Source organism: Marinobacter sp. MBR-105 (assembly GCF_053628895.1).
Window position 1 is genome coordinate 1 of record NZ_JBRJHG010000020.1, and the last position, 83,848, is coordinate 83,848.

Below are 83,848 nucleotides of genomic sequence, written 5' to 3' on the forward strand. Positions count from 1 at the left end.
ATAGCGGCTGTTGGTGCTTGGTGAACGGTGTAAGGTCCTGAAACTATAGCACTTTCAGCCGCTTTCTTTTATCCCGTCATGAGAAATCCGGGCTAGTAAGTTTTGCCGCAGGGTCACCCTGCGGTATTTTTTCGCTTTTCTTTCAGAGCCTCGTGGTAGGCACGCCCTTGTTTGTTCATCATTTTTTTGCGAGCTTCAAAACCCGACTCTGACATGGAGTAGCGTGTCATTTCTCTGTGCAGACGTTGCATGTCTTCATTCTTAAGTACGTCTTCAAACGATGAATTATTTATGTTTTTTTCATCCATGCTCTTCATGTCTTTTTCATCTGATATGTTGCCTGCAAAGAGGGATGTGGAAATAGTGAATGCTGAGATTAACGCGATCATGCGTTTCATAAATACACCTCCAGGTTAGTTGGTGAGTTTATGAAAACATTGATTCCTGAATTTATCCTGAAATAATAATTCTGTTTAAATAAACATTTTTTAATTGATTTGCCCGTTATTTATTAAAGTCAAGCGCTGAGTTTTTTTCAGTTATTCAGTTTGGTTTCAGATAAATAAAATAAGATCGCGGGAGGAAAACAATTGATGGAGATGTCCCGTTGTCCTTTCTTCCCCACCTCGTAAAGTCCGTTGTTCTAGGTGCTTTGATTCTTACCGGTCTGCCCGGTTTCGCCGAGCCCAGGCTTGAGTTATCTGACGCCATTGATGTTGCTACTGAGGAGGATCCCTGGCTTCGCCAGAGTGTCCAGATTCAGGATGCCCTTCTGGAGGAGTCGATTGCCGATGGCGCCCTGCCGGATCCGAGAATGACCCTCGGCGCCGCGAATCTGCCCACAGATACTTTTGATACGGGCCAGGAGGCCATGACTCAGGCTACCGTCGGTCTTACCCAGCGAATTCCACGTGGCAACAGCCGTCAGCTGGCAAGCGCGAAGAAGGCGGAAATGGCCGCAGTTCAGCCGTTCCGGCGCGCGAATCGTCGGGCACAGGTTGAACAGACGGTAACGCAGCTCTGGCTGGAGGTCTGGCGCTCCGAGCAGAGTATCCGGTTGATTGAAAGCAACAGAGGCTTGTTTGAGCAATTGGAAGATGTTGCTGAGGCGGGCTACACCTCTGCCTCCATGGGGTCCAGGCAGCAGGATGTTATCCGGGCTTCGCTGGAGCTGACGAGGCTTGAGGACCGGCTGACAGCACTGCAGGTGCAACAGGCATCGAATCGGGAAGCGCTGGCCGAGTGGATTGGCCTGGATCAGGCACAGCTGGCCGTCACCGACCATGTCCCCCGCGAACTGCTGGGAGAACTCCCTTCTGCCTGGGCTGAAATCGCGACTGATTCACTGATCCGACATCCCGCGGTGCGCGCCACCGATCAGTTGATTGAAGCCCAGAGTGTTGACGTTGATCTGGCCCGCCAGTCCTACAAACCGGAATGGTCGATATCGGCACAATACGGATATCGTGACCGGGCTCCGAACGGCGAGGACCGGGCCGATCTGTTTTCCGTGGGGATTGGCTTTGATCTGCCTCTTTTCACCGGCAATCGGCAGGACCGGAAGCTCAACGCGTCTGTGGCTAGACTGGAGGCGGCGAAAACCGAGCGTATCCTGCAGCTCCGTGGGCTTCGCGCCAAAGCCAGGGCTGCCGTTGTCAGAATTCAGCGCCTGGATGAGCGCATAGCGCTGTATGAAAAGACCCTTCTGCCACAAATGGAAGCGCAGGCAAGTGCGGCACTGACGGCCTACAACAACGACGACGGCGACTTCGCCGAGGCAGTGCGCGCGCGAATTGCCGAGCTCAATGCCCAGGTGGAACTGATTCAGATGAAAGCCGAGCGGGCCGGGAATATGGCGAACTTCCGCTACCTGACGGCTGAATCTTCCGAGATCCCTACCTTTTCAATGACCCGTTATCAGGACTGATCATCATGGCTAACTTTGTTCGCCCTCTGGGCTTTGTGTTGCTCGGCGGTCTCGCCGGTGCGGTAGCCACCTATTGGTTTGCATCGGACACCCACGCGCTTTCTTCTGCAGAACAGGCCAGCTCCGATTCAAAAAAACCGCTGTACTGGGTCGCTCCCATGGACCCCAATTTCAAAAGTGACAAACCGGGAAAATCACCCATGGGTATGGATCTGATTCCGGTGTATGACGACGGCGGATCGGCAGACGATACGGCGGGCACGGTCCGTATCTCACCGACGGTTGTCAATAATCTGGGGGTTCGCACGGAGCCGGTGATTCAGGGGCGGCTGCCCAATAACATCACCACTGTGGGCTATGTGGCCTACGATGAAGACCAGATGGTTCACGTTCATCCCCGGGTTGATGGCTGGATTGAAACGCTGTTTGTCAAAGCCGAGGGAGAGCCTGTTGAACAGGGCAAGCCGCTGTACACCTTATATTCGCCCACCCTGGTGAATGCCCAGGAGGAGCTGCTGTTGGCGATGAACCGTGGCAACCAGAAACTGGTGGAGGCTGCTACAGAGCGGCTGGCGGCGCTGAATGTGCCGGCCAGTCTGATCAGCCGGTTACGCCAGAGCCGGGACATTCAGAGGACGATGACGGTTTACGCGCCCCGCTCGGGTGTGATTGAGAACCTGAATGTGCGCGAGGGTATGTTCATCAAACCGGGAGACCGGGTTCTGTCGATCGCTGCGCTCGATGAAGTCTGGCTGATCGGTGAAGTGTTTGAAAGCCAGCTTTCGGCTGTGGAGGCAGGCAACCGGGTGCAGATGACCCTGGATTACATGCCCGGCCGTGAGTGGCGTGGCAGTGTGGATTACGTCTATCCGGAAGTGAATCCCAAAACCCGGACGGCCCGGGTCCGGATGCGGTTTGATAACGAGGATGGTGCCCTGATGCCGGGCATGTTTGCCCGGCTGGAGGTCCAGGGCGAGCGGGGAAAACGGCAGTTTCTGGTGCCCCGGGAGTCGGTTATCCGCACCGGCCAGAGTGATCGCCTCGTTCTGGCCCTGGAGGAGGGAGCTTTCAAGTCGGTAAACGTCAGCGTTGGGCGCGTGGGGGAAAAGTATGCGGAAATACTCGATGGCCTGATGCCTGGTGATACTGTCGTTACATCGGCCCAGTTCCTGATCGATTCAGAATCCAGCAAAAGCTCTGATTTCCGGCGTATGTCTGCACCTCAGACCCGGGATGACGGCGGCATGAATCACGAAGGCATGGATCACGGTGCTATGAATCATGGCGCGATGAATCAGGATGCCGTGGAGCAAGACACCATGGATCACAGCACCATGAACCATGGCGGAGGCGAGTGATGATTGCAGCCATTATTCGCTGGTCGGTTGGTAACCGCTTCTTGGTGTTGCTGGCCACGTTGCTGATCACGGGGCTCGGCCTGTATTCCCTGAAACAAACGCCGGTGGATGCCTTACCGGATCTGTCGGATGTCCAGGTTATTATCAAAACCGGCTTTCCGGGGCAGGCCCCGCAGGTGGTGGAAGATCAGGTGACCTACCCGATGACCACTGCCATGCTCTCGGTACCAGGTGCGAAAACGGTCAGGGGATACTCGTTCTTCGGGGATTCCTACGTCTACGTGATCTTCGATGAAGACACCGACATGTACTGGGCGCGCTCGCGGGTGCTGGAGTATCTCTCCCAGGTGGCGCCCAGCCTGCCGGACTCGGCTCGTCCCCAGCTTGGGCCCGATGCCACTGGCGTGGGCTGGGTGTATCTCTATGCCCTGGTGGATCGCACCGGAAATCACGACCTGAGCGAACTACGCAGTCTGCAGGACTGGTTCCTCAAATACGAGCTGCAAACGGTGCCCGGTGTGTCTGAGGTGGCCGCCCTGGGCGGCATGGTGAAACAGTATCAGGTCAAGGTCAGCCCGGAAAAACTCCGCGCCCTGGGGATCCCGCTGGCCCATATCCAGAACGCCATAAAACGGGGTAATCAGGAAGTGGGTGCGTCCGTGATCGAGATGGCTGAAGCGGAATACATGGTGCGCACCTCAGGTTACATCCAGTCCCGTGATGATCTGCTCTCGATCCCTCTGGGGCTGGACGACAATGGCACGCCCCTTTTGCTTAAAGACGTGGCGACTGTTGAGGTTGGCCCCCAGATGCGCCGCGGCGTTGCTGAGCTGAACGGTGAGGGCGAGACCGTTGGCGGAGTGGTGGTCATGCGCTTCGGTGAGAACGCCCAGGCGACCATCAATGGCGTCAAGGACAAACTAAAGGACCTCAAATCCAGCCTGCCCGAGGGGGTTGAGGTGGTAACGGTCTATGATCGCTCCGGTCTGATCGAACGGGCCGTCAATAACCTGGGTTTCAAGCTGCTGGAAGAGTTCCTGGTGGTGGGTCTGGTGTGCATTGTCTTCCTGTTCCACGTGCGGTCTTCGCTGGTCGCGATTCTCAGCCTGCCGGTGGGCATCCTGGCGGCCTTTATTGTCATGCACTGGCAGGGCATCAACGCCAACATCATGTCACTGGGCGGTATTGCCATTGCGATCGGGGCGATGATCGATGGTGCCATTGTTATGATCGAGAACATGCACAAACACATGGAGCGGACGCCGTTAACGCCGGAAAACCGGTGGGAAGTGGTAACCCGATCCGCTTCCGAGGTCGGGCCTGCCCTGTTTTTCTCCCTGCTGATCATTACCGTCAGTTTTGTGCCCGTTTTCGCACTGGAAGCACAGGAAGGCCGGATGTTTGCGCCCCTGGCCTTTACCAAGACCTATGCCATGGCAGCCAGCGCGGCTCTGGCGGTGACCCTGGTGCCGGTGCTCATGGGGTATTTCATCCGGGGCAAAGTGCTGCCGGAGCACAAGAATCCGGTGAACCGTTTGCTGGTCAGTGCCTATATGCCGGTTCTGAAGCTGGTACTTCGCTTCCCGAAAACAACTGTGCTGGCGGCAGTTCTGGCTTTGGTTGTTGGTGTCTGGCCTGCCACCCGAATCGGCAGTGAATTCATTCCGCCGCTGGATGAAGGCGATCTGATGTACATGCCCACCACCTATCCGGGCATCTCGATCGGTAAGGCGCGGGAGCTGCTGCAGCAGACCGACAAGCTGATCGCCACGGTACCCGAGGTTGAAACTGTCTTCGGTAAAGTGGGCCGGGCCGATACCGCAACCGATCCGGCGCCGTTGACGATGATCGAGACCTTTATCCAGCTCCAGCCAAGGGATGAATGGCGGGAAGGCATGACCACGGAAAAACTTAAGCAGGAACTTAACAACCTGATTCGGTTCCCCGGCCTGACCAATGCCTGGGTGATGCCGATCATCACCCGCATCGACATGCTGGCAACGGGAATCAAGACGCCGGTCGGCATCAAGGTGGCGGGGCCGGACCTGGCTACCATTCAGGGTATTGGCAAACGCCTTGAGGAAATCATGGTGGACATACCTGGCACAGCGTCGGTTTACTCCGAGCGGGTCGCCGGGGGCCGCTACATCAAGGTCGATATCGATCGCGAGCGCGCCGCGCGCTACGGACTGAACATTGCAGATGTTCAGCAGGTGGTGGCATCGGCAATTGGCGGTATCAATGTTTCCCGGACTATCGAAGGGCTTGAGCGCTACCCCGTGAATCTTCGTTACCCCGAGGATTACCGGGATTCCCCGGAAAAGCTGGAGCAATTACCGATTGTGACCGCCTCTGGCCAGCGGATTGCGCTGGCGGATGTGGCTGATATCCGTGTGGAGGACGGTCCGCCGGCAATCAAGAGTGAGAACGCCCGGCTGAACGGCTGGACCTTTGTCGATATTGAGGGGGTTGATGTCGGTAGCTACGTCGAACAGGCCATGGCCACCGTGAACGAATCGCTTGACCTGCCCGCGGGCTATTCGGTGACCTGGTCCGGGCAGTACGAGTACATGCTGCGAGCCAAGGAAAAGCTCACCTATGTGGTGCCCCTAACACTGGCGATCATTGTGATATTGCTGTTCCTGAACTTCCGGCGTTTCGCGGAGGTCGGGATCATCATGGGTACGCTGCCCTTTGCCATGATCGGTGCCATCTGGCTGATGTATCTGCTGGGTTACAACTTCTCTGTGGCTGTAGGGGTCGGGTTCATTGCACTGGCGGGTGTAGCCGTGGAAATCGGCGTGATCATGCTGGTGTACCTGAACCAGTCCTATGCCGCCATGCTGGAAACCTGCGAGGAGAAGGGCCTGACTCCGAGGCGCGAAACCCTTCGCCATTCGGTGCTCCACGGTGCCGGTTTGCGAGTAAGGCCGATCATGATGACCGCGGCAGCCATTATCGGGGGGCTGGTGCCCATCATGGTGGGTACCGGCACCGGCTCGGAAGTAATGGGGCGCATTGCGGCACCGATGGTTGGCGGAATGATATCTGCCGTTATTCTGGCGTTGCTGGTGATTCCTGTGCTCTTTTATCTATGGAAGCAGAGAGCTTTGAAGGATTGATGTTGACCGTATGCCTGAGCACGACTAATCAAACCTGTCCCAGTAGGGCGGATCACCAAAATAACCGTCGATAAAGTCGATGAAGCTGCGGACCTTGCTTGCCAGTAACTGGCGGTGAGCGTAGACGGCGTATAGCCCCAGCGGCTCCGGTTCATGTTCCGGCAGGACGATCGTTAACTTGCCTTCCTGAATGGCGGGGCCCGCGATAAAGGTCGGTTGCAGGGCAATCCCGGCCCCGGCAATGGCTGCCTCGACAAGCACGTCGCCGTTGTTGCTGACCATTCCCTGCAGGTTGTCACTGCGGTTGTCCTGGAGCCACTTCTGCGGGGGATGGTTGGAATCCGGGTCCATGTAGCTGTAGCGCAGGTACTGATGGTCCCGGAGGTCTTCCGGTTTGCCGGGGGTGCCGTATCGTGCCAGATAAGCTGGAGAGGCACACAGCACCAGCCGCACCGGCGCCACCCGCTTGGCGATCAGGGAAGAGCTTTGCAGGCGGCCGATGCGCAGCGCGATGTCGAAGCCTTCCTCGACTATGTCGACCTTCCGGTCATTGAGTTGCAGATCAATACCCACGGCGGGGTGCATTCGCTGGAACTCGGTCAGCAGGGCCGGCATGTGGCGAATGGCGAAAGAAACCGGGGCACTGATGCGCAGCAGGCCCTGGGCCTCGGTTTGCAGGTCGCCGAGCTGGTTTTCCAGATCATCAATATCACTGAGCACCTGCTGGGCCCGCGGGTAATATTGCCTGCCTGCTTCGGTCAGGTGGAGCCTGCGCGTGGTGCGGTTCAGCAACCGAACGCCCAGGTGCGTCTCCAACTGAGACACGTATTTGCTGACCAGTTGTGGCGAGGTGTCCAGGCGGTCAGCGGCTCGGGTGAAGCTGCCTTCGTTGACCACTGTCACGAAGGTGCGCATGGCTTCAATACGATCCATGGCGGTGTCCTGATCTGAGTTGTGCTGATGATTATCAATAAAATGACGATAATATAGCAACAAGAGTCATCTTAGTCTTTGAGATTGGTGATAGTAAAGTGAGCCAATAGCCTGAAGCCAGGGCTTCGGGATAAACCAATCAGAGAAAGACTTAAGGTGACGAATATGAACGCTCAATTCACAAAGGCATTACTCCAATCCAATGGTGGCTTTGCCGCACTGGTACTGAGGGTTCCGGTGGGGCTGATCCTGGCAGCGCATGGTGCCCAGAAACTGTTCGGCTGGTTTGGCGGATATGGGCTGGAAGGTACCGGACAATGGCTGGCTAGTATTGGCCTGGAGCCTGGCTACCTGATGGCCTTGCTGGCAGGTGGTGCCGAATTCTTTGGCGGTCTGGCACTGGTGCTCGGGCTACTGACACGTCCGGCGGCGGTGGTTGCGGCTTTCACCATGTTGGTGGCCATTTTCGCGGTGCATATCGGTAATGGCTTGTTTATGGCCAATAATGGTTACGAGTATGCACTCACGCTGTTTGCCGCCACCGTCGCTCTGGCGATTCAGGGCGCAGGCCGGTTCGCTGTCGATAACCTGTTGCAGAAAGAAAGCTGAACCGGGGAGAACGCCATGAGCAAAGCGACCGATGTACTGTTTGTTTCCCACGGTGGCGGCCCCATGCCGCTGCTGGGAGATCCCGGGCACCAGGACATGGTGGTCCGGTTAACAGAGCTAGCGGCTGACCTGCGCAAACCCTCTGCGATACTGGTGATCAGCGCCCACTGGGAGGAGGCGATCCCGACCATCACCTCCGGTACTACGCCGTCGCTGATTTACGATTATTACGGTTTTCCTTCGGAAGCCTACAAGATCGAATACCCCTGCCCGGGTGAGCCAGTGCTGGCGCAGCAGGTCGCCCAGGCGTTGGATCAGGCTGGTATCCAGGCCCGCCTGGATGACCAGCGGGGCCTGGATCACGGCGCGTTCGTGCCGCTTAAACTGATGTATCCGGAGGCAAAGATTCCCTGCATTCAGCTCTCACTGGTCAACACTCTGGACGCCAGTACGCACCTTGCGATTGGCCGGGCATTGCAGGCACTGGATTACGATAACCTGCTGGTGCTTGGCTCCGGCTTCTCGTTCCACAACATGCGGGCCTTCTTTGCTGCACCGACACCGGAAATCCAGGCCCGTAACCTGGCCTTTGAGGACTGGCTGGAACAGACCTGCGGCGACAGCTCCCTGTCGGAGCCGGAGCGGGCGAAGCGCCTGGCAGATTGGGAGCAAGCGCCCCATGCCCGGTTCTGTCACCCCCGGGAAGAGCACCTCCTGCCCTTGCACGTGTGCTATGGCCTCGCCAACAAAGCCAGCGACCGGCACATTGCCGCAACCATCCTCGGGAAACAGTCGGGGATGTTTTACTGGGGCTGAATCAGTGCAGCTTCAACCGTGGCTGCATGGCCCGACTGATCTTGTCCATCAGCCAGATCACGCCGGTTCGCAGGAAACCGTGCAAGGCCACCTGGTGCATTCGGTACAGCGACACGTAGAACAGCCTGGCCACTTTCCCTTCGATATACATACTGCGTCCGGACAGGTTACCCATCAGGTTGCCGACGGTGGTGTATTTGCTGAAGTTGATCAGTGAGCCATGGTCGTTGTACACGAAGGGAACGGCTTCTTTGCCTTCCAGCCGGTTGCAGAGGGTTTTGAACAGGGCATCGGCCTGCTGGTGTGCGGCCTGGGCACGTGGTGGCACCGGCCGGTCGGATTCCGGCTGCGGGCAGGCGGCGCAGTCACCAAACGCGAAGATATCCGTATCTTTGGTGGTTTTCAGGGTCTGTTCCACCAGCAGCTGATTGCCGCGATTGGTCTCCAGGCCGTCCAGTTCCGCCAGGAACGGCGGTGCTTTGATGCCAGCGGCCCAGATGGTCATTTCCGAGGGCAGTTCAGTGCCGTCCTTCATGATCAGACTGTTCTCGCGCACCTCGCTTACAGGTTGTCCGGTCAATACCTTGACCTTCTGGCGTTCCAGTTCCCGGGTGGCTGCGGCGGAAAGGCGCCCGGGCAGCGCAGGCAATATGCGGTCGGCCGCCTCGATCACGCTGATGGAAACATCGGAAGATTTGAGGTGGTTCATGCCGTAGATGGGCAATTCGCGGGATGCGAGTCTCAGTTCGGCAGCCAGTTCCACGCCCGTGGCTCCGGCACCAATGATGCTGATGTTCAGGGCATGGGGCTGGCCCTGAAGGGCTTCGTGGTTTTTGCGCAGGAAGGCATTGAGCATCAGGTTATGAAAGCGGCGAGCCTGCTTCAGACTGTCCAGGAACAGGCAGTGGTCCTGTGCGCCGGGGGTGCCGAAGTCGTTCGCGGTGCTGCCAACGGCAATCACCAGGGTGTCGTAATGAAGGCGCCGTTCCGGCACTACTTCCTGGCCTTCTTCATCCCGGAACGGGGCAATTACGATCGCTTTATTGGTCCGGTCCAGACCGCTCATGCGGCCGAGCTGAAACTCGTAATGGTGCTTGCGGGCGTGGGCGCGGTAATTGATTTCGTTGGCGCTGGCGTCCAGCGAGCCGGAGGCCACTTCATGCAGCAGGGGTTTCCACACATGGGTAAGACCGGCGTCGACCAGGGAAATACGGGCTTTGCCTTTTTTGCCAAGCTTGTTGCCCAGACTGGTGACCAGTTCCAGACCGCCGGCTCCGCCGCCGACCACGACTATGTGATGAAGGTTTTCCATAACGTTTCAGACCTTTAAGTGATGAAAGCCAAACGCTCTCGGATGAAAGCGCTTGGCTGTCGTCACTGGCCTGAATGTCTATGATTAGGGAGCTAATACAGGGGCGTATACTACCGCCGATGTTGGAGCGAGACAATTGAGCCCAAGTACCTATTGGCTCCATCGTTAGTATTGTCGGGCTGGACACAGAGCCGTTGGCGCTGCTACAAACTTCTCATCCACTTGAAGAACAGACAGGAGAAAGCGACGTGAAACTGCAGGTTCGAGGTGTTGAGGAAGGCCAGCCGGTACCGGAAAAGTTTGCCTTCGGTGTGTTCAGTGAGCAGGACCACATGAGTTTTGGTCCCAACCGGAATCCAGAGCTGGTCTGGGACGGTGCACCGGAGGGCACCAAAAGCTTTGTGGTGATGATGTTTGACCCGGATGTGCCCAGCGTCGCCGACGACGTCAATCAGGAAGGCAAGACCGTACCGGCGGACCTGCCACGTGTCGATTTCTTCCATTGGCTGCTGGTGGATATTCCCGCTGGCACAAAGCGGATCCCGGAAGGTGAAGACAGCGATGGTGTCAGTCCCAAGGGCAAGGATTATGGACCTGGTCCGATTGGTGTCCGTGGTGTGAACAATTACACCCAGTTTCTGGCCGGCAATCCGGACATGGCCGGTACCTATGCCGGTTATGACGGCCCCTGCCCGCCCTGGAATGATGAAATCATCCATCACTACCACTTTGAAGTGCATGCTCTGGATGTAGACACCCTGGGCCTCGAGGGTGAATTTGACGGCAACGACGTGCGTCAGGCCATGGCCGGACATGTGCTGGCCAGTGCCCGGGTAACCGGCACCTACACGCTTAATCCCGCCCTTCGCCCGTAGTTGCAGCCAGCGGAGCCGGCCACATCGGCTCCGCTTTCATCAAATTGTCTTGGTGCTGTCACCCCGGTGTCACCGGGTGTTGCCAAGGTGATGTCAGGATCCTGAAAGCAGGCCTGTTCTCACCGGAGGCACCATGCGACAGTATCGAAGCGTATTCATATCCGACGTCCATCTGGGTACCGCCGATTGCCAGGCGGACTATCTGCTGGATTTCCTGAATAACATTCAGTGCCAGACCCTTTACCTGGTGGGCGACATCGTCGACCTGATTGCCATGCAGCGACGGGCTCATTTTCCCGACAGCCACCGGCAGGTTATCCACAAGCTGCTGGAGCTGGCCGCAACGGGAACCCGGGTGGTGTACATCCCGGGCAATCACGATGAATTTTTCCGGCGTTTCTGTGGCCAGACGTTTTCCGGCATCGAATTGCAGTACAAGGCCGTGCATACCACCGCCGACGACCGTCAGTTTCTGGTCTGCCATGGCGACCAGTTTGACCAGGTGGTGCGCTGCAGTCCTTTGATGCTGCTGGTCGGAGACCGCGCCCATGGGTTGTTGCTGCGTCTGAACCGCTGGTTCAACGCCTTGCGGCGATTACAGGGCAAGCCCTACTGGTCGCTGGCGGCCTGGATTAAAAGCCGGATTGGCAAGGCGAGAACTTTTATCCGCCGTTTCGAGTTGGCGGCGCTGAACGCGGCGGAAAAAGGCCACTATCACGGTTTTATCTGCGGCCATATCCACTCGGCGGGCTTCCTGCGCAGCGAAGAGGGGCTCTATTGTAATGATGGCGACTGGGTGGAACACTGCACCGCGCTGGTGGAGCGGGAAAACGGTCGGCTGGAACTGCTGCACTGGTCCGAATCGCCAGTGACCCTGAGTCAGGAACCGGAGACGCCGAACCCGGAGCTGGCCGGCGACGCCCGGCCCGTGATTGATGCGTTACCGGCGGCGTTTCTGGAGCAAATCAACGGTCCCGCCCGGTGATTCAGTTCCGGACCCGATAGGGCTCCAGGATAGCCGCCATATCCTGACCCAACTGTTCGAGGTCGGTCCGAGATAGCTCCCGTTCGGCGATGGAACGAAGCCCCATGATCTGACTCTGATACAGTCTGGCCAGGCGTCGGCAATCTGTGTCGGGCGCCAGCTCGCCCTGCTTTCTGGCGGCTTCCAGTAACTCGGTAAAGGCATTTTCAATGGCGGTCAGTAAGGCCTTTGCCTCTTGATGGAGCGCGGTGTTGGTGTTGCTGGATTCAAGCAGCGTTTTCACAATCAGACAGGCCCGCGCCGGGGTGCTGCAGTCTGGCTCTGAACAGCTCCTGGCGATCTTGACCAGAAAAGCCTGCAGGCCATCCAGCACATTGTGGTAGCCGGCCATGTGGCAGGCAAGATCTTCGCCTGCCTGGTGCGCATACCTTGCCAGCGCTTCCGAAAACAGCCCGTCTTTACTGCCGAATGTTGCGTAGATGCTGCCCGGGCGCATGTCCAGAGCCTGCTCAATCTGCTTCATGGAGCTGCCATGGTAGCCCTTGTGCCAGAACAGGCCGACCGCGCTGGCAAGGGCAGTTTCCCGATCATAGCTTGGAGGTCTGGGCATTGGGTTCACCGCCTGATTGTTTGTTGAGTATACGCTCAATTATATCTTCAATGATCGCGCTGAAATATGTCGAGGTCGTTTGCTGATACTGAACTGCCAGGGTAAGTCAGGTTTACTGGTTAGATTCGGCCCTCATACCAACCAACAACTCAACATCCCTGTAAATGGCCGCTGCGCCCTTAACCCGGGCCAGCCAGCTCAGAGGGATGCCGTATTCTCCGCCAACGCCATGAATTGCAGCCATGGCCGGGCCAATGATCCAGGCGCGGCCGCAGGAGTCTCCACCGCACTGGATGTTGGCACGAACAGCTTCGGCGTAACTCGTGGCATGGTTGAGGATATGAAAAATGACCGGCATGGCCTCCTTCAAGTAACAGGTGCGCCCGAACGACTCAGCGGCACCGACAGGATCAAGCTGTTCATCAGCTCGCGCTTTGTTGAGGCTGCAGGGTTCCGGCGCTTCGGCCGTGGCAGCGTCCAAAGACTCTGACATAGATTTGCCCAGATAAAGACTCTCCAGGAGTCTTGCTGCGCACTTCGCCCAGGCTACGGCTTCGTCGTTGTGGTTGGTTACCCGTACTGCCGCTTCGGTTGTTGTCAGAAGGTCATCACTACCGAGATAACAGGCCACGAGCGGAGGCAGTTTGGACACAGCCGGTAGTTGCATGTCATTAGCGCCGCTTTCCGGTAGCAGGTGCTGGTCGATCGTTTGCGCGAGGTGGACGCCGGCCTCCTGAATGTCTGTCTCGTGATAGGTCAGATTAATGGCTTTGCGCACCGGGCCAGCCAGTTGATCGCCACTCAGACGGCTCGTGTAGGGCAACACTTTCTGCACGAGTAGGCGCTTCTGCTGATCCGTGAGACTGGCAGCCGTTGAGGCCTGGGCCCGTTCAATCGCGCTCTGCTCGATCGAGTTGAGGTTATGCAGCGTTACCCGTGTGGGGTTGTCGATATAGCCCTGCCATGTCCCGCCGGGGCCAAAAAAGGCCCGGAAACGTCGCTGGTAGTCACGAATGTTCAGGTGACCCTGGTTAGCCAAAAGGCTGTCGGTAAGAACCCCGGTCGCGGCGCCATAATGGCTGATGTCACCGACCTTTTTTCCGCCATGAGCAAAGTATCCGAAACCGCCTTCGAAATAATCCGCTTTGGGCGGGAGGAATTCCGGGTATTCTCCGCCAACGTCGTGGATGCGATCACTGTCGTAAAGCCAGTGCAGGCCAAGACTGGCGGCATCAGCAACCCAGCCGCCGGCGAGGGCGGCTACCATGTCAGAGTTCATGGCGCGTATTGCATCATTGGCCATCGGATTCCCTCGTTTTCTGTGCGCTGAAGAAGTCGTCTGTGCTCAGTTGGCCTTGCTCCAGGCCAGCGGACGCTTGGAAATCTCATCAAACAATGTGGAAAGTGTATCTGATTGAAAGAAAGGTGCTTGTTTGGTGGCGCATATTGTTGCGGAATTAGTCAAATCTCGACTATTTTTTAGCGAGTGCTCAAAAATAATTATTTATAAGCGGTGTAACATCCAGCGTGTGATCGTGTCTTTGCTATAACAGCGTATGGTCTATACACCACAGACAGGCATGGATATGAATCGCAGCAAGTTATTACTTCTTCTTATCATCGCCGCTCTCGTAGGGATCTTCCTGGGTTTCGACGGGCACAAACTGCTTACCCTGGAAAATCTCCAGTCCCACCAGGGTGCAATCGAACAGTGGATTGATCAGAACCTGGTGCTAGCCGTAACGGGCTATGCATTGATCTATGTGGCGGTAACAGCCCTGTCCCTGCCCGGGGCTACGATCATGACCCTGGCGGGCGGCGCTTTCTTCGGAAATCTTTATGGCCTGGCTGCCGTCTCCATTGCTTCAACCATCGGTGCCTCCCTGGCCTTCCTGGTGGCCCGGTTCTTGATGCGGGACACGCTACGCAAGCGCTACGGGGAAACCGTGGTGAAAATGGACCGAGGAATTGAAAAAGACGGGGCGTTTTACCTGGCCACCCTGCGCCTGGTGCCGGTGTTCCCCTTCTTCCTGATCAACCTGGCCATGGGCCTGACCGCCATGAAGCTGCGCACCTATGCCGTGGTGAGCTGGGTTGCCATGTTGCCTGGCACTTTTGTGTACGTAAACGCAGGCACTCAATTGGGTCAGATCGAGTCCACCGGTGACATTGTCTCGGTTGACCTGCTGCTTTCCTTTGCATTGTTGGGTCTCTTTCCCTTGATTGCCAAGTTTGTGGTGGGCTTTATCCGCCGCCGCAAAGTGTATGCCGGCTGGCAGAAACCCGCGCATTTCGACTACAACCTGCTGGTCATCGGCGGTGGATCTGCAGGTCTGGTCTCGGCCTATATTGCTGCGGCGGTGAAAGCCAAGGTGGCCCTGATTGAAAAACACAAGATGGGTGGCGACTGCCTGAATACCGGCTGCGTGCCCTCCAAGGCCCTGATACGCAGCGCCAAGGCTGCCGATACCCTGCGCCACGCCAATCGTTACGGTCTGGAGTCCGTGCCCGTAAAAGGCTCGTTCAAAAACATAATGAACCGGGTGAAGGACGTTATCGCAAAAGTGGAGCCCCACGACTCTCCAGAGCGCTATCGCAAGCTGGGTGTGGACTGCATCTCTGGTGAGGCGAGTTTTGTGTCGCCCTGGGAACTGGAGGTCAAACATAATGATGGTAGTACCGAGCGCCTGACAGCTCGCAGCATCATCGTGGCCACCGGTGGCAAACCGGCGGTACCGCCGATCCCCGGACTGAAAGACATGCAGCCACTGACCTCCGATAACCTGTGGGAATTGCAGGAGCAGCCGCAACGCCTGCTGGTGTTGGGTGGTGGTCCCATTGGCTCAGAGCTGGCGCACGCGTTTGCCCGCCTTGGCACTCAGGTCACTCAGGTGGAGCGGGGGGAGCGCCTACTGGCCAAAGAAGATGCTGATGTCTCTGAACTGGTGCTCAAACAGTTTGAAGCCGACGGAATTGATGTCCGGCTGAAACATTCAGCGGCTGAGTTCCGTATAGAGGAAGGAGAGAAGGTTGCGTACTGCGATTACGAGGGTCAGAGGGTTCGCATTCCCTTTGATCAGGTTCTGGTGGCTGTGGGTCGTGCGGCGAATACCTCCGGTCTGAACCTGGAAAGGATTGGCGTCGACACTTTGCCCAATGGCACCGTACCGGTGGAAGAGGACATGAGTCTGAGTTATCCGAACGTGTTCGCCTGCGGCGATGTGGCCGGCCCGTACCAGTTTACTCACGCTGCGGCCCACCAGGCCTGGTACGCGGCCGTCAACGGTCTGTTCGGGCAGTTCAAGCGCTTCAAGGTGGATTACCGGGTAATGCCCTGGGTTACGTTCACCTCGCCGGAAGTGGCCAGAGTTGGGTTGAGTGAGGCTGAGGCAAAGGCAAAGGGCGTGGCCTACGAGGTTACTCGTTACGGCCTGGATGACCTGGACCGGGCGATTGCCGAAAGCGAGGACCATGGCTTTATCAAGGTGCTGACTCCGCCGGGCAAAGACAAGATTCTTGGCGCTATGGTGGTGGGCACGCACGCCGGGGAAATCCTGGCCGAGTTCACCCTGGCCATGAAACACGGTCTGGGCCTGAACAAGATCCTGGGCACCATTCACCCCTACCCGACCTGGAACGAGTCGGCCAAGTACGCGGCCGGTGAATGGAAGCGCTCTCATGCCCCTGAAGGCATTCTGAAGCTGCTGGAGAAGCTCCATGGCTGGCGCCGTGGGAAAAAGACGAATACACCAAGGAGCCACTATGCCCCTGACCAAAACCCGACCGGCCCGCGCTAAACGCATTCCGGCCGTGGAAGTTCTGGAACCCCGGGCCCGTGATAGCTGGACCCACACCCGCAACGGTGATCCCCGGGGATACATCGATGCCGACAGGCTAAAAGAGCTGTGGATACACACCGGTACCGCCTGCAACCTGGCCTGCCCGTTTTGCCTGGAGGGTTCCCATCCCGGTGATGGCCGCATCCCGGGCATGAAGCTCATTGACGTGAAACCGTTTATCCACGAAGCCATTGACATGGGCGTGGAGCAGTTTTCCTTCACCGGTGGTGAGCCCTTCGTGATCCGGGATTTCGTCAATATCCTGGACTACGCGAGCCAGTACCGCCCCTGCTTTGTGCTCACCAACGCCACTGAGCCGCTGCACAAGCGCCAGCACCAGGTGCTGCCCTTATTGGATAATCCCTATCCGATCCACTTCCGGGTGAGCCTGGATTTTCCCGACCGCGCCCGGCATGACAAGGACCGCGGCGAGGGCAGCTTTGATGAGGCCTTGCAGGGCATCCGTTGGTTGATCGAACAGGGTTTCAAGGTATCCATTGCCCGCCAGACCGATCCGAAGGAAATTCCGGCTGATGTCGAAGCCGCGTTCCGTGGGATCTTCCGGGAATGGGGCATTCCGGAGAACCTCGCGTTCACCGCGTTTCCGGACCTGGGCACGCCTGGTTCGGAAGATGGCAGTCCGGAGATCACCGAGACCTGCATGGAGAAGTATCCGACGAAGGAATCCCGGTCGCACTTTATGTGCACCTATACGCGGATGCTGGTGAAGAGGGGCGAACAGGTGCGGGTGTATGCCTGCACGCTGGTGGACGATGATCCGCAGTATGACCTCGGCGGTACGCTGGCGGAGAGTATGGACGAGCGGATCATGTTGCGGCATCACCGGTGTTTCTCGTGCTACCGCTTTGGGGCGAGTTGTTCGGCGCCTGTGTAGATTCGTTAAACCGTAAACCAGGAACACGACAATGAATTTTACCGAAGCATCCCTGTTCTGGGGATTCCTGCTGGTCTACGGCGTGGTTATGTATGCGCTGTCGCCCAAGAGCAAGAACGCAAACTCTTTTTATAAGGGCGCCGATGATCAGGGCAACCCGGTGGGTCAGTGGTCGCTGACGGCGAGTATTTTTATCAGCTGGATCTTTGCCAAGTCGGTGACTAATGCGGCGAATCTGGGGGCGGCTTATGGTGTGGTGGGCGGTCTGGCTTATGCCAGTTACTGGCTGTCCATCCCGGTGGCAGGCTATGTGATTTACCTGATCCGGACCCAGACCGGGGCCCGGAGTCTGCAGGATTTTCTGACCTCGCGTTTCGGGCGGCTGGCCAGTCTGGCGTTTGCCGCGGCGGTTCTTATCCGGCTCTATAACGAGGTCTGGAGTAACACCGCAGTGGTGGGCGGTTACTTCGGATTGCCCGGCGAGTGGGAGTATTACGCGGCGGCGATGCTGTTTACGGTGTTTACCCTGGCTTACAGTCTGAAGGGCGGTCTCCGGTCCTCGATCTTCACCGATGTGATTCAGGCCTTCGTGTTTGTGTTCTTTGTGGGGGCGGTATTGTTCCTGATCATCCCTGCCAACGACACCAGCGCCCTGTTGACTAATGGTGAGTTCCGGCTCAATGCTGGTTTCGACTTGCTGTTGGTGGCTCTGTTGCAACTTTTCAGTTATCCATTCCACGATCCGGTGCTGACTGACCGGGGCTTTGTGAACAAGGAAAAGACCATGCTCAAGAGCTTTGTGGTCGCCGGATTGTTGGGCTTTGTGGCGGTGTTTATTTTCAGTCTGGTGGGCGTTCACGCCCGGCTTAACGGCATTGAGGCCATGGGGAACGCGCCCGCAGCAGTGGGCCAGTCCCTGGGGCTGGCGGCGTTGTTCTTCATGAGCGTGGTGATGATGACCTCGGCCGGTTCCACTCTCGATTCCACCTTTACCTCACTGGCCAAGTCCCTTGCGGTGGATCTGCCTCGCCTGGCGCGGCGTGCGTCGGACAAGCTGCCGAGCATGAGAGTGGGGGCCGTGGTGATGGTGATTTTTGCCTTCCTGGGTAACCTGCCCATGTTCGCCGGTACTGACATCCTCAAGGCGACGACCATCTCGGGCACTATGGTCATGGGGCTGGCGCCGGTTTTCCTGTTCTATGGTTTTACCCAGTGGTCGCCCTGGAGCTTCCATCTCAGCTTCTGGACCGGGCTTGGTCTTGGTGTTCTGTTGGCGGTGGGCCTCATCCCATCAAGCTGGGCGATTGGTGACGGTGCCTATGCGATGTTGCTGGGCGTGAATGCTTACGGTTTCCTGATCTGTACGGTGTGTTTCTTCCTGCCCTTGCTGTTAAAGCGTCTGGCTGGAAAGTCGGTGGCCGCCGAAGGTGCCTGACCAGAACGGAGGGGCCAGATCATGGCTGATACAGAAGGGCGCAGCTGCCCGCTGGCATACCGCTACACGCCAGAGTCTCTTTGCAGAGAGCCGGCGCAGGTTTCTGAGGATGTGCTGTACATCGTCGGTGGTCTTTACGGCAATGCCTTCGCCCTTGATGAAATCGAGGCCATGGTGCGCGCAGAGGAGCGCCACGGCCACCGGGTGAAGCTGGTCTTCAATGGCGATTTCAACTGGTTTAACGCTGACGACACTTTGTTCCGGGAGATCAACAGCCGGATCCTGGACCACACAGCGATTCTCGGCAACGTGGATTATGAGCTCTCGATTCCCAACGCCGGCGCCGGCTGTGGCTGCGCGTACCCGGAGTATGTGGATCAGGGAGTGGTGGAGCGGTCCAATCAGATGATGGGGCGGCTGCAGGTGGTGGCGGACCGACACCCCGATATTCAAAAGAAACTCTCATTATTGCCACGATACCGTTGCATGATATTTGGAGGCCTAAAGGTTTTGGTCGTGCATGGTGATCCGGAGTCTCTGGCCGGGTGGGGGCTGGCTCACGAATCTATTGCCTCGGGCGGCGAGGAAAAGCTGGCGTACTGGTTTCGTGCCACCGGTGCCGACCTGATCGCTTGCGCCCATACCTGTCTGCCGGTGATCTGGTCCGGTAAAGTGGATGAAAAACAACGGATCGTGGCCAATAACGGTGCGGCCGGCATGGGTAATCTGCGTGCCGACTCCCGGGGGCTCGTTACCCGCATTGGCTTTACAAGCCCTTTTATGGAGCCGTTGGCGGCAATTGCGCGGCCCGGTCTGCATGTTTCCCTGATGCCGGTCGCTTACGATATCGATGCCTGGCTGGCTCAGTTTGACAGGCTTTGGCCCGAAGGGTCTCCTGCCGCTGTGTCCTATCGAAGACGCCTGACTGACGGCACCCATCTTGTGCCGGAGGGCATTATTTTTCCCTCTTTCCGGTAACCAATTTGTCACTGGCAAATGCTTCAATCCGGTCTATTCTGAAACTATCAGGCTCGGGCCGTGTTGAGTGGCTGGCCGGGGTCGACTTGAAATATATTTTGTGGTCTATATAATTCAACACTAACTTTTGGCAGCGAATTGATCACGTTATGACATCAGAAGGATCGAATACCACCGCCATCACCCTGCGTAAACCGACAAAGGATGATGGCTACAGGCTTCACCAGCTGGTTGCGGAATGCCCACCGCTGGACCCCAACTCGATTTACTGCAACCTGTTGCAGTGCAGCCACTTTGCCGAGACCGGCGTGGCCGCGGAGAAGGAAGGCGATCTGGTCGGCTTTATCTCCGGATACATCCCTCCCCAACAGCCCGAGACCGTGTTTGTCTGGCAGGTGGCGGTTCACGAGAAAGGTCGTGGACAGGGCCTCGCCAAGCGGATGCTGAAGGAAATCGTTGGCCGGGACGCGTGCAGCAATGTCACGCACCTGGAAACCACGATTACCGAAGACAACGAGGCCTCCTGGGCGCTGTTCCGCTCTTTCGCCCGTGATCTGGGAGCCGAGCTCACCTACCACGAGCATTTCGAGAAAGAGACCCATTTTGGCGGCAAGCACGATTCCGAATTCCTGCTGCGCATCGGGCCTTTCACGAACCCTGTCTGAGAGCCTGTGTTAACGCCTTCAGGCGTGAACCACTGACGAGATTGTAGTAGCCGGCAGGCCGCCCGGGGTGGGCCTGCCATGCGGCTTAAAGCAACGCTCGGCGGGTCTGTTGCGACCGACACGTTTTACCGACAGGCTCCCGCGCATTTACCTCGAACCTGACATGCTAAGAGGCAAGACAATGGAAATTTTCAAGTCTACTGAATCTGAAGTTCGCGTTTATTCCCGTGCTTTTCCGGTGATTTTCAACCGCGCCAAGAACGCGCATCTGTACACCGAAGATGGCAAGGAATACCTGGACTTTCTGGCCGGTGCCGGTTCCCTGAACTACGGCCACAATAACGACATCCTGAAGAAAGCGCTGCTTGAGTACATTGAAGCGGACGGCGTGAGCCAGGGCCTGGACCTGTTCACCACCGCCAAGCACGACTTCATGGAATCGTACAAAAAGCACATCCTCGATCCCCGTGGTCTGGACTACAAGATGCAGTTCACCGGTCCCACCGGTACCAACTGTGTGGAAGCGGCCATGAAGCTGGCCCGTAAGGTGAAAGGCCGTACCAACATCATTTCCTTCACCAACGGTTTTCACGGTGTCACTACCGGTGCGGTAGCAGCCACTGGTAACGAGCATCACCGTGGTGGCGTAGGTATTCCCCTGGGGCATGTCGACTTCATGTTCTACGACGGCTACCTGGGCGAAGACGTTGATACCCTGGCTATCATGGACAAGGTGCTGTCAGACAGCTCTTCCGGCGTTGAGCTGCCGGCTGCCGTCATTGTTGAAGCCGTGCAGGGCGAAGGTGGCCTGAACGCCGCCCGTGCCGAGTGGCTCAAAGGTCTGTCCGAGCTGTGCCAGAAGCACGATATTCTGCTGATTGTGGATGATATCCAGGCGGGCAACGGCCGTACCGGCGAGTTCTTCAGCTTTGAGTTCGCCGGCATCAAGCCGGACATTGTGACCGTGTCCAAGTCCCTGAGCGGCTATGGTCTGCCGATGGCACTGGTACTGTTCAAGCCGGAACTGGACGTGTGGGAATCCGGTGAGCACAACGGTACCTTCCGTGGTAACAACATGGCGTTTGTCACTGCCCGTGCCGCCATTGAAACCTACTGGAAGGACGACACCTTTGCCAACGAAGTGAAGGCCAAGACCAAGGTGCTGGGTGATGCCCTGCAGGCCATCTGCGACAAGTACCCGGGTGAGTTCAAGATGAAAGGCCGGGGCTTGATGCGCGGTATCGAGGCCAAGCATGCAGATCTGACCGGCCCGATCACCAAGCGTGCCTTTGAGCACGGCCTGATCATCGAGACCAGTGGTCCGAACGATGAGGTGATCAAGTGCCTGATGCCGCTGACCACCAGCGAAGACGATCTGCGCCTGGGTGTGAAAATCCTGGCCGAGAGTGTCGATGAGATCATGCAGGAAGGTGTTAGCGAGGCGTCGTAAGACGCCCGCCATCCCACACTTACATTCCGCAGGATAGCAAAGGCAACGACATGACAACGGCACAACATACCGTCGAGAAAATCGGCGGTACTTCCATGAGTAACTATGAGGCCGTGCGCGACAATATCATTATTGGTAAGCGCAAGAAGAGCGACCTCTACCAGCGGATTTTTGTGGTCTCTGCCTACGGTGGCGTGACCAATGAACTGCTGGAGCACAAGAAAACCGGCGAGCCGGGGGTCTATGCCCTGTTTGCCGATGCCGAATCCGACTGGGCCTGGGGCGACGACCTTACCAAGCTGATTCAACTGCTGACGGACATCAACGGTGAGCTGTTTGCCGATCCGATGCTCAAGCAGCAGGCGGACCAGTTCATTACTGATCGCATTGAGGGGGTCCGGGGCTGCCTGATCGACCTGCAGCGCCTGTGTTCCTATGGCCAGTTCCAGCTTGAAGAGCATCTGCTTACCGTGCGGGAGATGCTGGCGGGGATTGGCGAGGCCCACAGTGCTTTCAATACCGCCCTGAAGCTGCAGCAGGAAGGTATTAACGCCCGCTTTGTCGATTTGACCGGCTGGCGCGACAGTGAATTGCTGCCGCTGGATGAAAAGCTCAAGCAGGCCTTCGATGCCATCGACCTGAGCCGGGAACTGCCAATCGTGACCGGTTATGCCCAGTGCAAGGAAGGTCTGATGCGTACCTTCGACCGGGGCTACAGTGAGATGACGTTCAGCCGCACGGCGGTGATCACCAACGCCCGGGAAGCGATCATCCATAAGGAATACCATCTGAGCTCTGCCGATCCGAACATTGTTGGCGAAGACAAGGTGGTTCCGTTAGGGCGTACCAACTACGACGTCGCCGACCAGTTGGCCAACCTGGGGATGGAAGCGATTCACCCCCGTGCGGGTAAAGGTCTGCGCCAGAACGAGATTCCGCTGCGGGTGATGAACACCTTCGAGCCGGAGCACACTGGTACGCTGATCACTGGCGACTACGTCAGTGAAAAACCCCAGGTGGAGATCGTGGCAGGTGCCAAAGGCGTATTTGCCATTGAGGTGTTCGACCAGGACATGCAGGGCGAGCCGGGTTCCGACCGCCGTATCCTGGATGTACTGAGCCGTTTTAAAGTGCGGTTCATGTCCAAGGACACCAATGCCAATACCATTACCCACTACGTGGATACCACGCTCAAGCACGTGAAGCGGGTGGTCAAGGCACTGGAGGAAGAGTTCCCCAATGCCGAAATCAGTACCCGCAAAGTGGCCCTGGTGTCTGCCATTGGCAGTGATATGAAGGTGCCGGGCATTCTTGCCCGTTCGGTAAAATCACTGGCTGATAATGACATCAGCGTGCTGGCGATCCACCAGTGCATGCGCCAGGTGGATATCCAGTTCGTGGTTGATGAAGACAAATACGACCAGGCGATTGTGGCCCTGCACGGGGCGCTGATTGAACCCCATAACCACGAATATGCCATCGTGGCGGCATCAACCACCGCCGGCTAGGAATTACCCACAGGCGGAACCGGTCGCTTCGTCTGTGGGTAATGGAGGAGTCTTGCCTCCAGATCGGGCGCCCGGTCGGCCGTCTCACAACCTGTGAGGTTTCATGGCCGGGCGTGACCGATCCCTTCCTCTCACTGTCATATCTGCCTTTCCGTATTTCGGTTTCCCGCTGTTTGCAGGGGAATCCATGCCTGCCTGATCTGCGTATTCCCTGTAAATATCAAACCGGTACCGAGCCATGCAGATACAGAGCCGGCCGGGACCGCTTCCGACGCTGCCCAACGATGGTGAAAGGGATTCCCTGGTCGGGTTGTATTTCAGGGATGCGTCCCGGCATGACCTCCTTAGCGAAACCGATGAACGGCGTCTGGCCAGAAAGCTGATCCGGTCGCTAAAGGTGATTCATACCGAACTGGCATTACCCGAGGATACACCACAAACCCTGCGGGATGTGGTGGGTAGCCTGGGCGATGCCTGCGCCTTTTCGGCCCGCTGTCGCCGGGCCTATCACCTTGCCATGGCCTGCCGTCACCGCCTGATCCAGAGCAACCTGAGACTGGCGGTGCACATTGCCCGGCGCTACGGCCACCATGGTATTCCCATGTCGGATCTGATTCAGGATGCCAATGTTGGTCTGATCAAGGCTGTGGAGCGCTACGACCCGGGCAAGGGCTTCCGGTTCTCCACCTATGCCTACTGGTGGATCAGTGAAGAAGTGCGCCGCTGCCTGCAGCGGGGTGTGCGTGTGGTGCATACGCCGGAGAATGTGGTGGAGGAGATCCGCCAGTTGCAGAAGGTGTCCATGCGCTTGCATCACTCCCTTGGCCGGGAGCCTACCCAGTCCGAGCTGGCTCGGGAAATGGAGGCCACACCCTCCAGGATTGGCGAACTGAGAGCCCTGGCGTCCAGGGAAGTGTCGACCGATGTTCCGCTGGTTGAAGACGGATCGGTGACCCTGGCCGACAGTCTCGATGCGGGTGCCGATACCCGCCCGGATCAGCCGTTTCGGGCGCGGGACCGGATGATTCGGCTGGAGCGCATGATGGGGGAACTGTCGGACCGGGAGCGGGATATCCTGACCCGGCGTTACGGGCTTGGCTTGATTGAACCCGAGACTCTGCAAACCATCTCGGAGCAGATGGGCCTGAGCCGGGAGCGTGTGCGACAGATCGAGAAAGGGGCCCTGAGAAAACTGCAGGCGCTGTTTGGAACAGATCCTGACGGTGCCTGAATCAGGCACCGTGCAGCAGGAAAAACCAGGCAGCGACCGTTAGCTGGCAGGCCAGTACCACGGTGGTCAGCACCAATCGCATCTTCAGATACCAGGCCGGCCAGTAGGTACGCATCCAGCGGGCGTCCACCAGATACAGCAACAGGAACGCGACGATGTAGAGCGGGATTTTCTGTGGCGTCTGCAGTAATAGCCCGATACCGGCGGCAACGAAGAACAACTGGCTCAGCAGCATGGTCACCAGGGGCGATTGCGGGTAGGAGCGGTTTTCCAGCTGCATGGCAATGGTCCAGTAGATTCCGCCCATAAAAGCGAGAATACCGGCGCTGTAAATATAGAACCACGCCAGAATGGCAACGCTGTTGGCTGGCATCAGGAACAGGCCAGCGGTGCCAAGAATGAATGGAATCAGGCCGGCAATGCCGACCAGAACGGCCAGGCGAGCAACTGAGATCACGACTTCTGCCTCTGTACCTGTATCCGCATGGGTTCGATGTCTGCCGGCGCCATACCAACCATTTCGTGGTACGCCGAGGGATGCACCACCTGGGTTTCCCGGATGGTGTAGCCAGAAAGCGTGTCCTGAATCTGCCAGGCACTTCGGAACAGCCGGGTCTGCCCCTTATGATCGGACAGCACCTTCATGCCTTCCGGGCCGTGTAGCCGTGCCATGTATTGCTGCCCCTCCAGGGAGAGGATCTCCAGAAGGTCGATCACCGGTTGTTCCAGGTTTTTGAGTTCGTCGAGGGTAATGCGCACCGTAAAGCTCCCGAAATGGCGTGTCTGGGGAACTTACGACCAACCGGCCCGGTAAGATCATTGTGCCAGTTGTTGGCACTCGGCGTGGGCATGGCAGGTCACCAGATGATCATTGACCATGCCGGTGGCCTGCATGAAGGCGTAGACAATGGTGGGGCCCACAAAATTAAAGCCCGCTTTCTTCAGGGCCTTGGACATGGCTTCAGATTCCGGGGTGGTGACGGGGACCTCGGCCAGTGCCTGCCACCGATTCTGGATCGGCCGGCCGTCGACGAATTGCCAGAGAAACTCCGAGAACGAGATGCCCTGATCCCGCAGAGCCAGGAAGCCTCGGGCATTGCGGATAATGGAATGGACTTTCAGGCGATTCCGGATGATTCCGGGGTCTGCCAGCAGGCGGTCGATATCTTCATCATCAAAGCGGACGATCTGCTCCGGATCAAATCCGGCGTAGGCCTGACGATAGCTTTCCTGCTTGCGAAGGATGGTAATCCAGCTTAGACCGGCTTGCTGTCCGTCCAGGCAGAGTTTCTCGAACAGCGCCTGATCGTCGTATTCGGGGCGCCCCCAGACAGTATCGTGGTAGTGCACGTACAGTGGATCGGTGCCGCACCAGGGGCAACGGCCGGTGGTCTGGGGCATGGTGGCCTCGCTAGGGTCGGGCTCTGATCAGCCGGTGAAACAGTGGCTCCCAGGTAAGGTCGAGGCTGGGAGCCGGCTCCAGATTGTAGTCATCCGGCGGTGGTTCCAGCAAGGTGATCTCCGGCCAGAGACTGGTGTTATCCGGGCTGCCATCGCAGGGATAAACCAGGGTGACCAGAAAGCCCTCGGCATACAGACAACTGGCCTGCCAGTGTCGGTCTGGCTGATCCCCGTACAGCTCGAAATTCTTGCGCACTTCCAGAGTTTGCAGGTTGCCGGCGATGCCCCGTCCGGTCGCTTTGAGCCAGGCCTCTTTCAGAGTCCAGACCTTGAGGAAACTGAAAGGATCGTCCGCCCTTAGCAACCACTCCTGTTCAACGGCGGTGAACCAGCGTGTTGTCACTCTGGCCCAGTCTGCCCGGCGCTGGCTCGGTTCAAGATCAATCCCCAGGGCGCTCCGGCCGGTGGCACAGGCAGTCAGCCCCTGGCTGTGGCTAAGGGACAGGTGCCAACCCTGCGGGCTGGCGGAGGCAACGGGGCGTCCCGGTATCGGGTGACAGCTTGTTGGAGCCTCCCCACTGGCGCGGGCCAGGGCCTGACGAATCAGCCATCGACTGGTCAGATACTCCTGGCGTCTGGGCCCTTCCAGACGCGCGAGGGCTTTGCCTTCATCGGCGGTCATCCAGGCTGGGGCCTGGGACAGGTTCCGGTTGATCTGGTGGCACAGCCAGATCGCCGGCCGGTCAGGGTTGCAGTCGTTGGATTGTCCAGCCATCGCCTTCTCTCACGTACTCAAATCGATCGTGAAGCCTGCTCGGCCTTCCCTGCCAGAATTCGATTCGCTCCGGAACCACCCGGTACCCACCCCAGAAACTGGGGAGCGGAATTTCTCCGGAACTGAATTTGCGCTTCATCTCCGCGACTTTTTGCTCCAGCAGGCCTCGGGACGTAATGACCTGGCTCTGCTCCGAAACCCAGGCGCCAATCTGGCTGCCCCGGGGCCGGGACGAAAAGTAGCGCAGGGATTCCGCCTTGCTGACCTTTTCGACCGCACCCTGAATACGCACCTGCCGGTTCAGGCCGATCCACGGGAACAGCAGTGCCGCCCGGGGATTCTCCTGCAGCTCCTGAGCCTTGCGGCTGCCGTAGTTGGTGTAGAACACAAAACCCTGGCTGTCGAAATACTTCAGTAGCACGGTTCTGAGATCGGGCATGCCGTCGGCACCGGTGGTGGCCAGTGACATGGCATTGGGCTCCAGAATGCCCGCCGTTCTGGCATCCTCGAACCAGGTCTGGAACTGCTGTACCGGATCCTCGTTCAGGTGTTCCCGATCCAGCCCTTCGCTTTCGAAATCCCGACGCATATCGCCGATATCCATACTGCTCGTCTCCGTTGATCAACACAGGGAGTCATACGTCAGCGGAGCATATCGGGTTCGGTGGTCGCTGTCAGGTTTCGTGTCTGGTCGGGTGAATTCGCTGACAAACACCGCACACGGGCGCTATGCTTGCATCATGGCCGGCCGCGGCGCCGTGGGTAGATAAAGGGAGAGTCTTGTGGCAGAGAAAGAGGCAGAGAACAGCCAGGTAGCAAGCCAGCGGGTAGTGAGTCGCCGGAAGAGCCATCTGGTCAGGAACCTGCTGATCGCATTGGGCGTGTTGTTGGGGCTGTATGCCCTGGCCGGCTTCCTGGTTCTGCCCTGGTGGCTGGAGCGGTCGTTGCCGGAACAGATGGACCAGCGCATGGGCTGGCAGGCTGAGGTGGAGAACGTGCGGTTCAATCCGTTTGCCTTCAGCCTGGAAGCAGACGCCTTTTCTGCAAAGGATACGACTGGGGAGCCGGTGACGTCGTTTGATCACCTGCGGGTGAATCTCAGTTTCCTCAGCTTGCTCCGCGGTATCATCGGGTTTGAGGAAATCCGTCTGGTGGAGCCGGACGTTCGCCTGGATTTGCTGCAGGACCATGACATCAATTTTGCCCGGGACTGGCGCAGTGCCAATCCCGAGAAAGAGGACACGACCCGGCCTGAAACCGCTGAGTCGAGTCATCCGCCCAGGTTGTATTTCCAGCAGGTGACCATCGATGGTGGTGAGCTGCTGTTCCGTGACTTCTCCCAGGGTGGCGACCCTGCCGAGTTTCGGGTTGCGCCGCTGGATCTTACCCTGAACGATCTGGCCACCTGGCCCCGGGATGGCAGCGACAGTCAGTATTCCGTGATGGCTGCTCTGGGTGAGCAGGTGATTGAATGGGAGGGGGATCTGAGCGTTACCCCGCTGTACTCCGCAGGCCGGCTCCGGCTTTCAGGGCTTCGTCACGATACCCTCGCCCACTTCCTGGCGCCCTATCTGCCGTGGCAGCTGCGCGATGGTACCGTGACCCTGGAATCCCGTTATGAACTGGCCGGTGGCGATCGCTTTGAACTGATCACCTCCGATGGCAACCTCACTATCAAGCAACTGGCACTGGCGCTTTCGCCCTCCGATGAGCAGCCAGCCCTGGCTACGGAAGCCGTTGCCATTCAGGGCATTGGCTTCGACCTGACGGCCCGGGAGGCAACCGTTGGCATGGTGTCGATCCAGCAACCGTCGCTGGCCGCCACCCGCAATGCCAAGGGGGAGGTGGATTGGCAGTCGTCTCTGGCAACGGCCGGAACCGATCAATCCGAAACCTCGGAGCCGGCGTCTGATTCGGGCGAGCCATTCCGCTGGTCGGTCCAGGGTGTCGAGTTGTCCGGCGGTCAGGTTCGCTGGCGGGATCAGGTGCCGGAAACAGACGCCGAGATTGCCGTCAATAATCTGGCCATTACCATGGGTGGTCTCTCCCACCGCCTGGATGAACCGGTTTCCTACGATATTTCCGCAGAACTCGGCTCCGGTGGCCGGGTGACCGCCATGGGCCAGCTGACTCCAGCGCCGTTTACCTTTGAGGGCGCCTTGTCCGGCAGCGACATCCTGTTGCCCGTTATCCAGCCCTATGTTGCTGATGCCGCAAACCTGGAGCTGGTGGATGGCCGCCTGGGTTTCGATGGCAATCTGGACCTGGATGGCCAGGATGAACCCCTGACCGGCACCTTCAGTGGCACGGCTGAAATTGCCGGGTTGGCCACGCGGCTACCGGGCAATGGCGGGGAGCTGGTGTCCTGGGAGTTGCTGCGCCTGGCCCCGGTGGAGTTCAACCTTAATCCCGCCCGGCTGGAAATCGGCACCGTGACCCTGAACAGCCCGGCGGTTAACGTCATCCGGGCCGCCGACGGACTGCACAATCTGCAGCAGATTATTCAGGATGGCGGGGCCTCCGAGGCAGAAACCAGCCCAACGGCGTCGTCGGAAGCTTCGGAGCCAGGCTTTATTTTCCGCATTGGCGAACTGGTCGTGGAGCAAGGTTCCATGGCCTACACCGACCGCACGCTGGAGCCGCCCTTCAGTACCGGGTTCCAGGAACTTACGGGATCGGTGACCGGCATCAGCAATGTCCCTCCGCAACAGGGGCGGGTGGCGATCAGCGGCCAGCTGGCCGGGGTGGCACCGGTTCGTTTTGACGGAACCCTGGGCGCTCTGGGCACCGAAGAGCCCAGCAACCTGAAACTCACCATGAAAGACATGGCGTTGCCGGTACTGTCGCCCTATTTCGGTCGCTATCTGGGGTATTCGGTGGACAGCGGCAAACTGGAACTGGCGCTGGATTACCAGATAACCGGTACCCGGCTTGAGGCGTCCAACGAAGTGATCCTGGACCGGATGCAACTGGGCTCTGCGGTGGCCAGCGAACAGGCCATTAACGCCCCGGTCAAGCTGGGTCTGGCTCTGCTCACAGATCGTGACGGTGTTATCGAGGTGAATTTGCCCATTCAGGGCGACATGTCAGACCCCGAATTCAGCGTTGGCCAGATTGTCATGCGGGCGTTCGTGAACCTGTTGGTGAAAGCGGCCGCCTCACCGTTCAGTATGCTGGGCTCGCTGGCGGAAATGGCAGGCTTCAGCAGCGAAGAGCTGGGCCAGGTCAGCTTTGTTCCCGGTAGTGTACAACTGGCGGATAACGAGGCCGAGAAACTGTCCGCGCTGGCCCAGGCGCTAAGGGAGCGCCCGGAGCTTCTGCTCAACATCCGTGGTGCTGTTGCCCCTGAGGCCGATGCCCTGGCATTGCTGAAGGCGCAGATGCAGGCCCGCGGTGAGGCCGTTACCGGCGAAGCCTGGGAGCAGGCGCAGCAGGCCTGGCGCGATGGTGAGCGCAGCCTGCCGCCGGAAGCGCTTGGAAGTCTGGCCTCGGAGCGAGGGGTAACGGTTCGTCAGGTGCTGACGGCGACGCATGAGGTGTCGGACAGCCAGTTGTTCCTGCTGGATCCGGCTCGCGATGCGCCGGTAGATGAACAGGGCAACGTGATGGTCCGGTTTACCCTGGACGTTCGTTGAATCGGAATACACGGAGTTCCGCAGCCATGACCGACAGCCCGGGCCGAAAGGCCAGCCATTTCTTTGCCTATGTGTCGCGCCTGCGCTGGATCAAACGCTGGGGCCTGATGCGCAATGCTATTGATGAAAACGTGGCCACCCATTCCTGGGAGGTGGCTACCGTTGCCCACGCCCTGGCGCTTATTCGCAACCGGCATTTTGCCGGAACGGTGAATGCAGACCGTGTCGCTGCAGCGGCTCTCTATCATGATGCCACCGAAGTGATCACCGGGGATATGCCCACCCCGGTGAAATACCATTCCCGGGTGATGCGGGAGGCGTTCGGCGACATCGAACACAAGGCCGAAGCTGAATTGCTGGCGCTGTTGCCGGAAGACCTGCGGGAGGATTTTTCGCCCTATGTGCGGGAATCCCGACTGGGGCCGGAAGAAAAGGAACTGATCAAGGCGGCGGACCGTCTCTCGGCCTGGCTGAAATGTCGTGCCGAACTGCGTGCCGGCAATCCGGAGTTCGGCCCCGCGGAGCAGCAGATCCGGGCACGCCTGGAAGCGGACGGCCTGCCGGAAGTGCAGTACTTCCTGGAGGTGTTTGCACCCGGGTATGACCAGCCCCTGGATAACCTGCTGGGTTGATTGGAGGACTGGCTCTGGTGCCGGGCTCGCCAGGGGTCCAGTGCCATAGGTTTGCCTCTGGTGGCTCTCTAAAGTGGCGAATAACGAAAGCGCTGCTTTACTGAAAGACCACAACAAGAGGTTCCCGCCATGAAAGATCTGAACAACAAGGTGGCTGTCGTCACCGGTGCTGGCTCTGGTATCGGCCGATCCCTGGCCAAATCCCTCGCGGCCCGGGGCTGTCGGCTGGCTCTTTCCGATGTTAACGAGGCGGGGCTGGCGGAAACCGCAGCCAGCCTGGGCGGCGCCGAGGTAAAAACCTACCGCCTGGATGTCTCCGACCGGGACGCTATCTACGCCCACGCCGCGCAGGTCCGCAAGGAATTTGGTCAGGTTAACCTGATTATCAACAACGCCGGTGTGGCCCTCTCTGCCACGGTGCGGGAAATGACCGACGCCGATTTCAAGTGGGTGATGGACATTGATTTCTGGGGCGTTGCCCACGGTACCCGGGCGTTTCTGCCGTACCTGATTGAATCCGGCGATGGTCATGTGGTGAACATCTCCAGTGTGTTTGGCCTGATCGGAGTGCCCAAGCAAAGCGCCTACAATGCTGCCAAGTTTGCGGTGCGTGGGTTTACCGAGTCCCTGCGCCAGGAAATGAAACTGGAGAATCAGCCGGTTCAGGTCAGCTGTGTGCACCCTGGTGGCATCCGCACCAACATTGCCAATGCCGCGCGCATGGGCAAATCCGAAAACGCCGAGGCCCAGCGCAAGGGCTTCGACAAGCTGGCCATGACCACTCCGGACAAGGCGGCTGAAATTATTGTCAAAGGCATCCTCAAAAACGAATCCCGTATTCTGGTGGGGCCGGATGCCTGGGGCATTGACGCCATCAATCGGTTGCTGGGCTCGGCCTATCAACCGTTGGTGGAGCGGTTCTCCCGCAAGAACCTGTATATCTGAGGGCTCGCGGTAACCTGATCTCCGTTGGCTGGTTGTTTTACAGCCAGCGGAGACCGACTATACTCTCTGGTTGATCCAGGGAAGAGTCAGCATGAATACGTCAAAGCATCCGGATCTGGGGACGGCATTGGAACAAAGCCGCTCTGGACTCCGGGATAACCACCGTCGCTCGCTTACCAGGCTGTTGTTTCTGGTGACTGGCTCTGCGCTGGTCGTTTTTTCCTGTCTGCAATTTTTCAACGGTTATCCATGGGTGGCGCTGGTCGAGCTGTTGGCCAGTGGGCTGCTGTTCTACGGCGTTTTTTGTCTGAAAACCACGGCTCACCTGCAACAGTGGATCTACGCCTATCTGGTGTCGCTGTTTTCGTTTTTCATCGTCATCTTGCTGTTGCCAGAGGCCTCCATTGCGGCTTTTGTCTGGGTTCTGATGATGCCGGTTCTGGCCTACCTTCTGCTCGGCAAGCACGAGGGCATGATCCTGAGTGTGCCCTTTATGCTGGTGGGCGGGGTGGTTTACTACTTCTTCCTCGGTGATGTGGGTTCTGCCCACCGGATGATCGATCTGCTCAACATGGTTCTGTGCGGTGCCCTGATGCAGGTGTTCATGCACATGTACGAGGTGCGTCGGGAAGAGGCTGAGCAACGGTTGTTCGACATGGCACAGACCGATGCCCTGACCGGCCTGGCCAATCGCTCCAATTTCCAGTCAACACTGGCCCGCACTATTGCCGAGTGTGAGCGCAGCGGAACCGATTTTGCTCTGGTGATTATGGACATCGACCACTTCAAACTGGTCAACGATACCCTCGGCCACGATGCCGGTGACTACGTATTGAGGAGCATCGGGCAGTGCCTGACCGAGCGTCTGCGCACGACCGACTTTGTTGGCCGGCTGGGCGGCGAGGAATTTGGCCTGATTCTGAGGGATGCAAAGCCTGGGGATGCCTTTGAACTGATGGATGAGTTGCGGGAGCGCATTGCCCGGCGGGAGCTGAAATACGGCGAAGCGGGTATCCGCGTGACCGCCTCCTTTGGTATTGCCCAGTGGCCGGAGCATGGCAGGGAGGCGGAAACGCTGTTCTGTGTGGCAGATCGCTGTCTCTACAGCGGCAAGCGGGCAGGCCGGAACCGTGTGGCGCCCGCCGGTGCCGGACAGCCTCCGAAATCCGTCGGTTCGATGGCTGGAGGTCTCGGTTGATTCGGGTATCCTAGCGAATACACCCGGAAGCAAGGCCGAGGATACCGCCAACCATGTGTGAACTGCTGGCCATGAGCGCCAACACCCCGACCGATCTCTGTTTCAGCTTTACCGGTCTGACCCGTCGTGGCGGTGACACTGGCCCACACAAGGATGGCTGGGGCGTCGCTTTCTACGAAGGTAAAGGGGTACGCTGTTTTCACGATGCCGACGCCAGTGCCTCCTCGCGCATTGCCGAAGTGGTGCAAACCCACCCCATCAAGAGTGAAGTGGCCATCTGCCACATTCGTCAGGCCAATGTGGGTGATATCTGCCTGGCCAACACCCACCCGTTTATCCGCGAGCTCTGGGGCCGCTACTGGGTCTTCGCCCATAATGGTCAGCTTTCGGAGTTTTCCGCGGCGCCCGGCTTCTACGAGGCCGTTGGCAGCACCGACAGCGAAGCCCTGTTCTGCGATATCCTGAACCACCTGCGCAGTCATTGCGATCGAGACACTGCCACCGAGCAGGTGGTGGAACGGCTGGTTCAGCTGTCCCGGAACTACGCCCGCCAGGGGGTATTCAACCTGCTGCTAAGCAACGGCGACTGGCTGTTTACCTTTTGCACCACCAAGATGGCCAGTATTACCCGACGGGCGCCGTTTGGCCCCGCCCGCCTGAAAGATGCCGACGTTACCGTCGATTTTGAATCGGAAACCACACCCAACGACATTGTCAGCGTCATCGTGACCGAACCCCTCACCAGCGACGAAACCTGGGATATTTACAAGCCGGGTGAATGGCGTTTGTGGCGACGGGGCGTTGTGGTGATGCAGGGCTCGGAATTGTGACCCAGTTCCGGTGGGGCGCCAGGCACTCAACCCTTTGACCGATGGCCGGCCGAGGCACGGCCTTTAGCATTTTGTTCTGAACACAGGAAAGCGGTATCAGAACAACAAAGGGAATGACCCATGCCTGCCTCTCATCTGTCTGCGGCGGTGGCCCCGGCTGCCGATGACCGGAATATCAACTCGAGTGTGCCGGACCCCGGGCGTTGCCATGAACGCACCGCCGAGCACCTGATCCGTCTGCACGGGAGCCAGTCCAGCAGCTATTTTGCCTTGCAGCCGGATTGCCGGCACTTTCTCAGCCCCGGTCTCGGGCTGGTACCGTATGTTCCGGTAAAGGTGTTGGGGCAGCGGGTAAACGTGGTGCCCACAAGACCCCTGGCGGGAGCACAGAGTATGGGCCGGCTACTGCAGGCGTTCGAGCAGAGTGTGCCCGGCCCCTCACTGTATGTCGGCGTCGATCAGTCGCTCCTGGGGCCGTTGGGCGAGCTTGGTTACGATGCCACGGTGATGGGTACGGAGTTCTCGGTTGATCTGACCAGGTTCTCGCTTCGTGGCAAGGGGATGAAGCAGCTGCGCCATGCCCGCAATCTGGACAGGCGGTGTCGAATCGAGGTGCGGGAGCAATGTGGAGATGAGGTGAACTGGCACAAGGTGGCGGGTATCTCGGAGCGCTGGCGCCTGGGCAAGGCGGTCAAGGAACGGGAACTGGGTTTGCTCACGCGGCCACCGGTGTTTGCAGACGAATGGGGAGTGCGCAAGTTCTACGCCTATGTGGAGGGCGAGCTGGCCGGATACGTGTTCTTTGATCCTTGGTACCGTCACCATGAACTGGCGGGCTATTGCGCCAATATTCTGCGGGCGTCGCCGGAAATGAACCGGCTCGGCGTTCTCGACCACATTATTCTTCAGGCGGCCAGTCAGTTTCGTGAGGAAGGTGTGCCGGAGCTGTCGCTGGGCATTGCGCCCTTGCACGGCGTGCGCCACTGTCCGGGTGACCGGCCAGGCCTGCGCCGCCTTCAGAATATCCTGTACCGCTATGGGAATCGCCTTTACGCCTTCCAACCTCTGGCCTACCACAAATCACGCTACCGTGGCCGGGAAACTCCCTGGTTTGTCTGTGCCCGGGAACTGGGCAGTACCCGACTGGTTGCCACGCTGATGAAGGGCACGGGTCTGCTCGCACTGCCATGACCCGGATTTCTGAACAGGCCTCCCAGTTTGGAGTGCCGGGGCTGGTTGATAACACCGGCACTGACTATGCTGAAGCTCATTTGCCAACGGTAGTGAGCTCCATGGTTGCCGAAACCAAATTAACCCGTCCCGGGCTGCCTTCAGGCTTGTTGCTTGAGCCCTCACGGTTGCAGGCCCTTGATTGTATTGAACAGGTGCCGTTTGTACTGGTGTCGGCACCGGCCGGTTTCGGCAAAACCACATTGGTCAGTCAGTGGCTGGAACAGGAAAAACCGGTGCATGCCTGGTTGACGCTGGACCATAGGGATAACGCGCCGGCCCTGTTCTGGAATGCCGTGGCCAGCGCCCTGGCGCGGGTGAACCCACGATTTGCCATTCGCGAGAGCACCTTGTTAGCCGCGCTGGAACCGGGTGCCGCTGTTGACCCGGTGACCATGCTGATCAACCGCCTGGCGGATTATTCCCGAACCTGGCAGGCACCCAGCCGCCTGGTTCTGGTGCTGGATGATTTTCACCTGCTTGACCAGCAAGTACTACTGGAGCAGATCCGGCGCTTTATCGACTTTGCTCCGGGTTTTTTGCGCATTGTCTGTATCTCGAGGCTGGATCCCCCTATTCGCACCGCGCAGTTACTGGCTCGGCAACAGATGGTTCGGCTGGGGCCGGAGGTGCTCCGTTTTGATCTGGCGTTGACGCGAAAATTCGTCCAGGCCCGCCGGACTGATCTCTCCGAAGACCAGATGTTGCAGTTGCATCAGCGCACCGGCGGATGGCCAGCAGCGTTGCAGCTCTCGGCATTGTCGGAAAATCCGTTAAGCCAAGTACCCGGTCCTGGCCAGAGAGCCCTGAGCGACTATCTGCTGGAGGAAGTGTTCGCTGGCCTGGAGCCCGGGCTACAGGGATTTCTCCAGGATATGAGCCTGCTCCCTCTTTTCTCACAAGAGGTTGCTGATGAAGCCCGGAATGATAGCGATGCCGCGGACTGGATCGCAGCCATGCGCGAACGCAATCTGCTGTTCCAGACTTACGGAGAGGGTCACTACTGGTATCGCCTGCATGATCTGCTGATCGACTGGCTTCAGGCGCAGGATCGGGAGCCTGAGCGGGAAAGCTCCATACGAATCAGGGCGGCCGAGGCATTCCGCCAGCGGGGCCTGATTGTGGAGGCCCTTGAGCTTTTTCTGGCCGAAGGCTGCTATGACCAGGCGGAAGCCCTGGTACCGTTGCTGTTGCAGGCGGAGGACCTGAGCGGCTACCGGTCACTGCCTTCGCGCTTCCCGGACAGTGTTCGGATGTGTTCTCCCGCGCTGCTTCTGCTGCAGGCGCTGTTTGCCTTCATGGATGGTCAGTACGGAGCAGTGCTTGAGCATCTGGCCGCGGCCGACCGGCTTCTGCAGTCGACAGACCCGTCACCGGACACCGAGGCTCTGCAGTTTGTCTCCATGTTGTTGGGCTGGCCCTCGGCACGGTTTGCCGGCCACCGTGCAGAGGCCGAGCAGTCCCTGACTCAGATACAGGCCCGGTTGGCCAGCGCTCCAGCCGGCCTGCAACACTGGGGGCTGTATACCCTGGGTACTGAAGCCTTTATGGAGGCACGATTGGGGCCGGCGCGCACCTTGTTGACCGATGCGCTGGCAGGGGCCCTGGATAGTGGCGATAACCCCTGTGCCCTGCGCTGTCTGGTCATGCTGGTTCCGGTTCTGGTGCAGGGCGGTCGCATTGGCGATGCCCGCCGCTGCTATGAACAGACTCGGCTGAAGCTTGCCCACGGTCCCCGGAGTAAGGAACAGGTTTGCCTGCTGGCCTACCTGGAGGGCTTGTTGGCGCTGGAGCATCACGATCTTGAATACGCGACAAAACGGCTAGGCGAGGCCGGTCTGATTGCCGACCAGCATCTGACGCCGCTGGATCAGCTTTACCTGGCGTTTGAGCGGTTTCGCCTGGGCATGGTTTTGCGAGACTCCGAACTCTGGCAGCAGGAACTCACCCGGATTGAGCAGTTGCACCAGGTTATGGGCCAGTTGCGCTGGCACCATAACATTCCACGCCCGGAGGTACTGGAGGCGTTGGCGCGATGGACGGAGGGTAACGGCTTCCCTTTGATTCTATGGGCCCAGAGCGATCCGGAACCGGTTGTAGGTAACCGCTTTTGTACCCTGAACGAAACCTTGTTGAAACTGATCGGTCAGTTGCTGGCGGCGTCGCCGGTGGCCCGGGAACTGGCAGCCCTGCGAACAGAGGCGGAAGAGGCGGGTTTGCTTCAGCTGGTGTGTCGTCTTGATCTGGTCAGTCTGATGGTTCAGGCCTTCGGAGATCAGGATCCTGAGGGAGCGGTGAAAAAGCTTGATGCACTGTTGGCGCTCTGGGTGCCCCGTGGTCTGGTGCGCCCCTTTGTGGATGCGGATCCCCGGCTGGATAGTCTGCTAGACGCCTGTATTACCCGTGGGTGGTCGGAGGTGGAAGCCAGCCGGATACTGGCTCTCCGGCAGGCCCGGATGGAGCCGGACGCCGAAACCTGTGCCCGCACCCCGGAAGTCGCTGGTCCTGATGAACCGTTAAGTGATCGGGAACAGGGGGTGTTGGATCTGCTGGCAGAGGGACTCAGTAACAAGGCCATCAGCAAACAGCTCGGCATCTCAGTGGCGACGGTAAAGTCACATTTGAGCAATATTTACGGCAAGCTTCAGGCCGAGAACCGAATGCAAGCGGTTGCTCGCGCCCGGGAACTCGGCCTGATGTCATAGAGCGGGTGCACGATTACTGCAGCGTGCGCCGATTGCCGTTCTTGTACTGGGGCGCGATGTAGTCCTGGATCTGTTCCTTGAAACGACCGATCAGCTCACTGTTGTCCTTGTCCCAGGGATGGAAGCCGGGCTTGAAGTACTCCAGCCAGGTCGGGATCAGACTGGAGAAGGCGCCGTTTTTGCCCCACATGCGCCACATACCTTTGGCGGCGTCCTTAACGGAGAAATGGCTGCGGTCCTTCAGGGCCATGCGGCCGGTATACCAGGTGCCGACAATACCCAGGGCTACGGTACTGAAGACCTGGTAAAACGCCCGCTCGGTGTAGGTACCGCCAGCCTGGAGGAAAACGTCATAAGCAACGGCCTTATGCTCGGTTTCCTCAATGGCGTGCCACACCCACAGCGGGCGCATGGATTCGTGCATGTCTTCGCGTATATCGTCACGCTCCAGCAGCATGTCGGCCATCATGGCTGTGATGTGCTCCAGGGCGCAGGTAATGGCCAGCTGGTGGCGTTTGGGCAGCTTCCGTGCCACGTCCAGAATCACTTTCAGATCCCGCTCCATCTCTTCTACCGGCATGCCCTGGTCGCGGACATGCTGGTTCATGGCGATGTGCTCGAGCGAGTGCATGGCTTCCTGGCCGATGAAACCGCGCACGTCCTCTTTCAGCTTCTTGTCCTGGATCTGGTCCCGAAACGCCCGGACCGAGTCCACAAAAAACTGCTCACCCTCGGGAAACAATACAGACAGGGCGTTCATGGTATGACTGATCAGATAGTTGTTATCCACCCAGTATCTGGGGACCTGTTCGCCAAACTCGAAACCCATGCGCTGGGGTTTGATGGAGACATTGTCCGGGGTATGGGAGGCCTTGCCCGGTTTGTTCGTTTGTGTGGTGGTCAGCATGGTTCTACTCCTTTGCGACGGAACGCTTTGGCTGATGTCATGAAGTCAGTGTGGCGGAGTCAATCCGGATACTGAATGCGCGAAGGGGACGGGCATCGTCCACAATGGGACAGGGGATTGGCCCGGGCGACAGCGGAGTCGGGGCAGCGGGCCCCACTGTGGCGGCAATCCGGTTCTGATAGAGTCAGAAACACGATAAATATCAATCAGGGACACACTATGGCAGGTACCGGTGCAGACAACGAGCGGCAAATGTTGGGGTTGTTCCTGGTGCCCGGGGTGTACCTGCGGGTACTGGCTGAAACCGTTCGTCAACTGGGTTACAACGACCGCCAGCTTTATCAGGGCCTGGATTTCACACATGAGGACCTGAAAGCCAACGACAGTCGGGTTTTCGTCACTGACGCCACTCTGATGGCGCAGCGCGCGCTCGAGGTGGCGGGCAAAGATGGCCTGAGCTTTATACTGGCGAGAGAGTTGCGGCTGACCATCCATGGCACCCTGGGCTTCGCCGCGCTCACCAGCCCGACCTTTGAGGGTGCGTTGGACTCTGTCCGTCGTTATCTTCAGCTGCGGGCGCCGTTTCTGAGCATGAAACAGTCCATAGCCGGTGACAAGGTGCTGGTTCAGCTGTGCGCGGAGTTTGCGTTGCCGCCTATCTCCGAGTTTCTGGCCGAGACGGTCAGCGCCACGTTGATTCTGCTCACTGAACAACTACTCGACCGGAGCGATGCCGAGGCCCGGGGTTTTGCCCTGGAAGAGGGTAAATTACCGGGCGTGTCGGTACACCTGCGGGGCCCTGAGCCAGCCTATTACCGGCGGTTTGCCGCCCAGTTGCCGGTCCGTTTCGAGTTTGGCCAGCCCGAGGAAATGCTGATTTTCCCCCGCAAGCTGCTGGACGTGCGCATGCGTCTGGCGGATGCTGAAGCCTCCCGGATGGCCCGGGACCAGTGTGAATTCGAGTTGCAGAAGGCGCTCAAGGAGCAGGGCGACATCGTGCTGGCGATTCGCAATATGCTGCGGATGACCCCAGGCCCCTTGCCCTCCCTGGAGGCCATGGCCGAGCGCTTCTGCGTGTCTTCCCGCACCCTGAAGCGGCGGTTGGCGGACCGGGACACCAGTTATCGGGAGATTGTCGAGGCCGTGCTGAAAGATCGGGCCATCCAGTTGCTGCGCTACACCAATCAGTCAGTCAGTGAGATTGCCTATGAACTGGGCTATGCCGATCTGTCCAATTTCAGCCGTGCTTTCCGCAAGTGGACGGGTAAATCCGCCAGTGAGTTTCGCGAGGACGGGCCGGACCCGGCACCGGATCTGGGACCCTGAGAGTCGTTTGTGATTCCAGCGTTCGCCCCCATATTGTACTGGTCAGGCGCTCGTTGTGCGTCTGTGGTGACACACCAAATCCAACTGTGAACAGGAAGAACGCCGCAATGATCGAAAGACCCGACACCCACAGCAAGCTGATCGGCTACCTGCTCTGGATTTTCGGATTCCTGGGTTCGCACCGTTTCTATTATGGCAAGCCGGTGACCGGCACCATCTGGTTCTTTACTCTGGGGCTGCTATTCATAGGCTGGATTATTGACCTGTTCCTGATTCCGGCCATGGACAAGGAAGCTGATTACCGGTTCCAGGATGGCCAGATCAGCTACAACATCAGCTGGATACTGCTGACCTTCCTGGGGGTCTTCGGGGTGCACCGGATGTATATGGGCAAATGGCTCACCGGCATCCTGTACCTGCTCACCGGCGGCCTGTTTTTCATCGGTGTGCTGTACGATTTCTGGACCCTGAACAGCCAGATTTCCGAGCGTAACCGGGCCGATCAGCTGGCCTGATTACAGACCGGCGTTGAGCTCCAGCTCTGCCAGACCCTGTTCCAGGTAGTCCAGCATCCGTTGCAGGCTGGGCAGGGTCCGGCGACAGCCAATCAGGCCGAACTCCACCTGGTCGTTATAGCTGGTCAGTGTCATGTTCAGGGCCAGTCTGTCCATATCGATAGACACCGGATACATGCCTTCCAGTTTCGCCCCGTTCCAGTACAGGGGCCTGGATGGCCCGGGGACATTGGAAATCACCACATTGAAGGTCTGCCACTTGGGCGCCAGCCCGGTCAGCAGGTGGAAGGCGGCCGGCGCCAGGGTCAGGGCCGTGTAGTTGACGATTTCCTCCGGGCTCATATGACGGTAGCGCTGCTTGGCCTCTTCCATGCCATGGTGGATTTTTAACAGTCGTTCGCCGGCCTCCTGCACATCGGTGTGAAGGCTCGCCAGGATGACGCCTACCTGGTTGCCCCCGGAGCTGTCGTCCCGGCGTAGTGACACCGGCACAAAGGCCACCAGTGGTTTCTCCGGCAAGGCATCCTGATTCATCAGATAGGTACGCAGAGCCGCTGCGCACATGGCAGTTACGACATCGTTGACCGTGGTGCCATAGGCCTCGCACACGGCGCGAATCCGTTTCAGGCACCAGGACTGGGCGGCGAAACGACGGGAACCGGTGATTTTCTGGTTCAGCATGCAGCGCGGGGCATGGAAAATGGAGTCGTAGGCCGGATCCTTCCGGGCCTGATTGATGGTTTTCAGTAGCTCCTTTGCCACAGTGGGAATGGTGCCGAGCTGGCGGCCCGAAAGCCCCAGCAAATGGGTGACACTGCGCCAGAGGGAGTGTCCGTCCGACTCACCCCTATCCCGTGACAGGCAAGGCAGATCCCAGATTGGCGGCATGCCGTGTTCGTCCGGGTTTTCACTCAGCATCCGGGTGGCCATGCGCATGGCCGAGACACCGTCCACCAGGGAATGGTGAACCTTGGTGTAGAGCGCAAACTGCCGGTCTTTCAGGCCCTCGATCAGGTGCACCTCCCACATGGGGCGCTCCCGGTCCATCAGGTGCGAATGCTCCGCCGATACGAACGACAGCAGCTCCCGAATACGCCCGGGTGTGGGCAGCGCCTCGAAGCGGAAATGATGCTCAAGGTCCAGGTGCTCATCCTCCACCCATACCGGCTGGCCCAGGCGATAGCTCAGGCGCTGGTTAAAGGGGGCGGTCACCTCCGTCTTCTGCCGAAGCTGGTCTGCCAGCTGCGCGACATAGTCGTCCGGTGCGCCTTCGGGGAAGGAAAACAGCTGGAGGCCGCCCACATGCATGGGCTGCTGGCGTTTTTCCAGCCAGAGAAAGAGCTGGTCAGTGGGATTCAGGGGCGTCACGGGGCAATCCTTGTTCTTGGTTTATGCCCCGATACTACCCCACTCCGAGCGGGTAAAAATTGGCTTTGGTAACAGCACCACCAAAAAGCCCGGCGAAAAGGCTATTGCGCGTCTCCACGCAGCGCTTTGACCTTTTGTTCCAGGCGCTCGGCACTGGCCTCGTGGGGCGAGACCGGGAGACCAGCCAGCAGGTGAATCCGGGACCAGAACCGCCGTGGCCAATGGCTGAAGGCCGGCCCGCCACAATGGCTGAAAAAGCTGCCCCAGAGGCCGCGCAGTGCCATTGGCACCACCGGTACCGGTCGCCGGGCCAGAATCATGTCGACACCGGGCTTGAAGGTATCGACTTCGCCGTCTTTGGTGAGTTTGCCTTCCGGGAAAATACACACCACATGGCCGGCTGCGAGTTCTTCATCAATGCGGTCGAAAGCGGCTTCGTAAATCTCCGGCACCTTCGATTTCGGACCAATGGGGATAGCCTTGGCCAGGCGGAAGAAACCGCCCATGACCGGTGTCGCGAAAATGTTGTGATCCATCACGAATCGGACGGGTCGCCGCACCGCGCCGGCGATCACCAGGGCATCCATGTAGGAGACGTGGTTGCACACCAGCAGCACGGGGCCCTGCTCGGGTATACGGTCCAGGTTGTGGTGCGTGACCCGATAAATCGTGTGGGACAGGACCCAGATGACAAAGCGCAGGGCAAAGTCCGGTACCTGCTGGTACACGTAGGCCGCCACCATCAGGTTCATGATCGACAGCACCAGGAAGAACTCGGGAATGGTGAGTCCGAACAGGCCGAGCATGAGCATGCCCAGCAGCGCGCTGACCACCATAAACAGGGCGTTGAAAATATTCAGGGCGGCGATCACGCGGGCCCGGGTGGCCGGTGGTGTTTCCTGCTGGACATAAGCATACAGCGGCACGATAAACAGGCCGCCAAAGATACCAATGGCCAACAGGTCAATGGCCACCTGGCGATAATGGGGATCGGTTATGATCAGCCACCAGTCTGAGGGAATTGGCTGCTCCGGCATATTGAAGAACAGATCGATGCCGAAGAAACTCAGGCCAATGGAGCCGATGGGTACGATCCCCAGTTCAATCTTGTGGCCGGACAGCCGCTCGCAGGCAATGGAGCCGGCGGCGATGCCGATGGTGAAAATCGCCAGCAGTAAGGTGACGACCGTTTCGTCACCCATCAGGTGAGTCTTGGCGAAGTTCGGAAACTGGGTCAGATAGGCGGCACCCAGAAACCAGAACCAGGATATCGCCATGATGCTCAGGAATACATTGTGATTGTCCCGGGCAATGGCCATCAGTTTCCAGGTTTCCTGCAGCGGCCGGAAACGAATACGCAGATCCGGCGCTGCCGCCTCGGCCCTGGGAATCCGCCAGGCGGCCACCAGTCCAATCACCGCCAGCACCGCAACGGCGATGGCAATCACGGGGCCGGGAGCCGCAGCTTTCATCATCACGCCGGCCATCAGGGTACCCACCAGGATGGCCACAAACGTGCCCATCTCTACCAGCGCGTTACCACCCACCAGCTCGGATTCTTTCAGGGCCTGGGGCAGGATCGCGTACTTCACCGGCCCGAAAAACGCGGATTGTACGCCGGTGAGAAACAGCAGAAGGAACAACACCTCGTACCAGCCAAACCAGAGACCGACCGCGGCAATGCCCATGATCACCACCTCGGCGAATTTGATCCAGCGGATAACCGTGGATTTCTCGTACCGGTCCGCCACCTGGCCGGCGATGGCGGAGAACAGGAAAAACGGCAGGATAAACAGCATCGCGGCGAGATTGACCACCACATCCGACGACAGGCCAAACAGGCCCCCGGCGCTGTAGGTCACCAGCAGCAACAAGGCATTCTTGAACAGGTTGTCGTTGAAGGCACCGGCAAACTGGGTGACAAAGAATGGCAGGAACCGTCGCTCGGATAGCAGGCGAAACTGACTGTGATCTTCCATAACCTGAGGCTCTCCCTATGGGGTTCGCCGCAGACTATACGGCGCCCGGGAGGTGGTCAAGCGCGGCTGTTGTGCGCATACTGGATGCAGGATTGTGTTCCCAACCCAATGTTCTGGATGATGTGGAGTCTTGCCTATGGATGTTCAGCAGGCTGTTGTGTCACGCCGCTCGGTGCGGGACTTTCTGGATACCCCGGTGCCTGAAGCCACGCTTCGAACGGTAATCGAAACGGCGACCCGGTCGCCATCCGGAGGCAACCTGCAACCCTGGCATCTGCACGTCGTCACCGGCGATGCTCTGGCCCGACTCAAAGCCTTGATGCAGGAGAAGGTCAGCAAAGGTTTCAACGAAGTGCCGGAATACGAAATCTACCCACCAAAACTGCAATCGCCCTACCGCGACCGCCGGTTCGAAATCGGCGAACTCATGTACCGCCGGCTCGACATCCCCAGGGAAGACAAAGCCGCCCGCTTCGAATGGTTCAAACGCAACTTCGAATTCTTCGGCGCTCCGGTCGGCCTGTTCTGCACCGTCGACGACAACATGGGCCCGCCCCAGTGGTCCGATCTGGGCATGATCCTGCAAACCATCATGCTGTTGCTGCGCGCCGAAGGCCTGGACAGCTGCGCCCAGGAATCCTGGTCGGTGTACCCGAAAACCATCAGCGAATTCCTGGGCTTGCCTGAACACCGCAAAGTCTTCGCCGGCATGGCCATCGGCTACGCCAACCCCGACAGCCCGGTGAACCAGCTAACCAGCCCAAGGGCACCGCTGTCGGAGAACGTCGAATTTATCAGCTGAAAGGCGAACCTCAGGCGGCCACCGATGCCGCCTGAGCCACCGGCACTTCCAGCCGGATCCGGTTGCCGTCCAGCAACACCGGATAGACCTTCACCTGCACGCTCTCGTCTTCCAGACATTGCCCGCTGCGCAGATTGAAATGCTGCTTGTACAACGGTGACGCCACCACCGGCTCACCGTTGATATCCCCGGTAATGCCTCGGGCCAGCACGTTCGAGCCACTGAACGGATCGGTATGGCTGATGGCAAACAACGCCGGCAGGCGGTGCGGCAGATAAAACACCGCCACTGGCCCGTCCTCGGTCCAAACCGCAATGCCGGAATCAGCTACCAGATCGTCCACGGTGCACACTGCTTCCCAACAAGTCCGAGCTTTCATAAAACGTTCTCCTGAATCCCAATGTCTTTAATTTGCCTATCCCACTCATGTCTGCGAGCGCGGGGCCGGGGTAATTTTCTGGTAGGAAAAAAGATGTCTGAGCAAAGCGAGTTATTTTTTCCAGAAGAAAATTACCCCGGCCCCCGTGCTCCGCCCCAAAACCAGAAGGCTACGAAGAAACCGCCTCCAATTCCGGCCTACGCTGCCCCCGCTCCGAAGTCCAACGCTGCACCGGATCCTTCTGTTCCGGCGCATTCACAAACTCCCGGAACCGCTTACGCTTCTCCGGATCCTCCACGGCGGTCCTCCACTCGCACTGATAGGTATCCACCAGATCCGCCATATGCTGCTCCAGCTCCTCGCCAATACCGAGGCTGTCCTCCAGCACCACCTGCTTCAGATACTCCAGCCCACCTTCCAGATTCTCCATCCAGACCGACGTCCGCTGCAGCCGGTCCGCCGTGCGCACATAGAACATCACCACCCGATCAATGGTCCGGATCAGCTCCTCATCCGACAGATCGGTGGCAAACAGATCCGCATGCCGCGGCCGCATCCCGCCGTTGCCACACACATACAGGTTCCAGCCCTTCTCCGTGGCAATAACCCCGAAGTCCTTGCTCTGGGCCTCCGCGCATTCCCGGGTGCAGCCAGAGACCGCCATCTTCACCTTGTGGGGCGCACGCAGGCCCTTGTAGCGATTCTCCAGCGTGATCGCCATGCCCACGCTGTCCTGCACGCCGTAGCGGCACCAGGTGCTGCCCACGCAGGACTTCACCGTGCGCAGGGACTTGCCGTAGGCGTGGCCGGTCTCAAAACCGGCGGCGATCAGCTTCTCCCAGATCTCCGGCAGCTCGCTCAGGGTGGCGCCGAACAGATCCACACGCTGGCCGCCGGTGATCTTGGTGTACAGGTTGTACTCCCTGGCCACCTCGCCCAGCACAATCAGCTTGTCCGGAGTAATTTCACCGCCGGGAATGCGCGGCACAATCGAGTAAGTGCCGTTCTTTTGCATGTTGGCCATGAAGGTGTCGTTGGTGTCCTGCAGGGGTACGTGGTCGGTGGCCAGAATGTGCTCGTTCCAGCAAGTGGCCAGAATGGAGCCCACCGTTGGTTTGCAGATGTCACAGCCCTGGCCCTTGCCGTATTGTTTGAGCAGGCCCCGGAAGGTGCGGATACCGTTCACCTTCACCAGATGAAACAGTTCCTGTCGGGTGTAGGGGAAATGTTCACAAAGGTCGGTACACACCTCCACGCCGCGCTTTTCCAGCTCGCTGTCCACCACCTTCTTCAGTAAAGCCGCACAGCCACCGCAGCCGGTACTGGCCCTTGTTTCAGTCTTGACGCCGCCCAGGTCGGAGCAACCGGCGTCAATGGCACCGCAGATATCGCCCTTGGTGACGTTGTGGCAGGAACAGATGGAGGCTGTGTCCGGCAGGGCGTCGGCCCCCAGGGCAGGCGCGCCACCTTCGCTTTCCGGCAGAATCAGCGCCTCCGGGTTGGCTGGCAGCTCAATGCCATTGAGGGCGTACTGCAGCAGGGTATCGTAGGGGCCGTTGTCGCCTACCAGAATGGCGCCCAGCAGAGTCTTACCGTCCTGGCTCACCACCATGCGCCGGTAGTGGCCGGCCTGCTCATCGTGAAAACGGATATTGCGTGCACCCGGGGTCTGGCCGTGGGCATCGCCGATGGAGCCCACATCCACCCCCAGCAGCTTGAGCTTGGTGCTCATATCGGCACCGGTAAAGGCCGCACTGGTGTCTTTGTTCAAAGCGGCCGACAGGGTGCGCGCCATGGTGTAACCCGGAGCCACCAGTCCGAAGATGCGATTGTTCCAGAGTGCGCATTCACCGATAGCGTGAATGTTCGGGTCTGAGGTGGTGCATTGATTGTTGACCACAATCCCGCCGCGTTCGCCCACCTCCAGGCCGCAGGCCCGGGCCAGGGTATCCTGGGGACGGATGCCAGCGGAAAACACAATCAGATCGGTTTCCAGATGGCTGTCGTCGGCGAAGTTCATCCTCAGCCGCGCGTCGCTGCCCGGAACAATGGCCATGGTGGCCTTCTCGGTGTGCACCTGAACGCCCAGATCCTCGATCTTCTGGCGCAAAAGGGCGCCACCCTGCTCGTCCAGTTGCACAGGCATCAGGCGCGGGGCAAATTCCACCACATGGGCCTGCAGGCCCAGGCTTTTCAGGGCGTTTGCCGCTTCCAGCCCCAGCAGACCGCCGCCCACCACGACACCGGTTTTCGCTGACTGGGCACTGGCCTGAATGGCATCCAGATCGTCCAGGGTTCGGTACACAAAGCAGCCATCCTGATCGTTGCCCTTAATGGGCGGTACGAACGGGTAGGAGCCGGTGGCCAGCACCAGTTGATCGTAGGTGTACTCCCCTTTTGGTGTCGTCAGCACGCGGCTGTTCCGGTCGATGGCGGTGACCGGCTCATTCAGGCGAAGATCAATGCCCTGGTCCGCGTACCAGTCTGCTGTGCCCATGGCGAGGTCCGCGTGAGTGGAACCGGTGAAGTACTCCGACAGATGCACCCGGTCGTAGGCCAGCTGCTTCTCTTCACCGAACACGATCACCCGGTAGGTCTCGGCCGCCGGGGACTGGCTGAACTGTTCCAGGAAGTGATGGCCAACCATACCGTTGCCGATCACGATCAGGGTCTGTTTACTCATCTTGCTGTCCTCTCTCTTGGCAACCTATCAGGCTGCTGCGTCGCAATAGGTTTTGCCGAAAGCGATGGTGTCCCTGTAGCGGGAGACATCGGCGCCGGAGCGAATCAGTTCGCTGTACCAGGGGCCGTTGGCGGTATCGCCCAGCAGGATGGCGCCGGCCAGCCGGTTGCAATCCAGCAGCAGTTGGCCGTAGACCGCGTGGGTTCGGTCCTGCCATTCAACAATTTCGGTATGCTCGCCGGGGACTATCCGGCCACAGGAAAAAATGGGCAGATCGCTGATTTTCAGTCGGGTGGCGACTTCTCCGGGCTCAAATACTCTGGCTCCCGGCACCTGGCAAAGAAGCTGTGCCAGGATCCGGGCCTGCTCGTAACCGGGTTCGACCAGGCCAAAGGTGTGTTCCTGAAACTGACAGCACTCACCCAGTGCGTAGATATGCGGGTTGGACGTCATCAGGTTCGGAGTGACTCGAATACCCCGGTCACAGTTGAGGCCGGCGTCAGCTGCCAATCCCTTGTTGGGTTCAATACCGGTAGCAATAACCACCAGGTCCGTGGCCAGTACCGTGCCGTCACTCAGTTCCACGGCGCGGACCTGATTCCGACCGAGCAGGGAGACCGGCGAGGTGCCGGTTCGGATACTCACCCCCCGCTGCTGTAACTTCTGCTTCAGAATATCGCCAGCGATCGGGTTCAGCTGTCGGTTGAGCAGATGACCGCTGCGGTGCAGCACCGTAACGTCCATGCCCCGGGTCCTGAGCCCTTCGGCCGCCTCCAGGCCGAGAAAGCCTCCGCCGATGACCACGGCCCGACGGTGTGACTTTGCCTGCCGGATCAGCGTGCGGGTGTCGGCCAGGTCCCGGAAGTTCATCACGCCGTCAAGGTCTTCACCGGGGAGGCCAAGGCGGGAGGGCTGTGCTCCGGTGGCCAGCACCAGCGTGTGATAGGACTGGGTGCGACCACAGGCGGTTGTTACCTGGCGCTGGCCCGGACTGATATGGGTGACAGGCTCATGCTGGTGCACCTCTATTCGGTGCTTGTGGAACCACTGCCAGGGTTTCAGTTCCAGATCGGTTTCCTGAATCTGATCGGCCAGCAATGACGACAACTGGATCCGGTTGTAGGCAGCGAAGGGCTCACCGTTAAACACCACAATGCGGCTGAACGGATGCCCCTGGGCTACCAGTTGCTCCAGCAGCCGCTGCGCGACCATGCCATGGCCGCAGATCACCAGTGGGTTATCCTGTGTGTGTTCCATGGAACTGAGTGCCTCCAGCAACGAAAAAAGCCGGAGCATCATGCTCTCCGAAGAGAACAGATGGTCCGGCACCAATGCCAACAACAATGATCTGATGGTCCGGCCTGATTCCATGGCCGGGACAGTCGTCCTTGTCTAAGTGTTAGCGATCTCCGTGCCAACTTTTTCAGGCTTTATTATTCAATGGCTTAGGTGAGTCCGCTGAAGGAGTCCGGCTCGTGGGTATCAAAAGGGTGCCCCGGGATGGGGCGAAACGCACGATGATTGGGCCGGAATGACTGGCCTGTAAATTGCTGCAGTCCGGGTAGAAAGGAACCAACTGTGTACCGACACCAGGAGCTGCACCATGAACACCAAACGCCATCCCCGTATGACCGCGACAGCGACTGCTGCGGAATTTCTGATGGCCTCCCGCCAGTGTGAGATCCGTAACCTGGAGTACTTTCTGCAGATGGGGCGGTTGGTGCAGAGCGTGGGCAATCTGGTCCATGGCCTGCAACGGGAGCGAGGCGCCACCAATCTTTATCTGGGGTCCGGTTGCCAACGCTTTGCCCGGGAACGTACCGCCATGGTCAAGGAAAACGACCAGTTGGCCGCTACCTTCCGGCAGGCATTGGCAGACATTCAGGAGGACCTCACCACCCATCCGGTCAGCAGCCCACTGCTCGGGCACATCGCCAGCGCCCTGCACAGCCTCGACCAACTGCCCGGGTTGCGGCAGCGGGTGAATGACCAGGAGGCCAGTGTTTCGGAGGCCACGGAGTGGTTCTGCGACAGTATTCATCAACTGATTACGGTCGTTTTCGAAGCGGCAGAAACCGTGGCAGAGCCTTCGATTGCGGGACTGCTTGTGGCCATGGTGCATGTCATGAACGGAAAGGAATATTGTGGTCAGGAGCGGGCCGCAGGTTCCGCGGGGTTCTCCAGCGGACACTTCGATAACGCACTGTCACGGCGCATGATGCACCTGGTTGAAGCGCAGGAGCGGTGTTTTGAGGTCTTTGTCGGCTTCGCCAGTGAAGAGAGCCTGTCGCTCTGGCAAGCCCTGCGCGCTCACCCGCGGGAGCTGGAAATTGAGCGGATGAGACAGATGGCCGTTTCGGTCGGGCCCTATAAGTCTCTGGATAAAGACATGGCCGACCGCTGGTTCAACCTGATGACAGAGCGCATGGATGACCTCAAGAAGATTGAGGATTCGGTTGAGAGCGCTTTCCACCATCGCTGCGTGGAGCGCTATACCGAAGCGCGCCACTCCCTGGCACATCAGGAGACCCTGCTGGCCTCGCTGGAACAACGCCATGCCTCCACAACGCCCGTGCTGGTGGTTTGCGATAACGGTGTAGAGGCCGGAGCTGCCGATACGTGGGCCGGGGAAGGTGTCGGGCAGCAATCAGGCCGATCCATCTTTGACCTGGTCCAGGAACAGACCCGCCGCCTGCGCCAGATGTCTGAAGAATTGCAGAGTGCCAAAGAAGCTCTGGAAGATCGTCGTACCCAGGAAAAGGCCATCTTGCTGTTGATGGAACACCGCAACATCAGCAATGACGAAGCTCACCGCCTGCTGCGAAAACTGGCCATGGACCAGGGCAAGCGACTGCCCGAAGTCGCCCGGGCACTGGTATCCATGGCAGGGGTCTTAAGCTGATACTTGAACCAGGCCGGGACGGGGTGCCCCGCCCCGGCATAAAGTCAGGCCGAAGCTGAATGCCTGGCTGCCGGCGCCTCGGGTTTTGCACTGCTGCCGCGGCGACTGTTCAGAGACTCCAGCTTGCGCTGCTTCTCGTACAGGAACGACAACACCTCCTGCCGGTAATGCACATATTGGGCATCGTCCGCCAGGGCCACACGATTGCGAGGCCTTGGCAGATCAATGTGCAGATCCTCCCCCACCGTGGCGGCAGGGCCGTTGGTCATCATGATAATGCGGTCGGACAACAGCACCGCCTCGTCCACATCGTGGGTAATCATGATCACGGTATTGTTCAGCTCCTGCTGAATTTCCATCAGCGAATCCTGCAAATGGGCCCGTGTCAGGGCATCCAGCGCCCCGAACGGCTCATCCATCAGCAACACACTGGGTTTCATGGCCAATGCCCGGGCGATGCCCACCCGCTGCGCCATCCCCCCGGAAATCTCGCCTGGCCGCTTGTTGGCGGCGTGGGCCATATTCACCAGTTCCAGGTTGTGGGTAATCCAGTCCTTGCGCTCCTGCCGGGTCATCGACTTGCGAAACACCTGCCGGACCGCCAGCTCCACGTTTTCATACACCGTTAACCAAGGCATCAGGGCATGATTCTGAAACACCACTGCCCGCTCGGGACCGGGGGAATTTACCTCATGCCCATCCAGTACACAGCCACCCCTGGAGGCCTGCAGTAACCCGGCAACAATGTTCAGCACCGTCGATTTTCCGCAGCCGGAATGGCCGATCAGTGAAACAAACTCCCCTTTCTGGATCTTCAGGTTCACATTGTCCAGGGCAATGAAAGGCCCTTTCGGCGTATCAAACGCCATTTCAACACCGGTTAGTTCAAGATGTGATTTAGCCATAGCAGGATCCCCTAAACAGGTCAGACGAGCGCCGGGTGGGTAGTGTCTCCCGGGACCCTCAAAAACATGGATGTTTTTGCGGAGCTTACAGGGACGTATTCACCGCGTGTCCCGGGAGACACTACCCACCCGGTGCGGCATGCTCCGCCGTCAGAGATTTCAGGGTTAAGTGAGGCTACAGGTAAAAGTCGGTCACTCATTCCAGGCCACCTTCCGCTGAATCAACAGCATGACCCGATCCAGCAAAAACCCGATAAACCCGATGGCCAGCACCGCCACCATAATCCGACTCAAAGACTGGCTACTGCCATTCTGGAACTCATCCCAGACAAACTTGCCCAGCCCCGGACTCTGCGCCAGCATCTCGGCGGCAATCAGCACCATCCAGGCAATGCCCAGCGACACCCGCAAGCCGGTAAAGATCATCGGCACCGACGAAGGCAACACCACCTTGCGAACGTGGGTCCAGAACGACAGCCGAAGTACCCGGGAGACGTTCAGCAGGTCGGGGTTTACTGCTGCCACTCCAACGCTGGTGTTGATCAGTGTTGGCCAAAGACTGCACAGAGTGACCGTAATCATCGAGGTCAGGAACGACTTCTCGAACATTGGATCGTCACTGACATAGGTGGCCGATACCACCATGGTCACCAGCGGCAGCCAGGCCAGCGGAGAGACCGGTTTGAAGATCTGTATCAATGGGTTCACCGCAGCCTGGAAATACCGGTTGAGGCCAAACACAATGCCCAGAGGTACTGCAATCAGCGACGCCAGGGCGAAACCGGCCAGCACCGTCAGCAGGCTGGTGACCACCTGGTCGAGAAAGGTAGGTGCGCCGGGGTAAGCCCGGATACGGACGTCTGCCTCCGGGTTGTCAGCCAGAATGCGGGCATTACGCTCCTCCTGCATGGCGATGAACTTATCGGCCCGCTCCCGCTGGCTAATATGCTCCTGCCACAGTTGTCCGGATTGTTCCCACACCTGCACCGGGCCGGGAAAGGCCCCCAGGGAGGTTTCCACCTGTGGCGCGGCCAGATGCCAGAAGCCCAGGAAGACCAGAATACCAACCAGTGGTAACAGCAGCTGCTTGCCCTGGCTGAGCCATTCGCCCGGTTGCAGACCGGAAAGTAGCTGGCGGCTGCCACTGGCCATGGACTGACTGATTCTTGCGCTTAACGTCGTCATGTCAGGCCCTCCCTTACGGTGTCTCCGACCCTTTTAGGCCGATACTGAAACGGTTGATGTAGGCATTGGGTTCGCGCGGAGTGAAAGGGACGCCGTCAATCAGCTCACCCTGCATGGGGCGTTCAAAATTCTCCTGGGCAAAGTCCGGGAAATCACTGGCGGTCATCAGGCCGTCCTCGATCAGTGACTGGGCCGCTTCGGCGTAAAGATCGCCCCGATACACCCGGGCTGCGGTCTTCATATACCAGTCGTCGGATTTTGCTTCGGGAATCTGGCCCCAGCGCCGCATCTGACTCAGGTACCAGATCGCATCAGACGGATACGGATAGGTAGCGTGGTAGCGGAAAAAGACGTTGAAATCCGGTACTTCCCGGACATCGCCCTTTTCATACTCGAAGGTACCGGTCATGGAGTTGGCAATCACTTCCCTGTCGGCTCCCACATAGCTGGGGCGGGCAAGGATGTCCACGGCGGCCTCCCGGTTGGCGTTCTGGTTTTCGTCCAGCCAGTAAGCTGCGCGGATCAGAGCCCGCAGTAACCGAAGGTGGGTATTGGGGTTCTGCTCGGCCCAGGCTTCGGTGACTCCGAACACCTTTTCCGGGTTGTTGGGCCAGATTTCATAATCGGTAATCACCGGCACACCGATGCCCTTGAAAACCGCCTGCTGATTCCAGGGCTCGCCCACGCAGTAGCCCTGGATGGTGCCTGCTTCCATGGTGGCGGGCATCTGGGGCGGCGGTGTCACGGAGAGGTGCACATCGGCCTGGAGGGTGCCGCTGGTATCGCCGCGCTGGGGCGCGTAGAAGCCGGGATTCAGGCCACCGGCGGCCAGCCAGTAACGCAGTTCGTAATTGTGGGTGGACACCGGAAACACCATGCCCATGCGGAAGCGCTCGCCGTTGGCGCGGGTCTGCTCAACCACCGGCTTCAGTGCGCTGGCTGAAATCGGGTGTTCCGGATGATCACCTTCCATTTCCAGGTTTGGTTTCATCGCTTCCCAGACGTCGTTGGACACGGTAATACCGTTGCCGTTGAGGTCCATACTGAAGGCGGTGATGATATCGGCCTGGGTGCCATAGCCTATGGATGCGCCCAGGGGTTGGCCGGCCAGCATGTGGGCACCATCCAGTTCACCGGTGATGACCCGGTCCAGCAGCACCTTCCAGTTCGCCTGGGCTTCGAGTTCTACGAATAACCCTTCGTCCATGAAGTAGCCCTGTTCCCAGGCAACCGCCAGGGGCGCCATATCCGTGAGTTTAATAAAGCCAAGCTTGAGATCGGGTTTCTCCGCCGGGCCAATATCGGCCTGGGCCAGGGAACTCAGGCCGATCAGGGTGGCGGTCAGTAAAGGTCGAACATAATGGTTCACTGTCTTCATCGTGATGCCTCTCGGTTCTCTCATTTCAGACGCGCAAAAAAAAGCGCCTGCCTCCGTTGCCGGAGAGCAGGCGCCGATGCCTGTAAATGAGAGCTGTGATGTCGTGATGGTTCACTAATCACTCAGCACAAGCCGTGCCATCCAGGACTCTTCATGTATTTCAGTAAGTTGCGGGAGCCCTGGTCGTTCCAGCAGGGGAAGCCCGTGCTTTGCGGGGGTGGTTTTGGTGCAGAAAATCGCCCTTTGCACCAAGGTGAACGCCCATCGATAGGCTTTTCAAGGAGGTCGTTTAACGGTGCACGTCGCTTCAAAACGCGCACCATGCGCCATTCAAGGCCCTTGGAGACATCAAATCGTGCGCTGGCCCCCTAATTGCTTTCTTTTATGGCAGACAACACAGGCAACGAAGCCCTCCCCCCGGCTCTGGAAACGGAAACCGGGTGGTGGGCTTTTTTGGTTCAAGAGCGAGGAACACCATGAAACACCACGACACGCCAGCGGACTCTATTGCCACCACCTGCCCTTACTGTGGTGTTGGCTGCGGTGTTCTGGCAGCCCCTGGCCATGTCGAAGGCGATCATCGGCACCCGGCCAATGGCGGACGGCTTTGCGTCAAAGGTTCTGCCTTACACGAGACGCTGGAGGATGCCAACCGGTTGCTGGTGCCAAAGGTTGCAGGCTATGAGGTGACATGGGAGGAAGCCATTGACCGGGTCGCCGGGGCAATTTCCGACTCTGTGCGGGAGTATGGCCCGGAATCCGTGGCCTTCTATCTCTCCGGGCAGCTACTCACGGAGGATTATTACATTGCCAACAAGCTGGCAAAGGGGTTTATCGGCACACCGCATGTGGATACCAATTCCAGACTGTGCATGTCCTCGGCCGTTGCTGCACATAAGCGTGCTTTTGGCGAGGACTGTGTTCCCGGTTGCTACGAGGATCTTGAGCTGGCGGACCTGCTGGTGCTCGCGGGCAGCAACGCCGCCTGGGCCCACCCGGTACTGTACCAGCGAATGAGTGCAGCGCGCCGTCAGGGACGGAGAGTGGTGGTCATCGATCCCAGGAAGACAACGACAGCGGATCTCGCTGATCTGCACCTTCAGCTTCGCCCCGGAACCGACACCCTGTTGTTCAATGGCCTGCTGGTCTGGCTGCACGATCACGGAGCCCTGGCGGAGGACTACCTTGCCGAGCATTGTAACGGCTTCGAGGAAACCCTGGTGATCGCCCGATCCTGCGCGCCTTCTGTGCAAGCGGTGGCCAGGGGCTGCGATCTGGCAGTAAAAGAGGTGGAGTGTTTCTATCAATGGTTTGCAGACACCGGACGGACAGTGACCGCGTTTTCCCAGGGTATTAATCAGTCGGTTGCTGGTACGGATAAGGCCAACGCCATCATTAACTGCCATCTGGCTACCGGCCGGGTGGGCCGACCGGGAGCGAGCCCGTTATCGTTGACGGGACAACCCAATGCCATGGGTGGCCGTGAGGTCGGCGGGCTGGCCAATACCCTGGCAGCCCATATGGATTATGACACGCCAGGCGCTTTGCTCAGGGTTTCGGATTTCTGGCACAGCGAGAAGATGGCCCGTGGTCCCGGCCATAAAGCGGTGGACCTGTTCGAGGCAGTCCATCGGGGAGAGATCCGGGTACTCTGGGTGATGGGAACCAACCCCGCAGTCAGCCTGCCGGGCAGCGAACGTATTCACCAGGCACTGTCCCGTTGCCAGACTCTGATCGTCTCGGATTGTGTGGCCCAGACCGATACCACGCAGTTTGCCGATATTCTCTTGCCGGCTGCCGGTTGGGGCGAGAAAGATGGAACGGTGACCAATTCCGAACGGCGCATTTCACGCCAACGCCGGTTTCTGCCCCTGCCGGAGCAGGTCCGGCCGGACTGGCAGATTATTCGGGACGTTGCCTGTTCGCTGGGTCATGCTCATGCTTTCGATTACACATGCCCTGCCGATATCTTTCGCGAACATGCGGTGTTGTCCGGCTATGGTAACGGAGGCGAGCGTGTGTTCAATATCTCCGCCTTGTCTCAACTCAGCAACCAGGAGTACGACGAGCTGGCGCCGGTGCAGTGGCCGGTCACGGAGGGTAACCCCGGGGCCTGGTTGCAAACCCGTCGGCTGTTTGGGCACGGGCAATTTCCCACGCCGGATGGCCGGGCACGATTGGTGCCCGTGTCCAGTTTGCCGCCCGGGCAGCTACCTGGACCCCGGTACCCGCTAGTGGTGAATACCGGCCGAATCCGTGACCAATGGCATACCATGACCCGAACGGCCCTGGCACCCAGGCTGTTTGCCCATCGCAGCGAGCCGTTCATAGAGTTGCACCCGGCGGATATTGCCGGCTTTGGTTTGATTGAAGGTGCCCTGGCGGTGCTGCGTGGGCCGGGCAATGCGGGCTATGTTGGCCGGGTCCGGGGCAGCACCGGCCAGCGCACAGGTGAAGTGTTTGTGCCCATCCACTGGAATGGCCGGTTTGCCTCCTCCGCTTTGGCGTCCAGCCTGATCCGTCCGGTTGTGGACCCCATTTCCGGTCAGCCAGAAGGCAAGCATGGTGTGGCGACCATCCGGCCCCTGGTAACCCGCTGGCAGGCGAGGCTATTGCTGCGTGATCCCCGTCTTGCCTCGTTGGACCACACCGCTCTTGCCTACTGGAGTTGTCAGCGCCTGCCGCACAGTCACGGCTGGTGGTTCGCCGGGGGCCACGAGATGAACTGGCGGGAATGGGGGCAACGTTGTTTTTCGCGGGAACCGGAACTGGTCATGGAAGACCGGGCGAGACAGCGCTACCGGGCCGCCTGGCTTAGTGGCGATCGACTGGACGCTGTGTTGCTGGTTGAGCCCTGTGTCCAGATCATGCCGGATCTGGACTGGCTGGACAGTTGTTTTGGCAAAGGTGAGCTGGCGCCGGAACAACGCCGCTCGTTACTGGCGGCAGGCACAGTGGAAGGGGAAGCGTCAGGGCCGATTATCTGCAGTTGTTTTGGCGTGGGTGAGCACCAGATTGCCCAGGCCATTGAACAGGGCATGGCCAGCCCCGAAGCACTGGGTGAGCAGCTGAAGTGTGGCACCAACTGTGGCTCCTGCCTGCCGGAGATCCGGGACCTGCTGGCGCGCACCGGGGCTCGGGAACCTGCCTGAATCAGGCCGCGGCCGCCCGCCTAAGCAGCGACAATGGTACCCGATAGCGAAGGATCCGGGCATGCTGGCTGACAGTCACCGTGCAGGTCTTGCGGTTAACGCGTATCACCTGGCCCCGCTTCTCGCGCCGGCCATCGCCGAACACCACCGAATCCCCCACCTGCCAGCGCCGGTGCTCCGCAGCGGGACTCGGAAATTCAAAGGGTCTACTGGGTAGCGCTATCCCGCAGTCGCTGGCCAGCCCGGACAGGTAACGTCGGGTAGCGTCGGCTGCACCGCTATGATGCAGCTCGTCCAGGGCTTCATAGAAATGCCGGTTGTGAACGGAGCCGTAATGCCGTTGCCCGGCGCTGTGCTGCAGCAAATGGGCAAACTCATGGCAGCAGGTATGCGCCAACAGGTTCAGCACAGTTACCTCGCCCCCGAAATAACCCCGGCCACGGATCTCCCGGGTTGATAGCCAGCCCTGGGCGGTGGCCGGTTGATGCTTGGCGGCGATCATCCGGGCTCCGTAGGTAATCAGGTGCTGTTTCTTGCGAGGATCAAAACGGTGGTAGGTGGCCTGGCCCGAGCCGACCCGCAATGCCAGCCCGGCGCCCGGATTTGCCTGCTGAACCCAGCCTTCAGCCGGCGTCCAGAGAATGTCCCGGGTGGTCTGGCACATGAGGGTGCCAATCTGCCTTGCTGTTTGCGATTGAGTGGGGGTCACAAAATGTACCGGTGGCGCTTGATCTCGAATGTCAGGCAGCTATTTTCCAGTAATTTGCTGGTGAAAACAAAAACGGCCGGCCCGAGGGCCAGCCGTTTTCCTGCGATCGAACCTGAGGGATCAGGCTTCGACCGGGGAACGCCAGTCGTCAGCACCGGAAGTGCCGGCAACAGCGTGTTCCCAGGTAACCTTACGGTAGGCCAGGGATACTTCTACCAGCTGGGTGAACTCGGCCTTGGCCGGATCCTGGCAGTGGGGCATGTTGCAATCGATGTTGATGATGGTGGCATCTTCCAGGATGGTGGAGAAGAAGTGCTCCTGTTTGCCTTCTACGGAAGTGCGGTACCACTTCAGCTCTACCTTCGGCAGCATTTCGCCGGAAGCCAGGGCGTTGTACATCAGCGGAGTGGCTTTGTTCAGGGCCGCAGTGAACTTGAACGGCTTGTGAACACGCTGACCGGAAGGCTGGCCGGACTGGGGATCCGTTGGAACGGTAACAACGTGGCTGAATTCCTGGACCAGCACTTCGTCTTCATGACCTTCAACGTAGATGTTGCCTACGGAATCGGAAGTGAACGCGCCAGCGGTGATGTTACCCTGGGTTTGGCCTTCGATGCTGATATAACAAGGAGTTGGCATAGTCTGCTCCATGACAATGTTGTGAATGAGTGTCCCAAGGATGTTCCCTGGACGGCATAACAGATAACAATCGCCGTGCCAGTTGTTGAATGTAGCGATATAACAACTAGTTACGTGGAGTTCGGGCATTGTCAGAGTGTCTTCGGGCAAGGCGTTGCTTGGCGGGCGGGCGAGCTTTTGCTGGCCGGGCAATAAATGGCCCGGGGCTCAGTTCCAGGAGCCACTGGCCAGGGAGGTTAATAGTGCCAGCAGGAGCAGGGCCGAGACGCCTTGCCAGAAACGCACCGGATGCCGCTCCATGAGAGGTGGATGGTGTCGGGCACGCCAGTCTCGTCCGGGGTGTCGGAGTTCGTAGAGCAGTTCCGATAACGCCGGGTAGCGGCGATGGGGCTCCGGATGGGTAGCCCGGGCCAGGGTGGCATCCAGCCACGGCGGCAGGTCTTCACGCCAGGCCCTGGCGGGCCGGTATGTCAGAGCCTGTAGTTGTTTGCGAGTGCGGATGCGGGGTACATCGGTATGGTATGGCAGGCGCCCGGTTAATAGTTGATAGATAATCACGCCCAGGGCGTACTGGTCCGACTGCCAGCTGCCGGGTTCGCCGAGAAAGAGCTCCGGCGCCGAGTAGAGGGCGGCTCCAACCGGATAGCAAGCGGCAGGCTTGCCGGCTTCTTCCAGACCGGCGACCCGGGTGGCTCCGAAATCGACCAGCATGGCGCGGCCATCCGGTGTGATCAGGACATTTTCGGGTTTCAGATCCTGGTGCACCATTTCCAGCCGGTGGAAGGCCCTGAGCCCCCGGATAATCTGCTCGGCCAGTTGTCGCACGGTTTCCAGATCTGGCTGCGGGTGATCAAGCATCCATTGCCGCAAGGTACAACCTTCTACAAAGTCAGTAGCCAGATACAGGCAACTTTGCGGACGCTCCGGGGCAAAGATGGCAACCACATGGGGGCTCTGAACGCGCTGGGCAATCCAGCGTTCAGTGACGAATCGCTCCAGCTCATCCGGATACTGCCGCAACTCCATCGCCGGGAACTTAATTGCGACTTGCTTCCCGGACCTCTCATCCCTGGCCAGGTAAACGTGGCTTCGGCTGCTGATATGCAGGGCCCGGATGATTCGGTAGCCGTCCAGCACCTCACCGGGAGCGGGCTCGCGCGCGAATGGCAGTTCGCGATAGGCTTTCTGGGCGCTGGCGTCCTGTGTCCGAGAGGGTAACCGGGTTACCCGCAATACCTGGACCGTCAGGTTATCCTCACTTCCCCTTTCCAGGGCGAGTTGGGCCAGCGACCGGGCGGCGTGATCCAGATCGTCCCCGTTGTCGGCAAGGCAAAGGGTGATATCACCGGCCGAGAGCCGTTCGTAAACACCATCGGTCATCATCAGAAACACGTCGTTCCGGTGCAGGGCGAGACTGCGATACTCGATATCCAGTTGCGGGCTCAGTCCAAGAGCCCGGTTCAGGCAGCTTTCCTCGGCCGAAAGCCAGACCCGGTGGTCGGTTGTGAGTTGTTCCAGAGTGTTGCCCTGAAGCCGGTAGATACGGGCGTCTCCCACATGAAACAGGTGCGCCGTTGCGGATTTCAGAACCAGGGCACTGAAGGTGCAGACGTAGCCCCGGTCCTGGTCATAGCGATATCGGCTTTGTCGGGTCTGGGCGTGCAGCCAGGCATTGCTTGCCCTCAGCACCCGTTCGGCCGATTGTTTCACCGACCAGCTCTCGGGGGTTGAGTAGTAGTCGCTCAGGAAGCCGGCCACCGCCGCTTCACTGGCGATCTGGCTGACATTGCTGGAGCTGATGCCATCGGCGATTCCTGCCGCAATTCCCTTGCTGTGGCGCTGGTGATTGTCGGGTATCAGCAGGCCATGGAAATCCTGATTGGCGGGTTTCCGGCCGGCGCTGCTGAATTGTCCGGCTTCTATCGTGAGCTGTTCGCAGTTGGACATGAATATGAGCCACTGAAGCCCGCCGGTGTGTGCGGCACCGGCGGGGCCTTAGTGGTAATCAGGCGCTGCGGGCGCTGACGGGTTCGCGGTAGTCTGTTGTCAGGGTGCGCTTGGGTGCGGTGCGAACGTGGGTGGCGTAAAGCGTCAGCCCAGTGAAGGACAGGCCACCTACCAGGTTGCCCAGAACGGTGGGGATCTCGTTCCAGATGAAGTAATCCATGATACTGAACTCGCCGCCCATCATCAGCGCAAACGGGAACAGGAACATGTTGACGATGGAGTGCTCAAAGCCCATGTAGAAGAACAGCATGATCGGCATCCACATGGCCAGTACCTTGCCCTGGACCGTGGTGGAGATCATCGCGCCCACCACGCCCATGGATACCATCCAGTTACACAGTACACCCCGCAGGAAGATGGTGAACCAGCCAGCCACACCATGTTCGGCATAACCCAGGGTACGGGCCTTGCCGATCGAGGCAATTTTGTCCCCGACCACTCCGGCTTCGGTGTTGAAACCGTAGGTGAAAACAAAGGCCATGATGGTGGCAACCGTCAGGGCGCCGCCGAAGTTACCCAGGAACACCCAGCCCCAGTTTCGAAGGATGCCGCGGGTATCAACCCCGGGGCGTCGGTCGAGAAGGGCCAGCGGGGTCAGCATGAACACCCCGGTGAGCAGGTCGAACCCCATCAGATAAAGCATGCAGAACCCGACCGGAAACAGCAGTGCGCCGACCAGCGGGCTGCCGGTCTGTACGCCGACGGTAATGGCGAATACCGCCGCCAGTGCCAGGATCGCCCCGGCCATAAAGGCCCGGATGAGGACATCCCGGGTGGCCATGTATATTTTTGATTCACCGGCGTCCACCATCTTGGTGACGAACTCCGAAGGCATGATGTAAGACATAGTGTGTTCCCCTGATCGCTTTCTGGTTATCTGGAGCCAACAAAAAACGGCGCCCTCATTGCCTGCCCGGTAGGGGCTGGAATGAGTAGACGCCGTCGTCTGAACAGAATGTGCGCGGGCAGCCTGAATGAAGATGAACAGGCTATCTGCTGAGGATGTCTGAGCAGAGAGTGTGCCAGTGTTGGGAGCTTTCAGGGTTTGATTTAAGAATCAACAGGTTGAGTGAGGGGATCGGTTGCGGTTTCGTGCCTGCTTTGCTGGTCGGCGCACCGGCAGAGTGCGCCCTGCCTTTCCTTGGTGCCTGGCAGGGAATGAGTCAGCGCAGATTAAAGCGGACTGGCAGAGCGTAGGTGAAGGACTTGCCGCGCATGGAGTCCGGCACGGCTGGCAGAGGCGCAGCTTGCGCCAGCATGGCCAAAGCAGCATCGTCCAGCAATGAGTGCCCGGAACTGTCGCGCAGCGAGTGTTCCACCAGCGAGCCATCGCGCCGGAACTCGAAGACAATCACCGGTGTACCCTCCTGGCCTAGCCGGCGGGCACGGCGAGGATACTCGTAATAGCGCGCCAGATGCCGGCTGAGCTTGCTCAGGTAGCTGTCTACCTGTGATGACTGACCGGCATTCTGTAAAGGTACCGCGCTTTGGTTGGTGTTACTGTCCGCTTCTTCGCCCTGAGGTTGTTCTGGGCTTTCTGCCACGGCCTCGGTGGTGCTGGATTCTGGTTCCTGCGGTGTGGGGGCAGGTTCTGGTATTGGCTCAGGTTCTGGTTCTGGCACGGGTTCAGGTTTCGGTTCCGGCTTTGGCTCTGGTTTGGGCTCTGGTTTGGGTTCTGGCTTGGGCTGCGGTTCTGGCTCTGGAGCCGGTTCGGGTTCCGGCGCGACTTCCGGCTTTGGCTCTACCGATTTCCTGCCGGCGAGATTGATCTTGATTGCGGGGGCGGTGTTCACGGCACTGTCACCCAGAACCGGCATCTCCAGGGTTTCCTCGGGCGTGGCCAGGACCGCTGTAATGGCGGTTGCGATCATGGCGATGATCAGGAACAGGGCTTTGGGTAGCCGACCTGCTGTTGTCATGTGGCAGGCTCCGTGAGCAGCAGAACTTCCGAATAACCGCCCTCTTCCAATATTCTCAGCAAATCCTCCAGATTGGCCATGGTCAGGCTTTGATCCGCCGCAATCTTCAAGGGTACGTTCTCATCCGGAGCCGGTAGCGCGGCAAGCAGACTCTCGCGGGTCTGGTGCTTGCCTTCGACCTGCCATTGGCCATCGGCCTGAATCATCATGTCGGCCTCGGGTGCCTGCTGTTCCGGGCTCTGCTCGGTACCAGGCAGTTCTGGCAGCGGTTCGTTGGTGAGTTGTCCCGCTACAATGAAAAACATCAGCAGCAGAAACACCAAATTGATCAAGGGCAGCAACGCATCTTCAACACGTTCCAGAAGGCCCTTGCCAGAGGTTGATGGAGGTGGAACCAGGTCTGTCATGAGTCAGGCGTGTTTGTACGCTTCCAGTGAGGTTCAATGCCGGCGTTATCCAGCGCACTGAGGATCCGGGTGAAATGGGCCAGGCTGGTATCGGGTGTAGTGGCGAGATTGGCTTCGCTTACCCCTTCAGCGTTCAGCGTCGACAGTAGCTGCGCCAGGTCGAAGTCTTTCTTCTCCCAGCGTACCGTGCCATTGGCATTGACCCTGAGCTCTGGCAGGGGGTCGCCTGTGGCACTGCTCTGCTGGCCGGTATTGTTCGCCAGTTCCAGATAATCTACCGGTAACAACCGGGTGGTAAGCATAAAGAACACCAACAGGATGAACACCACATCGATCAGTGGTGTTATCCGGATGGGGATCGGGCGGTTTGGCCGGGGGTCAACCAGCTGCATGTGCCAGCCGCTGATTATCGCCGACCGAATAACTCCGATCCGCCTCTGGTGCCCTCTCAGGGCGGGGCTCGGCTGCCGGTGTGGCCACGTCTGCCGCTGTGGCCGTTTCGTCGCCAGGCAACACGTTGAAGACGCTGACAAGGGCACTGTTGATGGTCTTGTGAATCCGGCGCAGACGGAACTCAATCCAGGCCGCCAGCGCCGCAAAAGGAATGGCTACCACCAGGCCTGCGGCCGTCGTGGTCAACGCCTCATAGATACCACCGGACAGCTGGCTGGCGTTGGCGCGACCATCGGTCGCCGCCATCGCGCTGAATGCTTCCATCATGCCCATTACGGTACCCAGAAGGCCCAGCAGGGGGGCCAGGGCGGCAATCACTTCGATGATTTTTAACGGTGCCTCGAAAGGTTCCAGCGCCGCTTGCGCATCCCTTACGGCGGTTTCCCTTACAGCACTGATATTCGGATTGTACTTGCTGGCTGTCATGGTGTTGACCAGCAGATGCATCAGTGGATTGGTACGCCCGAGCAAGCCAGCGTCGGCTCTGGTCTTTTCCGGGGAAGTCTGGGCCGGGGATGCCTGCCATTGCTGAACCAGGTAGCGCAACTTCCGGGTAAATCGCGGGGCGTAGAAGGTTCCGAACAGCATAAGGTAGAAGAACGTGATCACGCCAATGGCAGCTATGGCGATCAGAACGATCATGACTGGACCGCCCATTTCGACCAGTTGGCCGAGTGGCCCGTGGTCGAACAGCGATGCGGAAGTGGCAGTAATGGAATCCATACAGATATTCCCGGCGAGACGAAAATAGAACTAAATAATAACGATTATCAGTAGAATTTCAAGTCTCGATCTGACGTATCCGCCCGCCTTTGTTAGACTTTCGGTGACGTTTGCAACTATCTGGTGTTCGTGATGGGCGCCCAGAGCCTGAGAGCCTGAGCAGCGGGAGTGATTAATTTGGTCAGAAAATGGTTCGGCAGCCTGGTCAACCGAGCCGTCGCCCTGGTAGTGGTGTTTGTGGCGACATCCGCGGTTGTCATTGCGGCCATCGGTTGGCTGCTCAGTCGGGCCGAGCTGGAGGACATGGCGTATGGTCAAGTGGAAACCATTGCCGGAATGGTCGCCAGGGAACTGGATCTGAAGCTGTCGGAAAGACTGGATGTACTGACATTGGTGGCCGAAGGCTTCCCCTCTACCGAGATCGTGCTGGAAAACCGGGCCCGGGTCCTGCTGCGTAATCAGGATGCCCTACTCCAGCTTTTCGATGCCACCTTTATTCTCGATGCCGATGGTCGGTTACTGGCAGCTTCCCCGGCGTCGTATTACGTACCCGGTTTTAATGCCTCGCAGCGCCCCTACTTCACCGATCTGGTCAGCCGGATGTCGCCCATTATCAGCGCTCCCTACATTACCGTAATTGATGAGCAGCCCGGCGTTATGGTGGCCGCGCCCCTGTTTGATGCAAACCAGCGATTCATCGGCATGATCGGCGGGCTGATTCTGCTGCAGGGCGATAATTTCATGAGTGAATTTGCCAGTGTCCGGGTGGGCCAGACCGGCTATCTGCGCCTGATAACGCAAAACGGCATCGTGCTTGCTGATGGTCTGTCGGGAGAGGTGATGGTGCCCGTAAGCAAATCGTCCCCCTCTTTACTGCAGGCGATGTCCGGTTTCGAGGGCACATCCCACGATCATCCGGGCCGGAAAACCGGGACCATAACCGGCTATGCGCAAATGGCGCTGGTGCCATGGTTTGTGGCCGCTGTCTGGCCCGAGCGTGAGGCCTTTGCTCCGGCACTGAGGATGACCGGTGGTTTCAGCTGGGCGTTGCTGGCGGTAGTATCAATACTGGCGCCTCTGGCTTTCTGGATCTTCTACCGGTTGTTGGCGCCGTTGCGCAATCTCGGGGTTCAGATATATCAGCGGCACACTGGTGAGCGGGAGGAGCCTGTTTCCGAGGTGGGCGGGTCGGAGATCCGCAACGTTGCCAAAGTCTTCAACCAGGTGCGGCAGGAACGGGATGAGATTTTCCGGTCACTGGCCGAACGCGAGGCCTTCTTCCGGTCCCTCACCAGTAATGCACCTATCGGCATCGTACACACGGATATCCTGGGCCGTATAGAGTTCGTGAACCCGGCGTTTCTGGATATTGTGGGGCGCCCCGAGAACTGGCTCCGCCATCGCTACCTGATTGAAACCGTCGCCAGCGAAGACCGGGACAAGGCCATGAAAGGATGGCGCAATGTTCTGGTGCGCCGCAGTTTTTTCAGGAGCCGGCTGAGGTTGCTAACCCATCGTCTGCCCGGTCATGTCTGGGTGGATGTCATTACCTCGGTGATCGACCTGCCGGACCAGGCCATTGGTACCATCACCGCCGTCCGGGATGTGACTCAGGAAATGCGCTTTGAACGGGCCATTCGTGAGGAACAGCAACGGGCGGATTCGATTCTCGATGTGCTTCAGGAAGGGGTGCTGATGGTGGATACCGAAGGCGCTATCCGCTACGCCAATGGCGCTGCCTGCAGTTTTCTGGCGCTGGACGATGACTGTGTTGGCCATAACTTCTTCGAATCCGTCACCATCCGCCACGACAATGAAGAACTGCTGTATGAAACCTTTCTGGCCGGAGATGAAATCGACAACCGCTACGTGACCCTCGAAAACCTGGCCGGACGGATCTACGACATCGATCTGACCATGCTGCATCTGCGACGGGGCGAGCGGCAGGAACGGCTGGTGTTTGTACTCAGGGACGACAGTGAACGCAGGCGGGAAGAAGAACGATTATCCTGGGAGGCCACCCACGATGCACTGACCCAGTTGCTGAATCGGCGGGCGTTCACCGCTTCATTGCTCAAAGCTTTGGCCGATGCACCCCAGCGAGAGGTTCCGGCGGTGCTGATGATGATTGACCTGGACCACTTCAAACCCGTCAATGATGAGGGGGGACACCTGGTTGGCGATGAACTGCTGAAACGGCTGGCGGATGTGTTCAAACAGGCCGTGCGCCAGTCGGATACAGTAGCCCGCCTCGGGGGTGATGAGTTCGCTGTTTTGTTGCCAGCCTGTGGTATGGCGCGGGCAGAAGCTCTGGCTGAAAGTATCCGGGCAAAGGTGCAGGCGTTGAAGATCGAACACGACGGTCGCCAGTTTGGCGTCACCGTCTGCATTGGCCTGACGCCGGTTTCAGCCCACGACAACGGCCCGAAAGAGGTGATGGCACGGGCTGATGAAGGCTGCTACATCGCCAAATCACGGGGCCGGAACTGCGTAGTATCGATTGCACTGCCGGACGAAGGCGACCGGCCTTAGCCAAGCCAGCCGGCAGAGCGCGCTGCCTGCCAGAGCAAGCGGAACGCCAGCAAGGTAAGTACCAGGTTGAAGGCGGTGTGGAACCACCGGTTATTGATGGATTTAAGCAGGTGTAATCCAAGCCAGGTGCCGGCAAAGCCGCAGGCGATCATGGCCAGAATAAAGAGCAGCCACTCCGAAAACACAAAACCGGCCACGCCGAATACCAGGGCCTTGGGGGCGTGCTGCAGGGTCATGGCGGTGCCAAAGGTGGCGACGGTGCGGAAGCGGTCGGTGTGAATCTGCTTGATAAACGCCGCCACCAGGGGGCCGGTAGCGCCCACGAACAGACTCACGAAACTGGTAATGGCAGAAGCGATAAACACGCCGAACGGGCCAAAAGAGGCCTTGGGCAACCCGGGGCCCCAGCACAGGTAAAGCACGAACAGGGCAATGCTCAGTTGCCACAGATGAGCCGGCAGATCGACCAGCAACCAGGCACCCAGTCCGGCTCCTGCCAGCACGCCCGGGGCGAAGGCGGCGATCACCTTCCAGTCGATATGATGCCGGGTCAGTATGGCCCGGCCACTGTTGGAACCGAGCTGGATCATGCCGTGCACAGGAATGATCGCCGCCGGTGGCAGCCAGGATGCCATCAGTACCAGCAGCAGGACACCGCCGCCGGCGCCCAGGGTGGCGGTTATCATGGAGGTAACCGCTGACGCCATCAGCAGGAACACAATCACGCTGGTGCTCAGGGCTTCCGGAAACACGATCAGGCTCATGGAACTCACTCTGGTATTGGCGTAAGCTCCTGAGTTTCCGGTTTATAACGGGAATGTCCAGGGGACTTTCGCCGAAGAACAACAAGCAGGGTTGCCAATGAAACCGTCCGAATATCTCCGTTACGATGCCACGGCCCTGGCCGATCTGATTCGCCGGGGTGAAGTCACCTCCCGGGAAGTGACCGAGGCCGCTATCGACCGTGCCAGCGCCGTGAACCCGCGCCTGAATGCCATCTGCCACCCGCAGTTTGCGGAGGCCATGGATCAGGATTTTCCTGCACAGGGTCCCTTCGCCGGGGTGCCCTTGTTGCTCAAGGATCTGGCGCAGGAGCAGGCCGGGCATCCCTGTACATACGGCAGCCGGGCTCTGCTGAAGAACGTCGCTACGCGGGATTCCCAGTTTGTGCGCCGTGCCCGGGAGGCAGGGCTGGTTTTTCTTGGTCGCACGGCAACCCCGGAATTCGGCCTCAAGGCCGTGACCGAATCGGCGTTGTGGGGCCCCAGCCGTAACCCCTGGGATACCGAGCGCACGCCGGGCGGCTCCAGCGGCGGTTCTGGTGCTGCGGTCGCGGCTGGCATTGTGCCCATGGCGGGTGCCAACGATGGCGGTGGCTCCATTCGTATTCCGGCCGCCTACAATGGCTTGTTCGGGCTGAAGCCGTCCCGGGGCCGGATTTCGGTTGGCCCATACGCTGGCGAGGCCTGGACCGGAGCGTCCACCGATCATGTAGTTTCCCGGACCGTCCGGGACAGCGCCGCGATGCTGGATGTGCTGTCCGGTCCGGCCAGTGGCGATCCGTTTACTATTCCACAGCCATCGGCCCCCTGGGCGGACCTGATGCAGCAGTCACCGGGCCGCCTCAAAATCGGCGTATTTACCTCGTCACCCTATGACACCGAGGTAGCGCCGGAATGCGTCGCCGCAGTTGAAGAAACGGCACGCCTGCTGGAATCCCTGGGCCACGATGTAGAGTATGCCCGCCCGGAGTTTGATGGGCTGGCCCTGGCCCGCTGCTACCTGGCGCTGTATTTCGGTGAGGTATCCGCGCTTATGGAACGCGCGAAAACCGAATTCGGCGCCACCGATCGGGATTTTGAGCTGGAAACCCGGCTGCTGGGTATGCTCGGGCGCACCATGCCGCTGCCAGACTATGTTCGCCTGCGCCAGCAGTGGAACGATTTCGCCCGGGCCCTCGGGGCGTATTTCGATCGTTTTGATCTTTATCTGTGTCCCACCACTGGCCAGTTACCGGCCCGGATCGGACAAATGGATACACCTGCTCACCTGAAGCTGGTGGCGCGGCTGATGCTGGGCCTGAAAGCCGGAAAGTTGGTGCACAGAAGTGGACAGGTAGACCAGATGGCCCTGGAAAGCCTGGCCAGGACACCGTTCACCCAACTGGCCAACCTGACGGGAACGCCGGCGATGTCGGTACCCCTTTACTGGACCCGTGACGGACTGCCGGTGGGTGTGCAGTTCGGAGCGGCCCACGGTGGTGAAGACCGCCTGCTGCAGGTTGCTGCTCAACTGGAAGAGGCCAATCCGTGGTTCAGCAACTACGAGCGACTTGAGGATGCTTTCTGAGGTCGAAGAAAAAACCTTCTCCGGGGGTTGTGATCCGCGGTGACCAACTCCACGTTTATCTTTCCATGTGGAACAGGCTATGCTGTTAGTCAGGGACACCGGTTCCTGACCACCCTGATGGCATCGAGGAGGCGAGCATCTTATGAACCAATCGATGGCAATCGACGATCTGGTATCCGTAGCGCAGGCTGAAGCCATGGGGGAACTGGACGCCCCCATGATGGCGATCGTCCTGTCCAGTGATCAGAGCTACGACCTTCCCATCAACTCACTGGAGACTGATGCCGACAAGGCTCGCTGGGGGCTTATTCTGAGAGCAGCCAGGGAACATGTGGAGGCCGACGCGGTCGCGGTGCTCTATCCGGCCTGGACCACCATCCGCCGCAAACCGGCCGAAGGCCAGCCCGAGCCTGAGCAGGCGTCGACTGATGACGACGCCCGGGATGACGATAATGGCCCCATCGATACCCTGTTCGTCCAACTTCATACCCGTGATCGCATTTACTGGCGGGGCTTCGAGCAGATTCGCGACCCACGCCACCAGCGCATCATCGGCTTCCGAAGGATCAAGGCGCTGTCTACCGATTACGATCGGGACAACGCGCCGTCCGTGGCCTCCTGGCTGAGCACATTGTTCGAGCCGCTGCCGGATGAGGGCGAGGAAACCGACGTGGATCGGGAACTGGCAGACCTGCTGGAAGAGCCGGAAGTCAGTGCGGCCCTCTATCCGAGGCAGATGCGCTCGCTTCATTAACCACCAGCTTTGAGTTCCGGCCCTGCTAACGCCGGCAGCGCAGGAACTCGAGGCACTCTTCCGACGGCAGGGGTTTGCAGAAATAGTAACCCTGTACCTCGTCGCATCCGTTTGTCCTCAGAAATTCCAGTTGCGCCTCTGTTTCCACACCTTCCGCCACCACGGTCATGTTGAGGTTGTGGGCCAGGTTGATGATGGTTTTGACGATGGCCCCGCTTTCCTCGTCATCGGCGATGTCGGAGACGAAACTCCGGTCAATTTTCAGGATATCGATCGGAAAACGTTTCAGGTAAGTCAGGCTTGAGTAGCCGGTGCCGAAATCATCGAGAGCGACGCGAATGCCCATTTCCCTGAGTGACTGAAGCTCGCAAACGGCCTTGTCCATCTGGGGCATGATGGCGGTTTCGGTCACCTCAATGGTCAGTGACTGCGGATCCAGTCCCAGGCTGTCCAGGGCCTGGATAACCTGATCCGTGAGTTTGCCATGACTGAGTTGATAGGCCGAGATGTTGATGGCAACCCGAATGTCCTGGTTCTCCTGATCACGCCATTTGGCGAGCTGGCGAGAGGCTTCTTCAATCACCCAGGCGCCGATGGGCAGTATTAAACCGGTTTCTTCGGCAATGGGAATAAAGTCCCCGGGAGAAATCATGCCCAATTGGGGGTGGCGCCATCGAATCAGGGCTTCTGCGCTTTTGACCGAGCCACTGGCAAGATCCAGTTTCGGCTGATACCAGAGTGACAGTTGATGCAGGCCAATGGCATTGCGGAGCGACTGTTCCAGATAGAGCCGCTCCCGCATGCGGTTATTCATCTCCGCAGAATAGAACTGAAAGCCATTTCTGCCGACGTCCTTCGCCCGGTACATGGCGGTATCGGCATTCCGGAATAATTCATCGCCGTTATCGCCATCCTTCGGAAACATGGCGATGCCGATGCTGGCGGAGGCGATGATTTCATGGCCGTTAATGGCTACCTTCTGTCGGAACTGCCGAAGCAGCTTCTGCGCAAGGGTGGCCGCCGCCCGCTCATCGCGGATATCGGTACTGAGAATCATGAATTCATCGCCCCCGAGGCGGGCCACCGTGTCGCTGTCACGAACACACTGACTCATTCGGGAGGCAACCCGTTGAATCAGGGTATCGCCGATTTTGTGGCCCAGACCGTCATTCACGCGTTTGAACTGGTCCAGATCCAGCAGCAGCACCGCGAGCTTGGTGTGCTCGCGTGTCGCCTTGGTAATGGCATGTTCCAGCCGGTCCCGAAGCAGGTTACGGTTTGGCAGCCCGGTCAGGTCATCGTGATTGGCCTGATACTCCAGCGCCGCCTCATACCGTTTCCGATCTGTCACATCATTGAAAACGCTGATGAAATGCGCAATCTCGCCGTGTTCGTTATGGACTGCGGCAAGCGCTACTTCATTCCAGAACAGACTGCCGTCTTTCCGGTAATTTCTGAGGATGGCTCGGGCAGAGCCGCCATGGCGCATGCAGTTGCGCAGCCTTTCCAGTCCCGGCTGGGCCAGATCGTTGGCCAGCAGGAAGCGGGGGCTCAGACCGATGATCTCGTCGTGGCTGTAACCGGTCATGATGCTGAAGGCGCGGTTGGCGTAGATGACCGGGTTATCCCGTGTTTTATCGGCCAGACAGATCACAATGCCGTTGCTGCTTTCTTCGATTGCCCGGTCATACAGTTGCAGCTTGCGGGCCCGGCTCTCCAGTTGCAGATACAGGCTGCGGTTCTCATAAACCCGGCCAGCCATGGCTGCGTGAGAGCTGCAGAGCCATTCGTCTTCCTCACTGAATGGCTCGTCGTCCAGGCGATTGATCAGGCAGACCCAGCCGTAAACCTCCGTCGCCGACATGATGGGCGAAACCACGCAGGATTGAACGGGTGGATAGCCTTCTGGCAGACCGATTTTCAGTGCCTGATGGCCCCCGGCATGGAGTCTTTTCGAGAGTCTGTCCCGCAACACGGCACCGGGAACCCCGTCATTGATTCCCGGGCAGGCGAGTTGTTGTTTCAGTTCGGGACTGAAGCCACTGAGGAAAAGCCGAATCTGCTGGTCGCCGTTGTGGCTCTCGTTGACACACAGAATGCCATAGCTGGCGCCTACCAGGGCGCGGGCATCGCGACAGATCGTCTCCAGCATACGACCGGCATCGCGCATTCCCGAAAGCTGAAGATTGATTTCGGTGAGGGCGGCGAGCCGTCGATTCGCCTTTTCCAGTTCATCGCTTTTGCGGGACAGCGTGTCGGTCAGGACTCGGGTATGCTCGGCGTCGAAGCGGTTTTCATCCACCGCCTGAGTGGGCTCTGGCGGAGAATCTATCGGGCGAAGTGCGCTTTCTATGGCTTCGAGCACGTCCTCGGGAACACAGGGTTTGAAGATGATTCGGTGAACTCCCAACTGGCTGGCCAGTGTGCGTGCCTCATCTTCACGATAGTTGGCGGTGTAGAACATGATTTCGGTGTCGGCAATGCGCGGATCCTGTCGTACCTGACGCACAAATTCATAGCCATCCATCACTGGCATCAACAGATCGCAGATCACCAGGTCCGGGCGGTGTCGCCGGACGACGGCCAGGGCTTTTTCGCCGTCCGGTGCTTCCAGAATCTCGTGGCCCAGATAGCCCGCCAGGGAAGCAACCAGCTCCCGGTTGGGTTCATGATCATCAACAATAAGTATCCTTGCCATGTTACCGCTCTCCTTACGCTGGCAAGTTAAGACCGTGGTTCAGCCGATAACCACTGGCCTACCTGAGTGGTAAAACGTTCTGGATCAATGGGTTTTGAAATATAGCCGTCAAATCCCGCATTCAGGATGGCCTGCTCGTCTCCGCGCATGGAAAACGCTGTAATGGCAACGACTGGAATGCCCGCCATAGCCGGGTTCCCGCGCAGTTCCCGGAGCAGTTCATAGCCATCCATGTTGGGCATCTGAATATCGCTCAGAATCAGATCCAGCTGATCGGCCAGGCGTCGCGCAATGTCCAGGCCCTGGCGACCATCCTCGGCCCGATGGATCCGATAGCCCTGATGCTCCAGCAGGTAAGCGGCCAGTTCCAGGCTGGCCATATCATCCTCCACGAGCAGCACGGTGGCTTTCATGGTCATCCACCCGGCAGGCTCAGAAGGAATTCCGAACCGCTGGCATCGGAACGTTGAAGCTGGATGTTGCCGCCCAACTGGTTGGCCAGCTTTTGACTCAGGTACAGGCCCAGGCCAGTGCCTTCCGTGCGCCTTGATGACAGCACCCCGCGTGAAAAGGGCTGAAACAGGTTTTCCTGAGCCGAGGTATCAATACCCGGGCCGGTATCCCGGACGCAAACATGCACCGATTGGGGATTCGGGCGCATCAGGGTGAGGTAGACGCCGCCCTGGTGGGTAAACTTCAGGCCGTTACTGATCAGGTTCATGACGATCTGGCTCAGAGCGCGTCGGTCGGTTTCCAGGTTGACGGGCTGATCGGGCAGTTGCAGACCAAGCTCGAGTGCCTTTTCCCGAGCCTGCAGGCTGAAGGTACCGTGTATTTCTTCGAGCAACTGGTTCAGATTGATGTTCTCTGGCTTCAGTTCGAGTTTGCCCGCGTCGATTTTCGCAACGTCCAGCAAGTCGTTAATAAGGGATAACAAGTGTTGTGCACTGGAGCGCACGGTGCCGAGTTGCTTTTTCTGGTCGTCGTTCAGTGGCCCGGGGAGGCCCATCAGCAAGGTGCCGGTAAAGCCGATAATGGCATTGAGCGGAGTTCGTAGTTCGTGGCTCATGCTGGCCAGGAATTGGTCCTTGGCTTTGTTGGCGGTGGCGAGTTCCTGGTTTTTATCCTGGAGGGCGCGCTCGAAGCGCTTACGTTCGGTAATGTCCCGAATCGCACTGGACACCAGTATGCCCTCTTCGGTTTCCAGCGGACTGAGACTGATTTCAATGGGGAATTCGATGCCACCCTTTCTGAGACCAAACAGCTCAAGGCCCATGCCCATAGGTCGAACGCGGGGATCTTTGAAAAAGCCATCCCGATGACCAATATGCTGGCCCCGGTAACGTTCGGGCATAAGAATTTCGACGTTCTGGCCGATCATCTCGTCCCGGTGGTAGCCAAACAGGGATTCCGCCTGCGAGTTCACCAGCACAATGCGGCCGCCCTGTTTGACAATGACGATGGCATCCGGCGCCGATTCCAGTAAGCCCCGGAATTTCTGCTCGGCCCGCTTGAGTTCTGAAACATCCCGGATCAGGGTAACCACCAGGCTGTCGCCCTGAACATCGACCGGGCTGCAAACGACCTCGACGGGAAAGGACTGGCCTTTTTTAGACCGGCACAGGCCCTGCGTGGACAGGCTGCGTCCACAGTCACCAAAATCCAGGGTAAGCGCCCGGTGTTCTGAATCCGTAAGCTCGATAAGATCGGCAAGCGGCTGCTGCACCGCTTCTTCCCGCGTGAACCCCAGCAGGATTTCCGCAGCAGAGTTCCAGTCTTCCACGACCCCGTCTGGTCGCAGCAACACCACGGCATCGGCCGGGGAGGGGCGCATTGTGGCGGTTTCCATTTCCACAGTCTGATGCTCCATGCCTAGAACGGATTTGGTGAGCTCCCTGTGAAAAAGAAGTATGGTCGATGCTTTGTATTTTTCCAGTAAACCCCGTAATCAGCCTCGTGCTGACATCAGGGTCAGGCACAACTGGGCGTTCTGGATGAAGTGGCCAAACGCCGCCAATTGCTGTTCCGATGGCACATAGCCTGCGGCCGCATTATCAGCGTAGAACAAGCCTACCAATCGGCCCTTGGCTTTCAGCGAGCCTGCCAGCGCCGGAACTTTCCCCAGCCAGCGATCGTAGGGTACGCCCTCGGTCTGCTTTCGGGGTTCATAGACGGCGCAGGTGCCATGGGGCAACAGCGGCCCAAGGGGCCCGGTGCCGTCTTTCTTGATGACAAAGTGCTCGCGCCACTCTTCGGTGCCGCGGCCACCTACCTTGCGCGGTACCAGTAATTCGCCGGAGCGGTCGGTCATCAACAGGGCTACGCGCTGCATGCCGATGGCCCGGTGAATCCCCTCAATCACCAACTGGCAGACCTCATTGATGTCCGGTTTTTCCGCCAGGGTCTGGGTTAGCTCCCGCAGAATCTGCAGTTGCAGATCGGAGTCCATGGCCGGGGCATCGGGGACTGACTCCTGGTTGCCCGGCAGCAGAGCGGTCACTTGCGGGATGCCCAGAGAAACCGCCACTTTGCTGGCTTCCTGGGCGTTTACCTTGAGTTGATCACGGATGGCGGCGGGGGTTTCACCGATGTCGTCAGAGAGCTTCTCGAGCACCTTGTCCATCTCGGCCCCGCTCCAGCCGTTCTCGGACACCCGGGCCATTTCGACGCTGTTGCGGACCAGGCTGCTGGCCATGGAGTTGGCTTTTCCCGGCGCTACCACTTCCTTGATGAACGGTCCCAGCGACCAGGCATCCACCAGCCCGCGGGTTATTTCGGTAAAGGTGGTATGCAGCACCGCTTTCTGGGCTTCGACCGGGGGCTCTTCCAGCCGCAGGCGCTCTTCAAGTTCGCTGGCCTGCTCGGTTTCGCAGGACCAGAAAGCCAGTTCCCCAATGTTCATCAGCAAAGCGCCGATAAAGACTTCTTCCAGGGCGTGCTCGGTGCGTTTGGGCATCAGACAGCGGGCCTGTACCGCGGCGTGAATTGCCCTGGCCAGGCATCGCAGCAGGTGGGGGCGATCATTGCGTTTAAGCAGGGAATCGACAATCAGAGACGAAATCGCCATGGACTTCACGGCATCAAAGCCAATCAGCGTGATGGCCCGGCTGACCGTGCTGACCTGGGTGCGGGTCTGGTTGTAAAACACCGTGTTGGATAACCGGAGCACCTGAGAGGTGAGCTGGGCATCATTGAGAATCACGTTTGCCAACTCATTGACGGTACTGTTGCGGCTGTCTGTCAGTTCGTTGATCTGCCGGAGGGTGTTGGCCAAAACCGGCAACTCTACCTTGCTCAGGTAGGAAACCCATGCCTGGGTTGAGTTCATCCTTGAGGGCGAAGTTTCGGACGGAGTAGTCACGGAAGGGGCGCGCCTCGGAATGGTGGACAGTTGTTAATGTTCTTTGTGGATACGAGTTTAGCTGAGCCGGGACGGGTCTGTCAGGTACCTTTTGGTGTAAGGGCAACTACCCACCTGCCGGCCACCGGGCGGGATTCGGGTTTGCCCCCTGAATAGGCTATAATCGCCGGTTTTAACGACGCATCTGCAAGGCACTGATCGTGATTGTATTTGACCAGGTAGAAAAGTCGTACCAAATGGCTGGCCGGGCGATCCCCGCGCTGCATCCCACCAGTATGACCATCGAGACCGGTGAGGTGTTCGGCATCGTCGGCCACTCCGGCGCGGGCAAATCGACCCTTGTCCGACTGATCAACAAACTGGAACCCTCCACCGGCGGTCGCATCCTGATCGACGACGAGGACATCACCCGCTACAGCGCCGCAGAGTTGCGGGCGTTCCGACGCAAAGTGGGCATGATTTTCCAGCATTTCAATCTGCTGTCGTCCAAGACGGTGGCTGACAATATTGCCTTCCCGATGAAGCTGGCGGGCATTTATTCCAAGGCTGAAATTCGCAGTCGGGTGGATGAGCTGCTGGCAAGGGTGAGCCTGAGCGATCATGCCAACAAATATCCGTCCCAGTTGTCTGGCGGGCAGAAACAGCGGGTAGGCATTGCCCGCGCCCTGGCCTGCAGACCGACTATTTTGCTGTGCGATGAAGCCACCAGCGCCCTGGATCCACAAACCACCCAGTCGGTGCTAAAGCTGCTGGCGGACATCAACAAGGAACTGGGCCTGACCATCGTGCTGATTACCCACGAGATGGATGTGGTGCGCCGTGTCTGTGACCGGGTGGCGGTGATGGACGCCGGCCGTGTGGTGGAAATGGGGCCAGTCAGTGAAGTCTTTCTGCACCCCCAGCACCCGACCACCCGGGATTTTGTGTTCGAAAGCGAAAATGTGGATCGCGATGAGCTGCAGGAAGATCTGCAGAAAGCCGAGGGCCGTATTCTGCGCCTGACGTTCAAGGGGGAATCCACCTACAAACCGTTGCTGGGCAGTGTTGCCCGGGAATCCGGTGTGGATTTCAGTATTCTCTCGGGCAGGATTGATCACATCAAGGACACGCCCTACGGCCAGTTGACCCTGTCGTTGGTGGGTGGCGATCTGGAGGTCGCCATGAAAGCGCTGGAAGCCGCTGACGTTCATGTGGAGGTGGTGCGCTGATGGAAGCCTTGATGGAAAGCCTTATGGGGAACGTGGACTGGGCCGAAATTGGCTGGGCCAGTTGGGATACCCTGGTGATGGTGGGCATGTCGCTGTTGTTCAGCGTGTTGATTGGCTTGCCCATAGGTGTGCTGTTGTTCCTGACCGGAAAGCGTCAGTTGCTGGAACAGCCGGTGGCCTACGCCATCCTGTCGTTTATTGTGAACGTGCTGCGCTCTGTGCCCTTCATCATCCTGCTGATTGTGATGATCCCGTTCACGGTAATGCTGATCGGCACCTCCCTGGGTGTGGCCGGCGCCATTCCTCCGCTGGTGGCTGGTGGTGCGCCCTTCTTTGCCCGCCTGGTGGAAACCTCCTTGCGGGAGGTGGACCGGGGCATTATTGAAGCGACCCAGGCCATGGGTGCGAATGTTCGGCAGATCATCTTCGGTGCCTTGCTGCCGGAGGCACTTCCCGGCATTATCGCGGGCATTACGGTAACGGCCATTACCCTGGTTTCTTACGCAGCCATGTCTGGCGTTATTGGTGGCGGCGGCCTTGGGGACCTGGCAATCCGGTTCGGTTACCAGCGGTTCCAGACCGACGTCATGGTGATTACTGTGGCCCTGCTGGTGATCTTTGTGCAGGTGTTGCAGATGGCGGGCGATCGCCTGGTTCTGTATTTCAGCCGTAAATAATTAACGCAGGAGATTTGTTATGAACCTGAAGAAAACTCTGGTGGCTCTGGCCGCTGTTGCAACCTTCTCGAACGCTGCTTCGGCAGAACAACTGTCCGTAGCCGCGACTCCGGTACCCCACGCCGAGCTGCTGGAATTCGTGAAGCCGGCCCTGGCGGAACAGGGTGTAGAGCTGGATGTGAAGGTGTTCACCGACTACGTGCAGCCCAACATCCAGGTTGATCAGAAGCGTATGGATGCCAACTTCTTCCAGCACCAGCCGTACCTGGATGAGTTCAACGACGGCCGTGGCACCAACCTGGTGACTGTGACCGGCGTTCACGTGGAGCCGTTCGGCGCCTACTCCAGCAAGATTGAGTCTCTGGACGAGCTGAAAGAAGGTGCGGTTGTGGCCATCCCCAACGACCCCACCAACGGTGGCCGTGCTCTGCTGTTGCTGCAGAAAGCGGGCCTGATTACCCTGAAGGACGAAAGCAAGATCACTGCGACCCCGCGTGATATTGCCGAAAACCCAAAAGACCTGGACTTCAAGGAACTGGAAGCGGCGACCCTGCCGCGTATCCTGAACCAGGTGGACCTGGCGCTGATCAACACCAACTACGCGCTGGAAGCGGGCCTGAACCCGTCTGAGGATGCCCTGGTGATTGAAGGCTCTGAGTCGCCGTACGTGAACATCCTGGTCGCCCGTCCGGATAACAAGGACAGCGAAGCCATGCGGAAGCTGGCCAATGCGTTGAAATCCGATGCGGTGAAGGATTTCATTATGGAGAAGTATGAAGGTGCGGTTGTTCCGGCGTTCTGATCGGAGCAGCAGTACCTTCGGGTACGCTCAGGCACAAAAAAGGGCAGCCGGTTTGGCTGCCCTTTTTGTTTATGGCGTTGGTATCAGTCGCCACTCCAGTTGGAACGCGGGTCTGGTGTCATCCGCAGGTAGGACTTCACTGCTTTGTAGCCTTTCGGGAAGCGCTTTTTGATCTCATCTTCATCCTGCAGGGACGGCACAATCACCACATCACTGCCACTCTCCCAGTTGCCGGGTGTGGCCACGCGGTGTTCGTCGGTCAGTTGCAGGGAATCGATTACCCGCAGCACTTCATTGAAGTTCCGACCGGTGGATGCCGGGTAGGTGATGATCAGTCGAACCTTCTTGTTCGGGTCGATGATGAACAACGAACGCACGGTCAGGCTGTCGTTGGAGTTCGGGTGGATCATGTCGTACTTCTCGGACACCTGGCGGTCGTGGTCCGCAATGATTGGAAAGTTGACCGTGCAGCCCTGGGTCTCGTTGATGTCTTTGATCCAGTCGTGGTGAGAATCGACCGGGTCGACACTCAGGGCAATGGCCTTGACGTTACGTTTGGCAAATTCGTCTTTGAGCTTGGCAGTCAGGCCCAGCTCGGTGGTGCACACCGGGGTGAAGTCGGCCGGGTGGGAAAACAGCACGCCCCAGCTATTGCCCAGCCACTCGTGAAAGCGAATGCGGCCCTCGGTGGAATCCTGTTCAAAATCCGGTGCAGTATCTCCAAGACGCAGACTCATACTTACTCTCCTTCGACACGGTTGTTGGCAAATTCGTGTATTGCGCCGGCGTTGCCCGCCGTTGTTGTCTGATCAGTGTATACGAGTAACTGTGGTGTTGGATGCGCCAGTTACAAGGGCGACTTGATCTGGCGCATCCAACGGTTTGCTCACATCCTTATGAGCAGCTTGCATAGACAGGGTGTTACTTCACGCCCAGGGCTTTCTGCTTGTCGAAATGCTCCCGGGTCAGTTTGAACACCACCGGGCTCAACAGCAGCAGGGCGATCAGGTTGGGCAGTGCCATCATGGCGTTCAGGGTGTCGGCCACCAGCCAGATAAAGCCCAGGTTGATGGTGGCGCCCACCGGAATGGCCACAATCCACAGTACCCGGTAAGGCAGAATGGCCTTCACACCGAACAGGAATTCAATACAGCGCTCGCCGTAGAAAGACCAGCCAATGATGGTGGTGAACGCGAAGATCGCCAGGGCAATCGCCACCACGTAGTTACCAAAGCCCGGCAGGCCGGTTTCAAAGGCCAGGGAAGTCAGTGCCGCCCCGGTTTCGCCGGACGTCCAGGCACCGGAGGTGATGATGACCAGGCCGGTGATGGAACAGACAATGATGGTGTCGATGAAGGTGCCCAGCATGGCCACCATGCCCTGCTTGACCGGGTTCTTGGTTTGCGCTGCCGCGTGGGCGATGGGGGCAGAGCCGAGACCTGCTTCGTTAGAGAAGATGCCCCGGGCCACACCAAAGCGGATGGCTGCCCAGACCGCAGCACCGGCAAACCCGCCCTCGGCTGCAGCCGGGCTGAAGGCATAGCTGAATACCATGCTGATGGCTTCCGGAATCTGGTTGGCGTTAATGGCCAGTACGATCAGGCCAATCAGCACATAGGACACAGCCATAAACGGCACCAGCGCACTGGCTACCTGGCCGATACGCTTGATACCGCCAATCAGTACCATGCCCACCAGTACCATCAGGATCACACCGGTTACCCAGTGGGGCAGGCCAAAATTGGTTTCCAGCACATCGGCGACGGAGTTGGCCTGAACCGTGTTACCGATGCCAAAGGCGGCCACCGAGGCAAACACCGCAAACAGGATGCCTAGCCAGGCCCACTTGCTGCCGAGGCCGTTACGGATGTAATACATGGGGCCGCCCACGTGGTTGCCGCGCTCGTCCACTTCCCGGAAGCGAACCGCCAGAACGGCTTCTGAATATTTGGTGGCCATGCCCACCAGGGCTGTGAGCCACATCCAGAACAGCGCACCGGGGCCGCCCAGGAAGACTGCGGTGGCAACACCGGCAATGTTACCGGTACCCACGGTGGCAGACAGTGCGGTCATCAGGGCCTGGAACGGGGGAATATCGCCGTCATCCTCGTCACCGCGGGCCCGGCCGCTCCACATCAGGCGGAAACCGGCCCCCAGTTTCATGATCGGCATCAGTTTCAGGCCAATACTCAGAAACAGGCCGACGCCCAGAATCATCACCAGCATGGGAGGGCCCCATACCAGTCCGTTGATTTCACTTACAAAATTGGAAATGGCTTCCATGGGTTCTCCCACTGTTTACCACGGATGAATCAGGATTATTGAGCCCTGAAAGGGCATAACCCATTGAGTTTAGTCGACAATTATCCGATGTAAACCGTTTTCATAACGCCGGTTTTTCATTTCTGTGTGCTTTGCCTATGTTTAGGGTATGGAAGTGCTCAATCGGGCACAGTTATTATGTCTGAAAGGAAGTTGTCGATGCGCTCATTGAAAATATCTGAAGTGATGTGGAACCACATTGAACCGATACGCTGTGGTACGCCGGTCACCAGGGTGGTAAAAGCCCTGCTGGCCAATCACGTCACCGGTTTGCCAGTGGTGGATGACCATCGCCATGTGCTGGGCTTTGTCTCGGAACAGGACTGTATACACTCGCTACTGGTCAGCAATTACCACCATGAAGGCGATCCCCTTGTGGATGACGTGATGTTCCGGCAGCCGATGACGGTATCACCGGACATGTCGGTGGTGGATCTGGCCCAGAATCTGGGTGCTGGTAAGCCAAAAGTGTACCCGGTGGTTGATCATGGCAAACTGGTTGGTATCGTAACGCGTACTGCCATTCTGGCGGAATTTGCCAAGTCCGGTTTCAGTATCGACAAACCCAGCTATGCCGGGGCTGAGGACTGATCGCTAACCACATCTTTGACTCCGGGGGGGATCTATGGACCTGTTATCCACCAACGTCTGTTTCGACGGAGAACACCGCCGCTATCGCCATACCTCCGCTACCCTGGAGTGCGACATGGAATTTGCGGTGTTTCTTCCTCCTGCGGCGCTGGGTGCTCAGGCCAAAGAGGTGCCGGTGCTGTACTGGTTGTCGGGCCTCACCTGCACCGATCAGAATTTCATGCAGAAAGCCGGCGCCCAGAAACTGGCGGCAAAGCTGGGCCTGGCCATTGTTTGCCCGGATACCAGTCCCCGAGGGGTGAATCTGCCCGGCGAAGATGACAGCTATGATTTCGGCTCCGGAGCCGGCTTCTATGTGAACGCTACCCAGCAGCCCTGGGCGCCGTACTACCGGATGTATGATTATGTGGTCAAGGAGCTACCGCAGCTGGTGGAAAACGAGCTGCCGCTGAACGGCGAACGTTCGGTCAGTGGCCATTCCATGGGCGGGCACGGGGCTCTGATTGCGGCTTTGAAGAACCCGGGGTATTACAAATCGGTATCGGCCTTTGCACCAATTGCCAATCCCATGGCCTGCCCCTGGGGCCAGAAAGCATTTACCGGATATCTGGGCGAAGATCAGTCGGCGTGGGAAGCCTGGGATGCCACCATGCTGATTCCGACGGCAAAGGAACGGTTGCCGCTAATGGTGGACCAGGGAACGGCCGATGAGTTTCTGGACAGCCAGCTGAACCCGGATGCCCTGGCCGATGTGTGCGAGAAGTTTCACCATCACCTGAACCTGCGTATGCATCGGGGCTATGACCACAGCTACTTCTTTATCGCCTCGTTTATTGATGACCACCTGAACCATCATGCCCGGGCACTGGGGTTGATCTGAGTCAGGAGCGGAAGCCCCAGAGCGTGCTGAAATCCATGGATGGCATGATCTCGGGCTCTTCCGGCGCTCGAATGTTGTATTCCAGCAGGCTGGTATCGCGCTCAAAGGTGCCGCTGTAGCGGTTGCCTCGGGGGCCGAATATCGCCTGTACAAAAGGACCGCGTGCCCGCACTGCCCGACGGGTAATAACGCCCACCTCGTTATTTACCAGCCGTACCAGCATGCCTGGAGGATGATCCCCCAATACCTGCAGTAATGAACGCGGAATCGCCGGCCGGAACTTGCCGTCCGCCAGGGTGGCGATGAGTTTGCGGGCCTCAGTGATATTCATCCGGTTACGGTAAGCGCGCTTGGTGATCATCGCCACATAGCGCTCGGCCAGGGCCAGGATTTCTGCTTCCGGAAGGATATCGCTACCGCTGAGCCCTTCAGGGTACCCCGAGCCATCGGCCTGTTCGTGGTGTTGGGCAATGATACGCAGCAGCAGCTTGTTATTGATGCCGGCCGACGTCAGCGCCTGAATGCTTCGGGCTGGGTGCTTGCGAATGACCGCCCGCTGATCATCGGTCAACACCGTATTGGAGGCGTTGAGTTGGTCTGCCACAGGCACCAGCGCGAGGTTGGCGGTGAGCGCGGCGGCGGTGAGCACAGTTGCCCGCTTTTCCTCCAGCCCGAACTGGCGTGCGATAGAATGGCACAGGATGCCGTAGAACAGGATCTGTTCATGGATGGTGGGGCTGATGGAATACAGGTGCACAAGTGCCAGGCTGGCGTCGGGTGCCTCCTGGCAGGTTTTATCCAGCATTCGGCACAGACCCAGCAGGCGTTTCTGGGCGGTGGGATCTTCCGAGGTAATGGCGTTGAGTGTGACTTCCAGCGTGGTCAGCAAGTCACCATATTCTGCAAACGGATTCCGCTGGCGCAGGTCTTCAAAGGTTTCCTCTTTCGGCCGCTCGATCTTTCGGGGCTTGAAGCGCCCTCTTTCAAACAGCTGCTCGAGCTGGCTGTTGGTCTGAATCACATAGCCCTGACGCAGAAGAATATTGCCTTCTGAGTCGAAAACATCCCAGGGCAGTGGCTTGCCTATGGTGAGTGCCCCGGGGGCTATTCTTATCAGTGAGTTAGACACAATGTTCCTGAATCTGCAGCCGGTGCGCGATAGTATGACTGGCCAATAGGTTTGAAGCTAATGATCGTTGCCTGGTCGATTATAAAGTGGATTACATTGGAATATTAGAGAAAAGCAATGCGTGATGTGGGTCACATTGTGTCGCCTTTGGTGGTAGATTTGTTAAGAATCGTTGCCCTGGAACGACCGTTTGAAAAGCTTGGGCTATTCTAGGGAGGCTCTGAATAAGTCTCCAAAATCAGCGATAATACGGCCATCGTCAATCGCATAGGATCGTTGCCAGCATGGATCAGATCACCTTCTCCGAA

Annotated in this window: 70 protein-coding genes; 35 read left to right on the forward strand and 35 right to left on the reverse strand. The window is 58.8% G+C overall.

What is annotated here, in order from left to right; all coding sequences use genetic code 11:
- Positions 1–113: 113 nt before the first annotated feature.
- Positions 114–398 (reverse strand): hypothetical protein, encoded by a 285-nt coding sequence (locus ACSSVV_RS18495; RefSeq protein ID WP_454106719.1) that lies wholly within the window; start codon positions 396–398, stop codon positions 114–116.
- A gap of 209 nt (positions 399–607) precedes the next feature.
- Between ACSSVV_RS18495 and ACSSVV_RS18500 the strand changes: the two genes are divergently transcribed.
- The 3 genes from ACSSVV_RS18500 to ACSSVV_RS18510 are packed head-to-tail and all read left to right on the forward strand — an operon-like array spanning position 608 to position 6,407.
- Positions 608–1,927, forward strand: a complete 1,320-nt coding sequence (locus ACSSVV_RS18500) for a TolC family protein (RefSeq protein WP_454106720.1) — start codon at positions 608–610, stop codon at positions 1,925–1,927.
- Positions 1,928–1,932: 5 nt separating this feature from the next.
- Positions 1,933–3,285, forward strand: coding sequence for an efflux RND transporter periplasmic adaptor subunit (locus ACSSVV_RS18505; protein ID WP_454106721.1), 1,353 nt, complete (start codon positions 1,933–1,935; stop codon positions 3,283–3,285).
- Positions 3,285–6,407, forward strand: coding sequence for an efflux RND transporter permease subunit (locus ACSSVV_RS18510; RefSeq protein WP_023007850.1), 3,123 nt, complete (start codon positions 3,285–3,287; stop codon positions 6,405–6,407). The genes ACSSVV_RS18505 and ACSSVV_RS18510 overlap by 1 nt, the downstream gene beginning before the upstream one ends.
- A 24-nt stretch (positions 6,408–6,431) precedes the next feature.
- Here the strand turns inward: ACSSVV_RS18510 and ACSSVV_RS18515 are convergent, their stop codons facing one another.
- Positions 6,432–7,340: a LysR family transcriptional regulator gene (locus ACSSVV_RS18515; protein WP_454106722.1), complete on the reverse strand. Its 909-nt coding sequence runs from the start codon at positions 7,338–7,340 to the stop codon at positions 6,432–6,434.
- A 165-nt stretch (positions 7,341–7,505) separates the two neighbouring features.
- Between ACSSVV_RS18515 and ACSSVV_RS18520 the strand changes: the two genes are divergently transcribed.
- Positions 7,506–7,949: a DoxX family protein gene (locus ACSSVV_RS18520; protein WP_114434383.1), complete on the forward strand. Its 444-nt coding sequence runs from the start codon at positions 7,506–7,508 to the stop codon at positions 7,947–7,949.
- Positions 7,950–7,964: 15 nt separating this feature from the next.
- The gene (locus ACSSVV_RS18525; protein ID WP_023007847.1) at positions 7,965–8,765 is read left to right on the forward strand and encodes a DODA-type extradiol aromatic ring-opening family dioxygenase; all 801 of its coding nucleotides are present in this window, start codon (positions 7,965–7,967) and stop codon (positions 8,763–8,765) included.
- Position 8,766: 1 nt separating this feature from the next.
- Here the strand turns inward: ACSSVV_RS18525 and ACSSVV_RS18530 are convergent, their stop codons facing one another.
- On the reverse strand, positions 8,767–10,077 hold the full coding sequence (locus ACSSVV_RS18530) for an NAD(P)/FAD-dependent oxidoreductase (protein ID WP_023007846.1): 1,311 nt from the start codon (positions 10,075–10,077) through the stop codon (positions 8,767–8,769).
- Positions 10,078–10,325: 248 nt separating this feature from the next.
- Here ACSSVV_RS18530 and ACSSVV_RS18535 point away from each other — a divergent pair, with 248 nt between their 5' ends.
- Together ACSSVV_RS18535 and ACSSVV_RS18540 are read left to right on the forward strand one after the other, a co-directional pair.
- Positions 10,326–10,952, forward strand: a complete 627-nt coding sequence (locus tag ACSSVV_RS18535) for a YbhB/YbcL family Raf kinase inhibitor-like protein (RefSeq protein ID WP_011783721.1) — start codon at positions 10,326–10,328, stop codon at positions 10,950–10,952.
- A 133-nt stretch (positions 10,953–11,085) separates the two neighbouring features.
- A complete protein-coding gene (locus ACSSVV_RS18540; RefSeq protein WP_454106723.1) occupies positions 11,086–11,937 on the forward strand; it encodes a UDP-2,3-diacylglucosamine diphosphatase in 852 nt (283 codons plus the stop codon).
- Position 11,938: 1 nt separating this feature from the next.
- Here the strand turns inward: ACSSVV_RS18540 and ACSSVV_RS18545 are convergent, their stop codons facing one another.
- Both ACSSVV_RS18545 and ACSSVV_RS18550 read right to left on the reverse strand, forming a co-directional pair.
- A complete protein-coding gene (locus tag ACSSVV_RS18545; RefSeq protein WP_011783723.1) occupies positions 11,939–12,547 on the reverse strand; it encodes a TetR/AcrR family transcriptional regulator in 609 nt (202 codons plus the stop codon).
- A gap of 112 nt (positions 12,548–12,659) precedes the next feature.
- Positions 12,660–13,850 carry an ADP-ribosylglycohydrolase family protein gene (locus ACSSVV_RS18550; RefSeq protein ID WP_011783724.1) on the reverse strand — a complete coding sequence of 397 codons (1,191 nt, stop codon included), beginning with the start codon at positions 13,848–13,850 and terminating at the stop codon, positions 12,660–12,662.
- Between the two features lie 283 nt (positions 13,851–14,133).
- On the opposite strand from ACSSVV_RS18550, the gene ACSSVV_RS18555 reads away from it, so the two are divergent.
- The 8 genes from ACSSVV_RS18555 to ACSSVV_RS18590 all read left to right on the forward strand — a co-directional run bounded on the left by ACSSVV_RS18555 (position 14,134) and on the right by ACSSVV_RS18590 (position 24,548).
- Positions 14,134–16,344 (forward strand): FAD-dependent oxidoreductase, encoded by a 2,211-nt coding sequence (locus ACSSVV_RS18555; RefSeq protein WP_023011978.1) that lies wholly within the window; start codon positions 14,134–14,136, stop codon positions 16,342–16,344.
- Positions 16,310–17,281, forward strand: a complete 972-nt coding sequence (locus ACSSVV_RS18560; RefSeq protein WP_023011979.1) for a radical SAM protein — start codon at positions 16,310–16,312, stop codon at positions 17,279–17,281. Before ACSSVV_RS18555 ends, ACSSVV_RS18560 begins: the two co-directional genes overlap by 35 nt.
- 31 nt (positions 17,282–17,312) lie before the next feature.
- Positions 17,313–18,716: a sodium:solute symporter family transporter gene (locus tag ACSSVV_RS18565; protein ID WP_023007839.1), complete on the forward strand. Its 1,404-nt coding sequence runs from the start codon at positions 17,313–17,315 to the stop codon at positions 18,714–18,716.
- Positions 18,717–18,737: 21 nt separating this feature from the next.
- A complete protein-coding gene (locus ACSSVV_RS18570) occupies positions 18,738–19,694 on the forward strand; it encodes a metallophosphoesterase family protein (RefSeq protein WP_023011980.1) in 957 nt (318 codons plus the stop codon).
- A gap of 149 nt (positions 19,695–19,843) precedes the next feature.
- Positions 19,844–20,359 (forward strand): diaminobutyrate acetyltransferase, encoded by a 516-nt coding sequence (gene ectA, locus ACSSVV_RS18575; RefSeq protein WP_011783727.1) that lies wholly within the window; start codon positions 19,844–19,846, stop codon positions 20,357–20,359.
- A 181-nt stretch (positions 20,360–20,540) separates the two neighbouring features.
- Positions 20,541–21,809 (forward strand): diaminobutyrate--2-oxoglutarate transaminase, encoded by a 1,269-nt coding sequence (gene ectB / locus ACSSVV_RS18580; RefSeq protein WP_014420132.1) that lies wholly within the window; start codon positions 20,541–20,543, stop codon positions 21,807–21,809.
- Between the two features lie 50 nt (positions 21,810–21,859).
- Positions 21,860–23,317 (forward strand): aspartate kinase, encoded by a 1,458-nt coding sequence (locus ACSSVV_RS18585; RefSeq protein WP_011783729.1) that lies wholly within the window; start codon positions 21,860–21,862, stop codon positions 23,315–23,317.
- 238 nt (positions 23,318–23,555) lie between these two features.
- Positions 23,556–24,548, forward strand: coding sequence for a sigma-70 family RNA polymerase sigma factor (locus ACSSVV_RS18590; RefSeq protein ID WP_022992295.1), 993 nt, complete (start codon positions 23,556–23,558; stop codon positions 24,546–24,548).
- Between the two features lies 1 nt (position 24,549).
- Here the strand turns inward: ACSSVV_RS18590 and ACSSVV_RS18595 are convergent, their stop codons facing one another.
- Genes ACSSVV_RS18595 through pdxH form a run of 5 tightly spaced genes read right to left on the reverse strand, consistent with a single transcriptional unit; the run spans position 24,550 to position 27,328 of the window.
- Positions 24,550–25,005 (reverse strand): DUF3429 domain-containing protein, encoded by a 456-nt coding sequence (locus tag ACSSVV_RS18595; protein ID WP_022992294.1) that lies wholly within the window; start codon positions 25,003–25,005, stop codon positions 24,550–24,552.
- The gene (locus tag ACSSVV_RS18600) at positions 25,002–25,307 is read right to left on the reverse strand and encodes a DUF6482 family protein (protein ID WP_022992293.1); all 306 of its coding nucleotides are present in this window, start codon (positions 25,305–25,307) and stop codon (positions 25,002–25,004) included. Before ACSSVV_RS18600 ends, ACSSVV_RS18595 begins: the two co-directional genes overlap by 4 nt.
- A 57-nt stretch (positions 25,308–25,364) precedes the next feature.
- Positions 25,365–25,949 carry a DNA-3-methyladenine glycosylase I gene (locus ACSSVV_RS18605; RefSeq protein ID WP_022992292.1) on the reverse strand — a complete coding sequence of 195 codons (585 nt, stop codon included), beginning with the start codon at positions 25,947–25,949 and terminating at the stop codon, positions 25,365–25,367.
- Between the two features lie 10 nt (positions 25,950–25,959).
- Complete coding sequence (locus ACSSVV_RS18610) at positions 25,960–26,724, reverse strand: 4'-phosphopantetheinyl transferase family protein (RefSeq protein WP_454106724.1); 765 nt, start codon at positions 26,722–26,724, stop codon at positions 25,960–25,962.
- Positions 26,693–27,328, reverse strand: a complete 636-nt coding sequence (gene pdxH, locus ACSSVV_RS18615) for a pyridoxamine 5'-phosphate oxidase (RefSeq protein ID WP_011783735.1) — start codon at positions 27,326–27,328, stop codon at positions 26,693–26,695. The genes ACSSVV_RS18610 and pdxH overlap by 32 nt, the downstream gene beginning before the upstream one ends.
- Positions 27,329–27,506: 178 nt before the next feature.
- Here pdxH and ACSSVV_RS18620 point away from each other — a divergent pair, with 178 nt between their 5' ends.
- The 7 genes from ACSSVV_RS18620 to ACSSVV_RS18650 all read left to right on the forward strand — a co-directional run bounded on the left by ACSSVV_RS18620 (position 27,507) and on the right by ACSSVV_RS18650 (position 37,899).
- Positions 27,507–30,359 carry a DUF748 domain-containing protein gene (locus tag ACSSVV_RS18620; RefSeq protein WP_454106725.1) on the forward strand — a complete coding sequence of 951 codons (2,853 nt, stop codon included), beginning with the start codon at positions 27,507–27,509 and terminating at the stop codon, positions 30,357–30,359.
- Positions 30,360–30,385: 26 nt separating this feature from the next.
- Positions 30,386–30,991, forward strand: a complete 606-nt coding sequence (gene yfbR / locus ACSSVV_RS18625; protein ID WP_011783737.1) for a 5'-deoxynucleotidase — start codon at positions 30,386–30,388, stop codon at positions 30,989–30,991.
- A 129-nt stretch (positions 30,992–31,120) separates the two neighbouring features.
- Positions 31,121–31,936, forward strand: a complete 816-nt coding sequence (locus ACSSVV_RS18630; RefSeq protein WP_014420137.1) for an SDR family NAD(P)-dependent oxidoreductase — start codon at positions 31,121–31,123, stop codon at positions 31,934–31,936.
- 91 nt (positions 31,937–32,027) lie between these two features.
- Positions 32,028–33,134 (forward strand): GGDEF domain-containing protein, encoded by a 1,107-nt coding sequence (locus ACSSVV_RS18635; protein ID WP_023011989.1) that lies wholly within the window; start codon positions 32,028–32,030, stop codon positions 33,132–33,134.
- A 53-nt stretch (positions 33,135–33,187) separates the two neighbouring features.
- On the forward strand, positions 33,188–33,964 hold the full coding sequence (locus ACSSVV_RS18640; protein ID WP_011783740.1) for a class II glutamine amidotransferase: 777 nt from the start codon (positions 33,188–33,190) through the stop codon (positions 33,962–33,964).
- A 120-nt stretch (positions 33,965–34,084) separates the two neighbouring features.
- Positions 34,085–35,155: a DUF2156 domain-containing protein gene (locus ACSSVV_RS18645; RefSeq protein WP_454106726.1), complete on the forward strand. Its 1,071-nt coding sequence runs from the start codon at positions 34,085–34,087 to the stop codon at positions 35,153–35,155.
- A complete protein-coding gene (locus ACSSVV_RS18650; protein WP_454106727.1) occupies positions 35,152–37,899 on the forward strand; it encodes a LuxR C-terminal-related transcriptional regulator in 2,748 nt (915 codons plus the stop codon). The genes ACSSVV_RS18645 and ACSSVV_RS18650 overlap by 4 nt, the downstream gene beginning before the upstream one ends.
- A gap of 13 nt (positions 37,900–37,912) precedes the next feature.
- Here ACSSVV_RS18650 and ACSSVV_RS18655 read toward each other — a convergent pair whose 3' ends face one another.
- Entirely contained in the window at positions 37,913–38,806 is an 894-nt protein-coding gene (locus tag ACSSVV_RS18655; RefSeq protein ID WP_011783744.1) for a metal-dependent hydrolase, read from the reverse strand.
- Positions 38,807–39,025: 219 nt separating this feature from the next.
- Between ACSSVV_RS18655 and ACSSVV_RS18660 the strand changes: the two genes are divergently transcribed.
- Positions 39,026–40,132 (forward strand): helix-turn-helix transcriptional regulator, encoded by a 1,107-nt coding sequence (locus ACSSVV_RS18660; protein WP_011783745.1) that lies wholly within the window; start codon positions 39,026–39,028, stop codon positions 40,130–40,132.
- Positions 40,133–40,239: 107 nt separating this feature from the next.
- A complete protein-coding gene (locus tag ACSSVV_RS18665; protein ID WP_011783746.1) occupies positions 40,240–40,647 on the forward strand; it encodes an NINE protein in 408 nt (135 codons plus the stop codon).
- Here the strand turns inward: ACSSVV_RS18665 and ACSSVV_RS18670 are convergent, their stop codons facing one another.
- Positions 40,648–42,015 carry a WS/DGAT/MGAT family O-acyltransferase gene (locus ACSSVV_RS18670; RefSeq protein ID WP_011783747.1) on the reverse strand — a complete coding sequence of 456 codons (1,368 nt, stop codon included), beginning with the start codon at positions 42,013–42,015 and terminating at the stop codon, positions 40,648–40,650.
- A 101-nt stretch (positions 42,016–42,116) separates the two neighbouring features.
- Entirely contained in the window at positions 42,117–43,994 is a 1,878-nt protein-coding gene (locus ACSSVV_RS18675; protein WP_023011991.1) for an MFS transporter, read from the reverse strand.
- Positions 43,995–44,130: 136 nt separating this feature from the next.
- On the opposite strand from ACSSVV_RS18675, the gene ACSSVV_RS18680 reads away from it, so the two are divergent.
- Positions 44,131–44,796: a nitroreductase gene (locus ACSSVV_RS18680; protein ID WP_023007831.1), complete on the forward strand. Its 666-nt coding sequence runs from the start codon at positions 44,131–44,133 to the stop codon at positions 44,794–44,796.
- A gap of 10 nt (positions 44,797–44,806) precedes the next feature.
- Here the strand turns inward: ACSSVV_RS18680 and nirD are convergent, their stop codons facing one another.
- From nirD to ACSSVV_RS18695, 3 genes are all read right to left on the reverse strand, one after another.
- A complete protein-coding gene (gene nirD, locus ACSSVV_RS18685; protein ID WP_023007830.1) occupies positions 44,807–45,175 on the reverse strand; it encodes a nitrite reductase small subunit NirD in 369 nt (122 codons plus the stop codon).
- A 169-nt stretch (positions 45,176–45,344) separates the two neighbouring features.
- A complete protein-coding gene (gene nirB / locus ACSSVV_RS18690) occupies positions 45,345–47,858 on the reverse strand; it encodes a nitrite reductase large subunit NirB (RefSeq protein WP_454106728.1) in 2,514 nt (837 codons plus the stop codon).
- 27 nt (positions 47,859–47,885) lie between these two features.
- Complete coding sequence (locus ACSSVV_RS18695) at positions 47,886–49,229, reverse strand: NAD(P)/FAD-dependent oxidoreductase (RefSeq protein WP_288036750.1); 1,344 nt, start codon at positions 49,227–49,229, stop codon at positions 47,886–47,888.
- 232 nt (positions 49,230–49,461) lie between these two features.
- Here ACSSVV_RS18695 and ACSSVV_RS18700 point away from each other — a divergent pair, with 232 nt between their 5' ends.
- Positions 49,462–50,760 carry a nitrate- and nitrite sensing domain-containing protein gene (locus ACSSVV_RS18700; RefSeq protein WP_454106729.1) on the forward strand — a complete coding sequence of 433 codons (1,299 nt, stop codon included), beginning with the start codon at positions 49,462–49,464 and terminating at the stop codon, positions 50,758–50,760.
- 44 nt (positions 50,761–50,804) lie between these two features.
- Here ACSSVV_RS18700 and ACSSVV_RS18705 read toward each other — a convergent pair whose 3' ends face one another.
- From ACSSVV_RS18705 to ACSSVV_RS18715, 3 genes are all read right to left on the reverse strand, one after another.
- On the reverse strand, positions 50,805–51,665 hold the full coding sequence (locus ACSSVV_RS18705; protein WP_031211742.1) for an ABC transporter ATP-binding protein: 861 nt from the start codon (positions 51,663–51,665) through the stop codon (positions 50,805–50,807).
- Positions 51,666–51,857: 192 nt separating this feature from the next.
- Positions 51,858–52,850, reverse strand: coding sequence for an ABC transporter permease (locus ACSSVV_RS18710; RefSeq protein WP_036149976.1), 993 nt, complete (start codon positions 52,848–52,850; stop codon positions 51,858–51,860).
- 13 nt (positions 52,851–52,863) lie between these two features.
- Positions 52,864–54,228, reverse strand: a complete 1,365-nt coding sequence (locus tag ACSSVV_RS18715) for a CmpA/NrtA family ABC transporter substrate-binding protein (RefSeq protein ID WP_022993434.1) — start codon at positions 54,226–54,228, stop codon at positions 52,864–52,866.
- A gap of 476 nt (positions 54,229–54,704) precedes the next feature.
- On the opposite strand from ACSSVV_RS18715, the gene ACSSVV_RS18720 reads away from it, so the two are divergent.
- The gene (locus tag ACSSVV_RS18720; RefSeq protein ID WP_454106730.1) at positions 54,705–57,380 is read left to right on the forward strand and encodes a nitrate reductase; all 2,676 of its coding nucleotides are present in this window, start codon (positions 54,705–54,707) and stop codon (positions 57,378–57,380) included.
- Between the two features lies 1 nt (position 57,381).
- Here the strand turns inward: ACSSVV_RS18720 and ACSSVV_RS18725 are convergent, their stop codons facing one another.
- The 8 genes from ACSSVV_RS18725 to ACSSVV_RS18760 all read right to left on the reverse strand — a co-directional run bounded on the left by ACSSVV_RS18725 (position 57,382) and on the right by ACSSVV_RS18760 (position 64,237).
- The gene (locus ACSSVV_RS18725; RefSeq protein WP_113879594.1) at positions 57,382–58,044 is read right to left on the reverse strand and encodes a hypothetical protein; all 663 of its coding nucleotides are present in this window, start codon (positions 58,042–58,044) and stop codon (positions 57,382–57,384) included.
- Positions 58,045–58,209: 165 nt separating this feature from the next.
- A complete protein-coding gene (locus ACSSVV_RS18730) occupies positions 58,210–58,728 on the reverse strand; it encodes an Hcp family type VI secretion system effector (RefSeq protein ID WP_011783759.1) in 519 nt (172 codons plus the stop codon).
- Positions 58,729–58,935: 207 nt separating this feature from the next.
- A complete protein-coding gene (locus ACSSVV_RS18735; RefSeq protein WP_113879593.1) occupies positions 58,936–60,675 on the reverse strand; it encodes a bifunctional protein-serine/threonine kinase/phosphatase in 1,740 nt (579 codons plus the stop codon).
- A gap of 58 nt (positions 60,676–60,733) precedes the next feature.
- The gene (locus ACSSVV_RS18740; protein WP_113879592.1) at positions 60,734–61,582 is read right to left on the reverse strand and encodes a formate/nitrite transporter family protein; all 849 of its coding nucleotides are present in this window, start codon (positions 61,580–61,582) and stop codon (positions 60,734–60,736) included.
- Positions 61,583–61,898: 316 nt separating this feature from the next.
- Positions 61,899–62,654 (reverse strand): TonB family protein, encoded by a 756-nt coding sequence (locus tag ACSSVV_RS18745; protein WP_113879591.1) that lies wholly within the window; start codon positions 62,652–62,654, stop codon positions 61,899–61,901.
- A complete protein-coding gene (locus ACSSVV_RS18750; RefSeq protein ID WP_113879590.1) occupies positions 62,651–63,061 on the reverse strand; it encodes an ExbD/TolR family protein in 411 nt (136 codons plus the stop codon). Before ACSSVV_RS18750 ends, ACSSVV_RS18745 begins: the two co-directional genes overlap by 4 nt.
- Positions 63,058–63,453 carry an ExbD/TolR family protein gene (locus ACSSVV_RS18755; RefSeq protein WP_113879589.1) on the reverse strand — a complete coding sequence of 132 codons (396 nt, stop codon included), beginning with the start codon at positions 63,451–63,453 and terminating at the stop codon, positions 63,058–63,060. Before ACSSVV_RS18755 ends, ACSSVV_RS18750 begins: the two co-directional genes overlap by 4 nt.
- Complete coding sequence (locus ACSSVV_RS18760) at positions 63,440–64,237, reverse strand: MotA/TolQ/ExbB proton channel family protein (RefSeq protein WP_113879588.1); 798 nt, start codon at positions 64,235–64,237, stop codon at positions 63,440–63,442. The genes ACSSVV_RS18755 and ACSSVV_RS18760 overlap by 14 nt, the downstream gene beginning before the upstream one ends.
- A 177-nt stretch (positions 64,238–64,414) precedes the next feature.
- Between ACSSVV_RS18760 and ACSSVV_RS18765 the strand changes: the two genes are divergently transcribed.
- The gene (locus tag ACSSVV_RS18765) at positions 64,415–66,769 is read left to right on the forward strand and encodes a sensor domain-containing diguanylate cyclase (RefSeq protein ID WP_181800056.1); all 2,355 of its coding nucleotides are present in this window, start codon (positions 64,415–64,417) and stop codon (positions 66,767–66,769) included.
- Here ACSSVV_RS18765 and ACSSVV_RS18770 read toward each other — a convergent pair.
- A complete protein-coding gene (locus ACSSVV_RS18770; protein WP_023012001.1) occupies positions 66,766–67,533 on the reverse strand; it encodes a sulfite exporter TauE/SafE family protein in 768 nt (255 codons plus the stop codon). The two genes, ACSSVV_RS18765 and ACSSVV_RS18770, sit on opposite strands and share 4 nt — an antisense overlap.
- Positions 67,534–67,630: 97 nt before the next feature.
- Here ACSSVV_RS18770 and ACSSVV_RS18775 point away from each other — a divergent pair, with 97 nt between their 5' ends.
- Positions 67,631–69,118, forward strand: a complete 1,488-nt coding sequence (locus ACSSVV_RS18775) for an amidase (protein WP_113879586.1) — start codon at positions 67,631–67,633, stop codon at positions 69,116–69,118.
- A gap of 142 nt (positions 69,119–69,260) precedes the next feature.
- On the forward strand, positions 69,261–69,872 hold the full coding sequence (locus ACSSVV_RS18780) for a hypothetical protein (RefSeq protein ID WP_023012003.1): 612 nt from the start codon (positions 69,261–69,263) through the stop codon (positions 69,870–69,872).
- A gap of 25 nt (positions 69,873–69,897) precedes the next feature.
- Here ACSSVV_RS18780 and ACSSVV_RS18785 read toward each other — a convergent pair whose 3' ends face one another.
- The 4 genes from ACSSVV_RS18785 to ACSSVV_RS18800 all read right to left on the reverse strand — a co-directional run bounded on the left by ACSSVV_RS18785 (position 69,898) and on the right by ACSSVV_RS18800 (position 75,931).
- Complete coding sequence (locus ACSSVV_RS18785; protein WP_011783801.1) at positions 69,898–72,570, reverse strand: EAL domain-containing protein; 2,673 nt, start codon at positions 72,568–72,570, stop codon at positions 69,898–69,900.
- 26 nt (positions 72,571–72,596) lie between these two features.
- Entirely contained in the window at positions 72,597–72,983 is a 387-nt protein-coding gene (locus tag ACSSVV_RS18790) for a response regulator (RefSeq protein ID WP_036198840.1), read from the reverse strand.
- Positions 72,984–72,985: 2 nt separating this feature from the next.
- Positions 72,986–74,419 (reverse strand): PAS domain-containing sensor histidine kinase, encoded by a 1,434-nt coding sequence (locus ACSSVV_RS18795; RefSeq protein WP_226374372.1) that lies wholly within the window; start codon positions 74,417–74,419, stop codon positions 72,986–72,988.
- 99 nt (positions 74,420–74,518) lie between these two features.
- The gene (locus tag ACSSVV_RS18800) at positions 74,519–75,931 is read right to left on the reverse strand and encodes an HDOD domain-containing protein (protein WP_011783804.1); all 1,413 of its coding nucleotides are present in this window, start codon (positions 75,929–75,931) and stop codon (positions 74,519–74,521) included.
- Between the two features lie 200 nt (positions 75,932–76,131).
- Between ACSSVV_RS18800 and ACSSVV_RS18805 the strand changes: the two genes are divergently transcribed.
- Genes ACSSVV_RS18805 through ACSSVV_RS18815 form a run of 3 tightly spaced genes read left to right on the forward strand, consistent with a single transcriptional unit; the run spans position 76,132 to position 78,618 of the window.
- Entirely contained in the window at positions 76,132–77,139 is a 1,008-nt protein-coding gene (locus tag ACSSVV_RS18805; protein ID WP_454106731.1) for a methionine ABC transporter ATP-binding protein, read from the forward strand.
- Positions 77,139–77,816 (forward strand): methionine ABC transporter permease, encoded by a 678-nt coding sequence (locus ACSSVV_RS18810; protein WP_014420171.1) that lies wholly within the window; start codon positions 77,139–77,141, stop codon positions 77,814–77,816. The genes ACSSVV_RS18805 and ACSSVV_RS18810 overlap by 1 nt, the downstream gene beginning before the upstream one ends.
- A 19-nt stretch (positions 77,817–77,835) precedes the next feature.
- Positions 77,836–78,618, forward strand: a complete 783-nt coding sequence (locus ACSSVV_RS18815; protein WP_454106732.1) for a MetQ/NlpA family ABC transporter substrate-binding protein — start codon at positions 77,836–77,838, stop codon at positions 78,616–78,618.
- Positions 78,619–78,701: 83 nt separating this feature from the next.
- On the opposite strand, the gene ACSSVV_RS18820 is transcribed toward ACSSVV_RS18815, so the two are convergent.
- Both ACSSVV_RS18820 and ACSSVV_RS18825 read right to left on the reverse strand, forming a co-directional pair.
- Complete coding sequence (locus ACSSVV_RS18820) at positions 78,702–79,355, reverse strand: peroxiredoxin (RefSeq protein ID WP_454106733.1); 654 nt, start codon at positions 79,353–79,355, stop codon at positions 78,702–78,704.
- Positions 79,356–79,539: 184 nt separating this feature from the next.
- Positions 79,540–80,901 (reverse strand): alanine/glycine:cation symporter family protein, encoded by a 1,362-nt coding sequence (locus ACSSVV_RS18825; protein ID WP_023012008.1) that lies wholly within the window; start codon positions 80,899–80,901, stop codon positions 79,540–79,542.
- Positions 80,902–81,099: 198 nt separating this feature from the next.
- Between ACSSVV_RS18825 and ACSSVV_RS18830 the strand changes: the two genes are divergently transcribed.
- Together ACSSVV_RS18830 and fghA are read left to right on the forward strand one after the other, a co-directional pair.
- Complete coding sequence (locus tag ACSSVV_RS18830; RefSeq protein ID WP_454106734.1) at positions 81,100–81,531, forward strand: CBS domain-containing protein; 432 nt, start codon at positions 81,100–81,102, stop codon at positions 81,529–81,531.
- Between the two features lie 34 nt (positions 81,532–81,565).
- A complete protein-coding gene (gene fghA / locus ACSSVV_RS18835; RefSeq protein WP_454106735.1) occupies positions 81,566–82,411 on the forward strand; it encodes an S-formylglutathione hydrolase in 846 nt (281 codons plus the stop codon).
- Between the two features lies 1 nt (position 82,412).
- Here the strand turns inward: fghA and ACSSVV_RS18840 are convergent, their stop codons facing one another.
- On the reverse strand, positions 82,413–83,540 hold the full coding sequence (locus ACSSVV_RS18840) for an HD-GYP domain-containing protein (protein WP_454106736.1): 1,128 nt from the start codon (positions 83,538–83,540) through the stop codon (positions 82,413–82,415).
- Between the last annotated feature and the right edge of the window lie 308 nt (positions 83,541–83,848).

Bases quoted from the DNA above. Each gene is read 5' to 3' on its own strand.
- ACSSVV_RS18820 (WP_454106733.1), bottom strand. From the start codon at position 79,355: ATGAGTCTGCGTCTTGGAGATACTGCACCGGATTTTGAACAGGATTCC.
- ACSSVV_RS18560 (WP_023011979.1), top strand. From the start codon at position 16,310: ATGCCCCTGACCAAAACCCGACCGGCCCGCGCTAAACGCATTCCGGCC.
- ACSSVV_RS18680 (WP_023007831.1), top strand. From the start codon at position 44,131: ATGGATGTTCAGCAGGCTGTTGTGTCACGCCGCTCGGTGCGGGACTTT.
- ACSSVV_RS18785 (WP_011783801.1), bottom strand. From the start codon at position 72,570: ATGGCAAGGATACTTATTGTTGATGATCATGAACCCAACCGGGAGCTG.
- ACSSVV_RS18830 (WP_454106734.1), top strand. From the start codon at position 81,100: ATGCGCTCATTGAAAATATCTGAAGTGATGTGGAACCACATTGAACCG.
- ACSSVV_RS18700 (WP_454106729.1), top strand. From the start codon at position 49,462: ATGAACACCAAACGCCATCCCCGTATGACCGCGACAGCGACTGCTGCG.
- ACSSVV_RS18790 (WP_036198840.1), bottom strand. From the start codon at position 72,983: ATGAAAGCCACCGTGCTGCTCGTGGAGGATGATATGGCCAGCCTGGAA.
- ACSSVV_RS18570 (WP_023011980.1), top strand. From the start codon at position 18,738: ATGGCTGATACAGAAGGGCGCAGCTGCCCGCTGGCATACCGCTACACG.
- ACSSVV_RS18650 (WP_454106727.1), top strand. From the start codon at position 35,152: ATGACCCGGATTTCTGAACAGGCCTCCCAGTTTGGAGTGCCGGGGCTG.
- ACSSVV_RS18750 (WP_113879590.1), bottom strand. From the start codon at position 63,061: ATGACAGACCTGGTTCCACCTCCATCAACCTCTGGCAAGGGCCTTCTG.
- ACSSVV_RS18795 (WP_226374372.1), bottom strand. From the start codon at position 74,419: ATGGAAACCGCCACAATGCGCCCCTCCCCGGCCGATGCCGTGGTGTTG.
- nirB (WP_454106728.1), bottom strand. From the start codon at position 47,858: ATGAGTAAACAGACCCTGATCGTGATCGGCAACGGTATGGTTGGCCAT.
- ACSSVV_RS18510 (WP_023007850.1), top strand. From the start codon at position 3,285: ATGATTGCAGCCATTATTCGCTGGTCGGTTGGTAACCGCTTCTTGGTG.
- ACSSVV_RS18815 (WP_454106732.1), top strand. From the start codon at position 77,836: ATGAACCTGAAGAAAACTCTGGTGGCTCTGGCCGCTGTTGCAACCTTC.
- ACSSVV_RS18660 (WP_011783745.1), top strand. From the start codon at position 39,026: ATGGCAGGTACCGGTGCAGACAACGAGCGGCAAATGTTGGGGTTGTTC.
- ACSSVV_RS18630 (WP_014420137.1), top strand. From the start codon at position 31,121: ATGAAAGATCTGAACAACAAGGTGGCTGTCGTCACCGGTGCTGGCTCT.
- ACSSVV_RS18710 (WP_036149976.1), bottom strand. From the start codon at position 52,850: ATGACGACGTTAAGCGCAAGAATCAGTCAGTCCATGGCCAGTGGCAGC.
- ACSSVV_RS18770 (WP_023012001.1), bottom strand. From the start codon at position 67,533: ATGAGCCTGATCGTGTTTCCGGAAGCCCTGAGCACCAGCGTGATTGTG.
- ectA (WP_011783727.1), top strand. From the start codon at position 19,844: ATGACATCAGAAGGATCGAATACCACCGCCATCACCCTGCGTAAACCG.
- ACSSVV_RS18585 (WP_011783729.1), top strand. From the start codon at position 21,860: ATGACAACGGCACAACATACCGTCGAGAAAATCGGCGGTACTTCCATG.
- ACSSVV_RS18505 (WP_454106721.1), top strand. From the start codon at position 1,933: ATGGCTAACTTTGTTCGCCCTCTGGGCTTTGTGTTGCTCGGCGGTCTC.
- ACSSVV_RS18495 (WP_454106719.1), bottom strand. From the start codon at position 398: ATGAAACGCATGATCGCGTTAATCTCAGCATTCACTATTTCCACATCC.
- nirD (WP_023007830.1), bottom strand. From the start codon at position 45,175: ATGAAAGCTCGGACTTGTTGGGAAGCAGTGTGCACCGTGGACGATCTG.
- ACSSVV_RS18540 (WP_454106723.1), top strand. From the start codon at position 11,086: ATGCGACAGTATCGAAGCGTATTCATATCCGACGTCCATCTGGGTACC.
- ACSSVV_RS18825 (WP_023012008.1), bottom strand. From the start codon at position 80,901: ATGGAAGCCATTTCCAATTTTGTAAGTGAAATCAACGGACTGGTATGG.
- ACSSVV_RS18590 (WP_022992295.1), top strand. From the start codon at position 23,556: ATGCAGATACAGAGCCGGCCGGGACCGCTTCCGACGCTGCCCAACGAT.
- fghA (WP_454106735.1), top strand. From the start codon at position 81,566: ATGGACCTGTTATCCACCAACGTCTGTTTCGACGGAGAACACCGCCGC.
- ACSSVV_RS18780 (WP_023012003.1), top strand. From the start codon at position 69,261: ATGAACCAATCGATGGCAATCGACGATCTGGTATCCGTAGCGCAGGCT.
- yfbR (WP_011783737.1), top strand. From the start codon at position 30,386: ATGACCGACAGCCCGGGCCGAAAGGCCAGCCATTTCTTTGCCTATGTG.
- ACSSVV_RS18775 (WP_113879586.1), top strand. From the start codon at position 67,631: ATGAAACCGTCCGAATATCTCCGTTACGATGCCACGGCCCTGGCCGAT.
- ACSSVV_RS18760 (WP_113879588.1), bottom strand. From the start codon at position 64,237: ATGGATTCCATTACTGCCACTTCCGCATCGCTGTTCGACCACGGGCCA.
- ACSSVV_RS18565 (WP_023007839.1), top strand. From the start codon at position 17,313: ATGAATTTTACCGAAGCATCCCTGTTCTGGGGATTCCTGCTGGTCTAC.
- ACSSVV_RS18520 (WP_114434383.1), top strand. From the start codon at position 7,506: ATGAACGCTCAATTCACAAAGGCATTACTCCAATCCAATGGTGGCTTT.
- ACSSVV_RS18635 (WP_023011989.1), top strand. From the start codon at position 32,028: ATGAATACGTCAAAGCATCCGGATCTGGGGACGGCATTGGAACAAAGC.
- ACSSVV_RS18675 (WP_023011991.1), bottom strand. From the start codon at position 43,994: ATGGAAGATCACAGTCAGTTTCGCCTGCTATCCGAGCGACGGTTCCTG.
- ectB (WP_014420132.1), top strand. From the start codon at position 20,541: ATGGAAATTTTCAAGTCTACTGAATCTGAAGTTCGCGTTTATTCCCGT.
- ACSSVV_RS18550 (WP_011783724.1), bottom strand. From the start codon at position 13,850: ATGGCCAATGATGCAATACGCGCCATGAACTCTGACATGGTAGCCGCC.
- ACSSVV_RS18735 (WP_113879593.1), bottom strand. From the start codon at position 60,675: ATGTCCAACTGCGAACAGCTCACGATAGAAGCCGGACAATTCAGCAGC.
- ACSSVV_RS18645 (WP_454106726.1), top strand. From the start codon at position 34,085: ATGCCTGCCTCTCATCTGTCTGCGGCGGTGGCCCCGGCTGCCGATGAC.
- ACSSVV_RS18530 (WP_023007846.1), bottom strand. From the start codon at position 10,077: ATGGAAAACCTTCATCACATAGTCGTGGTCGGCGGCGGAGCCGGCGGT.
- ACSSVV_RS18515 (WP_454106722.1), bottom strand. From the start codon at position 7,340: ATGGATCGTATTGAAGCCATGCGCACCTTCGTGACAGTGGTCAACGAA.
- ACSSVV_RS18605 (WP_022992292.1), bottom strand. From the start codon at position 25,949: ATGCCCCAGACCACCGGCCGTTGCCCCTGGTGCGGCACCGATCCACTG.
- pdxH (WP_011783735.1), bottom strand. From the start codon at position 27,328: ATGGATATCGGCGATATGCGTCGGGATTTCGAAAGCGAAGGGCTGGAT.
- ACSSVV_RS18730 (WP_011783759.1), bottom strand. From the start codon at position 58,728: ATGCCAACTCCTTGTTATATCAGCATCGAAGGCCAAACCCAGGGTAAC.
- ACSSVV_RS18555 (WP_023011978.1), top strand. From the start codon at position 14,134: ATGAATCGCAGCAAGTTATTACTTCTTCTTATCATCGCCGCTCTCGTA.
- ACSSVV_RS18525 (WP_023007847.1), top strand. From the start codon at position 7,965: ATGAGCAAAGCGACCGATGTACTGTTTGTTTCCCACGGTGGCGGCCCC.
- ACSSVV_RS18705 (WP_031211742.1), bottom strand. From the start codon at position 51,665: ATGGCTAAATCACATCTTGAACTAACCGGTGTTGAAATGGCGTTTGAT.
- ACSSVV_RS18545 (WP_011783723.1), bottom strand. From the start codon at position 12,547: ATGCCCAGACCTCCAAGCTATGATCGGGAAACTGCCCTTGCCAGCGCG.
- ACSSVV_RS18810 (WP_014420171.1), top strand. From the start codon at position 77,139: ATGGAAGCCTTGATGGAAAGCCTTATGGGGAACGTGGACTGGGCCGAA.
- ACSSVV_RS18715 (WP_022993434.1), bottom strand. From the start codon at position 54,228: ATGAAGACAGTGAACCATTATGTTCGACCTTTACTGACCGCCACCCTG.
- ACSSVV_RS18745 (WP_113879591.1), bottom strand. From the start codon at position 62,654: ATGACAACAGCAGGTCGGCTACCCAAAGCCCTGTTCCTGATCATCGCC.
- ACSSVV_RS18740 (WP_113879592.1), bottom strand. From the start codon at position 61,582: ATGTCTTACATCATGCCTTCGGAGTTCGTCACCAAGATGGTGGACGCC.
- ACSSVV_RS18720 (WP_454106730.1), top strand. From the start codon at position 54,705: ATGAAACACCACGACACGCCAGCGGACTCTATTGCCACCACCTGCCCT.
- ACSSVV_RS18725 (WP_113879594.1), bottom strand. From the start codon at position 58,044: ATGTGCCAGACCACCCGGGACATTCTCTGGACGCCGGCTGAAGGCTGG.
- ACSSVV_RS18755 (WP_113879589.1), bottom strand. From the start codon at position 63,453: ATGCAGCTGGTTGACCCCCGGCCAAACCGCCCGATCCCCATCCGGATA.
- ACSSVV_RS18695 (WP_288036750.1), bottom strand. From the start codon at position 49,229: ATGGAATCAGGCCGGACCATCAGATCATTGTTGTTGGCATTGGTGCCG.
- ACSSVV_RS18665 (WP_011783746.1), top strand. From the start codon at position 40,240: ATGATCGAAAGACCCGACACCCACAGCAAGCTGATCGGCTACCTGCTC.
- ACSSVV_RS18655 (WP_011783744.1), bottom strand. From the start codon at position 38,806: ATGCTGACCACCACACAAACGAACAAACCGGGCAAGGCCTCCCATACC.
- ACSSVV_RS18610 (WP_454106724.1), bottom strand. From the start codon at position 26,724: ATGGCTGGACAATCCAACGACTGCAACCCTGACCGGCCGGCGATCTGG.
- ACSSVV_RS18640 (WP_011783740.1), top strand. From the start codon at position 33,188: ATGTGTGAACTGCTGGCCATGAGCGCCAACACCCCGACCGATCTCTGT.